Source organism: Rossellomorea sp. LJF3 (assembly GCF_037046045.1).
Lineage (GTDB): Bacteria > Bacillota > Bacilli > Bacillales > Bacillaceae_B > Rossellomorea.
Genome location: NZ_JBANLY010000015.1, coordinates 1 through 93,406, shown reverse-complemented (window position 1 = coordinate 93,406; position 93,406 = coordinate 1). Strand labels below are relative to the sequence as shown.

100 protein-coding genes and 1 riboswitch are annotated in these 93,406 nt (G+C 43.4%); of the genes, 35 read left to right on the top strand and 65 right to left on the bottom strand.

Annotation, left to right across the window (positions count from 1 at the left end; all coding sequences use genetic code 11):
• Positions 1 to 321: 321 nt before the first annotated feature.
• Together V8G47_RS14800 and pta are read right to left on the bottom strand one after the other, a co-directional pair.
• Complete coding sequence (locus tag V8G47_RS14800; protein WP_336200804.1) at positions 322 to 1,164, bottom strand: lipoate--protein ligase family protein; 843 nt, start codon at positions 1,162 to 1,164, stop codon at positions 322 to 324.
• Positions 1,165 to 1,396: 232 nt separating this feature from the next.
• Complete coding sequence (gene pta, locus V8G47_RS14795; protein WP_336200803.1) at positions 1,397 to 2,368, bottom strand: phosphate acetyltransferase; 972 nt, start codon at positions 2,366 to 2,368, stop codon at positions 1,397 to 1,399.
• Between the two features lie 298 nt (positions 2,369 to 2,666).
• Between pta and hemQ the strand changes: the two genes are divergently transcribed.
• The 3 genes from hemQ (at position 2,667) to gerQ (ending at position 4,607) form a co-directional block, all read left to right on the top strand.
• Positions 2,667 to 3,413 carry a hydrogen peroxide-dependent heme synthase gene (gene hemQ, locus V8G47_RS14790; RefSeq protein WP_034765034.1) on the top strand — a complete coding sequence of 249 codons (747 nt, stop codon included), beginning with the start codon at positions 2,667 to 2,669 and terminating at the stop codon, positions 3,411 to 3,413.
• A gap of 279 nt (positions 3,414 to 3,692) precedes the next feature.
• Entirely contained in the window at positions 3,693 to 4,115 is a 423-nt protein-coding gene (locus V8G47_RS14785; RefSeq protein WP_079534165.1) for a cell wall hydrolase, read from the top strand.
• A 24-nt stretch (positions 4,116 to 4,139) separates the two neighbouring features.
• Positions 4,140 to 4,607: a spore coat protein GerQ gene (gene gerQ, locus V8G47_RS14780; RefSeq protein ID WP_336200802.1), complete on the top strand. Its 468-nt coding sequence runs from the start codon at positions 4,140 to 4,142 to the stop codon at positions 4,605 to 4,607.
• Between the two features lie 48 nt (positions 4,608 to 4,655).
• On the opposite strand, the gene V8G47_RS14775 is transcribed toward gerQ, so the two are convergent.
• From V8G47_RS14775 to V8G47_RS14760, 4 genes are all read right to left on the bottom strand, one after another.
• Positions 4,656 to 5,027, bottom strand: coding sequence for a DUF423 domain-containing protein (locus V8G47_RS14775; protein WP_034765025.1), 372 nt, complete (start codon positions 5,025 to 5,027; stop codon positions 4,656 to 4,658).
• Positions 5,028 to 5,042: 15 nt separating this feature from the next.
• Positions 5,043 to 5,336 (bottom strand): YwdI family protein, encoded by a 294-nt coding sequence (locus tag V8G47_RS14770; protein ID WP_079534160.1) that lies wholly within the window; start codon positions 5,334 to 5,336, stop codon positions 5,043 to 5,045.
• Positions 5,337 to 5,624: 288 nt separating this feature from the next.
• Complete coding sequence (locus tag V8G47_RS14765; RefSeq protein ID WP_336200801.1) at positions 5,625 to 6,296, bottom strand: uracil-DNA glycosylase; 672 nt, start codon at positions 6,294 to 6,296, stop codon at positions 5,625 to 5,627.
• Between the two features lie 15 nt (positions 6,297 to 6,311).
• Complete coding sequence (locus V8G47_RS14760) at positions 6,312 to 7,070, bottom strand: DUF4230 domain-containing protein (RefSeq protein ID WP_442970860.1); 759 nt, start codon at positions 7,068 to 7,070, stop codon at positions 6,312 to 6,314.
• A 133-nt stretch (positions 7,071 to 7,203) separates the two neighbouring features.
• Between V8G47_RS14760 and V8G47_RS14755 the strand changes: the two genes are divergently transcribed.
• The 8 genes from V8G47_RS14755 to V8G47_RS14720 all read left to right on the top strand — a co-directional run bounded on the left by V8G47_RS14755 (position 7,204) and on the right by V8G47_RS14720 (position 13,381).
• Positions 7,204 to 7,554 (top strand): general stress protein, encoded by a 351-nt coding sequence (locus V8G47_RS14755; protein WP_159363113.1) that lies wholly within the window; start codon positions 7,204 to 7,206, stop codon positions 7,552 to 7,554.
• A 155-nt stretch (positions 7,555 to 7,709) separates the two neighbouring features.
• Complete coding sequence (gene pdxK / locus V8G47_RS14750) at positions 7,710 to 8,513, top strand: pyridoxine/pyridoxal/pyridoxamine kinase (protein WP_336200799.1); 804 nt, start codon at positions 7,710 to 7,712, stop codon at positions 8,511 to 8,513.
• A 187-nt stretch (positions 8,514 to 8,700) separates the two neighbouring features.
• Positions 8,701 to 9,048, top strand: coding sequence for a YojF family protein (locus V8G47_RS14745; RefSeq protein ID WP_034765008.1), 348 nt, complete (start codon positions 8,701 to 8,703; stop codon positions 9,046 to 9,048).
• A gap of 34 nt (positions 9,049 to 9,082) precedes the next feature.
• A complete protein-coding gene (bshB2, locus tag V8G47_RS14740; RefSeq protein ID WP_098438675.1) occupies positions 9,083 to 9,766 on the top strand; it encodes a bacillithiol biosynthesis deacetylase BshB2 in 684 nt (227 codons plus the stop codon).
• Positions 9,767 to 9,937: 171 nt separating this feature from the next.
• Positions 9,938 to 10,666, top strand: coding sequence for an ABC transporter ATP-binding protein (locus V8G47_RS14735; RefSeq protein ID WP_336200798.1), 729 nt, complete (start codon positions 9,938 to 9,940; stop codon positions 10,664 to 10,666).
• Positions 10,656 to 11,672 (top strand): ABC transporter permease, encoded by a 1,017-nt coding sequence (locus V8G47_RS14730; protein WP_336200797.1) that lies wholly within the window; start codon positions 10,656 to 10,658, stop codon positions 11,670 to 11,672. The genes V8G47_RS14735 and V8G47_RS14730 overlap by 11 nt, the downstream gene beginning before the upstream one ends.
• Positions 11,673 to 11,706: 34 nt before the next feature.
• Entirely contained in the window at positions 11,707 to 12,354 is a 648-nt protein-coding gene (locus V8G47_RS14725) for a TetR/AcrR family transcriptional regulator (RefSeq protein WP_336200796.1), read from the top strand.
• Between the two features lie 232 nt (positions 12,355 to 12,586).
• On the top strand, positions 12,587 to 13,381 hold the full coding sequence (locus tag V8G47_RS14720) for an SDR family NAD(P)-dependent oxidoreductase (protein WP_336200795.1): 795 nt from the start codon (positions 12,587 to 12,589) through the stop codon (positions 13,379 to 13,381).
• Between the two features lie 50 nt (positions 13,382 to 13,431).
• Here V8G47_RS14720 and V8G47_RS14715 read toward each other — a convergent pair whose 3' ends face one another.
• On the bottom strand, positions 13,432 to 13,776 hold the full coding sequence (locus V8G47_RS14715) for a hypothetical protein (RefSeq protein WP_336200794.1): 345 nt from the start codon (positions 13,774 to 13,776) through the stop codon (positions 13,432 to 13,434).
• 301 nt (positions 13,777 to 14,077) lie between these two features.
• Between V8G47_RS14715 and V8G47_RS14710 the strand changes: the two genes are divergently transcribed.
• From V8G47_RS14710 to V8G47_RS14700, 3 genes are all read left to right on the top strand, one after another.
• Positions 14,078 to 14,653 (top strand): sigma-70 family RNA polymerase sigma factor, encoded by a 576-nt coding sequence (locus tag V8G47_RS14710; RefSeq protein ID WP_336200793.1) that lies wholly within the window; start codon positions 14,078 to 14,080, stop codon positions 14,651 to 14,653.
• Positions 14,654 to 14,656: 3 nt separating this feature from the next.
• Positions 14,657 to 14,878, top strand: coding sequence for a helix-turn-helix domain-containing protein (locus V8G47_RS14705; protein WP_336200792.1), 222 nt, complete (start codon positions 14,657 to 14,659; stop codon positions 14,876 to 14,878).
• 85 nt (positions 14,879 to 14,963) lie between these two features.
• Positions 14,964 to 15,056: a putative holin-like toxin gene (locus tag V8G47_RS14700; RefSeq protein WP_219169586.1), complete on the top strand. Its 93-nt coding sequence runs from the start codon at positions 14,964 to 14,966 to the stop codon at positions 15,054 to 15,056.
• A 69-nt stretch (positions 15,057 to 15,125) separates the two neighbouring features.
• On the opposite strand, the gene V8G47_RS14695 is transcribed toward V8G47_RS14700, so the two are convergent.
• Complete coding sequence (locus V8G47_RS14695; RefSeq protein WP_336200791.1) at positions 15,126 to 16,217, bottom strand: PQQ-dependent sugar dehydrogenase; 1,092 nt, start codon at positions 16,215 to 16,217, stop codon at positions 15,126 to 15,128.
• Between the two features lie 59 nt (positions 16,218 to 16,276).
• Complete coding sequence (locus V8G47_RS14690; protein WP_336200790.1) at positions 16,277 to 17,146, bottom strand: Cof-type HAD-IIB family hydrolase; 870 nt, start codon at positions 17,144 to 17,146, stop codon at positions 16,277 to 16,279.
• A 181-nt stretch (positions 17,147 to 17,327) separates the two neighbouring features.
• Here V8G47_RS14690 and V8G47_RS14685 point away from each other — a divergent pair, with 181 nt between their 5' ends.
• Positions 17,328 to 18,641 (top strand): short-chain fatty acid transporter, encoded by a 1,314-nt coding sequence (locus V8G47_RS14685; protein WP_336200789.1) that lies wholly within the window; start codon positions 17,328 to 17,330, stop codon positions 18,639 to 18,641.
• Positions 18,642 to 18,765: 124 nt separating this feature from the next.
• On the opposite strand, the gene sda is transcribed toward V8G47_RS14685, so the two are convergent.
• Positions 18,766 to 18,897, bottom strand: a complete 132-nt coding sequence (gene sda / locus V8G47_RS14680; RefSeq protein ID WP_224944160.1) for a sporulation histidine kinase inhibitor Sda — start codon at positions 18,895 to 18,897, stop codon at positions 18,766 to 18,768.
• Between the two features lie 366 nt (positions 18,898 to 19,263).
• Between sda and V8G47_RS14675 the strand changes: the two genes are divergently transcribed.
• Positions 19,264 to 20,625, top strand: a complete 1,362-nt coding sequence (locus V8G47_RS14675; protein WP_336200788.1) for a YjiH family protein — start codon at positions 19,264 to 19,266, stop codon at positions 20,623 to 20,625.
• A gap of 54 nt (positions 20,626 to 20,679) precedes the next feature.
• Here V8G47_RS14675 and V8G47_RS14670 read toward each other — a convergent pair whose 3' ends face one another.
• From V8G47_RS14670 to V8G47_RS14625, 10 genes are all read right to left on the bottom strand, one after another.
• Complete coding sequence (locus V8G47_RS14670) at positions 20,680 to 21,948, bottom strand: ATP-binding protein (protein WP_336200807.1); 1,269 nt, start codon at positions 21,946 to 21,948, stop codon at positions 20,680 to 20,682.
• Between the two features lie 30 nt (positions 21,949 to 21,978).
• A complete protein-coding gene (locus V8G47_RS14665) occupies positions 21,979 to 23,529 on the bottom strand; it encodes a hypothetical protein (RefSeq protein WP_336200787.1) in 1,551 nt (516 codons plus the stop codon).
• Between the two features lie 218 nt (positions 23,530 to 23,747).
• The gene (locus V8G47_RS14660) at positions 23,748 to 24,689 is read right to left on the bottom strand and encodes an L-threonine 3-dehydrogenase (RefSeq protein ID WP_336200786.1); all 942 of its coding nucleotides are present in this window, start codon (positions 24,687 to 24,689) and stop codon (positions 23,748 to 23,750) included.
• A gap of 77 nt (positions 24,690 to 24,766) precedes the next feature.
• Positions 24,767 to 25,957 carry a glycine C-acetyltransferase gene (locus tag V8G47_RS14655; protein ID WP_336200785.1) on the bottom strand — a complete coding sequence of 397 codons (1,191 nt, stop codon included), beginning with the start codon at positions 25,955 to 25,957 and terminating at the stop codon, positions 24,767 to 24,769.
• A gap of 255 nt (positions 25,958 to 26,212) precedes the next feature.
• Positions 26,213 to 27,385 (bottom strand): MalY/PatB family protein, encoded by a 1,173-nt coding sequence (locus tag V8G47_RS14650; RefSeq protein WP_336200784.1) that lies wholly within the window; start codon positions 27,383 to 27,385, stop codon positions 26,213 to 26,215.
• A gap of 107 nt (positions 27,386 to 27,492) precedes the next feature.
• Entirely contained in the window at positions 27,493 to 28,188 is a 696-nt protein-coding gene (locus tag V8G47_RS14645) for a DNA alkylation repair protein (RefSeq protein WP_336200783.1), read from the bottom strand.
• Positions 28,189 to 28,436: 248 nt separating this feature from the next.
• On the bottom strand, positions 28,437 to 29,081 hold the full coding sequence (locus V8G47_RS14640) for a YczE/YyaS/YitT family protein (protein WP_336200782.1): 645 nt from the start codon (positions 29,079 to 29,081) through the stop codon (positions 28,437 to 28,439).
• 316 nt (positions 29,082 to 29,397) lie between these two features.
• Complete coding sequence (locus tag V8G47_RS14635; protein WP_336200781.1) at positions 29,398 to 29,754, bottom strand: VOC family protein; 357 nt, start codon at positions 29,752 to 29,754, stop codon at positions 29,398 to 29,400.
• A gap of 11 nt (positions 29,755 to 29,765) precedes the next feature.
• Positions 29,766 to 30,779: an S-adenosylmethionine:tRNA ribosyltransferase-isomerase gene (locus V8G47_RS14630; RefSeq protein WP_336200780.1), complete on the bottom strand. Its 1,014-nt coding sequence runs from the start codon at positions 30,777 to 30,779 to the stop codon at positions 29,766 to 29,768.
• Positions 30,776 to 31,507, bottom strand: a complete 732-nt coding sequence (locus V8G47_RS14625; protein WP_336200779.1) for an SDR family NAD(P)-dependent oxidoreductase — start codon at positions 31,505 to 31,507, stop codon at positions 30,776 to 30,778. The genes V8G47_RS14630 and V8G47_RS14625 overlap by 4 nt, the downstream gene beginning before the upstream one ends.
• A 195-nt stretch (positions 31,508 to 31,702) precedes the next feature.
• A riboswitch (ZMP/ZTP riboswitch) is annotated at positions 31,703 to 31,799 on the top strand.
• A 46-nt stretch (positions 31,800 to 31,845) separates the two neighbouring features.
• Between V8G47_RS14625 and V8G47_RS14620 the strand changes: the two genes are divergently transcribed.
• The 4 genes from V8G47_RS14620 to V8G47_RS14605 all read left to right on the top strand — a co-directional run bounded on the left by V8G47_RS14620 (position 31,846) and on the right by V8G47_RS14605 (position 35,299).
• Positions 31,846 to 32,700 (top strand): bifunctional 5,10-methylenetetrahydrofolate dehydrogenase/5,10-methenyltetrahydrofolate cyclohydrolase, encoded by an 855-nt coding sequence (locus V8G47_RS14620; protein WP_442970859.1) that lies wholly within the window; start codon positions 31,846 to 31,848, stop codon positions 32,698 to 32,700.
• A gap of 115 nt (positions 32,701 to 32,815) precedes the next feature.
• Complete coding sequence (locus V8G47_RS14615) at positions 32,816 to 34,372, top strand: FAD-dependent oxidoreductase (RefSeq protein WP_336200778.1); 1,557 nt, start codon at positions 32,816 to 32,818, stop codon at positions 34,370 to 34,372.
• Between the two features lie 147 nt (positions 34,373 to 34,519).
• Positions 34,520 to 34,654 (top strand): hypothetical protein, encoded by a 135-nt coding sequence (locus V8G47_RS14610; RefSeq protein ID WP_336200777.1) that lies wholly within the window; start codon positions 34,520 to 34,522, stop codon positions 34,652 to 34,654.
• Between the two features lie 123 nt (positions 34,655 to 34,777).
• Positions 34,778 to 35,299, top strand: coding sequence for a DinB family protein (locus tag V8G47_RS14605; protein WP_336200776.1), 522 nt, complete (start codon positions 34,778 to 34,780; stop codon positions 35,297 to 35,299).
• A 33-nt stretch (positions 35,300 to 35,332) separates the two neighbouring features.
• Here V8G47_RS14605 and msrA read toward each other — a convergent pair whose 3' ends face one another.
• The 3 genes from msrA to V8G47_RS14590 form a co-directional block, all read right to left on the bottom strand.
• Entirely contained in the window at positions 35,333 to 36,271 is a 939-nt protein-coding gene (gene msrA / locus V8G47_RS14600) for a peptide-methionine (S)-S-oxide reductase MsrA (RefSeq protein WP_336200775.1), read from the bottom strand.
• A 40-nt stretch (positions 36,272 to 36,311) separates the two neighbouring features.
• Entirely contained in the window at positions 36,312 to 36,641 is a 330-nt protein-coding gene (locus V8G47_RS14595) for a CHY zinc finger protein (protein WP_336200774.1), read from the bottom strand.
• Between the two features lie 219 nt (positions 36,642 to 36,860).
• Positions 36,861 to 37,532, bottom strand: coding sequence for a haloacid dehalogenase type II (locus V8G47_RS14590; protein ID WP_336200773.1), 672 nt, complete (start codon positions 37,530 to 37,532; stop codon positions 36,861 to 36,863).
• 146 nt (positions 37,533 to 37,678) lie between these two features.
• On the opposite strand from V8G47_RS14590, the gene V8G47_RS14585 reads away from it, so the two are divergent.
• The 3 genes from V8G47_RS14585 to V8G47_RS14575 all read left to right on the top strand — a co-directional run bounded on the left by V8G47_RS14585 (position 37,679) and on the right by V8G47_RS14575 (position 40,917).
• A complete protein-coding gene (locus V8G47_RS14585; protein ID WP_336200772.1) occupies positions 37,679 to 39,148 on the top strand; it encodes a phospholipase D family protein in 1,470 nt (489 codons plus the stop codon).
• 70 nt (positions 39,149 to 39,218) lie between these two features.
• Positions 39,219 to 39,476: a GlsB/YeaQ/YmgE family stress response membrane protein gene (locus tag V8G47_RS14580; RefSeq protein ID WP_034764945.1), complete on the top strand. Its 258-nt coding sequence runs from the start codon at positions 39,219 to 39,221 to the stop codon at positions 39,474 to 39,476.
• A gap of 310 nt (positions 39,477 to 39,786) precedes the next feature.
• A complete protein-coding gene (locus tag V8G47_RS14575; RefSeq protein ID WP_336200771.1) occupies positions 39,787 to 40,917 on the top strand; it encodes a glycerate kinase family protein in 1,131 nt (376 codons plus the stop codon).
• 134 nt (positions 40,918 to 41,051) lie between these two features.
• Here V8G47_RS14575 and gvpU read toward each other — a convergent pair whose 3' ends face one another.
• The 18 genes from gvpU to V8G47_RS14485 form a co-directional block, all read right to left on the bottom strand.
• Entirely contained in the window at positions 41,052 to 41,453 is a 402-nt protein-coding gene (gvpU, locus tag V8G47_RS14570; protein ID WP_034764933.1) for a gas vesicle accessory protein GvpU, read from the bottom strand.
• Positions 41,454 to 41,472: 19 nt separating this feature from the next.
• Positions 41,473 to 42,330, bottom strand: a complete 858-nt coding sequence (gene gvpT, locus V8G47_RS14565) for a GvpT/GvpP family gas vesicle accessory protein (RefSeq protein WP_336200769.1) — start codon at positions 42,328 to 42,330, stop codon at positions 41,473 to 41,475.
• Positions 42,331 to 42,345: 15 nt separating this feature from the next.
• A complete protein-coding gene (gene gvpJ / locus V8G47_RS14560) occupies positions 42,346 to 42,678 on the bottom strand; it encodes a gas vesicle protein (protein ID WP_034764928.1) in 333 nt (110 codons plus the stop codon).
• 22 nt (positions 42,679 to 42,700) lie between these two features.
• Entirely contained in the window at positions 42,701 to 42,985 is a 285-nt protein-coding gene (locus V8G47_RS14555) for a gas vesicle protein K (RefSeq protein WP_034764925.1), read from the bottom strand.
• Positions 42,951 to 43,226: a gas vesicle protein gene (locus V8G47_RS14550; RefSeq protein WP_336200767.1), complete on the bottom strand. Its 276-nt coding sequence runs from the start codon at positions 43,224 to 43,226 to the stop codon at positions 42,951 to 42,953. Before V8G47_RS14550 ends, V8G47_RS14555 begins: the two co-directional genes overlap by 35 nt.
• A gap of 23 nt (positions 43,227 to 43,249) precedes the next feature.
• On the bottom strand, positions 43,250 to 44,056 hold the full coding sequence (locus tag V8G47_RS14545; protein ID WP_261749227.1) for a GvpL/GvpF family gas vesicle protein: 807 nt from the start codon (positions 44,054 to 44,056) through the stop codon (positions 43,250 to 43,252).
• Positions 44,057 to 44,060: 4 nt separating this feature from the next.
• Positions 44,061 to 44,321 (bottom strand): gas vesicle protein GvpG, encoded by a 261-nt coding sequence (locus V8G47_RS14540; RefSeq protein WP_034764916.1) that lies wholly within the window; start codon positions 44,319 to 44,321, stop codon positions 44,061 to 44,063.
• Entirely contained in the window at positions 44,321 to 45,088 is a 768-nt protein-coding gene (locus tag V8G47_RS14535; RefSeq protein ID WP_442970858.1) for a GvpL/GvpF family gas vesicle protein, read from the bottom strand. The genes V8G47_RS14540 and V8G47_RS14535 overlap by 1 nt, the downstream gene beginning before the upstream one ends.
• 11 nt (positions 45,089 to 45,099) lie before the next feature.
• Entirely contained in the window at positions 45,100 to 46,023 is a 924-nt protein-coding gene (gene gvpN / locus V8G47_RS14530; protein WP_336200765.1) for a gas vesicle protein GvpN, read from the bottom strand.
• Between the two features lie 29 nt (positions 46,024 to 46,052).
• Positions 46,053 to 46,319, bottom strand: coding sequence for a gas vesicle protein GvpO (gene gvpO / locus V8G47_RS14525; protein ID WP_034764910.1), 267 nt, complete (start codon positions 46,317 to 46,319; stop codon positions 46,053 to 46,055).
• Positions 46,320 to 46,399: 80 nt separating this feature from the next.
• Positions 46,400 to 46,660, bottom strand: a complete 261-nt coding sequence (gene gvpJ / locus V8G47_RS14520) for a gas vesicle protein GvpJ (protein ID WP_034764908.1) — start codon at positions 46,658 to 46,660, stop codon at positions 46,400 to 46,402.
• Between the two features lie 21 nt (positions 46,661 to 46,681).
• Positions 46,682 to 47,155, bottom strand: a complete 474-nt coding sequence (gvpQ, locus tag V8G47_RS14515) for a gas vesicle protein GvpQ (RefSeq protein ID WP_336200764.1) — start codon at positions 47,153 to 47,155, stop codon at positions 46,682 to 46,684.
• Positions 47,156 to 47,179: 24 nt separating this feature from the next.
• Positions 47,180 to 47,668 carry a GvpT/GvpP family gas vesicle accessory protein gene (gene gvpT / locus V8G47_RS14510; protein ID WP_336200763.1) on the bottom strand — a complete coding sequence of 163 codons (489 nt, stop codon included), beginning with the start codon at positions 47,666 to 47,668 and terminating at the stop codon, positions 47,180 to 47,182.
• 51 nt (positions 47,669 to 47,719) lie between these two features.
• On the bottom strand, positions 47,720 to 47,980 hold the full coding sequence (gene gvpA / locus V8G47_RS14505) for a gas vesicle structural protein GvpA (RefSeq protein ID WP_034764902.1): 261 nt from the start codon (positions 47,978 to 47,980) through the stop codon (positions 47,720 to 47,722).
• A 363-nt stretch (positions 47,981 to 48,343) separates the two neighbouring features.
• On the bottom strand, positions 48,344 to 48,937 hold the full coding sequence (locus tag V8G47_RS14500) for a hypothetical protein (protein WP_336200762.1): 594 nt from the start codon (positions 48,935 to 48,937) through the stop codon (positions 48,344 to 48,346).
• Between the two features lie 9 nt (positions 48,938 to 48,946).
• Positions 48,947 to 50,125, bottom strand: coding sequence for a ParM/StbA family protein (locus V8G47_RS14495; RefSeq protein ID WP_336200761.1), 1,179 nt, complete (start codon positions 50,123 to 50,125; stop codon positions 48,947 to 48,949).
• A 547-nt stretch (positions 50,126 to 50,672) separates the two neighbouring features.
• Positions 50,673 to 51,449 carry a 3-hydroxybutyrate dehydrogenase gene (locus V8G47_RS14490; protein ID WP_336200760.1) on the bottom strand — a complete coding sequence of 259 codons (777 nt, stop codon included), beginning with the start codon at positions 51,447 to 51,449 and terminating at the stop codon, positions 50,673 to 50,675.
• A 20-nt stretch (positions 51,450 to 51,469) separates the two neighbouring features.
• Positions 51,470 to 52,756: a GntP family permease gene (locus tag V8G47_RS14485; protein WP_336200759.1), complete on the bottom strand. Its 1,287-nt coding sequence runs from the start codon at positions 52,754 to 52,756 to the stop codon at positions 51,470 to 51,472.
• A 182-nt stretch (positions 52,757 to 52,938) separates the two neighbouring features.
• On the opposite strand from V8G47_RS14485, the gene V8G47_RS14480 reads away from it, so the two are divergent.
• The 4 genes from V8G47_RS14480 (at position 52,939) to V8G47_RS14465 (ending at position 55,905) form a co-directional block, all read left to right on the top strand.
• Positions 52,939 to 53,814, top strand: coding sequence for a LysR family transcriptional regulator (locus tag V8G47_RS14480; protein WP_336200758.1), 876 nt, complete (start codon positions 52,939 to 52,941; stop codon positions 53,812 to 53,814).
• Between the two features lie 106 nt (positions 53,815 to 53,920).
• On the top strand, positions 53,921 to 54,322 hold the full coding sequence (locus tag V8G47_RS14475; RefSeq protein WP_079532342.1) for a carboxymuconolactone decarboxylase family protein: 402 nt from the start codon (positions 53,921 to 53,923) through the stop codon (positions 54,320 to 54,322).
• Positions 54,323 to 54,600: 278 nt separating this feature from the next.
• Positions 54,601 to 55,455, top strand: a complete 855-nt coding sequence (locus V8G47_RS14470; RefSeq protein ID WP_336200757.1) for a helix-turn-helix domain-containing protein — start codon at positions 54,601 to 54,603, stop codon at positions 55,453 to 55,455.
• A gap of 48 nt (positions 55,456 to 55,503) precedes the next feature.
• Positions 55,504 to 55,905 (top strand): VOC family protein, encoded by a 402-nt coding sequence (locus V8G47_RS14465; protein WP_336200756.1) that lies wholly within the window; start codon positions 55,504 to 55,506, stop codon positions 55,903 to 55,905.
• 329 nt (positions 55,906 to 56,234) lie between these two features.
• Here the strand turns inward: V8G47_RS14465 and essA are convergent, their stop codons facing one another.
• The 7 genes from essA to V8G47_RS14430 all read right to left on the bottom strand — a co-directional run bounded on the left by essA (position 56,235) and on the right by V8G47_RS14430 (position 67,226).
• Positions 56,235 to 56,729 carry a type VII secretion protein EssA gene (essA, locus tag V8G47_RS14460; RefSeq protein ID WP_336200755.1) on the bottom strand — a complete coding sequence of 165 codons (495 nt, stop codon included), beginning with the start codon at positions 56,727 to 56,729 and terminating at the stop codon, positions 56,235 to 56,237.
• The gene (esaA, locus tag V8G47_RS14455) at positions 56,701 to 59,697 is read right to left on the bottom strand and encodes a type VII secretion protein EsaA (RefSeq protein ID WP_336200754.1); all 2,997 of its coding nucleotides are present in this window, start codon (positions 59,695 to 59,697) and stop codon (positions 56,701 to 56,703) included. Before esaA ends, essA begins: the two co-directional genes overlap by 29 nt.
• Positions 59,694 to 64,148, bottom strand: coding sequence for a type VII secretion protein EssC (gene essC / locus V8G47_RS14450; protein ID WP_336200753.1), 4,455 nt, complete (start codon positions 64,146 to 64,148; stop codon positions 59,694 to 59,696). The genes esaA and essC overlap by 4 nt, the downstream gene beginning before the upstream one ends.
• A gap of 15 nt (positions 64,149 to 64,163) precedes the next feature.
• Positions 64,164 to 65,459 (bottom strand): type VII secretion protein EssB, encoded by a 1,296-nt coding sequence (gene essB, locus V8G47_RS14445; RefSeq protein ID WP_336200752.1) that lies wholly within the window; start codon positions 65,457 to 65,459, stop codon positions 64,164 to 64,166.
• Positions 65,460 to 65,473: 14 nt separating this feature from the next.
• Positions 65,474 to 65,713, bottom strand: a complete 240-nt coding sequence (locus V8G47_RS14440; protein WP_079532350.1) for an EsaB/YukD family protein — start codon at positions 65,711 to 65,713, stop codon at positions 65,474 to 65,476.
• An 80-nt stretch (positions 65,714 to 65,793) separates the two neighbouring features.
• Positions 65,794 to 66,087 carry a WXG100 family type VII secretion target gene (locus V8G47_RS14435; protein ID WP_034764875.1) on the bottom strand — a complete coding sequence of 98 codons (294 nt, stop codon included), beginning with the start codon at positions 66,085 to 66,087 and terminating at the stop codon, positions 65,794 to 65,796.
• A gap of 518 nt (positions 66,088 to 66,605) precedes the next feature.
• Entirely contained in the window at positions 66,606 to 67,226 is a 621-nt protein-coding gene (locus tag V8G47_RS14430; RefSeq protein ID WP_336200751.1) for a hypothetical protein, read from the bottom strand.
• A 176-nt stretch (positions 67,227 to 67,402) separates the two neighbouring features.
• On the opposite strand from V8G47_RS14430, the gene V8G47_RS14425 reads away from it, so the two are divergent.
• From V8G47_RS14425 to V8G47_RS14410, 4 genes are all read left to right on the top strand, one after another.
• A complete protein-coding gene (locus tag V8G47_RS14425) occupies positions 67,403 to 68,089 on the top strand; it encodes a response regulator (protein ID WP_442970857.1) in 687 nt (228 codons plus the stop codon).
• Positions 68,086 to 69,090, top strand: coding sequence for a sensor histidine kinase (locus V8G47_RS14420; protein WP_336200748.1), 1,005 nt, complete (start codon positions 68,086 to 68,088; stop codon positions 69,088 to 69,090). The genes V8G47_RS14425 and V8G47_RS14420 overlap by 4 nt, the downstream gene beginning before the upstream one ends.
• A 100-nt stretch (positions 69,091 to 69,190) precedes the next feature.
• On the top strand, positions 69,191 to 69,952 hold the full coding sequence (locus V8G47_RS14415) for an ABC transporter ATP-binding protein (protein WP_224522610.1): 762 nt from the start codon (positions 69,191 to 69,193) through the stop codon (positions 69,950 to 69,952).
• Positions 69,942 to 71,888 carry an ABC transporter permease gene (locus V8G47_RS14410; RefSeq protein ID WP_336200747.1) on the top strand — a complete coding sequence of 649 codons (1,947 nt, stop codon included), beginning with the start codon at positions 69,942 to 69,944 and terminating at the stop codon, positions 71,886 to 71,888. The genes V8G47_RS14415 and V8G47_RS14410 overlap by 11 nt, the downstream gene beginning before the upstream one ends.
• 94 nt (positions 71,889 to 71,982) lie before the next feature.
• On the opposite strand, the gene V8G47_RS14405 is transcribed toward V8G47_RS14410, so the two are convergent.
• The 5 genes from V8G47_RS14405 to V8G47_RS14385 are packed head-to-tail and all read right to left on the bottom strand — an operon-like array spanning position 71,983 to position 75,408.
• Positions 71,983 to 72,927 (bottom strand): hypothetical protein, encoded by a 945-nt coding sequence (locus tag V8G47_RS14405; protein WP_336200746.1) that lies wholly within the window; start codon positions 72,925 to 72,927, stop codon positions 71,983 to 71,985.
• Between the two features lie 33 nt (positions 72,928 to 72,960).
• Positions 72,961 to 73,362, bottom strand: a complete 402-nt coding sequence (locus V8G47_RS14400) for a hypothetical protein (protein ID WP_336200745.1) — start codon at positions 73,360 to 73,362, stop codon at positions 72,961 to 72,963.
• Positions 73,359 to 74,066 (bottom strand): hypothetical protein, encoded by a 708-nt coding sequence (locus V8G47_RS14395; RefSeq protein WP_336200744.1) that lies wholly within the window; start codon positions 74,064 to 74,066, stop codon positions 73,359 to 73,361. The genes V8G47_RS14400 and V8G47_RS14395 overlap by 4 nt, the downstream gene beginning before the upstream one ends.
• A complete protein-coding gene (locus V8G47_RS14390; RefSeq protein WP_336200743.1) occupies positions 74,053 to 74,793 on the bottom strand; it encodes a hypothetical protein in 741 nt (246 codons plus the stop codon). The genes V8G47_RS14395 and V8G47_RS14390 overlap by 14 nt, the downstream gene beginning before the upstream one ends.
• A 12-nt stretch (positions 74,794 to 74,805) precedes the next feature.
• Positions 74,806 to 75,408: a hypothetical protein gene (locus V8G47_RS14385; RefSeq protein ID WP_336200742.1), complete on the bottom strand. Its 603-nt coding sequence runs from the start codon at positions 75,406 to 75,408 to the stop codon at positions 74,806 to 74,808.
• Between the two features lie 313 nt (positions 75,409 to 75,721).
• Between V8G47_RS14385 and V8G47_RS14380 the strand changes: the two genes are divergently transcribed.
• Together V8G47_RS14380 and V8G47_RS14375 are read left to right on the top strand one after the other, a co-directional pair.
• A complete protein-coding gene (locus tag V8G47_RS14380; RefSeq protein ID WP_336200741.1) occupies positions 75,722 to 76,234 on the top strand; it encodes a PH domain-containing protein in 513 nt (170 codons plus the stop codon).
• Positions 76,231 to 77,649 (top strand): PH domain-containing protein, encoded by a 1,419-nt coding sequence (locus V8G47_RS14375; protein ID WP_336200740.1) that lies wholly within the window; start codon positions 76,231 to 76,233, stop codon positions 77,647 to 77,649. The genes V8G47_RS14380 and V8G47_RS14375 overlap by 4 nt, the downstream gene beginning before the upstream one ends.
• A gap of 15 nt (positions 77,650 to 77,664) precedes the next feature.
• On the opposite strand, the gene V8G47_RS14370 is transcribed toward V8G47_RS14375, so the two are convergent.
• Positions 77,665 to 78,597: a hypothetical protein gene (locus tag V8G47_RS14370; RefSeq protein WP_336200739.1), complete on the bottom strand. Its 933-nt coding sequence runs from the start codon at positions 78,595 to 78,597 to the stop codon at positions 77,665 to 77,667.
• Positions 78,598 to 78,968: 371 nt separating this feature from the next.
• Here V8G47_RS14370 and V8G47_RS14365 point away from each other — a divergent pair, with 371 nt between their 5' ends.
• The gene (locus V8G47_RS14365; RefSeq protein ID WP_336200738.1) at positions 78,969 to 80,159 is read left to right on the top strand and encodes an MFS transporter; all 1,191 of its coding nucleotides are present in this window, start codon (positions 78,969 to 78,971) and stop codon (positions 80,157 to 80,159) included.
• Positions 80,160 to 80,481: 322 nt separating this feature from the next.
• Here the strand turns inward: V8G47_RS14365 and yiaA are convergent, their stop codons facing one another.
• Positions 80,482 to 80,952: an inner membrane protein YiaA gene (yiaA, locus tag V8G47_RS14360; RefSeq protein WP_034764842.1), complete on the bottom strand. Its 471-nt coding sequence runs from the start codon at positions 80,950 to 80,952 to the stop codon at positions 80,482 to 80,484.
• Positions 80,953 to 81,298: 346 nt separating this feature from the next.
• Between yiaA and V8G47_RS14355 the strand changes: the two genes are divergently transcribed.
• Complete coding sequence (locus V8G47_RS14355; protein ID WP_336200737.1) at positions 81,299 to 82,294, top strand: tRNA dihydrouridine synthase; 996 nt, start codon at positions 81,299 to 81,301, stop codon at positions 82,292 to 82,294.
• Positions 82,295 to 82,399: 105 nt separating this feature from the next.
• On the opposite strand, the gene V8G47_RS14350 is transcribed toward V8G47_RS14355, so the two are convergent.
• The 10 genes from V8G47_RS14350 to V8G47_RS14305 all read right to left on the bottom strand — a co-directional run bounded on the left by V8G47_RS14350 (position 82,400) and on the right by V8G47_RS14305 (position 92,986).
• Positions 82,400 to 83,380, bottom strand: a complete 981-nt coding sequence (locus tag V8G47_RS14350) for a Gfo/Idh/MocA family protein (protein ID WP_336200736.1) — start codon at positions 83,378 to 83,380, stop codon at positions 82,400 to 82,402.
• A 60-nt stretch (positions 83,381 to 83,440) separates the two neighbouring features.
• Complete coding sequence (gene rlmH / locus V8G47_RS14345) at positions 83,441 to 83,920, bottom strand: 23S rRNA (pseudouridine(1915)-N(3))-methyltransferase RlmH (protein WP_336200805.1); 480 nt, start codon at positions 83,918 to 83,920, stop codon at positions 83,441 to 83,443.
• Positions 83,921 to 84,014: 94 nt separating this feature from the next.
• Positions 84,015 to 84,173: a CxxH/CxxC protein gene (locus V8G47_RS14340; protein WP_336200735.1), complete on the bottom strand. Its 159-nt coding sequence runs from the start codon at positions 84,171 to 84,173 to the stop codon at positions 84,015 to 84,017.
• Between the two features lie 120 nt (positions 84,174 to 84,293).
• A complete protein-coding gene (locus V8G47_RS14335; RefSeq protein WP_336200734.1) occupies positions 84,294 to 85,538 on the bottom strand; it encodes a S1C family serine protease in 1,245 nt (414 codons plus the stop codon).
• Between the two features lie 267 nt (positions 85,539 to 85,805).
• Positions 85,806 to 86,600, bottom strand: a complete 795-nt coding sequence (locus V8G47_RS14330) for an MBL fold metallo-hydrolase (protein ID WP_336200733.1) — start codon at positions 86,598 to 86,600, stop codon at positions 85,806 to 85,808.
• A gap of 5 nt (positions 86,601 to 86,605) precedes the next feature.
• Positions 86,606 to 87,409 carry a two-component system regulatory protein YycI gene (locus V8G47_RS14325; RefSeq protein ID WP_336200731.1) on the bottom strand — a complete coding sequence of 268 codons (804 nt, stop codon included), beginning with the start codon at positions 87,407 to 87,409 and terminating at the stop codon, positions 86,606 to 86,608.
• 1 nt (position 87,410) lies between these two features.
• Positions 87,411 to 88,748, bottom strand: coding sequence for a YycH family regulatory protein (locus tag V8G47_RS14320; protein ID WP_336200730.1), 1,338 nt, complete (start codon positions 88,746 to 88,748; stop codon positions 87,411 to 87,413).
• Entirely contained in the window at positions 88,745 to 90,571 is a 1,827-nt protein-coding gene (walK, locus tag V8G47_RS14315) for a cell wall metabolism sensor histidine kinase WalK (protein WP_336200728.1), read from the bottom strand. Before walK ends, V8G47_RS14320 begins: the two co-directional genes overlap by 4 nt.
• 6 nt (positions 90,572 to 90,577) lie before the next feature.
• Positions 90,578 to 91,285 (bottom strand): response regulator YycF, encoded by a 708-nt coding sequence (yycF, locus tag V8G47_RS14310; RefSeq protein ID WP_060674576.1) that lies wholly within the window; start codon positions 91,283 to 91,285, stop codon positions 90,578 to 90,580.
• Positions 91,286 to 91,501: 216 nt separating this feature from the next.
• Positions 91,502 to 92,986, bottom strand: coding sequence for a peptidoglycan DD-metalloendopeptidase family protein (locus tag V8G47_RS14305; RefSeq protein ID WP_336200727.1), 1,485 nt, complete (start codon positions 92,984 to 92,986; stop codon positions 91,502 to 91,504).
• Positions 92,987 to 93,406: the final 420 nt, after the last annotated feature.

The window sequence follows — 93,406 nt, the reverse complement described above, 5'->3', positions numbered from 1 at the left end:
GAAGAAATTAATTATGGAAGTTTCGCAAAAAAATGTTGAATGGAGTACCTATATTCAATTTACAGTTAAGAAAGACAAGTATGGAATTTACACAATATAAAGGACTTGACTCCTTTTCAGCTAGAATGGGCTCTTATATCCTCAAGGTAGGTGGGCGTAACCAGGGAATTGCGTCATAATCCGGGGGCATTGCGTCATTTTTATTTTTATTGCGTCGAAATCAGCTTTGATTGCGTCATTATTTTATTAATTGAGTATTTTTCCATTCCATCCAACAAAAAAAGCCGGACCCCCATATAAACCGAAGTCCAGCTCTCTCCCTTATCCCAACACCTTTTCATTCCGATCCACGACCCGCTGATAATACATCTCGTACATCCCATACTCTTCCCCCTGGAGGGCACTGCTGTAAAATTCGCCGCTGAATCCTTTCAACGACTGCAGAAATCGGAGCATCACATCCTGAATCGATAATTCAACTCCTAAGAGCTCCGATAAAGAAGCCATCACCTCAGGGTCAATCGTCGGGAACGTAAACTTCGACGTTCCATCCCTCAGTCCGGCCTCATAGAAACGCTGAATCAATCCCGCCCGATCAGAACCGCTTCCACTGACGCAAAGATACACCTGAACGGCTACCCCGTTCCGGATCCTCCGCTGGGAGATCCCTGCGAACTTCTGATCGTTGATGCTGAGATCATAACTGCCGGGACAGTAAGACTGTGTGATCTCCTTCGCTTCGATCTCCACATCAAATTCCTTGAACATATCCTTTACCAAAAGCCACATAGCGTCGTAGCCACGGTTAATGTCGATGCCTTTTTCAGAATCCGGGAAAACCAATGAGAGATTCAATACCCCTTCATCCAACACGACCGCAAGGCCCCCGGAATTTCGTACAATATATCGGTAGCCTTCCTCTTCCAGCACCTTTAAAGCATCCGAAAGAAACGGCAGCTTTGTATCTTGAATACCTAATACAACCGTTTGATGATGGACCCATGAGCGTGCCGTCGGATCAGACTGACCTGCTCCGATCACCGTGCACAATGTATCGTCCATGGCAAACGACTGCAGGGCCCCGAACATCGGTCCCAAACTTGATTGATCAATCACTCTCCATCGATCTTGACGAAGCAGTGCATATGCTTTTTCCTTATCCATAACGCTTCTCCTTCACTTACAACATGCGAGCTCATTATATCACATATTGGTGGGGTTGCTGAAAAGGTGGTTGGACAATCTTTATCGGATTGCCTTTTAAAACTTGAGGTTCGTTTGACAGGTGGATTCTCCTCATTTTTTGCCTGTCAAAAAAATGGCGATATTTAACAGGCAACCACCGCAAAAAAACCGAACCCCCTAAAGGATCCGGTTTCCCGATACATCTATCTCCTTACAGCGCTTGAGCCGCCGTAATCAATGCAAGCTTATACACATCTTCCTCGTTACAGCCACGGGAAAGATCGTTCACAGGGGCGTTCAGTCCTTGAAGGATAGGGCCTACTGCTTCGAAGTTTCCTAAACGTTGGGCGATTTTGTACCCGATGTTTCCTGCTTCAAGACTTGGGAATACGAATACGTTGGCATTCCCTTGGATGTCTGCACCCGGTGCTTTCTTTTCCGCTACGGATGGAACGAAGGCAGCGTCAAATTGGAATTCACCGTCGACAGTCAGTTCCGGTGCTTTTTCTTTAGCAAGAGATACGGCTTCTACCACTTTTTCCGTTTCAGGTGACTTAGCCGATCCTTTTGTCGAGAAGCTCAGCATCGCAACGCGTGGATCGATGTCGAACATGTCAGCTGTCTTCGCACTTTCGATGGCGATTTCAGCTAGATCCTGGCTGTCAGGTGTGATATTGATCGCACAGTCAGCGAATACATACTTCTCGTCTTCACGTACCATGATGAAGACACCTGATGTCTTACGGACGCCTTCTTTTGTTTTGATGATCTGCAGGGCCGGGCGAACCGTATCAGCTGTTGAGTGGGCTGCGCCGCTTACAAGTCCATGAGCCTGGCCGGTGTAAACCAGCATCGTACCGAAGTAGTTGCCGTCTAGTAAGATCTTCTTCGCATCTTCTTCAGTAGCTTTACCTTTACGACGTTCCACAAATGCTTTCACAAGCTCGTCCATGCCAGCAAATGACGCCGGGTCTACGATGTCACAGCCGTCAAGCTTCACACCCAGCTGATCCGCTTTGGCGTTCACTTCATCCACGTTTCCGACTACGATCGGTGTCAGGATGCCGTCAGCAGACAAACGGGATGCTGCTGTCAGAATGCGTTCGTCCGTCCCCTCAGGGAAAACGATCTTTAACTCTTTGCCTTTTACTTTATCTTTTAATGTTGTAAATAAGTTGCTCAATAGAGGAACCTCCTTGATTTATACATATCCAATCTTAGAATACTCTTCTCATTGAGGAATTCAAGGAAAAGGAGTAATGATACCGGTTTCAATATAAAAGTCTTTGTTTTCTAATAATTTTTACCCAATCCGGGAATAGCCTAAGCCTGTATGACAATCTACGAGGATAGTGTGTTCCAGAAATCCACCGTCTATCCGCTATTTGTGCCATTTTAGCGACATTGGGTTTTGTATTCTTACTCTAAGGTGAAACTATGATATAGTAAAGTTGGAAAAAGTACTTTAAGGAGTGATTACGTTGGCAGAACCGGCACAAACATTAGATGGTTGGTATTCCCTGCATGATTTTCGCGCAATGGACTGGACTTCATGGAAGATGCTTCCGAGTGAAGAGAGAGCCTCGGCGATTTCAGAATTCCACCGTTTCTTAGATCGATTGAACAGCACTCAGGATGCAAAAGAAGGAAGCCACGCCCTTTACACGATTGTTGGGCAGAAAGCAGACTTCATGCTGATGATCCTTCGTCCGACAATGGAAGAATTAAATGAGCTGGAAAATGAATTCAACAAGCTGAAAATCGCTGAGTTCACCATCCCGACATTCTCATATGTTTCTGTAGTGGAACTTGGTAACTATATGCCTTCAGAGGGCGATCCTTACGAGAATCCATACGTACAGGAACGCATTTACCCGATCCTTCCGAAAGCGAAGCATGTCTGCTTCTACCCGATGGACAAGCGTCGCCAGGGGAATGATAACTGGTACATGCTGCCGATGGAAGAGCGTCGTGACATGATGAGAAGTCATGGTATGATCGGCCGCCAATACGCAGGCAAAGTGAAACAAATCATTACGGGTTCTGTTGGTTTCGATGATTACGAATGGGGTGTCACTCTGTTCGCCGATGATGTGCTTCAGTTCAAAAAGCTTGTATACGAAATGCGTTTTGATGAAGTAAGCGCCCGCTTCGGTGAGTTCGGTGCCTTCTACGTAGGAAACCTATTAAAAGAAGAAGCCATCTCAAAATTCCTTCACGTGAACTAAATACATGACAAACGACAAGTCCCTGGGGCTTGTCGTTTTATTATCAGAAAGATGTTGGTTGATTTCCACTCCAGGTGTTCGCTTTCCGCGGGGCGTGAGTTGAGCCTCCCCGCGCGAGTCTTGTGCCTGAAGCGGAAAGGAACGGTCACTTTCAAAACAACCACTTATTTTAACAATCGATTCCCCCTCCTCCATTCAAAAAACACAAGAATATATTATTCCCCCACAACATAGACATGAAATAGTGAGACATAGCATCTTCTAAAGTGAGGTGGGAAGATGGCTGTTATTCCTTATAACGAGAAGGAAGTGAAGCTCCTGGCTCGATTGATGAGGGCTGAGGCCGAGGGTGAAGGACAGCTTGGGATGCTGATGGTGGGGAATGTCGGTGTGAACCGGGTCCTGTCCGATTGCCTTGACTTTAAGAAACTGGCTAATCTTCAGGACATGGTGTTTCAAAGCCCAGGTGGATTCGAGGCCACCCAGAAAAGCTACTTTTATCAGCGGGCCCGGCAGAAGGAGATCGATTTGGCGCGGAAGACCATTAAAGGTGGCAGATATCACCCTGCGTCTTACTCCCTTTGGTTCTTTAAGCCGGCCGGCAGCTGTCCGGATCAATGGTATAACCAGTCAAACTCCGGGCGGTTCAAGTCCCACTGTTTCTATCAACCCACTCAAGGTGATTGTCCGAAAGTATATTAATCTTACTTAAAGGAGGTATTCGGTTTGGCGAACCAACAATCAAACCCGTATCAAGGGTATAATCAATCTGCTTATAATCCTTATGGTCAGTATTACGGTGGTGGGCAAGGTCAGGGACAATACTATCCTCAGCAGCAAGGCGGTGGAGGGTTTCAAATTCCTTCCCCTACGAATGCCCCGGCGCCTTCTCAAAATGTTCCGGGAATGCTTCCGATTGAAGAGTCGTATATCGAGAATATTCTCAGGTTGAATAAAGGAAAAGTCGCGACGGTTTATACGACGTTTGAAAACAACAAGGAATGGAATGCGAAGGTGTTCAAGGGGATCATTGAAGCCGCCGGCCGGGATCACCTTATCCTGAGCGACCCGCAAACCGGCACAAGGTACCTCATTCCGATGATTTATCTTGATTACATCACATTTGATGAAGAAATTGAGTATGAATATCCATACGGTGCGGGGGGCTCCATGCAAAGCTATTCCCAACGCTAAAAAATACCCTGTCAGGAAATCCGCTTCCTGACAGGGTATCTTTTTTGTTTATAACGTTTTCGCTGCGAATACGATCAAGAGTACCCAGGCGACAAGGAAGCTGACCCCTCCAAGGGGGGTGATGGCCCCAAGGATCTTCACTCCCGAGATGCTCAGTACATAAAGGCTTCCAGAGAAAAGAATCGTTCCGATCAGCATCAGCCAGCCCGACCAGGAAAGCAGGGATGTTGGCGTAACATTCCCCATCAGTACTCCGACGATTATGATCCCGATTGCATGGAACATTTGATAAAGTACCCCTGTATTCCACGTATCGATGTACTTCTGTGAAATCTTCCCTTCCAATGCGTGGGCACCGAAAGCTCCCAGTGCCACAGATAAAAAGGCATTGATGGCACCGATAATGATAAATGTTTTCATGATGAACCTCCTAGGTTAAAAGTCAAATAAAGAATTGCCATTGGCTCCGTCATCCGTTTCGAGAGGCTCTTCCTTCTGAATGGAAACGGGCTTCTGTACCGGCTGTGATTCCTGGAAATACGGCATGGTTTGCTGAGGTTGGGAAAACGCGGCTTGCGTGGATGCCCCGTTGTTCTCCTCCAGCAATACCTCACATAGTGCCTTTATTGAATAAACATGCTCCCGGATCTGCTGGGACTTTTCAGCAGACTTCGCTTTACCGAGTTCATGTTCGATTTTCTTGATTAATGATTGATGTGGGATATTCACAATGATTGACTCCTTCCACAAGGTCTACAGTATGTACGTCTTTATCCTAATTCTTATTGAAGGATTTCGCAAATATCATCTTTGTTTCGCCTTGAATTTCATGCATGGGCTCCCGGAGGATTGAAAAACCACAAGGGAAGGCATCGCCTTTGTTTTAAACCCGTAACCCTTACATCCCCGCGGATGAGCCTGCTCCCACGTTGTATAAAAATACTGACATTGAAAACAGTTGATCCTTTCTTCCTTTTTCACAAAGTTTCCTCCCTCAGTGTTTCACGTGAAACATCGCTACTCTATACACCAGTCGATCTCTTCCATTCCCTGTTCACGAAGAAACCCGTTCGTTTTTGAATACGGTCTGCTTCCAAAGAAACCGCGGTGGGCCGATAACGGGCTTGGATGGGGAGCCGTGACAATGTAGTGCCTGGATGAATCAATCAACGACTGCTTGGCCTGGGCAGGCTTCCCCCATAGCAAAAACACCACCGGCTTCTCCCGTTCATTCAATAAGGAAATGACTCGATCGGTGAACCGTTCCCACCCCTTCCCTCGATGGGAGTGGGCCTTGCCGTCCCCAACGGTCAGCACTGTATTTAATAGGAGGACACCCTGTTCAGCCCATTTTACCAATGAGCCATGTGCGGGAATCGGACATCCCTCGTCATCGTGAAGCTCTTTATACATATTTCGCAGGGAGGGAGGAATTTTGACCCCTTTTTTCACAGAAAAGCTCAGCCCCTCTGCCTGATTTGCTCCATGATACGGATCCTGCCCCAGTAGGACAACCTTTACGTCCTCATAGGCTGTATAGTGAAAAGCGTTGAAAATATCGTGCATGGGTGGATGAGTGAGGTTCGTTTGATACTCCCCTTTCAGCCATTCCCGTAACTCCCGGTAGTACTCCTTCTGAAGTTCATCTTCCAGAACGTCTGCCCAATCATTTTGAAAAATTGCCGACACTTGAAGACACCCTTTCTAGTTTTGAAATTCAATCGTCACATCGTATCCTAATTGTTCAAAGAAACCCTTCAATGACTTTTCAGCATTTTTTTCAGCAGCTGGAAGGATCCCCTGTTCGATCGCTTCCTGACTGATTTGATCCTTCGCCACTTCCGCAAGGGCAAATCCTTCATTCCAATCCACATCGTTCCGGAAGATCCCTTCTACGGAAAAGGTCTTGATGTTGTCCGTATCGATCGACGGTTCCTGAAGGATTTCGGCACGGGGGAGTGTTAATTGAATTTCTTTCTTCTCTTCATCTACTACTATATCCTTCTCATCAATCCCTTGTAAATCGACCCCTGCAAGAACAGTTCCGGGCACGACCATCAGAAGCTTCCGTTTCGTTCCGGGGAGGTCCGCATTGATTTCTTTCCCGAATAATTGATTATCTTCCTGCTCGATCACCGCTTTCACAAACCCTTGAGCCGTAGCCAGTGAACTCATCTCTTGAATCCGTTCCACAAATGAACCCCTTTCTTCTGTAAAAGTAGAGCCCGATAACAAGGAGTAGACCCCTATCGCTGCTCCTCCTGTCACTAACAGGAACACCAACAGAAAGAGCACGAATCTCCTCTTCCAAAAAGTCAGGAGTGTATGGGTCAATCCCCGACGCCTGCTGCTTCTATTTTCAACGGCCAAAGAGGCACCTGTTTGTCTTTCAGTCGCCTTCAAGTCTGCCAGGATCTCTTCCAATTCTTGTATTTTCTTGTATTGACTTGTCAAATCCCTCACCTTCCTCTCTTCTATTATAGGAAATAATGTAGAATCTTGGAAACCATTATTCTACTTCTATATTTTGGTAAGTTTGAAGTTGATCTTACCGGGAAAAGAAGGGACAAGACATAAAAACACGGAGGTAATGATCATGTATAAGGTTCTAACAGTTGAAAATGCAGTAGAAGCCAAAAAGGAAATCGACATGTTCACAAGTGAAGGGTATACGAAAGATGACATTTACGTATTCGCTCATGACAAACATCGCTCTAAACACATTACCGAGGCAACAAATACGGAATCAACCGGTATAAAGGAGCAGGGAATCCTTGAATCCATGAGTAATATGTTCAACAGCCGCGGAGATGAACTGCGTTCGAAAATGAAGTCCGTAGGGATGAATCAGGCAGAAGCCGATGCCTATGAGGAAGAACTTGATAAAGGCAAGCTTGTCATCGTCGCTTCCAAAGAAGCTACGAATAATAATGCGAAACCCTTCTAAGTTGGCCTGACAGCTGTGTAAAGACGTCGATGGTTTTTCATCCGGCGTCTTTTTTGTCGTCATCCATAGCCAAAATGATTTGTATTTAACCATCCGATATTATATCCTTTAGTCAGACTTTTACAATGAAACGAAACCACAGGAGGAATGCAGCCATGAAAAAAACACTCACGATTGCCGGATCCGATACAAGCGGAGGCGCCGGGATCCAAGCCGACCTTAAAACCTTCCAGGAGCACGGCGTATATGGTATGACGGCTCTTACCACTGTCGTGACCATGGACCCTGACAACCATTGGCACCATAACGTTCACCCACTGTCCATCGACACTCTGGAAGCACAATTGGAAACGGTTATGTCTGTCGGGATCGATGCCATGAAAACAGGGATGCTCGGCACGGTCGAGATCATCGAACTTGCAGCGAAAAAAATCGATGCATTCGGTTTAAATAAAGTTGTCATCGATCCAGTCATGGTATGTAAAGGGGAAGATGAAGTTCTTCACCCTGAAACAACCGACGCTATGAGAGAACATCTATTGCAGCGCGCGACTGTCGTGACCCCGAACCTGTTCGAAGCGGGTCAGCTTGCCGGGACAGGTCCGATTAAAACCATTGATGAAATGAAGGAAGCAGCCAAGAAGATTCACGACCTGGGAGCGAAAAACGTTGTCATCAAAGGCGGAAAGCAATTAAAGCACGATAAAGCACTGGATCTATTCTTTAACGGGAATGAATTCACCCTGCTTGAAGAAGAAAAAGTGGAAACGACGTATAACCACGGGGCTGGATGCACGTTCGCAGCAGCCATCACCGCAAACCTTGCCAATGGACAAGACGTGAAGGAAGCCGTCACAAACGCCAAAACATTCGTCACAGCGGCCATCAAACACGGCTTCAAACTGAACGAATACGTAGGACCCGTCATGCACGGAGCCTACAACCGTTTCAATAAATAATTCTTTCCCGGCCAGGTGCCAGGCACGAATCAACCCTTTCGTGCCTGGCACCTTTTTTGAGGGACGGACCTCTATTGTCACGAATCCCCCCTTCCTCCTCAATCATACTTTTCGCAATCACTCATGAATTTTAGTAAGATAGTACATAATGGTTAAGAGTCTTTTCTGTATTTAAGGAGGAAAAAGAATGGAACCGATCAAGATTGCCGATGTGCAGGGAATCATCACCCAGCTTGCCCGTCAGGACGTTTATATACATTTAGAAACCACCAATGGAGCCTACGCTTCACACTTCAATGAAGGCTTCTTCTCCGCGGGAGCCTATATACGCAACGCAAAAGTGAACTATGAGCACGGAAAAATCATCGGGGACGGACCTTACCGTGTCGGCCTTAAAATCGAACTCGGCTGGATCTATGCCGAGGGTCTGACTCATTATGAATTCGATGAACAGGGCCGCCTGCTGCTCGCTGGACATGGCGGGGACGGGAAACTCGCCGTTGCCCTTGAAATCAGTCCGACCCCTTTCAATTAAACTACTTCAACCTATAAATAAAGGAGAGGTCAAAATGGAAAAAGAAAGACAGGTACTGGTCATCTTCCCTCACCCGGATGATGAAGCATTTGGTGTATCAGGGACCATTTCCACCCACGTGAACAATGGAACCCCCGTCACCTATGCATGCCTCACATTAGGGGAAATGGGAAGGAACTTAGGGAACCCGCCATTCGCGACCCGGGAATCCCTTCCTTTAATCCGGAAAAAAGAGCTGCAAAAAGCCGCCGATGTGATGGGGATACAGGATCTTCGCATGATGGGTTACCGTGATAAGACCCTTGAATTTGAAAATGATGAAAAGCTTTCAAATATGGTGACGGAGCTGATCGAGGAATTAAATCCGTCCCTCATCATCACGTTCTACCCGGACTACTCCGTCCACCCGGATCATGAAGCAACGGCAAGAGCCGTCGTCCGTGCCGTCAGACGCCTTCCGAAAGCGTCAAGGCCAAAGCTTCACTGCCTGGCATTCTCTAAGAATTGCGAAGAAGAATTGGGGAAACCCGATATCTTTGTTGATATCACACCAGTCAAAGATCAAAAAATCGGTGCCATGAAGGCCCACATCTCCCAAACAGCCTGGATGCTGAAAGATCTTGAAAAAGGGATCCAGCAGAATGATCCTGAATCATTAAAATGGGTCACCGTTGAACGATTCTGGAGCTATCAATGGGAAAATGACAACGTAAAATAATAAGGTAAGAAGAGTCTGGGCCGTTGCTCAGGCTCTTTTTTTCATGTGGGGCCTTCTATGAAAAAATAGAAAGAATATAATAGTGAGTGATTACTCACTTTACAGAATGATCTACTTACTTTATATTATAAGTGAGTAATCACTCACTATTTTTTGAAAGGTGTGATTCACATGGATCCCATTATCCAATTACGTGAGCTGTCAAAGTCTTTTGGCTCACAGAATGTATTACAAACGATCAATCTCAACATTCCTAAAGGCCAAATCTATGGATTATTGGGCCCGTCAGGCTCAGGTAAAACGACGATCATCAAGCTCATGATCGGACTTGAAACGCCCTCATCCGGAACGGTGACCTTCAAGGGGAACAAGCTGAAGGCAGGCGACCTGTACCCGACCATCGGATATATGTCTCAATCCGATGCCCTATACGATGAGCTGACCGCCAGAGAAAACCTATCCTTCATGGCGTCCCTGTACGGATTAAAGAAAGCCGAACGAAAAGCGCAAATCGAAAAAGTGATGAACACCGTTGATCTTCTGGAACACCTGAACAAGCCGGTTCATCAGTATTCAGGCGGGATGAAGCGAAGACTCTCACTCGCCATCGCCCTCCTTCATGACCCTGAAGTCCTTTTTCTTGATGAACCGACCGTCGGGATCGATCCCGTACTGCGAAAAGAAATCTGGGACAGCTTTCACCGCCTGAAAGAAGAAGGCAGGACGCTGATCATCACGACTCATGTCATGGATGAAGCCGAAAGATGCGATGTACTCGGTCTCCTGCAGCATGGAGAAATCATTTCAAGCGACACGCCTGCCGGGATTAAAGAAACATATGGGGTCACTTCAATTGAAGATGTCTTTTTGAAAAATGGAGGTGTTTCCGTTGAGAATTAGAGGGTTTGTCGTCCGTATCCTTCAGCAGCTACTCCGGGATAAACGCACATTGGCCTTGATGTTCCTGGCACCGCTCCTGATCCTCAGCATGCTGTCCCTTGTTTTTGACACGGAGGATTATGACGCAAAGGTCGCCATTGTGGATCTGCCGCAACAGTTGGAAGCGAAGGTTGATACAGAGGATTTTCAAGTCTATCCGAACCCCGATGAAGCATTGAAGGACGTTAAAAGTGGCGAACTGGATGGCTATATTTCATTCGAAGACCCCACTACACCATCCATTGTCATCGAAGGAAGCGATCCCACTGTCAATGGGGCCGTCATGAAAAAGATCCAGACCTTGTTCCCATCTCCTTCACAAAACATGACCGATGAAGTGAAGTATGTGCACGGAAGTAAGGATATGGGGATGTTTGACTCATTTGGACCCGTCCTCCTTGGATTTTTCGTCTTTTTCTTCGTCTTTTTAATCAGTGGAGTCTCCTTTTTAAGAGAGAGAACGACGGGGACCCTTGAGCGGTTGCTTGCTTCTCCCATTAAAATCTGGGAAATGGTCGTCAGTTACGTCATCGGCTTCGGGATTGTGACGCTCCTTCAGGCATCCCTGATTTCTTGGTACTCGATTTATATCCTGGATATGATGATGAAAGGCAGTTTTTTTAACGTATTGATCATCATCGTCTCGTTATCGTTCACCGCTCTTACTCTCGGAATATTGCTGTCTGCTTTTGCTAAAAATGAATTACAGATGATGCAGTTCATTCCGATCGTCGTGGTTCCTCAGATCTTCTTCTCAGGGCTATTCAATCTGGAGACCATCTCCGGGTGGCTGAGCTGGATCGGACCCATCACCCCGCTTTATTATGCCGCTGATGCATTAAGGGACGTGATGATACGAGGCTATGCATTCGGTGATCTGCTCTTTAATCTATCCGTACTGATCGGTTTTTCTCTACTCTTTATCGTCCTTAATGTTGCAGCCCTCCGAAAATACCGTAAAATATAGGGTAGGAATGACCGAACAAGTTAGGGGTTTGAAAATGTCTGAAGAAAAAAATATATTCAAACAGTTATTCGATGAAGAAGAATCGCTGACAGAAAAACAACAGAAAATCGTGGAGGCCGCCATCGAAATGTTCGCTGAAAAAGGCTACGCCTCCACTTCCACCAGTCAAATCGCCAAAAAGGCAGGCGTCGCAGAAGGAACCATCTTCCGGCATTACAAAACAAAGAAGGACCTGCTTCTTTCGATTGTGTCCCCTACGATGGCCAAACTGATCGCTCCCTTTGTGATCCGGGATCTCAATAAAGTGCTTGATGCCAAATATGACCGGTACGAAGATTTCCTGAAAGCGATGATTTTGAATCGCCAGGAGTTCCTGAAAGAGAATATGACGGCTTTTAAAATATTGATACAGGAAATCCCTTTTCATCCTGAGCTGAAAGAACAGTTCAGAGAGCATATCGCTGAAAAGGTATTCGAAAAATTCGTCCGCCTCGTGGATCATTATAAAGAGAAGGGACAGATTATCGACCTGCCGTCCCCCGCTGTCGTGCGATTTTCCGCTACTAGCATCTTCGGCTTGCTCATCGTTCGGTACCTCTTCCTTCCTGAAGCCGAATGGAATGATGAAAAAGAGATCGAAATGACCGTGCAAATGATCGTAAACGGAATCGGGAAGAGATAAAACGTGCTGAAAGGACTCCAAATCGGGGTCTTTTTTCTGTTGTGCGTGGATTCCTGGAGCGTTTATTTTCAATTCCACCACTTATATTTTCAAAAATCCATTTTTATTTTCAAATCTCACCCTTTTATTTTCAAAAACGGGATTTTATTATCAAAACCGAAATCCCACTCATCCGTTTCCCACCTCCCCCCATCGGGTAAAAACGTACTATACATCACAAGGAGGTAATAGAATGAGTTTCCTTTTTCATGAAAGCACGTTGAAAGATCAGCATATCCTCATCACCGGTGCCACTGGCGGCATTGGATATGAAACGGCAAAAGCAGCCGTTCAAGCGGGCGCCAGGGTGACGATTACAGGGAGGAATGAGGAAAAGCTGAATGAGCTGAAAGCAGACTGTCAGGATCCAGACAGGGTCTTCCTCTATAAAGCGGACCTGACGAGTTGTGATGACCGCGAACAGCTTTTAACTGCGGCAAGAGAGCAGCATGGCGTCATCACAGGGCTCGTGAATTCAGCCGGGATAGGCGGCGGTGATATGGTGGAGAAATTATCCGAAGACGATCTGCGAAAAATCATGGAGCTGAACTATTTTTCATTGGTCCAGCTCTCCCAGGCCGTATATAACCAAATGAAGGGAGTAGAAAAAGGTGCGATCGTCAACATCTCTTCCCTCTCCGGACTGAGAGGCACCCACGGAAACAGTGCGTACAGTGCGTCCAAGTTTGCGGTGACAGGGTTCACACAGGCCTTTGCCCATGAAGCGATCGAGCACAATATCAGAGTGAACGCCATTTGTCCCGGATATGTCGATACAGAAATGGGTCGAAACGCCATTCAGTCAAAAGGGGAACGGGAAGGCAGAAGCTATGAGGAACAACTGGAGATTGCGAAGGACAGCATTCCTTCAGGAAGATTGACCTCTCCTGTTGAAGTCGCCAACACCATCGTCTATCTATTAAGTGATGCTGCCGAAAACATTGTCGGGGAGTCAGTCAAAATTTCAGGGGGCAGCGTCATGCGCTAATCCCATGAAGAAACGGGCAGGGGTTGTTGACCCTTGCCCGTTTCACGTTTCTAGCTGCCCTCTTGAATCTTCTTTTTAATTTCATCAATGTATTTTTTCTTTTCTTTTTCATTGGTGAGCTGGTCACTGTTTTTATCCTGGAGGTATTTTTGAAGTGCCTTTTCAATCTCTTCATGTGAAGCGTCTTCCGATATGACTCCGGTCTTCTTTAGCATCTCTATGATCTTTTCATCGTTGGCCAGAACATCCATCTTGCTCGCAGGCTGGTCCGTTTCGTCAGCAGGTACATCCGAATGGACTTCAGTAGAATCCTGGTCCTTCTTCCCATCATCTGCAGCACATCCACCCAGCAACAAACCTCCCAAAAGAAAGGCGAACACCCATTTACCACTCATCCCATCACTTCCCTTTCATAGAGAATGAACCTTGTATACTATATTATATAAACTACCCTGCAACCCCTTTATAAAATCATTAATCGTTCTAATAAGTGGATAATAAGGGAAAATTAGTGCATTCATCACTTACTTGATTCTGTAATATATGATTTAATAGATAGTACTATGGATCGATTAAAGAGAAGAAGGTTGTGGAAATGGGTCCCTTCCGCTTCTTTATAGAGTAAAAGCCGAGAGAATTTTTCTCCTCTTTTTTTTACTTTAAAATCGAACATATGTTCTATTGGTGGTGAAAAAAATGGATCCATTAGTGAGTGAATTTTATCGTCATTATCCTCATCTCAAATACAATAAAGCCGTTGAGTCCTTTATCAGTCAAACGGAGAACCGGAAATTAGTCGAAGATTTTTTACGTCATCCCAGCGCAAGTAAGGAAGATCATTTAAACGAAGCGTTTAAAGCCTATTATTTTGATATCCGATTTACCTCTTACGTCAGTTCATCCCTTTATTTTCACAGTGTGAACTTTGACAAACATATAAGAAAATATAGCGAACGGCATCCTCTTACCCTGGATGACCAGGTGGGTGAAGATGGTGGATCATATGTGGACCTTGTTCCGGATCCGGACTCGGATATTGCACCTTTCACCAATTATTCGACTTTAATGGAATGCCTGGAGAACGAGGAGCTCCTGCAGGCCTATAAAACATTGACCGACAAACAGAAGCATATCCTGGATTTAGCCTATGTACAAGAACGATCTGATACGGAGATTGCAAGGATACAGGGCGTATCCCAACAAGCCATCTCTAAGACCCATCGAAAAGCGTTACGCAAATTAAAATCCATTTTAGAAAAAGGAGAATCATAAACCATGGGAATTTTATACGATCTAGTCAAAGAAGCGAAGGGCAACACGGAATATGAAACGAAGATCATCAGGAGGTTCGAACCGAAAATCAGGAAATCGCTGTACCTGACCCGACTCGAAAACAGGGACGACCTTGAGCAGGAGCTAAAAATCAGATTGATCCGGTATGTCAGGGACTATTCATTGGAAAATATACCGGGATTATTTGACGAAAAGAAGCAGTAAGATCAGGAGAAAAATATTCCATTTGTTTCAAGCGTATAGGACAATCTTGAATCCGGGAAGCCTTAGAATAAGGAGGCGATGTATAATGAATACATTCGAAGTATTATCTCTGATGCTCAGCTTTGGGATGTTCGTGATTGCGATTCTGAAAGCCAATGATGAAAATAAACATTCATGAACACGCTTTTGAGCGTGTTTTTTTTTTGCAAAAAAACCTCCCCAAAACGAGAGGAAGGCTTCCGTCACTCTATTCTTCATTCATCACTGACTTCAGATCCACCTCATACAACTTATCGTCGTTCTCACGGGGGATTCCCCGCCCATCTGTGTTGTTGGAGACAAAATAAAGGGTGTCCCCTTCCACCAGCACATCCCTGACACGTCCAAATCCTGTGAGAAGATCGGTTACTTCCCCCGTTCCCGTATCAAACCGCTTTACGCTTTGACCAGCCAGGGCTGCGAACACGAAATCTTCCTTCCAGAAATCCGCTCCTGAAGGGGCCCATGAAGGTTCACCGGAGTTTGCCAGCGGGGAAATCATGGACTCGTCCTTTTCATCTCCCGTGATCTTCGGCCAGCCGTAGTTGTTTCCGGCCATGATCAGGTTGACTTCATCATATCCATTCGGGCCATGTTCGGTTTCATAAAGTTCACCTTTCCCATTCCACGCAAGGCCTTGGGGATTCCGGTGGCCGTAGCTGTAAACGTATGAATGGTCAAATGGATTATCCGACGGGATCCCACCATCCAACTCCATACGAAGAATTTTCCCACCGAGGAATGAGGGATCCTGAGCATGATCCTGCCTTGTGGCATCCCCGGCGGTAATATAGAGCTTGTGATCGGGACCGATTTCAAGCCTGCCACCTTGATGATACTGCCCGCTTGGAATCCGGTCCAACAGGAGTTTTTCCTCGGTCCATTGGTTTGCAGTCCGCTTCAGGGATACGACCCGGTTGTAATTGTCCCCGGAATCATCGTACGTATAGTAGGCAAATGCCTGATGATTGGTCTTGAAATCGGGATGAAGCACAAACCCCAGCAGTCCCGCTTCGGGTCGATCCGATAATGGCTTGGAAAGACTGGTTTTGACTACGGATTTTTTTCCATCCTTTATTTCAACAATGTCACCTGTTCTTTGTGTAAGGTAGAACACATCCCCAAGCTTCTGGATGGACCAGGGAATGGAGAGGTCCTGCGCCACTACCTTACTCTCGACACTTGGTCTCGTGACCGATTCACTTTCTTCCTGCTGCACATCTGGCTGTCCGAACGAACACGCACTAAGTAATAAGCTCTGACTGACGATCAATACGAGCCAACTCATTTTGATTTTCATCCTACCAGCTCCCCTTATTCACTCTTTTTAACCAGTATGGACAACAGAAGAGGTTCTCATTACTTTGCCGGCTGTTGGATGACTTCCTGAATGGCTTTGGCCACACCATCTTCCTTATTGGTTGCCGTGATGAATGGACAGAAGTCTTTAATCTGATCCAGGGCATTTCCCATGGCTACGGGTCTTCCGACTACTTTCATCATGGACAGGTCGTTGAGATTATCCCCCATGGCCATGGCGTTCTGAGGAGACAGCCCTTTATCTTTCAGGAGTTTCTCAAGGGCGACGCCTTTTTGTGCCTCTAGGCTGTTCACTTCAATATTCTCTTTACCCGATGAGCTGATGGCGATGCCTGTAAGTGCATTTAATTTCTCGTTCGCTTCCTGCAGCTGCTTCTCATCAAAGGAGAATACAAGGAATTTGTATACAAGCTGGCTGTCATCTGCGAATAGGACCCCGTAATCTTCCACCAGTTTGATATGTCCTTTTTCGAAGCGCTCCCTGGCAGCTTGTCTCACTTGTTCTTCAGACACGCCGGGATTGGCCGTTGTGAAAATGTTGACGATCAATTCGACTCCCATTTCATAGTTTTCCGTATACGTTCCCTGATCGGTGTAGACTTCAAAGTAAATGCCGGTTTCATTCAAGACAGCGGCAATCTCTCTTGCGCGGGTTGATTCAATCCCTGCCTGATAGATGATGTCACCTTGTTTGTTCCGCACTTCTGCTCCATTGGCACAGACGATATCGCACGAGATGCCTGCCTCCTGTATGACATAACGGGCTTCCTCATATGACCGGCCTGTGGCAACCACTACTTCGATTCCCTGCTCCTGTGCGTCCAGGATAGCCTGCTTATTCGCTTCACTGATTTCCTGGTTTTCATTTAATAGCGTTCCGTCCATATCTGTAGCAATGAATGTAATCATTTGTAAACACCTTCCTGTTGTTGAATATTCTTAATTTAGCCATTGTATCATGAAATATTTATTCACTTATAGTAATGGACGTTCAAAATCTGGATTCTGTCAATTATCAGAAATTGAAAGGGTTTTCATTCATCACTATAGAAGAATAGTATGGAGGTATATTTTTATTAGGGGGATGAAGATGAAAGGACTTATTTCATTATCTAACAAAATCATGCAGCGTTATTTACCGGATCCATTTTTATTTGTGGTCATTTTAACGTTGGTCGTGTTCGGTCTTGGGCTCATTTTCACTGAAAGTTCGAGTCTTGAGATGGTTCAGTATTGGGGGGACGGATTCTGGAGCCTGCTTGCCTTTTCCATGCAGATGGTACTGGTCCTTGTGACAGGGTACGTTCTTGCCAGCAGTCCATTATTTAAACGGTTCCTCGGGTTTCTTGCTTCGTTTGCAAAATCTCCCGGTTCTGCCATTGTGATCGTGACCGTCGTTTCCATGATTGCAAGCTGGATCAACTGGGGGTTCGGACTGGTCATCGGGGCATTGTTTGCAAAAGAACTGGCCAAACGGGTGAAGGGCGTCGATTACCGCTTGCTCATTGCCAGTGCCTACTCAGGATTTGTGGTCTGGCATGCAGGATTCTCCGGGTCGATCCCGTTATCGATTGCGACTGACGGTCATCCGTTCCAGGATCTGATCGGGGTCATCTCGACCAATGAAACCATCTTCGCAACGTCCACTCTCATCATCGTGGCGGCATTATTCATTGTCCTGCCAATCACAAACAGGATGTTAATGCCAGCTAAAGAGGAGACGATAGCGGTTGACCCTGAGCTCTTCAATGAAACAGCTGCCACCCTTGAAAAAGAAGCGTTGACTCCTGCCGATAAGCTTGAGAACAGTATGATCTTATCGATTATTGTGGCGGTGCTCGGAATTGTGTTTTTATTCTCGTACTTTGTTAAAAATGGTTTCGCACTAAATTTAGATATCGTCAACTTTCTGTTCCTATTTCTGGGCATCCTCTTCCATGGTACGCCGAAGCGCTTCCTTGCCGCTGTACAAGAGGCCATTAAAGGGGCAAGCGGAATTGTCATCCAGTTCCCTTTCTACGCGGGGATCATGGGGATGATGACGGCATCCGGACTCGCTGTGGTCATGAGTGAAGCTTTCGTATCGATATCAAATGATGTGACGTTTTACTTCTTTGCCTTCCTGAGCGCAGGGATCGTCAACTTCTTCGTTCCTTCCGGTGGAGGACAGTGGGCCGTTCAGGCTCCGATCATGCTCGATGCCGCTCAAACCCTCGATGCATCGGTCGCCAAGACCGCTATGGCCGTTGCATGGGGTGATGCATGGACCAATTTGATCCAGCCATTCTGGGCTTTGCCGGCATTAGCCATCGCGGGACTGAAGGCAAAGGATATTATGGGATATTGTGTGATCATCCTTGTCATCAGTGGCGTCGTCATTTCACTGGGATTACTATTTTTGTAGTGGAATAAACAAAAGTGCCATTCTCCGGGATGGCGCTTTTTACTTGGAATCATAAAAAGGCCGGCCTCCTAAGAGACCGGCCGGTATGTATAGACACTCATTATCTTTTATATTGGCTTACCTTCTATCGTACACTTTCCCTTCTCTCCAGCTCCCCTTCTAACATCTCAATAAATTCTTCTTCCAAACCCTCTTCCTGTGCCAATTGATAGACATTGGCCAACTGTTCTTCTGTAAGTTTTGTTAAAGACGTCATCCATTACAACTCCTGACTATCTAAGGTATGAATTCTTTATACCCACTTAAAAGAAGGATAAACCTCTATTTTCAAAATATATAATCTTTTATTAGTTCAAAACTCACCTGTACCTGAGTTATTATTGAAATTTTTAAAAATTTTAGTAAAATGAAAGGTGTACATAAAGATAGCGCTTTCTTTTTTGTGGCATTCCTTACTTATGATTTATTTACCACTGTATGTTTGACCTGTCCCTTCTTTGGGAAAACCATTTGAGGGATACATACATGCCTTTCCTGGAACTTTCTATGGACAAATTTATATGTATGCATTAGAATGAATAATGTTTCATTTTTCCGTTACTACTATTTCTGAGGTGAATTTATGAATCAGCAACATCGCTTTACACTAGCAAGTCATTTACGATTTATCATCCCTTCCTTATTGGGAGTTTTCTTATTTATGATACCGATTCCGGGGAAAGACGGGATTACGATACCGATCGCGGTCTTATCCGGGCTTCTGCAGGATTGGATCGGCAGCTATGTACCGTTCATTATGACAGGCTTGATCATCCTGACGGTCATCGGGACGTTCATCACAAAGCTCGCACACCCGGATTTCATTGAGAAATCACCGTTTTTTTCAAGTCTATTCGATGTTCGACCTGTATGGGCCGTTGTCAGAGTAGTCGGCGCCATCTTTGCCGTGATGACTCTGTTTAAATTAGGGCCTGAGTGGGTCTGGTCTGATGCAACAGGGGGACTTCTGTTAAACGCGGACGGACTTCTTACCATTCTTTTTTCTGTATTTCTTTTTGCAGGGCTCTTCCTGCCGCTATTATTGAATTTTGGACTACTGGAATTATTCGGGGCACTCTTAACGAAAATCATGCGTCCTGTATTCGGCCTCCCGGGTCGTTCCTCCATTGACTGCTTAGCGTCATGGCTTGGGGACGGTACGATCGGCGTATTATTGACAAGTAAGCAATATGAAGATGGGTATTATACGAAGAAGGAAGCAGCGGTCATTGGGACAACCTTCTCAGTCGTATCCATCACCTTCTGCCTTGTCGTCATTTCCCAGGTGAATCTTGGGGAATACTTCATTCCATTTTACCTGACCGTATCGGCCTCCGGACTCCTTGCAGCGATTATCCTGCCGAGGATCCCGCCTCTATCCCGAAAGCCTGACACGTATTTCAATGGTCAGGAAGGGAAGAACACGATGGAAGAGATCCCTGAAGGTTACAGCCGGGTCGGTTATGGCTACGAGCAGGCTCTTGTACAGGCAAAGAACAACAACAGTGCATCGAAGTTCTTCTCTGATGGAATGAAAAACGTGTTGGATATGTGGATGGGGGTAGCTCCCATCGTCATGGCGATCGGGACGACGGCCCTGATTGTTGCCGAGAATACGAAGTTCTTCGAATACATCGGTATGCCGCTTATTCCGATCCTCGAGCTTCTGCAAATCCCGGAAGCAACGGAAGCATCACGCTCCATCCTTGTCGGGTTTGCTGATATGTTCCTGCCGGCCATCTTCGGATCCGGAATTGAAAGTGAGCTGACGCGCTTTGTCATCGCCTGCTTATCTGTTACGCAGTTGATCTACATGTCCGAGGTTGGAGGATTGCTGTTAGGGTCCAAGATCCCTGTCGATTTCAAGGACCTGGTCATCATCTTCCTGCAGCGTACATTCTTGACGTTACTTGTAATTGTAGCGATTGCTCATATGATTTTTTAAAAATAGGAAACCCAGGTTCGGATTTGAACCTGGGTTTTTTGATAGGAAAAAGTATTAATGCTTTTGAACCACCGGAAAGGTGACTTCCACTTTCGTTCCTTTGTTCACTTCCGACTCAATCTGAAGGGATCCTTTATGGTCTTCGATGATCTTTTGACTGATCGTTAGACCCAGTCCCATGCCCTTTTCCTTCAGGGTGAAGAACGGCTCTCCCAGTCGTTTCAAACGATCAGGAGGGATGCCGGTCCCCTCATCCTCGATGATGATATGAATAGACTCATTCCTTAATTTCCAGTCGACATCGATTTTCCCTTCATCCATGGACTCAATGGCATTTTTAATAATATTGATGAAGACTTGTATGCATTGATTCTTATCCCCGAACACATGGATCGGGGAGGATGGAAGTTGTATATTCAACGTGATGCCTTTAAGAAGGGCTTCATGTCCCATGACCTTGACTACATACCTCATGACGTCACTCATATCAAATGACTGGTATTCCCTCATTTGAGGCTTGGATAAAATGAGCAGCTCTCCAACGATTTGATTGATCCGATCCATTTCAGAAGACATGACTTTAAGGTAGTGGCCGGATACATGCTCATTTTCTTCCAGCAGCTGAATGAAGCCTTTGATGCTTGTGAGGGGATTTCTGATTTCATGTGCGATCCCTGCCGCCAGTTCCCCCACAACGGAAAGCTTCTCTTTTCTTAACAGCATTTCTTCGGCGATCTTCTGCTGGGAAATATCCCTGCCGATGATGACCAGTCCCTTTCGTTCATGATTCGAATGGAATAAAGGGACTTTAATGACGTCAAAGGTCTTGAACTCTCCGTTCGGAAGAAAAAACCCTTCTTCACACCGTGTGACTTGTTCTGCTTTCCATGACTCCTCATCGGAATCGATGCAATAGTCAAAGGCGTCTTTAAAGAAGGGAACCAGTTTGCCCAGCTCTTTATCCGTCTTACCGACATAATCAATGCCTTCCAGATTATACAGCTTCCGTCCAAACTGATTCACCTTCAACCAGCGTCCTTCCCCATCCTTGAAACAGACAAAATCGGGCAGTGAATGCAGAAGGGTCGAGAGCTGATTCTCTTCTTCCAACAGTTTCTGGTGTTTTTGCATGAACCGGTTTCCTTCCTTTAACAGGAAAAGGAGAACCGCTGCCGCTGTACTCACCAGAAGAAGTGAAGCGACGATGTTCCAAGGCTTATCAAGCATGAGTATAGCGAGGATCTGAAACACGAATAGAGCCATCATGATCATGATTAATTTGTGGAATGCATGTGATTTTGTACGATTCGTTTTCTCTATCATTTTAGTCACCCGTCTCACTCATACTTTTTTCTAAAATAAATTAAATATATACGGTCCAATCGATGTGATATAAAAGAGGACATAGATTCCCATAAAATAGAAGGCACCTGCGAAGGACCCCCACTCGGGATCTCTTCCTTTCTTCCAGATCACCCAGGTGATGACGCTTAACAGCAACAGCAGTGCATAGCTGCTGCCGGGGAACACAAAATACTCCGGTGCCACCTGGTAAAAATATGGGTTCATCGCTTTACTTGTATAGGTGATCGGCATAAGGAGGAAGATGATGATTGAAGCATATTCCGCCCAGCTGATCCCGTCTTTTTCAAATACATTCGGTCTGAATATATAAAGCAATATTAACAGGAATAAAGAAGGTAAAAACCAATAAAAAGATGTGAGGGTGGTGACAATGCTGCTGAACATCATGAGGACCCCGTTGTTGAGGGCTTCCCTCACTGATCTTCCAGACCATTCAGTACTCTCTGAAACCACCTGCTCATTCTGAGATGCCCCATATAGTTCATATGTACCACCATCATAATTAAACCAAACCAGTGATTCGTCCGTTAATTGTACAGGAAAATACGTCACATGTTTTGTTGTGTTGAGAGAGGTTCCCTCCAACGTGTCTGCATCTTCAAACGGTGCCGAGTAAAGGCGGATGGAGCTGTTATCCCCGACCTGTTGTCCTTCTGACGTGAACAAGATCGAATCTTCTCCGCCGAGCTTCACAAACTGGACTCCACCGGGGCTTACAAGTTTTTCACCGGTGCTTTTATTCACGAACTCCAGTTTACTCCCGGTCAGGATGGAGGCTCCTAATTCTTGTAACGGGGCCTGTACCTTGTACACATTATAAGAAAGGGTTCCTTGAGTACGGGACTTCTCATTATAAAGCACGTTAAGCTCCCCATCCTCCGCTTTAAACGTCAATCCGTCCATCTTTTTATTCGGTGCTGTATTCACGATCATAAACGGTTTTTCAGTTACTTCCCCTTTTTCATCCATATAGTAAACTGAATCATGCGTATCATCTTTTTTTACCTGTATGACGGAAGTGCCGTCCGCCTCGATATGAATGTCAGAAATTTCAGACTGAAATGTATAGACTTCGTCAATCGAACCTTCTTTGAGTCCATACTGGAACAACTTTTCTTTTTTCCAAAAATAAATCTTATCTGTTCCTGTCCCTAATCCCGTGATCTCTTTTGAAAGAATCTCATCCTTTTGATTCAGGGTCAGGACTAAGTTCCCATTCTTATAATAGATGACTTGCTTCCCATCTGTCCAAAATGGGTAGCCCCTTGTGATTTTCGTATCAATGCGTTTCTCGTTTGATACGGTCAGTTCATCAGTGATGGTAAGGGCATGGACCTGTCCTTCACTTGATACATATAACTCTTCATTGTTTTGAAACACTTGTGGCTTCTCTTCAGCAGTAATATCAAGTGGGAGTGACCTGCTCCAATCCGGCTGAGGAAGTTCTTTCACAAGAAATAGCTGGTGAACGAACAGGGCAGCTACAAACAACACCATGACCCCTAAAGGTATACCGAATACTTTCATTTTTTCTCTCATCTGAAATCCCCCTTTTGGAATGTGTTAGACTTCTGAAGTTTAGCATAATCCAGATGCGCTTTCACCATTTTTTTCCACAAAAGGGAGTTCCCTGTCTTGCATTCTCTCTCATTATATCATGGACATATCAAATATTGTCATTTTTTGTCGTATTTTCAAAGACATTTTGAACATTTAAAAAAGGATCCCCATGAACGGTTTCACAGGGATCCTTTCTCTTATTTGGTTTTCAGTTTATCCAGCATATCCGATGTCATCTTGGCTAAATCGTATTCCGCTTTAAAGCCCCATTCGTTCATGGCTGCACTGGAATCGATGGCGTTTGGCCAGCTCTCTGCAATGCTCTGGCGAACGGGATCGACGTTATAATCCAGTTTGAAATCCGGCTGGTGGACGCGAATCGCCCCGGCAATGTCTTCAGGCGCCACGCTCATGGCTGACACATTGAAGGAATTACGATGCTCAAGCTTTGAACCGTCCGCTTCCATCAGGTCGATGATTGCATTAAGGGCGTCCGGCATATACATCATATCCATGTAAGTCCCCTCACCAATATAGGAAGTATACCCATTATTCTTGATCGCTTCGTAGTAGATTTCTACAGCATAGTCCGTCGTTCCACCACCTGGCAGGGTTTCATATGAGATCAGGCCAGGGAAACGAAGTCCTCTAGTGTCCACTCCGAATTTTGTGAAGTAGTAATCTGAAAGAAGCTCGCCGGATACTTTGTTCACCCCGTACATGGTCGTAGGGCGCATGATCGTATCCTGTGGTGTCGAATCCTTCGGTGTAGACCGGCCGAATGCTCCAATGGAACTCGGTGTGAAGAATTGGCATCCTAATTCTCTTGATGTCTCAAGGGCATTCACGAGCCCTCCCATATTCAGGTTCCATGCAAGCAGCGGCTTCGCTTCTGCAGTCGCGGATAATAAAGCGGCCAGGTGAATGACCGTATCCACGTTATGTGTTTTGGCAATATCGAACATTTTCTCGCCATTGGTGACGTCAAGTTGTTCAAACGGTCCATTTTTCACAACGGGACTGTCCGTTTCGCGGATATCCGTCGCGATGACGTTATCCGAACCGTATACTTCGCGCATTTTATTGGTGAGCTCGGACCCGATTTGTCCAAGGGCACCCGTTACTAGAATCTTTTTCATCGTCTTTCCTCCTGCATTTACCTTTGGTGATATCGTAAAAAAACAGGGCTGACAAAGGGCCAGTCCCTATATGATTATTAAATGATTCCCATCTCTTTACCGACTTTTTCATATGCCGCAATGGCTTGATCCAACATTTCCTTCGTATGTGCAGCGGAAGGCATGTTTCTTACACGGCCTCTTCCCCTTGGTACAGTCGGGAATACGATCGATTTTGCATAAACCCCTTCTTCATACAGACGCTTACTGAAGTTCTGCGTTGCCTGTTCCTCACCGATGATCACAGGTGTGATAGGTGTTTCACTGTTACCGATATCGAACCCAAGCTTCGTCAGCTCTTCCTTCAAATAACGGCTGTTTTCCCACATATTATCCTGTAGTTCTGTGGAATTCATGATAAGATCAAGTGCTTCCGTACAAGCCGTCACATCTGCAGGTGTCAAGGATGTAGAGAATAGGAATGGACGGGAACGGACTTTTAACCAATCGATCAGATTTTGTGTTCCTGCTACATATCCACCGACTACCCCGATCGCTTTCGATAATGTACCCATTTGGAAGTCGACTTTATCGGACAAACCAAAGTGCTTAACGGTACCTGCACCTTTACCAAGGACACCGGAACCGTGGGCATCATCCACGTACGTCATGATGTCGAATTCCTCAGCGATTTCGACGATTTCAGGAAGCTTACATACATCCCCATCCATGGAGAATACGCCATCCGTGATGATCATGATTTTGTTATATTGACCGGAATTCTTAGCCTCTTTCGCTTTTGCACGAAGATCTTCCATATCGGAATGACCAAAACGGATGATCTTGGCTTTTGATAGACGGCATCCGTCAATGATGGATGCATGGTTCAGTTCATCTGAAAGGATGGCATCATTCTTATCCATCACGGCTGAGATGGCAGCCATATTACAGTTGAATCCTGATTGATACGCAATCGCTGCCTCTGTACCTTTGAATTTCGCAAGCTTTTCCTCAAGCTTCACATGAAGATCCAGCGTACCGTTGATCGTACGGACCGCTCCTGCTCCCACACCATATTCTTTCACCGCTTCAATCGCTACCTTTTTCAGGCGTTCATCTGTAGCGAGTCCAAGATAGTTATTAGAAGATAGGTTCACAAGCTTTTTCCCGTTAATGGTGATCACCGGTCCATTTGCACCTTGCAATGGATCGATTTCATTATACAAACCGCGTGATTTTAAATCTTCAAGGTTCTCTTGTAGAAAGTGATCTAATGTCTTGCTTGTCATATACTCGTCCTCCTGTTATGTAAGCGCTTTAGAAACAAATGTCCACTCCAAAAATACAATATTTATCAGTTGGTTCTTTGTGTTTTCTAAGGATTGTTCTATTTTTTAGTTTAACATGTTTTTTCGTGATGGACAAAAAATATCTTCAGATTCCGGTTTGATGTTAGTGTTCCCTTAATGGTTGAAGTTAGTTGAATTTATTTGGGGGAAAATAAAAGATGAACAAAAGCCGTCACTTATGTTCATCCCTGTTCGTTATTTTACTATCTTGCCTTTTACCCGGTGTTCGAGTATGGCTTCGTGCATTCTTCTCAGGGCCAGGTCGACCCGTTCTTTGGGGCAGGCGATGTTCATCCGGACAAAGGATTGGCCGCTTTCTCCGAATTTGAAGCCTTCGTCAAATTTGACTCGGGCTTTTTCCAGGAAGAATCTGCAAAGCTCTTCCCCTTGCATGTCGAGACCGGTGCAGTCGATCCAGATCAGATGTGTGGCCTGTGGCTGGGTGGCCCGAAGTTCCGGCAGATGCTGCCCCAGGTAGTTCTCTACATACTGTTTATTCTCTTCCAACACCATCATGAGCTCATTCAGCCACGGTTCCCCTTCCTCATAAGCCGCGATGGTGCCTTCGATCCCAAACACATTCGGCCGCATCAGTCCAAAGCCGGTGAGCTTGTCCTGATACTTTTCCCTTACCTCTTCATTAGGAATAAGGAGAATGGAGGTTTGCAGCCCAGCTATGTTAAAGGTTTTACTTGGAGCGGCACATACTATGCTTCTCTTAAGCAGACTCTCATCACCTTTAAAGAGAGGAATATGTTCAAATCCTTCGTACACTAAGTCTCCGTGCATTTCATCAGAGATGATCCATAAATCATGACGTTTGGCGATATCACCGATTTTCGTCAGTTCTTCATCCGTCCACACCCGCCCCACAGGGTTATGCGGGCTGCATAGAATAAGGATCTTGGACCGGCTCGCTTTCGCTTCCAGATCGTCGAAATCAATGGAATACACGCCATCTTTATAAAGTAACGTATTCTTCACCACCGAACAGCCGTGATTCTCAATCGTGCTATAGAAAGGATAATAAACCGGATCCTGAATGATGACACCGTCTCCAGGTTCAGTCAGCACGGACAGCAGTACATTGATTCCGGGAATGATCCCGGGACTGAAGCTGATCCATTCTTTCTTAATATCCATTTGGAAACGTCTTTTCCACCATGACATAATGGACTCAAAGTATCGATCGCTAAACGTCGTATAGCCGTAAATACCGTGCCGGGCCTTCTTGTTCAGTGCTTCCACAATGGCAGAAGAAACCTGGAAGTCCATATCTGCTATACACATAGGGATCACATCCCCTTGTGGAAACGACCATTTAACGGAGTGAGTATTCGTTCTCTCGATGCAATCATTCCAATTCATATCCCAATGCCCCTCTCGAATCTATCTTTCTTTACTTTATACCAGATTGGGGCCCGGTTGAATACAAACAAAAAGGAATTTCCCCTTATCTCTTTTCATGACCCTTGCTACTTTACCGTTTTCTCCACCTTAGCTTTTCGATTCACATGCTTCAATCCTTCACGTATGCTGAGTGGAGCCAGCTCCTCTGAGGCGATGAAACGTTCCACCGCTTCGGGATTCGTTTTTGAATACTCCCTAAGGGCCCAGCCGATGGCCTTCTGGATAAAGAATTCGTTGGATTGATGATGCATTTTGATATATCTGAATAGGCGCGTCTCATCGGTTTTGTCCTTATATTTCAATTGATGGAGTATGGCGATGCGGTTCAACCACATATTATCTGAATGAATCCATTTCTCTAAGTATGTGTCATCTTCTTCCTTTTGATATATTTTCCCTACATGATTGGAAGCGATATGATCAATCGTATCCCACCAGGATTTTGTTACGATCATTTCTTCCAAAAGGGGAAGATGCTCTTCTGTTAAGTATCTTGATTGTTTATCGATCAGGCCGAGAGCGGCGTATTGGCATTCCCGCTGAGGCCGAGACCAGAGAGAACGAACAATATCGGGCAATTCCTCAATGGATGGCTTACCGTTCTCCTTCAGAAAATCACGGAGCAAGAGAGTGCGTTCCGGACTCTTGATGCCAAAGAACTCAAATTGATTTCTCATATAAGCTTCCATGGCTTCCCGGTTTTCACTGTTTTGATGATCTTTCAATAGGGCAACTAGTTTATCAGCATACTCATGACTCATGTACCGTCTCCTCCTTCTGACACCGTTCCTCACATTCAAAACAACAGCACTTTCCGTCCCCGATTTGAACACCGTTAAAGAAACCGTCCAAACAATAGAGGGGCTTTTGACAGAGATAACAATAGTCTACAAGCTCTTTCATACTCCCACCCATTCCTTTTAATATAATAATCCTGCTTACCTGAACTCTATTCATACTTCTGGATGATCGTTTGAAATACCTTTTAGAATGTAAAAAAAGACAACCCTTAGCTTGCTATAGGATTGTCTCGTTTTGTCATCTGTCTTGCAATGAGAAAGTGAAGCAGCTTTTTGCTTTGAGGCAGTGAGAATCCAACGATGGAACCGAGTCCCAAGGCGATGATCACGGTACCGATCCCCACAGGGCCACCCAATAACCACCCGAAGAAGAACACGATGATTTCCATTCCATTCCGAACCCATTGAACTTTCCAACCCGTTTTCTCAACGACCAGCAGCATGAGACTATCCCGCGGCCCCGCTCCGAGATCCGCTGATACGTACAGGCCGATTCCATACCCGATCACCACAATCCCAATGGCAAACACGATGGTTTGAGCCACAAGCGAATGAGGATCAGGCAGTATAAAATTGAATACATCTATGAAAATACCAATCAACAGCATATTGATAAAAGCACCTGCTTTAGGAAATGACCTGGTCCCAACACCTGTCACAAACAGGATGACGAAGCCTACAACGATGGACCACGTTCCGATCGTCAGACCAAGTTGCTTGAATAACCCATAATGGAATACATCCCAGGGTCCAATTCCAAGGTCTTTCCCCTTGATCGTCAAGCTGATGCCAAACGACAGCACGAGCAGTCCCACAAAGAAAAACGACCAGCGTAAACTCTTTTCTTTATTCATGAAAATCCCTTCCTACACCATAGTCAGTTCATTAATTACCCGGATAACTGTATCACAAAATGCCGGACAAAAAAATTTCATAAAGCCTATGGGTTTGGTGGGGATACGCTTGTTGGTGGAGTGGTTGAATGGTTTTTACATATATTGTTAATTGGCTGGATTTCATGGGATTTCGGCTGGATTTTTGTGATAAACGGCTGGTTTCGTGAGCATTTCAGCTGGATTTTCACGTAAAACGGCTGGATTATCGGAGAAATCGGCCGGATTTACATAGACCAGACTTGTCAAAAACGATGGAAAAGGGATAAACTGCCCTCTACTCTTCAATCAACTCAATGATTTCTCCATCGGGACCAAAGAAAAAAGCCACTTTCCATCCATTTTCAAGAAGAAGGGGGCCTTCCACAGGCATCAACCCCTTTTCATTTAAGAATCCAACTTCCTTTTCAAGATCGTCTGCTTCCAATGCTATATGAAGGAATGCACATGCTGAGCCCTCACCATCTCCAGATTCCTCTATGAGCTCCAACCGGCAATCCCCCTTTTTCAAAAATAGGATGTTCTCATTTCCCCATTTAAAAATCATTTCTTCCTCAAACCCAAAGTGGGCTTGATAAAATTCCTTCGATCTCTCCAGGCTCTTTACATTCATCCCAATATGATGAAGTCTCATATCCATTCTCCTTACAAAATGACATTCATATCCCCGAATTCATGCCATTTATAGTTTTTTGCCAGGGCCGTTTGATAGGCATTACGCAATTTGTTTTCTGATATGAACGCCTTTAAGAGATTCAAATGACTCGCTTCGGGTTCGTGCAGCCCAGTAATGAGGCCGTCTACGATTTGAAGGGGTGTATCGCCGGTTATATACAGATTGGTAACACCTTCAGCAGGCTGCAGCTGCCCGTGCTGCGTCATGACCGTCTCAAGGGCCCGTACAACCGTCGTGCCCACTGCAATGACCCTTTTCCCCCGATTCTTTGCGTGGAGGATCTCGTTCACCGCTTCAGGACTCACCCGATAGTCTTCGGGATGGTGCTCTGGCATCGGCCAGCGGTCATTCCCATAGTAACTCAAGCCTGCGTGGAGCTGGATGAACACAATGCCCACCCCTTTTTCCTTTAAGGCTTGTAATAACCTCCATGTAAAAGCCCTTCCGGCAGAGGCCATTTCAACGGATCCGGGTACCGATCCATAAACATTCTGGTAATAATCCAGGGGCCAAGGCTCCGTGATGTATTCATAACGGATGGGCTCGCCGTATTTGAAAATGAAGTCCATCAGTTCACTGCCACCCTTGTTGAACTCCAGCTGTACAAGGGGGCTTTCACTTCCTTGACCCTTTATGCGCCCTGATACACCTCCTGGAAAATCAATCGGTTCCCCCGCTTGATGGAAATCTCCAAGGATGAGGGCATCCCACGTGTTACCGCCTCGTTTCCTGGAAAGGCGAACGAGGACATTCCGGTGTCCCTGCTTCCCTTTGAGTGAAGCGGGAAGGGTCCTGCTGTTATTCAAAACAAGCACATCCCCCTCATTTAAAAATTCAGGAAGGTTTTTAAATACAGTATGCTCACACTTGCCGTTCTCACGGTCCAGCACCATCAGCTTTACGTCATCCCTTTCAAGCCCCTGAAGCTCGATGGGTGTCGTTGCGTTCAAACGTGAAGGGATTTGAAAGGAACGTTCATTCATGCCTCCTCCCTCGCTTTCCCCTGATACCCCTGTGCTTCAAATCTTTGACCATTTTCCATTGACGAAGCATCAGAAGCGAGGTAAAGAAAGACATCCAGGTGATCGTGTGGATTTGCAAGGGGATAATCACATTCGGGTACCGCCTTGTTGTGCATATCTGTGTCCATCTCACCCGGATCCACCATGTTCACCCTTACACCTGTCCCGTCCAGCTCGTCAGCCCATGTCTGGGTCAGTCCCTCCACCGCGAATTTTGAAATACCATACGCTCCCCATTCCCCGAAGCCTGTTCTGCCCGCTTCTGAAGTTAGATTTATGATGGACCCCGTACCCCTGCTGATCATACCGGGGAGAACCCGCTTCGTTACTAAAAATGGGTTCAACGTGTTGATTCTGAGTACCTCCATAAACTCTTCCTCAGGATAGTCTGCCAACAGGCGTGGACCCGGTCCAAACACAGAAGCATTATTTATCAGAACATCAACGCTCCCCCACACTTCCTCTGTTACCGACACGAAGCGATCTACATCCCTGGCATTCGAAACATCTGCCTCTACTGCCACCACTTCAGCTCCCAATACTCTCAGTTCTTCCTCAACTTCCTTTAGTGGACCGGCGTTTCTTGCACAGATGGCCACCTTGGATCCTTCTTCAGCGAACTTCACGGCCAAAGCCTTCCCCAGTCCTTTTGAAGCACCCGTTATCATGACGACCTTATGTTTGAACATATTCCATACCCCTTTCATTTCTCTTGTTATTCAAATTGTATGAAATCATCAAAGGCAAAAAATCGTCTATTCGGGGTTGAACCTTATAGAAAATTAGATGTAGCACACTCTCAGTCTTTTGATGTATCTCAATAAAAAACACGAACATTAATACTGGAAATCTGTTTTATATTCGTGTTACAATGAGTTTGAAGATAATAGAGCAGTGACTGGCGAAAATGTGGAATCAACCACAAGGGAGCTGCAAATTTTACAAAACATGAGCCATTAGCCGTTCGCCTGGGCAAAAGGCAAGGGGATACCCTTGTCTTTTTTTACTATAATCAGGAGGGATTGCAGTGGAACCACTAGTATTAGACGGTAGACTTGTTGCATCTGAAATTAAGGAAAGCCTGAAATCAAGAGTAGCTGGACTAAAGGAGAAGGGAATCACTCCATGTCTTGCAACAGTGCTCGTCGGAGATGATCCATCTTCTGCTACGTACGTCAAGATGAAGGGAAATGCCTGTGCGAAGATCGGAATGGAATCAAGACGCATCCACCTTCCTAAAGAAACGACAACAGAAGAACTGCTTGACGTGATCAAGGAGCTGAATGATGACTCTTCCGTACATGGAATCCTCTTACAGCACCCCGTTCCTCATCATATCGACGAACGTGCCGCCTTTGAAGCGATTTCCATTGATAAGGATGTGGACGGGGTCACGAGCCTTGGCTTCGGTCAAAATTCATTGGGGTTCGGTGAATATCCATCCTGCACCCCGGCAGCCATCATGAGCATCATCGATTACTACGGAGTCTCCCTTGAAGGGAAACACGCCGTCGTGGTTGGACGGAGTCCGATCCTGGGTAAACCCGTTTCCATGATGTTATTGAACCGGAACGCGACCGTGACGACATGTCATTCCTATACGGAAAATCTTCCTGACCTTCTGGGTACTGCCGACATTGTCGTGGCAGCTGTAGGCAAACCGAACTTCATTCAAGGGGAATGGGTAAAAGAAGGTGCTGTCGTGCTTGATGCCGGCTACAATGAGGGGAACGTCGGAGACATCGATTATGAAGCATGCTATGAAAAGGCCAGTGCCATCACACCTGTTCCAGGCGGAGTCGGTCCTGTCACGATTTCCATGCTATTAAAACAAACGGTTGATTCTGCAGAGAAAGATGATCGTGTGCTGCAGAATTCATAATAAACGATCCTTTAAGAGACCGACAGATCCGGTCTCTTTTTTTCTTCATTCTTACTTATTTTTTCTTCAAATCGGGAGAGAATGGTAAGGAATAGAAAGCTAAAGGAGCGTTCATATGGATACCCATCAACAAAATGCATTCTCCAAAACACCGGAACCCTACTGGAGAGAAACGACTAAACTCCCCGTATTTAAAAAGCTGGATCAAAATCTGAAAGTGGACGTGACCGTTGTCGGAGGTGGGATAGCAGGGATCACCACTGCTTACCTGTTGGCAAAAGGCGGGAAGAAGGTTGCCCTCATAGAGGCCGATCACGTATTGAACGGCACGACAGGTCATACAACCGCTAAAATTTCGGCACAGCACGGGTTGATTTATGATGAACTCATCCAGCATTTCGGGGAAGAGTTCGCAAGGAAATATTATCTGTCCCAAACAAAGTCTATCCAGTTCATCAAGGACACGATTAATAACGAAAACATCGACTGTCATTTTTCAGAAGAAGACGCCTATGTGTATGCAACATCAGACCACTATGCAGGGAAGATCGAAAAGGAATATGAGGCGTATCAGAAGCTGGATATTTCCGGAGAGCTCGCAGAGGACATCCCCCTCGACCTGGACATCAAAAAAGCGGTGGTGATGAAAAAGCAGGCTCAATTTCATCCATTGAAATATTTAAAAGCCTTGATTGATTCTTATACGGGGTTTGGCGGCCAAATCTATGAAGGAACGGCTGCCAAGACCATCAATGAAGGAGATAGCACGCAGGTTGTCACCTCTGACGGTTATCATCTCGATAGTGAATATGTCGTCATCTGCTCACACTTCCCCTTTTATGATGGCATGGGATTCTATTTTACGAAAATGCACGCAGAACGCTCGTACATCATCGGGGTGAAAGCGAAGAAGGATTATCCGGGAGGCATGTTTATCAGCGCAGACGTTCCCACTCGTTCCCTCCGTTATGAAGTGGATGAAAACGGGGAAAAACTCATCCTGATCGGCGGAGATAAACATAAGACGGGGCAAGGAAAAGATACGATGGGCCACTACAGGGCACTGGAGGAATTTGGAGAAGAGGTTGTCGGTGTAGAGGAAATAAGGTATCGCTGGTCTGCACAGGACTTGATCACACTTGATAAAGTGCCTTATATCGGAAAGCTGACGGAAAAGCACCCCTCGATCTTTGTCGCAACAGGCTTTAATAAGTGGGGAATGACTTCCGGTACTTTAGCCGGCCAGATTCTTTCTGACCAGATCTTAGGAAATCATCACATTTATGCAGACATATACTCACCTTCGAGGTTTGTCGCTGACCCAAGTATCAAGCATTTTTTCAAGGAGAATCTCAATGTAGCCGGCGAGCTCATTAAAGGAAAACTCCAAATCCCTTCTAAAAAGCCCGAGGACCTTGAGAAAGGGGAAGGCGATGTCGTCAATTTGAACGGGCGAAGATGTGGAGGATTCCGGGATGAAACCGGAAAACTGCATGTGGTGGACACAACATGTACCCATCTCGGCTGCGAAACCGAGTGGAATCACGGAGACCACACCTGGGACTGCCCTTGTCACGGCTCACGCTTCTCCATTGACGGAGACGTCATCGAAGGCCCTGCCAAGAAGCCCCTCACAAGATTTGAAGTAAGCGATGGAGGGACGGACCTCTAGAGCATATGAGGTTTTTTGTCGAATATAGCCTGGGAAATAAACTGAAAAACCAAGGTGTCTGACATATTTTGTCGCATGATACAGAAGAATATTTCCTGCGTAACTCCTTAAACTATAGATGCTTGACTATTTAGGGAGGGATTCTGAATGGGGCGCACGAAAAAAGGAAACCGCAACGCTCAAAGCAACACGAATGCTAAAAAAGGAAATCGCACAAGTTCCGAATTAGTCGAATTTACAACCGGGCAGGAAAATGCCAAGAAAAACCGTCCACAAAAGTAAAACTGTCATAAATATAGAACAACCGGAAGCAATCGCCTGCTTCCGGTTGTTCTTTTTTGTAAGGAGGAATCCCCCCCACAATCCCGAATTAATAATGGAGAATATGATTGGGAGGAATATGAAATGAAGGAACATATGCTGTTTCAACAAATGGAGTTCATTCGGATGCGCACACTCGCTGCACTGGACGCCACTACCGAACAACAGGCGGATGAAGTGCCTGAAGGGTTTAAAAATTCGATCCGGTGGAATCTGGGGCATGTACTGTTATCCCAGGAAAACCTGTTATTCTCTTTTGTCGGAGAAAATGAACTTAAATCTCTTCCGCCTGAATATGAAAAGCTGTTCGGCTTTCATACCAGCCCCCATACCTGGAACGGTCTCACTCCCCCTGCACTTAGTGAGCTTCGGAAGAAATTGGAGGACCAGCCCCGCCGGATGAAAGAGGCATTCTCGGGTCGCTTGGATGAATTGGGAGAAAAACCGTTTGTCCTTGGTGAACATACCACGTTTACAACGTTAGCCGAAGTCCTCTCCTTTACGAATTGGCATGAGGGACTGCATCAAGGAACCATCACGGCCATCAAGCGGGTACAAGGCATAGAAAATCTTTGGGAAAAGGCTGAAGAGAAAGTAGAAAGATAAAAGGGCATGTCGGCATACTCGGCCGGCATGTTTTTATTTACTATGAAACAGTAACAGAAAATCACCGTATCCTTCCTCTTCAAGCTTTTCTTTAGGAATAAACTTCAACGCTGCAGAGTTGATACAGTAGCGAAGTCCTTTGGGACCCGGTCCATCCGGAAAGACATGGCCCAGATGGGAATCCGCTTCCCTGCTCCTCACTTCCACCCGGGTAGAGCGATGGGAGAGATCGTATCGTTCGCTGACGCTTGCATCCATGACCGGCTTTGTAAAGCTTGGCCATCCACAGCCACTGTCATACTGGTCTTTCGACGTGAAGAGGGGTTCCCCTGACACGATATCCACGTATATTCCTTCTCTCGTGTTATCCCAGAACTCATTTTCATATGGTGGCTCCGTCCCATTTTCCTGGGTGACGAAATATTGCATCTCTGTTAGCCGACCTTTAAGATACGATCGTTCCCTTGGCCAATATTTCTTCAGGAAATCTTCCCTGCTGCGTTTGTAAAGCGCATATCGGAAAGCGTTTTTCTTGTGGAAATCCTGATGATAGTCTTCCGCAGGATAAAACTCCCTGGCGGGGAGGATTTCGGTCACAATAGGGTCTGCAAACCGCCCACTCTTCTCCAATTCTCTTTTAGAGTCCAAGGCAAGCTTTTTTTGGTTCTCATTGTGATAAAAGATCGCGGTCCGATAGGAGCTTCCCCGATCTTTGAATTGTCCTTCAGCATCGGTTGGGTCGATTTGTCTCCAGTAAAAATCCAGGAGTTTCTCATACGAAAATAAGGCAGGATCAAATAGGATCTGCACTGCTTCATAATGACCGGTTTCGCCTGAGATCACTTCTTTATAGGTGGGATCAGGCGTCTGCCCTCCAGTATAGCCGGAGATGATCTCTGCGATTCCTTCCTGATTCTCAAAGGGTTCCACCATACACCAGAAACAACCTCCCGCAAACGTCGCCTTTTCCATTTCACCATCTCCTTCGTTTCACGTGAAACATTGCTGTCATTCACCCTTCAAAGTACAGGTGGTAATGGGTCTGACATCCGGGATTAAAAGCGGACTGACAATGGGGGCAGACCGATTGGCAATTCATATATTGTAAAATCGTTAACTCGTTATGGCATTCTCCACACAGAATCGCTTTCGTATTCCACTCTTCCGGCGACCAGAGAATGGGATCATGATCCGCCACTTCTTCGTGACATGAGTGGCAAGGATAATAGGTGTTACAGCATTTGAATTTAATGGCGATGATATCCTTTGGTGTTCGATAATGCTTACATTTTGTTTTAGAATCCACTTCTACGCCGGATACCGGAATCAGCTTTTCAGTCATGATCTTCCTCCCCAATCAGTATGTAGTAGTCTTCTATATTCAGGTCTTGTATTCCTCTCAAAAAAGAAAGGAAACCAGTCTGATGATCTACCTGTACTATACAATGAATTTAAACGGAAAGGGAGTGGGAAGATTTTTGAAGTCCTCCGGAAACGGCGAGAAAAGGAAAAGCTGATCTTCTTATGTCTTTCACGACGTAAGAAGATCAGCCTATTGATTCTAGCTCTTATGCTCAAGTATTCCATTAAGATCACTATAGACAAAATCGGGTTTTACACCCAGCTCATCCATCACCTTATCCTGGCGATTGATCCATGCCGTATGGAATCCAAAGTTCGCAGCTCCAGCAATATCCCATGGGTTAGAGGACATAAACAGGACTTCCTCCCTTTTGACACCAAGTTTTTTCAGGACAAGCTGATAGGCCATCGGAGTTGGTTTGAATTGCTTCACCTCATCCACCGTTAACACTTCATCCAGTAAGGATCCAAACGAAGACTGTTCAACCAGCGGCGAAAGCATATCCAGGGAACCATTGGAGAAAATCGCGGTTTGATGAGATGTTAATTCTCCCAGAACACTCTCCACTTCTTCATAATGAGTTAATTCAAGATAGGCATCCAATAACACCTTCTCTTTTTCATCCGTAAGATCGACCCCGACTTGCACACACGCGTAATGAAGGGCATCTTTCGTAATGGAGAAAAAGGTCGTATACGTTCCCATCAGCTGACGCAGGAAGCTGTACTCCAATTGTTTCTGCCGCCAAACCTGACTGATTTCCTCCCCTTTATGAGGAAAAAATTCATTGCACTTTTCAATGACGGAATGAACATCGAATAACGTTCCATAGGCATCGAACACAAAAGCTTTTATATTGAGATTTGACATACTCACACTCCTCAAGGATTCTTCTTATATAATAGACGATTTCCCGGAATGTAAACTCCCACGCGCAACTTTCTTCTGCAGATATGGATTCCCCTTCTGACATTAGGGGTATAGTAAGAAAAAAACCGTAGAACAGGGGAATTCATTTGAAGAAAAAGAAAAAGTGGTATGAGAAGAAAAAATGGTGGATTTGGGGAACCATCATACTGATTCTGACAGTGGTGATGATTTACAACCGCATCAAGCCATTACCACCGGGAATCTCCTACGCAAGCGATACATATACCATACCGGAGGGTGACGTAGAATTCTTATACGACCTCACCTATCAGAAGGATGGAAAAGAACGATATGATCAATCGATCTTTGATGAGGTGTATCAAACCATCGAAGAAGCAGATGATTTTCTCATTTTGGACTTATTCTTAGTAAATGGCTATACAAAGGGTGACCGTGATTACCCCAAGATCAGTGAAACATTATCAAGGAAGATTCAAGAACAAATGAAAAAGAAGCCAGACCTGAAAGTGGTCTTTATCAGTGACGTCGTCAATACGACATACGGATCACATCAGGCGAAACAAATTGAACCATTGGAAAAGCTTGGAGCTGAAGTCGTCTTTACAGATTTGAACCGACTCAGAGATCCAAACCTCATCTATTCCGGTGTATGGAGAACCGCTTTAGGATGGTTCGGGCAGGATGGCTACGGCTGGCTGCCTAACCCGATGGCCCCTTCCGCCCCGAAGGTCACGATGAGATCCTATTTGAAACTATTGAACGTGAAGGCCAACCATCGAAAAGTCGTCATCACGGAGGACTCCGGGCTCATCCTTTCCGCCAATCCCCATGACGCCAGCGGCTTTCACTCGAATATCGCTTTTAAGGTGAAAGGAGACATCATCAAAGATATGGTCAAAGCTGAAAAAGCCGTAGCGGATTTTTCAGGTGGGAATCTTGATGCTTTCCCTTCAGAAGAGAAGGTTAATGATTCGGTCAAAGCCTTACCTCCCGGTGAAACCTCTGTCAACGCACAGATCCTGACGGAAAGGGAAATTCAAAAGGGCGTGGTAAAGGCACTGAATGATGCCAAAAAAGGCGATGAGGCCTGGATTGGGATGTTCTACCTCGCTGACCGGGACATCATCGACGCGATTGAGGACGCGGCAGAACGTAAAGTTGACATCCGGTTAGTGCTGGACCCGAACCAGAACGCCTTTGGTCAAGAAAAAATCGGACTTCCGAACCTGCCCATTGCAGCCGAGCTCTATAAGCTGGAGAACGAACATATCACCATCAGATGGTATAACACGAATAAAGAGCAGTATCACACGAAATTTATTTATGTAAAAGGGAAAAAGCAAAGTACCGTAATCGGGGGATCCGGCAATTATACATCCCGAAACCTGGATGATTATAACCTGGAAGAAAACCTGAAACTGACGGCCCCGTCAGACAGCAAAACCATGACGGAAGTCGAAGATTATTTCGACCGGATTTGGAATAACAAAAACGGGACATACACCGTTGACTATGAAAAATATCAGGATAAGTTACCTGCTGTAAAGTATGTCATGTATATCCTGCAGAAAATTTTTCAAGTTACAACATATTAGGTTTTGACATTTGAAAAAAGGGGAAATTACTTTATAACAACACAAAAACATTACATGGAGGTAAGAAAAGATGGGTATTATTTTGTACTTAATTGTTGGTGGAATCATCGGTTGGTTAGCTGGTCTAATTTTAGGTAAAAACGTTCCTGGTGGAATCATCGGAAACATCATTGCAGGTATCATCGGTGCTTGGATCGGTGGGGAACTTCTTGGAAGCTTCGGACCGTCCCTTGCAGGAATCGCTATTATCCCGGCATTACTTGGAGCGATCATCTTTGTATTCCTATTAAGCCTACTTCTAAGAGGAATGAGAAGAACGTCTCATTAAGAATACTGAAACCCCTGGAAATCCAGGGGTTTTTTATTTGTGCTGAATGACATAAAAAAACAGCCCATGCAGGCTGCTCTCTTAATACGTCATCGATTTCTTATGTCTTCTTTTATTTCGATACTTCTTATAAATCGGGTAAATGATAGGTCCCCATTTGATCAGTCTTCCAATTAAACGTTTCATGAAGGTAACCTCCTTTGTATAGTATTCTTTACCCGAATATAGGGAAAGAAAACATATGCTAGAATGAAGGGAATACGATTGATTAGATAAAACATTGCAAAATAAATTGAAATAAGGAGCCACTATGAATATTCTGATTGCACCCGATTCTTTTAAAGGCAGTTTAAGCTCTCTCGAGGTTGGAATCATTATGGAAAAAGCTTTTCTGGATGAATCTTCAAGCTTTCAAACGAACGTCATACCCATGGCCGATGGTGGGGAAGGAACGCTTGAAACCTTGATTTACGCTACGGGAGGAAAGAAAGTAAAAACAATCGCAACCGGACCCTTAGGTGTGAAAATCCCTACTGAGTACGGTGTGTTAGGGGATCAAAAGACGGCTGTCATTGAAATAGCGTCCATTGCAGGTTTACCCATGGTTCCACCAGAAAAACGAAATCCCTTCCACACGACGTCAAGGGGCATCGGAGAAGTCATCATATCAGCGGTTGAAAGTGGCTTTCGAGACTTCATTATTGCCCTTGGGGGGAGCTCTACTAATGATGGGGGATTCGGTATGCTCCAATCACTCGGGGTTACCTTCTTAGATGAAAAGGGCATTGCTGTCGGGTCCTTTGGGAATAATCTCGGATCCATTTCCAAAGTCAATTGGAGTACCCTTCACTCCGCAATGAGAGAGTGTACCTTTCGCATTGCATCAGACGTTGAAAACCCTCTATGTGGGGAAACTGGCGCCTCTACTGTATTCGGTCCCCAAAAAGGCGCCACGACAGAACAGGTGAAAATCCTTGATCAACAGCTCTTTCACTTCAGCCGGTTGCTTCAAATCGAAAAAGGGATCAATTTTCGGGACGCAATAGGTGCCGGAGCAGCAGGAGGACTGGGGTTTGCCTTTTTGCATTTGGATGGAATCATTGAATCCGGAGCAAAGCTGGTTGCCGAAGCATCCAACCTTACTTCTGCCATTCAGGAGGCTGATTGGATTCTTACCGGTGAAGGACAGAGCGATAGTCAAACATTGTTTGGTAAACTCCCTTCCTATATTGCGACGATTGCAAATCAGCTTCACGTTCCCATATCCCTTGTTTCAGGGGCCTTAGGAGAAGGGTATCAACATTTATTCAAAGACTTTACAAGCTGTCATTCCATTGCAATTGGACCCATGAATCTGCACGATTGCATCCGTCGGGCTGAAGAACTTCTTTATCACGAAACAAGGAACCTCGCACGAATTCTACACGTCACTAACAGTTAGAAGAGAACCCTCAACTGTTCGAGCCACCTCTTGAGAAGATACTTGTCGAAAGAAGTCACTTCCTCCCCGGGAAATAATCCCTTGTCGAGGGATTTAACATACAAAAAAGCAGCCAGGACCGGCTGCTTTTTGTATTATTTACTACTTTTCGATTCTGATATCTTTCCTAAGAAGAATCCATCGATTTCATTTAGTTTCCCACGCCACATGATTTTCCCTTTTGAAGGGGTCGGTTTGCTGTCGCCACAATACACCTTTGCGTTCTTCAGGTGAATAAAGTGGGCTTCAGGACTTTGGTTTTCTTCTACAGATTCTCCGGCTTTGGCAAGCTCCTCACTCAGCTTCTGAGCTACGTCACTGCCATCCTCAAAGGTTTCACTCAATGAATCGAAGTATTCCTTTGCGGAGACGAGGGTGCCTGTCACGACAGCTCCCTTGACGTTTAACGTGATGTCTAATGAAAAATCATGCTTGTTTGATGCCTGTACAAAAAATTCTAAGATGCTATCCTTTCCTGTACCTGATTCTACACTCATTTTCACATCTCCTTTATCGTTAAGCTACAGTATCATCTTCGGTAGAAAGTGTTGTATCTTCGTCTTGATCTTTGTCTTGATCTGCGTCTTTATCATCATCTTTTTTTGCGGATTTCTTACTTTTAGCTGAAGATTTGCGAGTAGAACGCTTCTTTCCCTTTGAACCAGATTTGCCGTTGGATTTCTTCTTGCTGGAAGCTTCTTCTTCATCTTCGCTATCATCTTCGTCTTCTGTGTTTTCATCTTCATCGGTATCTTCATCTTCATCGTCGTCTTCCTCTTCATCAGACGCTTCTTCTTTAGACTTTTTAGAAGATTTCTTACTTGAAGAAGTTTCTTCTTTTTCTTCTTCATCCTCGTCTTCGTCTTCCTCTTCATCGCTCTCATCTTCACGTGCTGCGGCAATTTGATTCATCTTCTCCTCTAATTGCTGCAGGCGGTTCTGAAGCTCTTCATTTTCCTGTTTAAGAGCGTCATAGTCCTGGTTCGACTCTTCTTCCTGGCTGTTTGTTTCCGTTGAATTTACGGCCGTTTCCGTGTCTTCAGAAGCCTCTTCCTCTTTATCACGCTTAAACAGGTTGGCTGTTGACGATTTTAACGAGACAGCGGCTTTTCTGGATCTTTCTTTTGCCGCTTTCCCGAAGTCCAGGCTTTTGCTTTTGATTTTCTCCTGATCAATACGGTCCAGCAGTTTCTTTCCGTTTTCAGGTGTTGCCAGATATCCTACCGTTGCTCCCAATAGACTCCCGGCTACAGTTCTCTTGATTGGGCCGCTTCTTCTTGTTTTGTTCTCATTTGTTGAATTCTTTTCTGTTGAATTCTTTTCCTGTCCTTGATTCTCAATTGTTGTGTTTTGCGTATTATTTTTTTCTGCCATCGGTAAAACCTCCAATTAGTTTGTTGTTTCCGCCGTATTAAGACGGTTTGTATCCAGTTTCTTTTCAAGTGATTCCAGGCGTTCCTGTAATTTCTTATTTTCCTCTTCCAGTGCCCTCGTGTTGTTATCTGCGGCTTTGGAACTCAGATAGGGATCATTTTCCCACCAGTCCATGCCTATTTCTTTTGCTTTATCTACAGAAGCAACGATTAAGCGGATCTTTATCGTAAGCAGCTCGACATCGGCGATTCCCACCGTAATATCTCCTGCAACAACAACTCCTTTATCTAAAATCTTTTCTAATACATCCACGATTGTGTTGGATTGTACCGGATGCTCCATACCCATCATGTAACCTCCCTAAATGGCATTACATTAAGCTCCCTAAAGGACCAAGATCTATATTCAAGTCTTCTGCATCAAGACCAAATACCTCTTTCAACTCTTCCATTTTTTCTTCTAAGTTCATTAGGGCAATGCCCAGATTCTCCACTTGTTCATCCGTTAACGTACCGCCTTCGACACGGCGCATGGCATGCCTTTCGACGATTTGCCTTAATAGTTCTACAACGGTCAATACAAGCTGTGCCAGTCCTTGTTCTGCTTTTTCCGGGTCGAAATTAATTCGCCCATTTGTCCCGCTGGCCTGTTGCATAAATCAATCCCTCCCTTTCTTGATCGAATTGTTCGGACGTTACCGTTTTACGCGTTCCCTGTTTATGCTGAACCAATGTTTCTACTGAGGAAATCAGCACTCGCAAATCCAGATACACAAGGTCGACCCCGGCAATGGATATAATCAAATCTCCCTTGATCGCCACACCTTTATCGAGAATGACATCTAAAATATCAATTAGGGCTATATCTTTGTTCTCGATTGATTCTCTGACTGTCATATTTCTCATTCCTTATTTTATGATTAAGAAAAACTAGAAAAATGATAAGGTGGCCAAGGGCCGGAAGCTTCAATTTTCCAACCTGCGTGTCCCAGTTCTTCTTCGTATTGCTTTATTTCTTCAACAAATTCATCTACTTTGGATGCAGGAAGGAGAAATACACTATTCCAAGCCATATGTTCCTGTCGGCCCGTTACATCCTTACTCCAATTTTTTTTGATATTCCCATGCAGGGAGTGTTCTTTCAGCTTTTCATGAACCTCTTCACAAAGGCGGTTCTTTTCATTTTCAAGTTCCCGATCAATCAGCTGATCGATTTTTTTCTTTTCAAAGAACTGCCTCCCCTTTGGTAATTCGCTGATTTCTTTCCTTTTGGCTTCGATGGATGGATTGCTTTTACTTACTTGATCTTTCAGCAGCTTATCGTCACAGTAGATCTTGACGTTCCACTCTTCGTTGCCATCAAGCTGTTCAAAGGTCGTTTCCAGCTTGTTTCGATTGCCTTCTATCGTGGACTTGAGGCTATCTTCGTTTTTGTATAATGTACAGAACTTCAAAGGGACGATGGTATATAACTTTGAAACCATCAATACCGTTTCGTGATGATGGAACGCCTTTTCCTGAAGCCAGTCCATGTCATTATCGACTTTGTCTTTGATTGTCTCTTCAGAGTATTCATTTGATGGCAAATCACAAACAATGGCTGTCACGTCACCGATTTCTATCGTGTACAGTTCACTTTCTCCATCGAAGCCTTTCATGGAAGGCAGGTTTTCTTTATTTGCTTCTTTTGTCGGAATCAAGCCGTATAAATAAAGTAAATCGCTCATCTGATCACCCTTGTTTCTTTTTCGTTAATTCTTCCCATTGTTCCATTTCCATCTGTTTCGCGATTTCATACCTTGTTAAGAGCTCATCTTCTTTTTCCTGGAATGCTTCCTCAGGAATTTCTCCTAATTCATACATCATTTGAAGCTGAATCAATTTTTGCTGAATGGTAGGAAGGTCGTACAATTCTTTGTCTGCTTCTTCTTTGATTTTTTCAGCGACTTTTATGACCATATTAATTGGTGCACTCACCAATTTATGAATCATCAGCCTTCCTCAACCTTCAAGCGTATGTTGACAAAGTTGTATGCCGGCCAAGGGCCGCTGTAATTAAATTCGACCTTATCCTTCCATTTTTCATGTGCTTCATTGACTTTTTGATCAAACGACTCTTCCTGATCCCGGTCAATTAAGAAAGAAGCGTTAAGAAGCATTTTCTCACTTGAAGGTTCGTTGGCCTTTGCCGATACTGCCGATTCCTCAAGCGGTGCATAAACTTCTTCCTTAATTTCACTTTGCAGGGAAGCAAATAGCTTCTGAGCCATTCCGCCAAGCTGAATACGGTCATAATACGCTGCCGATTCTGATTTCCCTTTAACGGCTGTGGCCATTTTTTCTACTTGAGGGTTATCCTTTACCATGGCTTCAAGCCATTCCTTTTTACCGATAACCTTCAAGCCCAGCTCGATTTTCCCCTTAATAGCCGGGAAAAGGGTTTCGAACTGCGGATAAAGGTTTTCAAGCAGGGCCTCAACATCGTCTGTCGACTTAAAGACATTCCCAAAGCTGATCGGGATGACTGTATCCTTTTGTTCCATCACCCTGGCTACAGCTCCTTGGTGCATCAGTAAATTCTGCTTCTTCGGATGATAAATTTTCATGGGTACTTCTGCCGCTACCATCGCTGCGTCCTTATATCTGATCGTGAACGTCTCGCGTTCTTCGCCTTCTATTTCAATCGAGCCAAATTGATCGTCTTCATTGGTTTGTATAGCACAAAAAATATAAATTCCCATTTCTTCCTGACTCATCATAAAACTCTCCTTTATTCCTCAGATACCTTCATTCGTTTACATGCATCTATGATTAATTGTTCTGCTTTTTCTTGTGGGTTTTCTTCGTCGATACATCGACTTATACTATGTCCTGCTATATCAATACATAGACGTTGAAAATCTGTATCCTTACCGTCTATGGGAATGTCTGATTCAATGGCAAGTCGTGCAATCATTAAGGAAGCACGCAAGCTCGGTCCGTTCATGTCGTTTGTACATTGATCGCGTAATGTTGAGATGAGTGTAGTGATCGCTCTTGCTTCACTCATCACCAGGTTAGCTTTTTCTGATACGATCTTCGCCTCTTGTTCTGGTCCCTTGTAATCTACGTTAATGGTGATCAACCGATCCAACAGAGCATCCTGTGTTTGATAAACCCCTGCATACTCTGCAGGATTACTAGTAAATATGATGGCAAATTCCGGATGTACTCTAATAAAAGGCTCTGTCAACTTCGAACCGTATAAAGGAATGATTCCTTCCTCCAAAATGGATAGAAAAATATTATTCGTCGTCGGCTGTGATCGTGTAAATTCATCATATACAAGGGTATAACCATTCTTGACGGCTTCCAGTAAACGTCCGTCTCTCCATGTCTCTGTGACACTTTCGTCCTTTTTATAAACGGATCGTACGTATTGATCAACGACCTTTTTACTTGTATAACCCGTAAAATCACCGATTAAGTCTTTATTATTCAGTTCGTGATTACCGTGCATGAGCATCACCGGTCTTTTTCTCTTTTTCGCCAACGCGAGGGCAAGAGATGTTTTTCCGGCACCGGAAGGACCCGTGAAATGCACAGGATATCCAGCTTTAAGGTATTGCAATGAGCGCGAAAGCAATTCTTTCGTTTCATCGTCTTGTATTAATGCCCTGCTATCCTTTTTGATCCGTTTTGTTAAGACCGTCACGTACAATTCCCTCCTACTCGCTCAGGACACTACATTTCCTGTCCAATGGCACTTCTGTAACGGATATCCCGTCGCTTAAAAGACGTGACTTCCTTTTCTTTATTAAGGAGAACATCATATGTTCCAAGCATTTCGTCTTTCGCATATTTCTTCATGTATTCCTTCTCTTCAATTACTTCCACTTGCAGTTTCCAGCCTTCGTCTTCTGTCAATTCCACTGACGTGATCTTATGGACCGGAGCTACATGTTCATTGAAGAAATCCGTTACACTATTCATGATTTCTTTGATTACCATAGCTGCCTCCTACTTTGGATGAAGGGGAGGGTGCCAATAATGGCCCCCTTCATACACATTTTCTTTTACTGGCACTCCATTTAGATGCTGAACTGGGAGCTTCTTTCGTTTTGCTGTGTAGCGAGTCCGTTTTCTTCGACGTCATCCCGTAAGAGACCGACTGCCTCTGCATAACGCAACCATGTATCGACGCTGGCGATGACGACCCTTGCTTCAACGGTCAAAATTTCAATTCCAACGACAGATACTCTTGCAAATGCGTCAATGACGATCCCTTTGTCAAGAATACGGTCGATGACTTCTGCTAAACTTGAACTGTTATTACTCTTTTGAATAGCCAATTGTTATTCTCCTTCCAGTGTTTATGAACAGATTGTCTTAATGTCTTTTGATGATTTAATGTTTTCCGAACTTTTGATTTCAGTGGAACTTTTTATATTAAAGGAACTCTTGATGTCACTAGCTCCCTTGATATTTCCCACGCCTTTGATTTTTGTTTGTTTGTCATTCGATGAAGAGACTTTCTTTTGAAACTCTTCTCCGGCTTCTTTTGCGTTGCCTAACTTTTCCCGTACGGAAAGCAGGACATCCTGGACTTTTTCTTTTGCTTCTTCTGCTTTGGTATGGACATTATCGGCATTTTTCTCTTTAGCCTTCTCTAATTTCTCTGAAGCTTCGTTGGCCTTTGATTGAATGCCATCTTCCACACCGTTCACAAATGTTTCTTTCGCTTTCTCTTTCAGAGTATCTTTCACTTTCTCTTTTACGGGCTCTGGAGCATGGTCGTATGCTTTCTTAGCCATCTTCCCTACTGCTTTTTTTACAGGCTTACTCATGTAATGCCCCCTTCAGGGATGCGCTTATTTCTTGGAATCCACCAGGCTGTTCAGCATTTCTTCGATACGTTCTAAACGCTCATTCAAATTCTTGTTTTCTTCTTTGATCTCTTCTAATTCTCCTGATTGATCGGAAGATACTTGATTGTTTTCAGCGTTGGCCGAGTTCTCTGACGCCTCTTCTTTTTTCTTTTTTGGTGACAACAAGCCACCTTCGAGCCTGCTCATATATCCGGTTGCGGATTGTCTAAGGGTGATGATGGCCTGCTCTGTCAGGAATTCCTGAGCTGACCTTCGCAATTCTTTACTTGCAGCTTTCATCACTTCCGATTTCCCTAAACTGTCCACTACTTTCTTTCCTGTACCCGGGTTTGTAAGTAATCCGAGACCCGCTCCGACTACTCCACCGATAATCGCGTAATTCATTGATTGTCTGTTTTCAACTGTTTGTTCTTCATTGCCTTCTGTGTTTTTCGTTTCTTCGACTTGTTGACTGCTTTTTGCTTCTGCCATATTCATCCTCTTTTCTACAAAAAATAGTAAAACTATATGTTACTCACTTGTTTAAATGCTAAATGCTGTTCCTCTTTCATTTTCCTGCTTCGCCAAGCCCTCTTCCTGAACATCGTCTCTTAAGAGCCCAACCGCCTCTGCGTATCGTAACCATGTATCTACACTTGCAATGACGACTCTTGCTTCTATAGTAAGAATTTCAATTCCTACTAAGGAAACTCTGGCAAATGCATCAATGACTATTCCTTTATCCAGGATTCTATCAATTACTTCTGCGAGACTTGAGCTATCATTACTTTTTTGAATACTCATCGAATCTCTCCTCTTAATTGGTGTAGCCAATGACTGTGTGCAAAAAATTTTATTCTGTTTAGTCGGTGTTTACCTCGATTTCCGCCCCGGCTAAACCATGCAGTGGGAATTATTTGAAGTAAACTGCCATTTTTTATACATGTTTTACACCGTTTGTAACAGGCTGTAATAATTTTTTCTTAGAGGGATATGCATTTGGAGATTTTTTGTGGAAAAAATAATTCAAATAAGACAAATCGGTTACAGTTTCCAACTATAATAGGTGGTTGAATTCAGTGGGAAAATATGCTCTGAAGGGAGAGGGGATATAGAACCAAAAAGAACCTGAAGCTATAGGCCAAATAGCCTCTCTTCAGGTTCTGATTATTTATTCATTTGGGCGAGGAAGTCGCCTAATAGATCTTCCATCGACTCTTCTTTAGGCTCTTCATTGACGGTTTCCTTAGGTTTCATGGCACTGTCCCAGTCAAAGTTGTCCAGTTCTTCATCTATTGAGTACGAACGCTCATCCACTGCTTCTTCGGGTGAATCATCCATCACGTGGTCAAGGGACCATTCCCGTGAGGTATCGTGACTTGCTGCCGATTCTTCCTGAAGATAAAGCGCTTCATCAATATCCAATGAGTTACTACTTAATGAAGCTAGAAGGGAGGCAGTTCGCACCGGGTTTGAAAGCAGCTGGTACACGATGCTCCCTAGCAGAGCTTCTGAGTGTTCATGCTTCAGCCAGTCACGCTGGGACTTGTCCAATCCCTTCGGAAGGGGGATTGTAATCGCTTCCCGCCTCTTTGCAATCGAATCATTTACCCCGTTCAGGACAAGCTCTGCAATCTTACTGGAGAAATTTCGTTTTTCTTTTTCCTTGAGCTTTTGTAAATGTTTTAAAACATGGTCAGGTGTATCTGAAGGGAGCCGAAATGTAATCGGCTGTCCCCTCGACATCCCTTTTTCAGTCATACCATCACCCTATTTGGTTTTCGCTAATTTTTGTTCTTCTTTCGGGGCTTGTTGCTTTTGTGTTTTTCTTGTGAAGTCGGCAATCAGCTTGTAGTAAGCGTTGGCCATCATCCAGATACTTTCCTTCTCATCTTCAAAGAAGTCGATATTGTATCCATCAAGGTTATTGTTAAGCGTCTTGATGTACTCTTTAAGGACGCTTGATCCGCCACCGATGAAGTAACAGATTTCCGTCTGGGAGTTCTTTTGCCACATATTACGCAGGTGACGGTATTGCTTTTTAGCCAGTTCAAGCATAATGCGGTCCACGATATCATGAACGCTTGTACGACTACCTTTAACCATAATATGATTGCGGTCATTTTTCTTCGTGATGATTTCGACTACATCACGGCGGCTGTCAAGCTCAATACCATGTCTTGAACGGATTTCCTCACGGATTAATTCAAGTGATTCAGACACACCCAGGTTAAACCCTTGAGCTTTATCGTCGTCTACTTTACGATCTTTGATGACCGCGATATCTGTTGATAGTCCACCGATGTCCTGAATCAAGATGCGCTTATCAATCAAATCTTTGTTGATGATATTAGAATTATTATCCATCACAAGGTTGATGAAAGCAGCAAATCCTTCTGGATAAACCTTCACTTCCTCAAATTTAATATTTACTTTGATGCCTTGATAGCGTGGAGTGACAAGGAACTCGACCTGGTGAACCGAACCTAATAATCTTGAACGGTATCCAACATCTTTCCCTTCCTTTACCTCACGCAGGGGAAGACCTGTTCCCAGCGTGTAATTTGCTTCGATTACATTATTATTCTTTTTAAAATCTGATCCATTACGAGCTGCATCCAGAGCGATTGAAGCAAACAGCATGACCAATGTTTGATCTTCTTCTGATTTACTGCTGCCCGGATCCAGTTCAGTCGAGTTATTGCTCTTTGTCGCAAGATTACCGACACGATAAATTGCATTATTGTCTTTCAGGGCAGGGGAGTGGACACGGATATGTATGCCGTCTAGTGGGTCTTGTGTATCCAGCTCCTCAATACCGATGATAGGACGGTCTTCAACATCCCTTGCAATGACGTTCGGAATATTCACCTCAGCGTCCATTTTCCCAAAAATACCTTTTAAAGAATCATTACCAACATCAATGGCTGCAATGCGAGAATTCGTCATTAAAAAATCATCCTTTCGTTCATGAGTAAGAATTTGTCAAAACATTTCAACTCTTACTCTCAGAGTATACAATTTCCCGCCTCCGGTCAATCCTACTTTTCTATCGATTATGGTAAGTGAGAGTCCACTGGTTTGTACACATTTTTGTATCGTTGTATACACTAATTGTACACATACCTTAACGACAACATGTGTACACGATTGTGTACATGTATACTTTTTTGTATACATTTGTGTACGTTTTTGTTTACATGTATACAAATTTGTAAACTTAATGATTTTTACATATTTTTACTCCAAATCATGCTCTTTCTACTACATTACGAAACTAGAAAACTACCTTTTTATTACATTTTAAGTAGATGAAAATTGAGGATTGAAATAAGAAGGCATGTGAAACGTTGATCCGGAAAATGGAGACGAAGAAAAATGTGAATGGAAGAATGTATGTATTTAAAATGAATCAGTCGTTTAACGACTCGATAGAAGGATAAAAAAGAGACACCGGCATTTTCACACGCCGATGTCTTTTCAGAAATGAAACGATTTATTGTGCCGTATACCCACCGTCGATGACGACCGCTTGTCCCGTTACACTCTTTGCTTGATCACTGGACAGGAACATTGCGTAATCGGCAATTTCACTGACATCGAGCAAGCGTTTTTGAGGAACTAAAGGATAGATGACTTCTTCCAGTACTTTTTCTAAAGGAACGTTTCGCGTAGTCGCAATATCCTTTAATTGTCCTCTTACGAGTGGTGTATCAACATAACCTGGGCAAATGGAATTTACCGTAATGCCGAATGGAGCCGACTCCAGAGCCGCCACTTTCGTCAATCCGATCACGCCGTGTTTCGCACTGTTGTAGGCAGCTTTTCCAGCAAAGCCCACTAAACCATTGATGGAAGAGACATTAATGATACGGCCAAACTTCTGTTCTTTCATGATTGGCAAAACATGCTTGATGGTGATGAAAGGTGCGGTAAGCATGATTTTGATCATGAGCTCGAATTTGGCTGTCGGAAATTCTTCAATCGGAGAGACATGTTGTAATCCGGCATTATTCACCAATACATCGATGCGTCCATATTGTTTATGGGCTGTGTCGATCATATTCTTGATATCTTCTTCACTCGTTACGTCAGCTTTAAGACCAATGGCTTCATATCCGAGACCTCTAAGTTTATCAGCAGCAGCTTTAACTCCCTCTTCGTTCAAATCTGTCAGTACCACTTTACTTCCTTTTTCAGCATAGGATTTACCTAACTCAAAGCCGATGCCGCTTGCTGAACCCGTAATTAAAACCACTTTATTTTCTACCATGTCAAAACACTCCTTTAATTTTATATTAGTCCTATACTTGCCATGATGATTCCAGCTATGACTGCAATGGTAGGGATCACTAGACCCACAATAAACACATCTTTATAACAATCTTTATGCGTTACATTCGTAACCGCCAAGAGCGTCAATAACGCTCCGTTATGAGGCAGGATCGATGCCCCGGAAGCAATGGAAGCCATGCGATGGAATGCTTCCGGACTGATTCCCGTTGATTGAGACAGTTGGTAATAGGTATCGCCCAGTGCCTGCATGGCAATCCCCATCCCCCCGGAAGCAGAACCTGTTATCATCGCAAGGATCTGCACGATCAATGACTCAGATATCAAGGGATTTGACGAAATTCCCAATACTAAATCCGTAATGCGATCAAAATCCGGTACGCTCGTGACGACTGCCCCGAACCCGACGGCCGCACTGGTGTTGATGATGGCCATCACAGAGCCCTTTGCCCCTTCATTGATGGAAGTGATAAACTTCTTATACCTGCTCACATTGATTAGGAGAATCATTACAATCCCTGCCAGTAAAGAAGGGATGGCGTCCAACTTGATACCGTTCAATAAAACGACAACCAAGAGTAATGGCAGCAAGGAGACAACCCAATTGGGTAAAGCCTGTTGCTCTTCATTGGACCCTGCCCCTGTTTGGCTGATTTCTTTAAATGTATCCCCGTTAGCAGCCATCTTCTTCTGTCTGCCTACGAGCCACAAGTATCCCCCGACAGCCATGATGAGTGACGAGACGACGCCCATCCATGAACCTGCCATCGGTGACGTATGGAACGTCTTCATCGGGATCAAATTCTGTATTTGCGGTGTTCCCGGGACAGCCGTCATGGTGAACGTAAATGCCCCCAGCACGATCGTCGGTGCAATCAGCTTCCTTGAGATATCCGCATTTCTGAATAATGCCAGAGCGATGGGATAGATGGCGAACACCACGACGAAGAGACTCACGCCTCCATAAGTCAGTACGGCCGAAGCGACCAGCACCCCAAGAATGGCCCGCTTCTCCCCGATCATTTTTGTGATTTGATAAGCGACAGATTTTGCTGCTCCTGTATCCTCCATCAACTTTCCAAAAACGGCTCCCAGTAAGAAAATCGGAAACCACTGCTTGGCAAAATTCACGAATCCCGACATATACGTATCGGTATACGTATCCATCAGATCCATACCGCTCATGAGTGCCACAGCGCCTGCGACAATCGGTGCAATCCATATAATGGACCATCCAAGATAAGCAAAGACCATCAACAAAATCAGGCCTATTAAAATACTAAACAACTTCTTTCCACCCTTCTAAAGAAAACAAAAAGAGAGGACACGATTTCGCACCACTCTTCCAACGTTTAAACAGTAAATTTTTTTGACGTAAGAAATTTTACTCTTCTCCTATAAATAAGTAAAATGAATTAAAACTATACTTATCATGCAATAAAGTTATAGATTGAAAAGGAGAGAAACCATTGGATATCCGACAGCTTACCTACTTCAGTGAAGTGGCCAAATTCAAAAGTTTTACAAAGGCTTCAAATGTTCTTCACCTATCCCAGCCCACCCTCAGTAAGATGGTACGGAGCCTGGAAGATGAACTGGAGATGGAGCTGATTGACCGGTCCTCCCGTCAAATCGAACTGACTGAAGCGGGAGAAATCGTTTATGAACAGGGACAGGTCATCCTGGAATCCCTTGATCACTTATCAACTCATTTGTATGACTTAATGAACTTAAAGAAAGGGAAAATCAAAATCGGGATCCCGCCGTTGATTGGGTTTTTATTTTTCCCAACCATCATAAAGGAATTTAAAACATTATATCCGGACATCCACATACAGCTGAACGAATATGGTGCCAATAAAGTGGAGGAAGAAGTGAGGGATGGGATGTTGGACCTCGGTGTGGTCGTCTTACCGATGGATGAGGAGCAGTTTGATGTCGTCCCCTTCGTTTCCGAGAAACATATGCTATTTGTCCACCACTCTCACCCACTGGCGGAAAAAGATTCGGTGGAAATGAACGAATTACATGAAGAGGACTTCATCCTCTTCAGTGAAGACTTCGCCCTCCATGACAAAATCATTGAGGAATGCAGAAAAGCGGGATTTTATCCTAAGGTCGCCTATGAGAGTTCACAGTGGGATTTCATAGGAGAAATGATCGGACAAAATCTTGGCATTTCCATCTTCCCTCAATCCATTTCTAAAAAAGTGGACCAGGAAGTCGTTAAATCGATTCCCATCGTAAATCCGGTCGTTCCCTGGAACTTGGGGATCATCACGAAAAAAGGACGATACGAATCGTTTGCGGTTCGCGAATTCAAGAAAATGCTGCATGATCGATAAAACCCATAACTTTTTTGCATACATTTTATAAATTATATGTATTTTACGCATATATACTTACGGCGTTATAGTATTCCTGTAGCAACTTAGACAGGAGGAATGGAACATGAATCAAGACAGATATCAAAACGGGTTGGATAAACTGATGGAATATACACTGACCGATAATAAAGAAATCTCCACTCATCTCAAAATCTCTGAAGCACTGGAAGATATCGCTCCCGATGTGGGAAAATACATCATCGAATTTGCCTATGGTGAAATATATTCCAGGAAAGGATTGACGAATAAGCAGCGCGCCCTCGTCACCATTTCCTCCCTTGTGACACAAGGAACGGAGCCTCAGCTTGAGCTCCATATCAACACGGGACTCACAGCAGGGCTGACGGAGGAAGAAATCGTCGAGAGCATCACTCATTTAATCCCTTATACCGGGTTCCCACGCGTTCTTAATGCATTAACGGTTGCGAAGAAGGTATTCGCTATCCGTTATGATGATAAACACTGATCTTAAAAAGAGACCTGAATGAAATCGTCAGGTCTCTTTTTGCTCAGATTGCTTTATTTAGCTCTTCACCTCTAATGCCTCCTTACACCTTAGTGTGATCGATTTGGCGTGTTTAAGGGCCTCCTGAGCCTTTATAAGGGGATATGTTCCTTCACTCAGATTCTTCCTTATCATTAATCACACGATCTGCCTTCACAAGTGGTCAAACTTGAACAGATAGATATTCCATAATTTAGTATAATGAAAAATAACATTCAATTAATCGAGGAGAAAATCGTATGAAACAACCTAACTCTTCTAATTATATTCTGCAGGCAAAGAGCGACAAGTTTCATTGGGAGGGGGTCGGACAATTGTCCATAAAGACTTTCACGAACGGAAAGGCCTTCTACAAAACAAGCAGAGGCTACTTCGGTGTGGAGGAAGGACGATATCTTCTGGTCAATGATGGTCCCTACACCATTACCATCGAGGAAGATCAGCAGGTGGAGTCATTTTGCATCTTCTTTAAGAAAGGGTTTGCCGAAGATATCTATCGCACGTTGGGAGATTCTCCCGATCAATTAATAACCGATCCTTTCAAACGTAGTCACTCCATTGAGTTTTTCGAAAAGACCTATGAAATCACCCCTTCAATCGCCAGGCAGATACAATTTACCCAAAGGCTTCATACATATCCGAAAGATAACTGGTGTGAAGAGCAGTATCATATCATTATGGAAAACCTATTAACCTCTCACTTTCACCATTTGAAAAGAACGGAATCAATTCATGCAGTAAAACACTCCACCCGGGAGGAAATCTACAGAAGAGTCACCATCGCTCACGAATATATCAGGGCATATTATCACCATGCCCTTACACTCAATGATATAGCCATGGTTGCATGTTTATCACAAAACCATTTGATCAGAACATACTCACAGCTTTATGGAAAAACCCCACATCGTCACATCTCGGAATTGCGAATTGAAAAAGCCAAAAAATTATTGAAGGATCCTGACCTTTCCATTACAGCTATCACCTTTGAGCTCGGCTTTCAAAACCCTGTGTCATTCTCTAAAATGTTCAAACAATTTGTGGGATGCTCACCGACTCTCTATCGAAAAAAAGTGATTTTGGAAAAGAATTAACTCCTTCAATCCACTACTATAAAGTGGAAACGAAAGGAGAGAAATGAAATGAGTATGATCCAAGGAATCAAACAAATCGGGGTCCCCGTGAAGGATTTAGACCGTGCCATCGAATTTTATCGTGAACAATTAGGCCATCCGCTCCTATTCACGACTGCCCATATGGCATTTTTTGATTGCAACGGCGTGAGGCTCCTCCTTACACTACCGGAAAATGAAAAGTACACCCATTGCTCGGTCATTTATTTTGATGTGGAAGATATCCAATCCAGCTACGAAAAAATGAAGGATAATGGTGTTCATTTTGTGGGTGAACCTCATGTGGTGGGAAAGATGGACGACATGGAGTCATGGATGGTGTTTTTTGAGGATACGGAGGGAAATACGCATACGTTGGTGAGTGAAGTTAGTAAAAAGGAAACGAATGAGGCTGGGACAAAAATGTTTTAATTAAAAGAAAATCCGAACGATCATTCGATTTTATTATCAAATCGAAATCGTTCGGATTTTTCATTATCCTTGCTAAACATACTTAGTGTATAAAGCAGATTCTAGCTGTTGATTGGAGTGCAAGACGAAGACTCCTACGGGAAAAGCGGAATAGGTGAGACCCCGCAGGAGCGTCAGCGACGAGGAGGCTCGCCTTCCGCCCGAGGAAAGCGAAGTCTTGCACGGAAATCAACAGCGGAATTACAAAGAGATTCCTAACCTCATTAATAAAAGATGTTTGACTTTAGAGTGAATGGATTTAGTAATGTCTGAACCTTTTCTTATTATAACTACCCCTGTTTTCTCTGAGCCGTTCTATTCCAGATGATAATAACCGCTATGAGAAGCAACACACAAATCCCTACAAATATACCAATCAAAAGAGAAAGGGAAGAAGATGATTGACTGTCTTCTTCCAGTCCACCTAATCGGGCCGATTCGGATTGACTAAAAAGTTTTAGATTTACAGCTTTTGCTTTTATTGTATTGGTATCTTTTTCTTCACTGTAAAAAATTTTATCTTTCAGCTCGCTCAACCCGTTGCTTGGACGCCCTTCAAAGGTAAGACTCTTTTGTTCATCGGGAATTTGTATCTTCTGATTTGTTGATGACTGATCATGGATAAGGTCACTATTCTTTTTGAACTTATTTTCCTGATAATCGTTCGGTATCAATTCGTTTATGCTTGTACCTGCAAATATAGGTGAACCGAACATCAACATCACACTGACGATGGATGTCAGGAGCAAAAGGACCTTACCCTTCATAAGCTTCTGTACTCTCATCAGTTTGGTTATTGGATCGTTTATTCAATAATACTTGTAAGACAGCAAGGCCGATCACAATCAATCCCAAAACGATGACCGCTTGATTGAAAAGTGACTCCGTGCCGTATTGAATCGACATATACACAGTAGACATCGGATCTTCAAAATTGAAATTCGGCGTAGTCAAGGCTAATAGTGGTGTCACAAACAGGGTGATCAGCCCTACAGAAACAAACCAGCCCACTAAACGATGTGCCACAAAAGCCACTCTGACCAGTCCTGATGCAGCCAATAAAAGAAGAATCGTAAAGACCGTCCACTCGACAGAACGTGATTCCACCAACGGATAGATTTCCAGACCGTACAGGCTGATCACAAATCCGACGATTAGATTCAGGAGGAGAAAGATGACTCCCTGGATCCAAAGAGGTGCGTTTTGGAAGTAATAACTTGTATATCCGATAAGCAAGCTGGATAACAAGACGATAAACAAAATCACGACCGGTGGAAGAACGCTCGCACTCTTCTCTTCCGGAACATCACCCTTTACATTTAAAGGGTTTGTTAAGAAATCATATACATACCCATTGGATTGGCCGTCAACGAATGCATTCCCAAGGACGCTGAATACATCATCACGGATTAATTGAGTGGAAGCTACATTCGTTGCCCACTTATTATTCAAAGTATCCGCGTCACTCTGTACATTGGATACATTTGATTGAAGCTCGTTCGTATAGGAAACGATTGTATTTTGGCTTTCACTCACCGTATCCAGGAAGGAGTGGATAGACTTGATTTCACTACCGATTTGCTTTTGGTTCCCTACTAAATCAGGACCTGCTGCTCCCTGAACAGGAGTTGGAGCCGCTTGTTCCGGCTGCTGGATTCGATTTAATACATTTGTTGCCTCTTGATTAATCGCATTCAGGCTCTCAGTAAGCTGTGATTGCTGGTCATTAACGGTCTGATTATATTCTGCCGCAAAAACGGTATATGAGTCTTGGAGGGTGATGAGAGCATCCTCAGTAGTAGGCAGCCCTGTATTTAATTGTTCCCACTCCGTTTGTTCAGCCTGGCTTACTTTCAATATCTCATTGACCTCATTTTTGAGACTTTCATCCTGAAGAACGGTCGCTTTCACTCCATTCTCCGTTAACATTCCGTTTAGAGTCGCTTCATACCGGTCGAGGTAAGAGTAGTACTGTAGAAGATCCATAAGCTTATAGTTATTAATCCCGCGGGAAAAATAGCCATATAAGGTGTTTCTCCTATTATCTGATAAAGCGGCCGAGTTCAGGATCGAACTCTCTTTATCCTCGATTTCGGCAACGATATTCGAAATGTTGTCTGAGAACATCTCCAATTGGTTTATCAGAGCTTCATTCGTCTCAGTCAATGTCTTGACTTGATCTTTGAGCTCTTGATTTTCGGTTGTAAGAGTTTCAACCTGTTTGGTCAGTTCATCGATTTTATCAATCAATGTCTGATTATCTTCCAGAAGTCTTGATACTTCTCCCATCAGTCTGTCCACTTCAGCCTGAAGAGGGTTCTCCGAGCTATTATTTTTACCTTGCAGCTGCGTTCGTACCTGTTTGATACGATGATTGATCGTTTGAATATTCGTCACAGCTTCCGTTATGGCTTCAGGCGTTGGCTCTGTTAAATTTGTCAGTGTTTCCTTCAACGTATCCATTTCAACAGAAATAGCTTTCAGTTCAGCTATCTCCGGGTCTAAATTCGGTGGTGCAGGAGGAGGATCAGTTGGTTCCCCTGGCTCTGGCTCACCTTCCTGTGAGGAGATCACGACCTGTTGAGGGGCGGGATCCTCTCCGTCTTTTGGCGGCTCAGGAATCTCAGGAGGGGCTGGTGGATTGAAGATCTCCCCATCTCCTTCGGCCAACTTATTGTTAAGTTCAAAGATATTTCCTTGCAGATTATTCAGCGTTGTTGTGTCCTGAAGTTGCTGATAGAAATTCAACACTCTTTCCTGAAAGGAATAGAAATCTTCCACTTGTCTACCTACTTCTTCAAACCTGCGCTGCTGCAGGTCGGTAAATACCTCTTGGTTTGTATCCATATTGTTATTCAACTGAGTCAAACCTGCCGTTAAGGCCTCACTTTGCTCTGAGAATAGTGATTTGGACTTTAAGTAACGCGGCTGCTGATTTTCAGTCGATTCGTTGATCATCTGTACGGATTGTGACTGAATATCCGCTAATAGTTTCTTTTGATTATCCTGATAGTCTCTATACTGATTGACATATTCTACAAAGCTTGAGAGGCTTTGTTCAAAGGATTCCAACGTATTTTGCTGTTGTGGTGTCCGACTGTCAGCCTGTTGAATCGAGTTTTGAAGATTTGATAGCATCGATGTCTGCTGTTCGATTTGGCCAGCAAGATCCTTTGAACTAGGTTTATAGAATGCCAGCATCGTTTCTTGGAATGTCTGTTCTTTTTGTAAAATTTCATCGAATTCCGCCCGGATATTCTCCATATCCGCTGATACATAATTCCAGTAAAGGGAAGACATCTTATGATTGACCCTTTTGGTGGCCTTTTCGATTTCCAACTGGACCTTTTCCTTATTTACAGCATTCAGTTGGGGTTGTACTTTAAAATTCAGGTTTGTCTTTTCCGGTCTTTCTTCATCATATGTCATGACTTTGTCAGAGAAGTCCGAAGGGATATATACCACTGCGTCATATTTTGAACTTTGAAGACCGTTTTCTCCTGCACTTCTGCCCACGACCGTCCATTCAAAGGAAGACTGATCCTCTAATATGGACGTTACATCCCCACCAAAAGACAAGGGCTCCCCATCTACTTCTGTCCCTGCATCTTCGTTCACAATGGCAATGGCTTTAGTGGCATTTTCTTTAACTTTCAGCGGGTTTTCACCTACTGAACGGAAGAATAGAAGAGGAGTTGCAAGAATCATCATGACCGCTAATAAAAGTTTGAACAGGCTTACCTTCTCTGTCATGCGTGTACTTTCCTTTCCGTTACCATAAGTGGTATTTGAATTTTTATTTCTTTTCCATTCTCAATATAATAACCAAAACCAGGCTGGATTTCCGGCTCTCTTCGGTCATAGCTTAGAGTGTATAGAGTTTGTTCAGACTTCTTCATCAATACAAGTGCTTGTCGAATTTGCTTCATTTCAACCGTCAATGTATCGTAGCCTTTCGTTAACTCACTGTTGTTTCCGGAAACGATCACACAGAAGCCTAAGTGACTATAATTTTTCATACACTTCACAATTTTGTCCTGGAGAAGGGGATCAAGATTTTGCAGGAATCTTGCATATCCATCCACGATCAACATTACAGGAGAGAAGGATGGGAGAGTGCTTCCCTTTTGAATGGATAAGTTATATTGCTCTTCTCTTGAGCTGAATAGCTCCTCCACTCTGTTAAGCCACATGGAAATATGTTCTTTGTTTTCCATATATACAACCTTTTCTTCCCTCATCAAATTCGATAATCCCCTATCTATGGAATCGAAGATCGCAATATGTTCACTATCCTGGAGGAGTGCTGTGTTGGCTAATACTTTCAACACATTCGTTTTCCCTTTTTGTGCCTGTCCCAATACGAGGCAATGCTTTGTTTTCTTGAAGTTCACATACACTGGTTCAACCGTCTCTTCATCCAGCCCGATCGGCAGCAGGCCAGCTTTTTTTCGTGAATCTGTATACTGGGTGAAGTTGACCATTGTCAGTTCTGTCGGCAGCATCGGCACCGGTTTAGGTGAAGACAAGCCTTTATATTTCTCTTTTAATAACTGAATATCTTCTTTCAACAGATTCAGCTGTTCATAATCATCCTTCCCTTCAGTAGGAAGGAAGACCTGGGAGAAGAAAGCCGTATCTTTCTTAACAATCGCTCTTCCTGGAATGGCTTCCGGTGAAAAAGGTAATCTTCCTAACATTGTATACGCTTCTGAACTGTCCATTAAATAGTGGACGATTTTCGTTTTGAGATTATTCATCAATGACTGTCGTACAGAATTTACACGTGTAGCTGTAAAATACATATATACTCCAAGCGATTGGCCGTCCCTCGCGAACTGGTTGATCTGCGTTTCAAGCTCCTGCATTTCTTCTTTGACCAGATCAAAATTATCAATGGTCACGAATAAAAGAGGAAGTTTATCTTCACTTACCGTGTTATACATTTTGATTGAACTGACCTCTTGTTTCTGGAACAGTTGTTTTCTTCGTGCCAGTTCATCGTCTAAAATTCCAATGAACTTCTCTATTTTCCTCTCTTCGTCAATAAGGAAGTAATCTGCCGTATGAGGCAGCTGCTTCAGTGGCAGCAACCCGCCATTCCCAAAGTCGAGAAGATAATAATGGATTTCTTCGGGGGTAAACTGTGTAGCCATCCCCATTAATAACGTAATGAGCGTTTGTGTCTTCCCGTACCCGGATGAACCGAAGATACCCACATTCCCATCCTCAATCACCTCATAATGATAAGGGGTTTGGCTCTGTTTCTCCGGTTCGTCCACCATGGAGAGGAGGATTTTATTCTCCTCTGTCTGGGCAAATCCTGTTCTGTAAATCCGATTGGACAAAGGAGGGAGCCAGGGACTGGATAACTTCTTCAAGTCCATTTGATTCTGTAACGCTTCGATTCGATCGACTACGGCGTCTATTTCACTGGTCATTTCTTTTTGACTGCCGGGATTCGTCGATACTTCTGATAAAGGAATGAGCCCCAGATCCGTGACGATCGCCACTTCATCCTCTGCTTCAAAGGACTCCTCCTGGTAAGGGGCACCGCTCCAGGCTGATTGGAATAAGTCATACACCTCATTGTTTCCAACCTGTAGGTATCCCCTTCCTGTCACCGTAAGGGAAGCTGCATCTCCATTTTTGAGGATTTCACGGCTGTCCTCTGTGTTTTGCACTTTCAATGCTACTCTAAAACGGGCATTACTCCAGATTTGATTGTCTATGACACCGCCCGGCTTCTGGGTGGCAAGAATAAGATGAACCCCCAGGCTACGGCCGATACGTGCCGCACTGACCAATTCTTTGATAAACTCCGGCTCTTCACTCTTTAATTCCGCAAACTCATCCGAGATGAGGAATAAATGAGGAAGGGGCTCTTCCGTTTTCCCTTGTTTGTAGAGGCGCGTGTAGTCGTTAATATGATTCACTTCATAGCGGTCGAATAAGCGCTGTCTCCGTTTCAACTCACTCTTAATGGAGGCAAGGGCCCTGGTACTGAAGTTCTTACTCCCCTCGATATTGGTGATCGTCCCTAATAAGTGAGGGATGTTCTTGAACGGTTGAGCCATTCCTCCGCCCTTATAATCGATTAACAGAAACGCTACTTCATGAGGGTGGAAGTGAACCGCTAACGATAGGATATACGTCTGCAGGAATTCACTCTTACCTGATCCGGTCGTTCCTGCGAGTAATCCGTGTGGCCCGTGTGCCTTTTCATGCAAGTTAAGCTCGACTATATCTTCCTTACCTTTTAAACCGACAGGTACAGCCAACGACTTAGCTGATTCTCTCGATAGCCAATTTTCTTCAATCGGCAGTTGATCCACATCCCTTACTCTGAGCATGTCGAGAAAAGATACGCTCGTAGGGATCGAGTTGGTCATCCCGATTTGATGGTTAAGGGTTCGCAGGGTCCTTGCATATTTCTCATTTCCATCATGCTCATACCCATCCATTGTGAAAGGGATCTTTACAGCTTTCTTATCTTGAATCAGGATGTCCCCTTCGTTGTCATTAATGTAACGGACAAGGGTGTGAACATTATCTGATAGGCTTTCTTTCGCCTCTGCCGCGAATATGACAGACATCCCCAGGTGTCCATACTCCCCTTCCAGGTATTCCAGGATTACATGATCGGAAATAAGCTGATGATTCGTGATGACAAAGACGAAATGAGGAGCATGCCTGACCTTTTCGGATTCTTCATCTATGTCTCTTTCACGCAGGATTTCATAAATGGAGGAGAGGATTTGGTCCCTCGTTTTCTCGTTGTAAATAAACCCTTTTGCAAAGGACTGCGGTAATTGAAAATGGGGTAACCATTTCATCCACTCCCAATCCTTGTACTCTTCTTCATGAAAGATGGAGACGAATCTTACATCATGGTAACTATGAAAGAACGTCAATTGGCCGATAAGCTGGTGAATCTCGTTTTTGTAGACGGATTCTTTCCCGATCAGACCGATTGCCCCTTTATGAAGATCGGCTGTTACCGGTAATTGTTCGATCTCCCGATAGGCCTCTTCTAACTTCTGTGACTCCTCCAATAGCTCATCCATTTCACGATTGGACATATCGGAAGAATTCACCGAAATACTGTAACTGGCAGGTAGCTTCCCCCTGCCCAACCGGAACTGCAGGAAGTCCGGACTTTCGATCGTCCTCTCCCAAAGCCTGTCGGAGAGTTGATCTGTCAGGTACTTCATCCTTTCAAATGAAGGGAAATGAAATTGAAGGACATCAGACTGTCTCTCTGCAAGGGACTGAAGCTCTTCCCTTTTATTCTTTAAGTATTGTGAATAGATGCGTTTTCTGCGTTCCTGGGATTTCTTCTTGCTGCTTTTATCTTTGAAGAACTGAACGGTCGATGTTACAAGGGTGGTGGTGAACATGACCATCGAGATAATGATGAATATCCCCCTAGGAATCACAATGGCTACAATTCCCATGACGATCAGCATCATGAGTGGAGGGAGGATAATTAACCACAGACTCCGGTTTGTATCACTTGATTCCTGACTTGGAAAGGACAATTGAACCTTTTCATCCGGCAGATCGTAAACCATCCTCGGGGTACGGCGGTAATTGGGATATTTCTTCTGCATCTCGGACATCGGTCTCACAGTCTCCACTAATGAAGTCTGATATTGTTCAATACTATGTATCTCGATTAAATCATCTTCTAATAGGGTAACGGATAAGAAAGCAGTAAATAGAATGTCACCTGTTTGGAGCTTCTGTTTTCCTGTAACCAGATGACCATTCAGATATAGAGAAGAATCATTTGTTTCCACTATCCATCCACCATCAGAATCCTTATACCAGAAGCAGCTTGCTTCCCTGTTCCCATATGGATGATAGATCGTTGCTTCAGGTTCCATAGTAGACATACTGATTTCTTCTTTATGGCCTATATAATAGATTTCCGCCTTTGGTTTGAATGAAGTGATGATGATATGCAGCTCATTATCCTCAATCCGCACGCAATGATCACTGCCAGGTTCAAGGATGCTTCCTTCCTCCCCTTCGCGATAAAGATGGAATGTGGATCCCGAATACTCTATTTCAATAGCTGAAGGCAAGGACAGGATCGTGATCGTATCCTTTATTTGGGGACCCAGAGTCATTTTTTTGTTTTCATCCTTCAAAAGGATCGTTTGATAATAATGGTCGTGAAAAACCCATAGGGCATACATGTGCTCACCCCCCTGTTAGTTTGTTTTTTTCTTATCATCTTTTGGTTTTGAATCTGCAGGTGCAGATTCCGCTCCGTCCGTAGCCGGCTCCACCTTTTCTTCAGTCTGCTGCGGCTGCTCTATTGACTCTGTCGGCTGTGATGATTGTTCCTCTTCCAGTGCCTTCATTTCTTCTTCATATTCAGCAATTTCACTTTCGATTTCATTTAATTCCTGTTGTCTTTCTTCACTATCAAGTTCTCCGTCGGCCTTCACTTGTTCCCTGTATTTTAGGAGTCCAAATAGGATCAAGTCGCGGTCCTCTAAGAACCGGGCTGTTTCCAAGGCTTCTTTCGCCTTTCCTCTTCCGATATTGATCCAATACTCATAATAAAGAGGGTCTGATTGAAGGGAGACCGTGTTTCGCACATTTTCCTTTTGATCCTCGGTCAAGGATTCATTAATGATATAGGAAAGGGCAAGCTGGTATTGAGTGACCTTGGGTATTTCATCGATTTCATATGGTTGGAGCTCCGTCACAACGTCACTATATTTTTCAAGCAGGAAACTCTCCTGTGCCGCTACAACCCTGTCCTGCTTTGGATTCATAAAGAAAAGAGAATAAATGGAATAAAGGATTGCAGGGACTAAGCATATAGAGACCCCAAGGAGAACATACCGATTGACCTTCCATTTCTTCTTGCTGACCTTTACATACAAACGTTCAGATTTTTTGGCCTCTGCGATGGAATGGTTCAACACTTCACTTAATTCCTGAAAGCTCCCCGCCTCCAGAATGGACTTTGTAAGGGAAGATAACTTCAAAGTTCCATTGAATTTTAAGTAGTCCTTGAAACTATGCTGTGAATCTACAATGGCTGCTACCGTGGCTTTCGCTTCTTTAAGCAGTAGCTCCTGGTCTCTTTCGTATGGGGGAAGACTCTCTTTCACACCATAGTGAATGAAATGAGGTGTCATTCCCTGGTCAAATACAATGTTTTCGGGACATATAATGAGGTGGAGGCGTGACAACGTATGTCTTTGAATCTTCTGCACCAACTGATAAGCAGTCATCAAACGTTCTTTCTCATTTGCCTTTAATTGAGGATGAAACGAGAAGGACTCCGGTACGGTATTCACTATGCATAATTCATCATTTTCCATAGTGATTTCTCTTTGAATGAAAGGGGATAACTCCTTCAGGAAGCCGATCTCCGTTACGTCATCCAATTTAATCTTCTCTTTTTGAAAAATAAGCGTGATACGATTATCTTTTCTATGTATTACGGCTTCCAGCTTTTCTTGTAAGTAAGATCCACTTTTTTGTGCCATTCTATTGGTCTCCTTTATAAAATTTCAATTCGATCTCCCGTGTGGATCCCTGCATCAACCAGCCGTATATTGCCAGGAACCACTTTATGCTTGTTGGCAATCCGGATCCAATAGCCATCCCTGGTTTCAGCCGTAAGTTTTTGGGACTGCCATACAAGATCAATCAGTTTTTTTACAGTATGGTAATTTGATAGTCTGAGATCGAAAGAATTCTCATCATAACGATTAAGATCAATGGTGATTTCTATATACATGTCCGGGTTCACCTCATAAGGAAGGAGCGCCCCACATAATGATAAGCGCTCCTTCATGTTTAAAATGGATTGGGATAAACTTATCCGCGAATTTGATTAGCGATCTGAGCATCTGCATCTTCAAGAGACTTGGCTGTGCTGGTCAACTGCATAGAGATGTCTTCAAGAAGTTGTTGCATTTGCAGGAATGAAGGACGAAGTGTTTGATATTGCTCACCAAACGCACGGCTTGATTCACCTTCCCACATACCTTCCAACTCGGAAATCATATTGTCAAGGCGTGAAATCTGTTCACCTACTTGGCTGCTTTCACTTGTGTATCGGTTTGACATACTAATCAATTCTGCTGGGGTAACACGAATAATTCCTGACATGTAATTCCTCTCCCTTAATTAAAATTGGCGGTAATCATCTATTTCAAATCAGAATACCCAAATAAGAAACATGAAATCAACTAAACTATGTAACCCGTTTTTGCTCAATATCCTTATAATTACAATTGTTTCCACACTTCCAATATCATACTATTATAAACATACATATAAACACAATTTTTACAGGAAAAAGGAAACTTTATAACTACAGGAATAATTAATTTCAGGTCATTTGATATAAGATCCACTATCATTTATTAGGTAAATAGTACGAAAATGATTACTATAGGCTCTCCATAATTCACGAATCAGGAGAATAAAGATTGTATAATCCTATCAATTAGTTACAAGTACTTACTATATATCCTTATTTTTACTTTTATAAACCGCATTTTTCATAAAATTTTCTTATATAGAATTTTTTTAAAAGGTTCATTTAATAACTTAAAAAACCTTACTCCTTTCATTCTCATTCTGGAGTAAGGTTTTAACAGAAAAATCCATTCAATTTTAATTACTTATAATTCTTCTACATTTTGTTTCGGTTCATTCAGGTCATACGTCACGTTATACTTTTCCGCTAGAAGCTTCATGTCTGAGTGATAGGCGTCCACCAGTTTGTAATACTCCTCCATCTTGGCGTTGGACTCATCAATCAAACCTTCATCCTGGTCTTCGATCGCCTTCTTTTCGAGTATGAGTGCATCATAAAAGGTCTGAGTTGCCGTCACGACCCGGTTCGCCATTTCTTCAAGCTCAGGGATCCCCGCCTCAATGCCCTGGGCTTCATTCAGGGCCTTCTCGTAGGCTGGTATGGTGATGGTGGTCAATTCCCTGTAGACGGTTTGATCATCCGTAAAGTTTACTCCTGATACGGAAGCCAGTGACTGAAATGCGACGACTTCATATTCTGCCACCTTATAGATATCCTCGTTGATGAATTGAAGGATTGCCTTTTGCTTATCTGCTTCCTTCATCTTTTCGCTTTCCGGTTCATCACTGATCAGATCCACTTTTTCATTCTTAGCGCTGCCGGTCTCGGCCTCCACTTCCTGATCCTTATTAATCGAAATCTGCACTTCACCACATCCACTTAGCAGAACGGCTGTTATCAAGGCTAACCCGAGAAGTTTCTTCATGATTTAATTCCTTTCCTATGCAATTTAGTCAATTGCTTTTAGAAGTTAAATACCCATCTTTTGTAAAAATAATCTAAATATTTCTAAATAAAACAGTTCCTATCTTCAGGTTTATGGCAAATGCATGCGATTTCCTATACAATTTATGTAAACAGCAAGATTGAGTGGTGAAAGAGTTGAAATTATTGTTAATCGAAGATGATACAACCCTATTCAATGAAATCAAGGAACGGCTTTCACAGTGGTCCTATGAAGTATATGGCATCAAAGATTTCAATCATGTCATGCAGGAGTTCACAGAGGTGAAACCGGACCTTGTGATCATTGATATTCAATTGCCGAAATTCGACGGCTTCCACTGGTGCCGGATGATACGCACACATTCCAATGTGCCGATCCTGTTCCTGTCCTCGCGAGATCACCCGACGGACATGGTCATGTCCATGCAGCTTGGGGCAGATGATTTCATCCAGAAACCCTTTCATTTCGATGTCCTCATCGCAAAGGTACAGGCCACTCTCAGAAGGGTGTACAACTATAACACCGAAAAGGTGAGTATCAAGACCTGGTGCGGTGCGACCGTTGACTTTGAACGGAATACAGTATCCAATGAGATTGGTTCTATCGATTTGACGAAGAATGAAATGTATATATTAAAACTTCTAATCGAACAGAAGAATAAGATTGTCAGCAGAGATGCGTTGATGAACAGCCTCTGGGACGACAAGCGATTCATCAGCGATAACACGTTGACGGTCAATGTGAATCGTCTTAGGAAACGCCTGGAAGAGATAGGACTCGGCCGCTTCATTGAGACGAAGGTCGGGCAGGGGTATCTGGCCATTGAAGAGGATTCGCCATGATCCGTACATACATATGGGAACGGAAAAGCTGGATTTCATTCGTACTCGGACTCCACCTGTTATGGATCTTTGTCGCCTCTATCGATACGGCTATCCCGTTACAACCGATCATGTATATGGTGTTTCTGTCGCTGCTCTTTTTCATCGTTTTTGTGTTCATCCGCTATCAGAAGGAAACCCGATTCTTCAAACGGCTGAAAGAATGGGATCATAACCTGAACATGACAGGGGTGGATGCCCCGGATACTCCATTCCAGGAAATCGTTTCTGATAGTCTGTCAGAGCAGGCGAACCTTTTGAGAAAGACAGCATCTGAGAATCGACTGATGCTCGAGCAGGAAAAGGACGAGATTCTGTCATGGATCCATGAAGTGAAAACCCCGCTGACGGCGATGCATTTGATGATTGAGCGTTTGGAAGACGATCCTTTGAAGTCTCATTTAAAATACGAGTGGCTGCGCATCCACCTTTTGTTGGATCAGCAGTTGCACCAGAAGCGTATGTCTTTTATGGAGAATGATTTATACATTGAGGACACCGATCTCGAGTCTGCTATTTTTCAGGAAATCAAAACCTTGCAATCCTGGTGTATTCAGAAGGGAATCGGATTTGACATTCAACTCGGGGTCACAAACGTCCTGAGCGATGCGAAGTGGCTCTCTTTTATGATCAGGCAGCTTTTGACTAACGCTGTTAAATATAGCTCTAAAACAGATATTTCCATAGTAAGCGAAAAAAGAAATGGAAAAGTGACTCTCACCATTCAGGATTTTGGCAGGGGAATCGACTCCAGGGACCTGCCAAGGATCTTTGAAAAAGGATTCACTTCGACCACAGACCACCATGATCACGCTTCTACAGGAATGGGCTTGTACTTAACCAAGAGAGTTTCAGAACCTCTGCTGATTTCCATAGATATTGAGTCCAAACGGGGAGAAGGGACCCGGGTCACCCTCACCTTTCCAGAGAAAAATGATTTCGTTCAACTTACAGGCGTGTGACAAAAATGTCACATGCTTTTCTGTTTTGTTCGAACAATAACAGGAATAGAACCTTCCTGCTTTTTATAATAAGAGTATCAAATCAAAGGAGTTTTATATGATGACTATACTAGAAGCAAGCAAACTTCATAAAAGCTACGGAAATAAATTCAATAAGCAGGAAGTGTTAAAGGGGATCGACCTGTCGATTCAAAAGGGTGAATTCGTCAGTATCATGGGGGCGTCGGGTTCCGGAAAGACCACTCTCTTAAATGTCCTATCCTCCATCGACAAAGTCAGTGAGGGCTCGATTAAGATTGAAAGCAATGAAATGACGATGATGAAAGAAAAGCAGCTCGCACAATTCCGAAAGAATCACCTCGGCTTTATCTTTCAGGATTACAATCTGCTCGACACGTTAACCGTGAAAGAAAATATCCTTCTGCCATTATCCATCACCAAGACCCCTAAGAAAGAAGCCGATCAGAAGTTCAATGCCCTTGCTTCAGAGCTTGGAATCCTAGAACTGAAAGATAAATATCCGAACGAGATCTCAGGCGGGCAGAAACAGCGGACATCAGCTGCCCGTGCATTCATCCATGAACCAAGCATCATTTTCGCCGATGAACCGACGGGTGCCCTGGACTCAAAATCAGCATCAGATCTTCTGAACAAGCTGAGTGAGCTGAATCAAAAGCTGAAGGCGACGATCGTCATGGTCACACATGATCCCGTAGCGGCAAGCTACTGCAGTCGGGTCGTATTCATCAAGGACGGTCAAATTTATACGCAATTAAATAAAGGTGAACAGGAAAGACAGCATTTCTTCAGTGACATCATGAAAACCCAGGGAGTGCTTGGCGGGGTGCAGAATGAACATTAATACCCTTATATTCCGAAATCTGAAGAAGAACCTGAAGAATTATTATCTTTATGTATTTGCTTTAGTCTTTAGTGTTGCCCTTTATTTCGCCTTTGTGACCCTACAGTATGATCCCTCCATGGATGCAGCGAAGGGAACCATCAAGGGTGGAGCAGCCGTCAGAGCCGCTTCCGTCCTGCTTGTCGCCATCGTCTCGATTTTCCTTTTATACGCCAACACCCTCTTCATCAAGAGAAGAAGTAAGGAAATCGGGTTATTTCAGCTGATCGGCATGACCAAAAATAAAATTTTCCGCATTCTAAGCGTGGAGAACTTCATCTTGTATTTCGGGTCTATGATCCTTGGAATCTTGATTGGATTCTCCTTCTCAAAATTGATCATCATGATTTTATTCAACATCACCGGAGTCGAAGCAATCGCCAAGCTTCATTTCTCGACCCACGCACTTATTCAGACCATCATCGTTTTCTGCGCGATTTACCTGCTGATCATGCTGATGAACTTTGTATTCATCAAAAGACAAAGCATCTTATCACTCTTCAGAGTCCGTTCTTCAACGGAAACGAAAGTAAAAAAGATGTCCAAGTTCGAAATCGTCATGGGGGTTTTCGGAATCATCTTGATTGCTTCCGGATATTATGTCTCTTCCAAATTGTTTGGCGGGGACTTCACGACCATGCCAGAGCTTTATGGAGCCATGCTCTTTATACTAGGCTCCGTCATTCTCGGAACCTACCTTTTTTATAAAGGGTCCGTCAGCTTTATTTTCAACATCATCCGAAAGAAGAAGGATGGCTACTTGAACATTAACGAAGTCCTGTCCCTATCATCCATCATGTTCAGGATGAAATCGAATGCCTTGCTTTTGACTATTATCACGACAGTATCGGCACTGGCTATCGGATTATTATCCTTGAGCTATATCGGATATTATTCAGCTGAAAAAACGGCGGAAAACAATGTACCTGCGGATTTTTCTTTAATTAACAAGCAGGACTTCAATAATTTTAAAGATGCTCTTCTGGATAAAGGTATTGAATTCAGAAAAGAGGAAGTTGAAGTCATCAGAGTTCTCGTCAACCTGGAAAACATTACAGACTCTGAATTTAGTGAACTGAACGGATCACAAGATGCCATGCCTACCGCAGTCATCAGTGAACAAAGTGTAGAAGGTATTGACGTAAAAGAAGGCGAAACAGTCTTTACAGGCTATAGCGACTTACTTCAAAAGCTGATGCCACTTCACGATTCCGGTATGATAGAGCTGAAAGGAAAAACGAAGAAAATAAAGCTCAAATACTTGGGCATGCGGGATGAATACCCAATCTCAGGGTGGTTTACAGGGTTCGGTTCACCTGCGATCATTGTGGATGACCAAGTTTTCCAACAGCTGAAAAAGGATCTTGATCCAGAAATTCAGAGGGAATCCTCCCTTCATATCGGTGTGAACATCGAGAAGGAAAAAGACTTAATGAAAGCAAATGACCTCTTTCAAGAGTTAAATTTAGGGGAAAGGTGGGGGAACGCATCACAATACGACATGAAAGCTGAACAAAAACAAAGCATCGGACTCACTATGTTCATCGTCGGATTCCTCGGCCTCACCTTCCTGATCACATCGGGCTGCATCCTGTACTTTAAGCAGATGGACGAAAGTGAAGATGAAAAACCGAACTATACCATTTTACGAAAATTAGGATTCACTCAAGGTGACTTATTGAGAGGCATTCAAGCCAAGCAGCTATTCAGCTTCGGAATCCCTCTCCTCATCGGACTTCTGCACAGTTACTTTGCAGTCCAATCAGGATGGTTCCTGTTCGGAGCCGAAGTCTGGACGCCGATGATCATTGTGATGGTACTATATACGGTGTTGTATTCGGTCTTTGGTTTATTATCGGTTTTGTATTATAAAAAGGTGATTAAAGCGTCGCTATAATGGAGAGAGCCATCCCTTGATTTTGGGATGGTTCTTTTTGAAGTGCTTTTTCTTTTTATCGCTTTACAACTTCATGTGGGTATCCTCCTTTTTTCTATTCCAATATCCTGGGACGTAAACAAGCAATGAAGGATAGAAGAATGATTAGTGCTTCGACCTGGATGCCAAATAACCACACATAACTATCTCCATCCGTAGCCCAACTGTTCTTATTCAGTAAGAATAAAAGAATAGAAAAGAGCAGAAAAACATTACTCTTCCAGTAAAAAATAAAGCCTCGTTTTAAAGAGAAGAATTTCTCATCCTTCTTTTCAATTTTTTTATTCTCTTTTGATGTCAGATAGTCCACAACACTTAGTTGAACCCCTTTAAAGAATTTTTTAAAAGAGCTGCTGGTGGCAATGATTTGATTATTATTTACATTTTCATAATTAATCAACCAAATATATCCTTCCGCAGGGATGAATAGGATTGCATCCTCCATTTGTTCAGTCTTCCCATTCACATAAGTGATCTGATTGATTTTTTGACCGTTCACTTTAAAAGCTTTTAAGAATAAGCTTATTTGAAAGGGCTCCTCTTCAATCATCCTGTCGAGCCCTTCTTCATCAATAGCATGGATCATATCATATGTTTCCGAGCTCATACCCAAATTGATTTTGGCGGGATCTTCTTCAACTTTCATATCCAAACCATAAAATTCACCGAGTCTATTCGAAAAATCCTTCTGCAATAATTGATAACGAAATATGTGTTCAGATTGGTGTACCTTTTCAAATACTGCTGTTTGATTATCAATAGAATGAATCCACAACTCTTCTTCCCTATTTACAAATCGTACATAGTGTGCAGACTTACCGATATCATGTATGAAACTGTTAACTTCTTTAGATGTAGTCTCCCTTATGATTTTCTCCCTTTTCCTACTTTTATCATTGATTTTTTTATTCAGTAGTTTCGCTTTTTTGCTATATCCCGATTCCTTCAAACTTCCAACAAGTTCCTCTGTTGAAAGTTGAATCATTTTTTCCTCTCTCATGCCACATCTCCCCTACCCATCATTTCATAAACGTCAATCATAGATTCCAATAATTCCAAACCCAATCCAAACAAGAGATAGGAAAAAACATATGGCCAATAGCTTATTCACTAGAAAAGGGAGGCGGTTTAATACGTTTTGTATATAGTAATTAATACCCGATGTAAAGATTGCTGTGTACTTATTGAAATATCCGATTAAACTATCATTATCTTCATAAACATTCACTTTGTATAAAACAATAATCAATCTCTGAGCAAAAATAGAACAAAAAGCAAACACACCATTTGCTGCAATCATTAATGGAATATAGGAACTAGGTAAAGGGATATTAATGCCATATAAAGAACAAGCAATTAAGGTAAACACGATGAACACGAGTATAAACCCTGTTATTTTCTTTTTTGAAATGTAATTCCCTCCAAAATGATTCACCGTTTAATTCCCCTCTCCCTTTTAGGTAAACCAAACTGAGGATATACCCTTTTAACTGCCTCTTCATGTTTCAAAATAAAATAGTATCTGTGTAGAGATATTGAAAAAAAGGCGGTGAGTATCGATAAGATGGACACTCCCGTAATGATGATGATCACAAAAAGAGATTCTGTCATGAACGTAGATAGCAGAATATGGGCAATGACATACCCGATACTTGAAGCGGTTAAAATAGGAGACACCTTGAACTTATGATCATTCCTTTGCAGCCTTGCATACGCTCCGGAATACAATAATCTGTGATTAAACAGCTGGAAGAACACCAATAACCCCAATAGTAACAACACGCCTATAACTAAAGGGACCCAACCATCCAATCCGGCATATACATACAAATATTTTTGTATCACCAAAAAATACAAATATGTATTCACGATGCCATAAATACCGAAAAACAGGTAGTACGATTTTTCAAACTGAAACGGGGCCACCACGTAAAGGATTGCCCATAAATGTAATAATGCCACCGGTACAACAGCGGGCCAGACAAAGGCGTAGGAAAAGGGCTCCCCCAAAATGGGAAGGAGGCCAATGATGTCTAAAAAAAAGATAAAAAACGTAATGATATTTCTTCTATTCTCTTCAGGAGTTTGAAAATTCAAGTAAGATAATGTGATCGGATCAATATCTTTATGCTTGTTCATGTCTTTTCCCCTTTTTTCGTTTTCCCTCAATCAAATTTCTTTCATTTTTCGGTAACCCGAATTGGGGATAAACCTGTTTTACCTTCTCCACGTTTCTTCTAATATAGATGTATTTATGGATGCTTGTAGAAAAGTAGGCCGTCGCCACAGATAGTATAGAGAGTACCCCGCTGATCATAAGGATTTTCACTGATTCTACAAAGAAAGACGATAGAATTACCTGTCCCAGTACGTAGCCAATGCCTGTGGCTGAAGCAATCGGAGAAAGGTTGACGGTCTTTTCTCCTTTCTGAAGACGAGAGTACGCCCCAGAATACAATAAGCGGATGTTCATCCAATGCATGATGAGAAGGAGGGATGCAAAAAGAATCGATCCTAAAACCAAAGGGGCTATTCCGATTATTTGAAAATGAGAATATATCAATTTTTGTATTGCTAAAAAGTACACGAAGGTATTGATAACCCCAAACACACCGAAAAACAGATAATAGGATCTTTCAAACGTATAAGGGGCAATTACATATGGAATGGCCCACAGGTGAATGAATATCACCGGAATGATGCCGCCCCAAAATAACGAAGGAATCAGGGGCTCTCCCAGTAGGAAAAGCACGCCAATGATATCCAGAAAAACGAATAGAAACACGAGTATATTACTCCTGTTTTCACTGGGGGATTGGAACCTTAAATAAGACAGAGTAATATCATCTAGCTTTTCCTGCTTCAACGAAATCCCCCCCTAACCAAACTTCCTGGAATCCTTTGGCTTCCCAAAATCAGGATACATTTTCAACACTTTTTCCTTATTGCTTTGTATATAAATATACCGGTGAATGAAAGTAGATAAATAAGCAGTCACGATGGATAAAACCGTATACGCCATCATTAATACAATCATAAAAGCTGAGTCAGTGAGCATATAGGACATTAAAAACTGTGCAGCAACGTATCCAAAAGTTGAGAACGTGACGATGGATGAAATAGTGAATGGTGACTTTCCATTTTGGATTTTGACATAGGCACCGGAATAAAGCATTTTCACATGAAAAACCTGAATAAAAACCAACAGTAACACCATCAACACTAATCCTATGTAAAAGAAGCGACTGCTTTCGACACCAATATGAAGATATAAGAGCTTTTGAATTACAAGGAAAAATACATACGTATTTACAACCCCAAAAACTCCAATGTATAAGTAATAAGATCGTTCAAATGTATAAGGAGCAACGATATAAAGAATGCCCCATACATGAATAAAGGCAACAGGTGCCAGTGCAGCCCAGAAGAAGGAAGAAGAAAAAGGAATGCTCAGTAAAGGAAGGAAGCCTAAAAAGTCCAAAAGAAGGATTAGAAACCCTATTACATTTCTTCTATTTTCTTTAGGAAGCTGCATATTGCTAAGGTACACACGGGTAATATCATCTATATCTTTCAATTTCTTCAGTTCTGCTCACCTCAATAGTTCTACACTCATCTAAAATTTACCATATCACTCACTATATCACAGATATCTTTTACTGATATTATCTATCAGTTCGAATTACTTAATAGATATCACCATTTATAAGTAAAAGCTTTCCTCATAATTAATTTCCATATTCTATGAAACTTTCTCTTTCTTAAAACCGTAAATAAAGACAGAGGTGAACCATATGTACTTACATATAATAGAACCAACGGAAACCATATCAAACAAAGCAACCAAAGTCTGGAGAATCTCCAACACCATCGGTCATACTACAGCACTCCTCATCATAGGGATCTTGATTACCTGTACAAACCAATTCGACTGGTACGACTGGGTTGAGATCGTCCTATACATACTGGGGGGTCTACTCATTCTTTCTGCCATTTTCTCCATCTTCATTGAACCTATTTATTTGCAAAGAACATGGCGCTACCAGGTCGACCGGGAATTTGTCCAACTGAAATTCGGGAAGTGGCAGCAGCAGCACGTTCTCATCCCAATGGAAAAAGTGGAATACGTACGAACCGAGCAGGGGCCGATCATGCGTCGGTATGATCTTTATGACCTGGAAATCGGGACCACGACTTCCATTCATAAAATACCGGCCATCTCATCCGATATTGCAAAATCATTAAAAATAGAGATTGCCACCTTCGCAAAAATAAGGGATGCCGAAGAAGGAGAAATGGGAGCATGATCAAACCTTCGAAACGATATCATCCCGCGTATATTCTTGTTGAACTGGTATCAATCGTTAAGAACCAGTTTGGATTCTATCTCCTCCTGTTCATCCTGAAGGCAAACTCAACTGCGGGATGGGTAGTATGGGGCCGCTATGCATTGTTAATCGTGACAGCGGGTTCTGTTGTATCTATTTTCACCAAATGGTTCTCAAACCGCTATGAACTAGGAACGGAGTCCATCATCTTCAAAGAAGGGATGGTCATTAAAAAGCAAAAAACTGTTGCTTGGAATCGTATTCATAACCACAGGTCCCATACCACCTTCGTCCATCGCTGGTTCGGATTAACCTCTTTAACAATGGAGACCGGAACAAGCGATGAGGACTCTACCTGTAACTTCCCTGTTATCACACAGGATGAAAAGGAACGAATCCTGACTCACCTTGAACAAAAGCAGGAATTCACTGAATTGGAAGAAGAGACGATACCAGAACGAAGGGTACACTTCCAGACGACCAGGAAGGATCTGATTAAAGCATCTTTTACCTCGCTCAGTTTTCTGGCGATCTTTCCGTTATTAAGTGCAGTCTATTTCAACTTGGCAGATTTCTTTGCCATTGAGAAATCTGCGGAAGGTGCCTGGCATTATCTCCTTGGCCATGTATGGGTTCTTGTCATTTTATTCATTGCTGCCATGTTGCTGTCCATTTCGATTGGCTTCGTGAAAACGTCTATTAAGTACGGAAACTATGTCATCAGCGATGATCACGAACGGATTTATATTGAGAAAGGGATCGGAAATGAGGTAAGCTTCTCTATTCCAAAGAATAAAGTACAAGCGGTCAGAGTCGAACAATCCATTGTCAAAAGAATGATAGGACTCGTATCCATTAAATTGATTAGTGCCGGTTCGTCCGAAGAGGAGATCAGTTCCTTTTATCCGTTTATGCCGAAAAAGGAAGCGTATGAGATGCTGCATGCCATCCTTCCTCAGTTCCCAGTCAATGAGGAGATGGAACGCTTTCCTCTAAAAGTCCTTTGGCTGAAGCTTATCCAGCCGTATTATCTGGCAATCGTTTCGATTGCTGGGTTTTGGATCTTCAAAATGGAATGGATGTGGGTGGCAGGGATAATCTTTGCCGTTTCCATTTTCCTGAGAGTTCTTGATTACTGGTTTACGAGTTATTCACTTCACAGGCAAACGATCCAAATCCGTAAGGGAGGGTGGATCAATGAAACCTTCATCACTCATCGCAATCGGATCCAGCAGGTAATGGTAAAGCACTCTTTTCTCGAGCGGATGTTTGGTGTGGCTACCATCACGTTTTCAAACCGGGCAAACCCCACCCATGAAAGTTTGTTGTTTGGACTATCAAGTGAGGAAGCTGAAACATTTTATCAGTGGTACTATCATAAATCCGTCTCTTAGTGAGACGGATCTGTTTTAGAGTTCTGGATAGCACCTGCTTAGGTCTTCCATTACTGTTACTTCCTTTACCATACATGTACCATCTAAGTTGATGATATTCACGACTGATTCATCCATACCGTATTTTCTGAAGATATCAAAGGCTTTTAGAATGTCCTCATTACTTGAATAAGGTCTGGCAAATAAGGCGATATCCTGATTTACAAACAATGACGTAATAAAATATTCACTTTTCTCATCCCAATTCAAACTTGAATCTGCAGACATGCCCAAATTCTCAAGTTCTTGATCCAACACACCACTATCTACCATTTCATGGTGGTGGACCAGCATAAATTGTTGTTCTACTACTTGTTCAAATTCAGCAGATTCTTCCTTACTATAGTAATCCGTTGAAATCCTATTATATTTCATTTCCAGATCAAGCGAGGTTTCGACAGGCACTTTCACAAGGCTTTCGCTTATTTCCCCAAGTGTGTGTACCAGCTTCTCCGGGTCGGTTTCTCCATCCTTGTAGTATCCACTGACTGTTATGTAAGGTTTGCCTTTGTGGATCATACTTCTAAACTGTACATCTTCTATTCCATTCTCTTTAAATACATTTTGGTATTCTTCATACTTTTTATCCCGCTCCATTAAATATTCATGTTTGCTTTGAACATAGTCCTCTTCAAAGTTTTCAAGGTCCCCTGAGATTTCACCCCCGAATGTGAAATTCGGATCATCTTCAGATTGAAATGTCAGGTCATATACATCAGTGAAGATTTTTGTCAGTACCACAATGATCGTGGCGCCAATAGGTGTGGATTCCTCTATAGAAGTCATTTTAACTTTTTCTCCATATACCTCTTCAATCTCAGCTTCCGTAAAGGTGGAGACCTTCTCTTCTAAAGAAGTACAACCTGATAAAAAGAAAATGACGATTAAAAAAGATATCTTTTTCACCACTTATCTACCCACCTTTGTTTTATTAAATTTTACAGAATCATTCTTTCCTAAGACACACCTCAATACAGATATGACTTTATTTAGAAGATATATCCATTTTTATCTCAAATCAAACCAAATCGGAAAGGAAAAAAGAAAATGGAGTGGGGTAGCATTCTAGTCTATCAAAAACGTTTCCTCCATTTCCATGAAAAATTTTAGTCCCTACTCGAAAATGAATATGCTCTGCAAGACATGAAAATTGTGTCCTGCTCATTTGTTTATACTTTTCACATACAAGGGTTACTTCATAAAAATGTTTTATGGTATGATGGTTAAATTGTTTGCCTACTCTATCCTATATGGATATTCAACTTAGAAAAGAGGTACTTATGAAAGAAACGGTATTATCTAAACAACATTGGTTCCTTATTTTTACCCTTACGTTATTAACATTTGTTCTCGGGACAAGCGAATTTGTCATCGTCGGGATCTTAACGGAGATTTCCTCAAGTCTTCATATAACAAATGCAAAGGCAGGCACGCTTGTTTCAGCGTTTGCCATTACCTTTGCCGTCGCCACGCCCATTGTCATGTCGGCAACTAGTCATTTTCCAAAGCGGAAATGGATGTTGTGTTTGATAGGGTCATTCATCGTTTTGAATGCTTTGTGCGTGATTTCCACCAGCTACGTCATGCTTATGGGGCTTCGGATGCTGACAGCGATTGTGACAGGAGTGTTGATTTCACTTGCCATGACGATCGCCAGTGAGGCCATTCCAGTCACAAAAAGAGGCGTCGCCATCTCATTCGTGTTCGGCGGGTTCACCCTGGCGAACGTCATCGGAGTTCCCATCGGTACGGTCATTGCCGAATGGTACAACTGGCATGCTACGTTCCTATTAACGACGTTACTAGGTGTCGTTGCCTTCTTGGCATCGTTCATGAATTTACCGAGTAAGCTCAGTCAATACCGCAGTTCCATGCGGGATCAGTTCTCCTTATTGACCCATCCTAGGATCCTGATGGCTTTCTTCATTCCATCCCTTGGCTTCGGTGCGACCTATGCAGTATTTACGTATCTTGTCCCAATTCTTAACAAGATGGGAGCACCAGGCAGCTCCATCAGCTTGATCCTGTTCGCTTACGGGTTCATCTCGATTTTCAGCAACATCCTTGCAGGGAAGATTGCCAGTCACAATGCCATCGGACGCCTCCGATTCGTGTTTCTTATCCAGGCATTTGTCCTGTTTGCCCTGTACTTTACGACCGATCATTTTATCGTTGGATTGATCAACATTGGATTGATGTCCTTGATGGCCATCCTCCTTACCACCTCGACCCAGCTTTACTTGATCGACCTTGCCGGCGTGTATCAACCGAAAGCCACTGGCCTTGCCGCTTCCCTGATGCCGGTTGCGAGCAATGTCGGCATCGCCATGGGATCGGCACTCGGAGGCCTTGTCTACCACCAGGGCCCGTTGATGAATGTGACACTCGTCGGCGCAGTGGTTGCAATTTGTGCGAGTCTGCTGACTTTCTTGAGTTATCGGTTGGATCAGAAGCAGGTAAGTGCAACATAATGTTAAAAAAGAAGTATCCAGAACGTAAAATGGTTCTTGGATACTTCTTTTTAGTTTTTTAACTGGAATTACTGTGATGAACGATTTTCATGGGAAGAATCAAGCGAGAATTGATGTGGACCGTGCGAAAATTTCAATTATCGTGCGGAGAAAACGTTTTTCATGCGGGATTTCAACTAATCATGCGAATCTCAGAATATTCGTGCCATTATGTCGAATTTTTTTATTCAGCAGCAAACCAGTCCACTCTCTATCTCAACCCCTGGTTTCGAAATCCTTTATGAATAGCAAATGGCGGCACTGCAAGCAGTACCGCCATTCGTTAGTCTCTATCTCTTGCCACCTGTGTATCCCTGATATTTTTCTGTATCGTAATGGCCGCAAACAGACTAAGAACAAACGACATTCCGTAAAATCCTTTTTCACTTAAGATGATACTTCCGGCGTTATAAAGTCCGATGGTCATTAACGATACGGCTACAATGACGGCGAACCAACTGAGCCCGTAATAGATGCCTGAAACAGGAATATCCTCTTCCTTGTCCCTTACCGCTTTTTGCAGGGATACAGCTGCGTAGAGTCCGAATACCAATACTGCAAAGTAATACCCCTTCTCATTGAGCTCCATTCCGGCATTGAACAAGCCGATCAAATAAGCGGAAACCCCTATCACCAGAGCTGCCCAACTTGCCCCTTTAAATGCGGAAGTCGGTTCTCCTTCTTTTCTTTCCACCTTAATCTTCGGTTTCTTTTCATCGCTCTTCATTAACGGATTTTCATTCAACTCAGACATTGGCCGCTCCCCTTTACTGTCGCAGGTCGATACACTGCTTCTGTAAATAATTATAGCAATTTTTTACAGAATGTGTTCAGGATTATGAAATAAATTCTTCCATATTCAAAGTACTGAAAGTCCTGTTCCAACCGCCTTATTAATCTATTCAAGATTTGGTTCATTTTTCTTCAATAATAAGTATTTCCCTCCTAACAAGACGACGCGTTCCCTTGCACTTTTCGTCCAATACCATTAAAGTATATACTGGTTGGAATCCATCCTAACCGGGAATGGATAACAGTAAAGCATCTTACTTTTTAATTTTGGGAACATGCTTCCCTAAAGGAAAGGGTTTAAATAGAGTATGAAAGAAAATTTCTGGCATGAGTTGCCTAAGCCATTTTTTGTGTTGGCACCGATGGAAGCCGTGACCGATGTCGTTTTTCGTCATGTGGTGAGTGAAGCGGCGAGACCTGACGTGTTTTTTACAGAATTTACGAATACAGAAAGCTACTGTCATCCGAAAGGAAAGGACAGCGTACGCGGACGTCTGACGTTCACGGAAGACGAACAGCCGATTGTCGCACATATCTGGGGCGATAAGCCTGAATACTTCCGTCAAACGAGTATCGGTGTGGCTAAAATGGGCTTTCGTGGAATCGACATCAATATGGGATGTCCGGTGCACAATGTTGCAGCGAATGGAAAGGGATCCGGCCTGATCCGCCGACCGGATGTCGCAGCGGAAATCATCCAGGCAGCCAAAGCGGGAGGACTTCCCGTCAGTGTGAAAACCCGTCTAGGTTATACCAAGGTGGAGGAGTGGCACGACTGGCTGAAGCACTTATTAGAACAGGACATTGTCAATCTTTCCATCCACCTTCGTACGAAAAAGGAAATGAGTGACGTGGATGCCCACTGGGAGCTGATTCCTGAAATCAAGAAGCTTCGTGATGAAATCGCCCCTCACACATTATTGACGATCAACGGCGACATCCCTGATCGAGAGAAGGGACTTGAACTTGCGGAGAAATACGGTGTGGACGGCATTATGATCGGACGGGGAATCTTCCACAATCCGTTCGCGTTCGAAAAGGAGAAGAAAGAACATACGAGTGGGGAACTGCTCGATCTCCTGCGTCTGCAGCTTGATCTTCATGATAAGTACTCAGAAGAACTTGAGCCGCGTCAATTCAAACCGCTTCGCCGCTTCTTTAAAATCTACGTGCGTGGATTCAGGGGAGCGAGTGAGCTGCGAAATCGCCTGATGGAATCGGAAACCACCGATGAAGTCCGTGCTTTGCTTGATGAATATAAGGATGCAGTGAAAGATGCGGAAGACTTTTCTGTATCTAAGTAAATAAAAGCAATGAAAAAAGAGAGAGGAGCTAACCAATGCTCTTCTCTCTTTTTTGAATAACCAGAAAGGCAACCGCGTCTTATAGCAGCAGGAAGCAAATACTTCCTACTTCCCTACAATCTTATCCATCACCCAATTGGTACGTGCACCCGAGTCTCCAGTACTGGGACACGAAACGCCATTCCCGGTCAGCTCTTTAACGATGGTTTCTACAAGCGGCTGGTGGACATGAAGCGGCCGTTCAAAACTCCATTGCTCTTTTCCTTCACCTGTCGTCAATGTGACGGGGTCATCTCCAAATGTAGAAAAGCTGATTTTCCCCTTACTGCCGACAATTTCATTCTTATCTACATTTTCAAAAGCCGTGAAGCACCATGTTCCGATGCCTTGAACGCCGGATGTGAAGCGATATGTACCGGTCACAATATCTTCCGCCTCGTAAAATCCCCCTTGATTGGAAGCAAAACCTTTTGCTTCTTGAATGGGTCCGAGTAGAAAATCAAGTATATCAAGGGTATGGCTGGCTAAATCGAAGAACAACCCACCTCCCGCTATTTCGGGCTGAACACGCCAAGGTAATTGATCTGAATCTTTCACGTCTTCCCCTGCTTTTTGATACTGGGTCGAGGTGACAAAACGGACGTCTCCGATCACATTTTGATCAAGCAATTCTTTTATCTTTAAAAAGCGTTCCTGAGCCTGGCGGTAGTATGCTACATACAAAGGCACACCAGCCTTCTTACAAGCAGCCACCATCTCATTGCATTCATTGAAGGTACGTGCCATCGGCTTCTCAACATAAACAGGTTTTCCCGCAGCGGCAGCCATCAGCGTATATTCCTTATGGGAGCCTGGCGGCGTAGCGATATAAACTGCATCCACATCAGGATCGTTAATCAGGGCATCAGCCTCGTCGTACCATTTCGCCACTCCATGTCTTTCGGCATAATCCTTCGACAGTTCACCCGTCCTCCGCATGACGGCAACAAGCTCTGAGTTTCTTACCTTTTGAAAAGCAGGGCCACTTTTCTTTTCCGTTACATCTCCGCAACCGATAATTCCCCAGCGGACTTTTTCATACTGCATGGGTGGACCCCTCCTCAAATGTCATATAAATACCTTACGTCACTTTATCGTTTTACCTGACTACTTATGATACGGTTCCCCCCGATTAATCCGAAACGCCCGATAAATCTGTTCCACCAAAATCAATCTCATCAACTGATGGGGAAAAGTCATTTTCGAAAACGAAAGGGTTTCATTGGATCTCTTGATGACGTCATCACTGAGTCCCAATGATCCTCCAATCACAAATGCCACTTTGCTTTTACCGTATGTTGCAAGCTTGTCCAGATTATCGGCGAGGTCTTCTGAAGAACGCATCTTCCCTTGGATGGCAAGGGCAATGACATGATGATCTGGTGAGATCTTCGCTAAGATCCGTTCACCTTCTTTATTCTTCACCTGCTCCATTTCAGAGTCACTCAATACTTCAGGGGCCTTTTCATCTGCCAGCTCCACAATATCGATTTTTGCGTACGCCCCAAGACGCTTTACATATTCATCGATTCCATGCTTTAAATATTTTTCTTTTAATTTTCCAACCGTTACAATGGTGATGTTCACTATCCACACTCGCTTTACAAACAATTTACAAACACGTTATCCACAGAAATTATCCACATATCCACAAGGTTAATCCTCATATGGTATGAGAATATTAGTTCGCCACTATATATACGGCGTTATTCCCACAATATTCACAGGTTGTGGATAACTTCTTGTCTTCTGAAAGCTCTGTTAGTTGAGGCGCTACCTCGTGCTCATCGACGACAATATCCATGGCTAATTCCACATGCTCTAAGCAGCAGAAAATCATGTCGTTTCCTCCTAACCATTCTTGAAATGTTGTTTATATACTTATCCACAATCATCATATCATGTAAAGAAAAAGCAGGAAAGGGCGCATCGCCTTCCTGCTTTTCAATTATTCCACATTCTATAAACGGGATTCATCCGTCAGTTTCATCGTGACTTCTTTCTTTTTGCCATCTCTATAGAAGGTGACTTTCATTTGATCGTTCACTTCTTTTTTATTATATAGATGCTTCCTCAAGTCGATTACATTCTGGACCTTCTCACCGTCAAGTTCGGTGATGACATCAAGCTCCTGTAGTCCTGCCTGCGCAGCAGGTGAATTCGGAACGGTTTGTCTGATCATGACGCCATAATTGATCTCTTTAGGCAGCTTCAAGGTTTCCTGCTGGTGATAGGCAGAAATCTGATTGACGTCTTCCAATGTCACTCCCATAGCGGGACGCTTGACCTCTCCGTACTGCTCAAGGTCTTCGATGATCGGCTCGGCATAGTTGATCGGAATGGCGAGTCCGATTCCTTCCACCGCTTCCTGGGCGATCTTCATGGAGTTGATCCCGACCAGCTGTCCGGAAATATTGATAAGGGCTCCACCGCTGTTACCCGGGTTGATGGCTGCATCGGTTTGCAGAACCTCTGCGTTCCAATCCTCCATTCCATCCTGATTGATGTCGACAGGAATCGTTCTCTCCACGCCTGATACGACACCCTGCGTCACTGAACCTGAGAATTGGAGTCCAAGGGGGTTTCCGATGGCAATGACAGGCTCACCCGCTTTCAGCTCATCCGAATTTCCAAACTCGGCAATATCGTCATTCTTAATTTTACTTCCATCGATTTCAATGACGGCAAGGTCTGTCCAAACGTCGGTACCACGAAGTTTAGCAGGAACCTTTGTACCGTCGGCGAGGGTGACCTCCAGTTGATCCGCACCTTCTACAACGTGATTATTCGTCACGATATAGACCGTTTTTCCCTCTTTTTTATACATGACCCCTGATCCCGTTCCTGCCTGCTGGTCCTGGGTCTGGCCACCACCCTGACCCCAGAAGCTCTGGGATTGGATATTCGTGATCCCAACCACGGAGTCCCCGGTCTTTTCAACGGCTTTCGTCACATCCGTCGTCACATTGACAGACACATTCTTGGTGGTTCCATTATGATACGTTTGATCCGTTTCTTTCAAATCCTGATCCGGTTGGACCGAATAAGGTAATATATCAAAGTTGGTCAGCTGAGGAATGGCTACGATTACGAGGATCGCCCCAAGGATTACTCCCAATAGCCCCGCCAGGAACATTCCTCCCCGATTTCCCTTTTGCCTGCCAGTCCTGCCTTCAGAATTATGATCACCATCATAATATCCCATGCGTCTTCATCCTTTCTAACAGCTATTCCTTTTGTTATTTTATCTTTACAAGCCCGATTATAGTCAGATTAAATTAAAAAATGATGAAAAGATGGTAAGAAATTTATTAGGTTACTAATTATGTAAGGCTGTTAACATCGTTGCTTTTACTTAGCAATTTCCGCGTCAGGGGCTCGCTTTCCGTTAAAGACATACAAAAAAGGCGAAGACAGAAGCCCTCACCTTTTTCATACCTTTTAGAGAGAAATCATAAACATTTGAATCGGTTTAAATCGCAACTAAAGGTGTTGGTACTTTAGGGTCCGTATCAAATAGATCGATTTGTTCTCCTACCAGGATTCCTTTTGATTCGAGTGTTTGGGTGACACTCATTCTTGCGAGATCTTTCATATTGTTATCAAGGCTTAAATGAGCCAGGTAAATACCCTTGGTGTTATCACCCATCACTTCACTCATGGCAATGGCCGCGTCTTCGTTGGATACATGACCGTAATCACTGAGGATCCGACGTTTGATATTCCATGGGTAACGGCACATCCTGAGCATCCCTACATCGTGATTGCTTTCAAATACATAGGCGTCGGCATTCGAGATGATCCCTTTCATCCGATCGCTTACATACCCCGTATCGGTGACAAGAACAAGCTTCTTATCCCCGTGATGGAAAATATAAAACATCGGTTCGGCAGCATCATGTGATACCCCGAATGACTCAATGCTTAATCCCCCGAAATGCTTGGCCGTTTCCATATCAAAAGAAAACTTCTGCTCTGTATCAATCTTCCCCACCAGACCGGCCATGGCGTTCCACGTCTTATCGTTCGCATAGATCGGCAGCTTGTACTTCCTCGCCAATACACCGATCCCCTTAATGTGATCACTATGCTCATGAGTGACCAGAATCCCCGACAAATCTTCAATCTTTCGGTCGATCTGACTGAACAATCCTTCCATCTGCTTGCCGCTCAATCCGGCATCGACAAGAAAGGAATGTTCCTCCGATTCAACAAATATCGCATTTCCCGTACTGCCGCTTGCAAGTACACTAAAATGCATCGTCATATCTCTCACTCCAATGTTTCTTTTTCCGGTTTGCTGATCTCTACAATCTGTCCTTCAACGGCATTGATAAATAAATCCTCTTCTTTGTCCCCTGATTCCACGACAAAGTGCCAGGTTGGTGCAAGGACCTGGGATTCCTCGGACAGGAACGTCCAATAGCCTAATTTCGGTTTATGAACGACACTGTCCGGACTGATTTTTTGATTCGTATAAAGGCCCTGCAATGCTACAAAGGAAGGAATAATGGATTTATCTTCCCCAAACTCATTCAGATCCTCAAGCATGGACTGTTTATACGATACAATTTTGTTATCATTGTTGACGGTAAGGACGATCTTTCCATTCGTATTATTGAATAACTGCCTTCCCCTATACGTCTGGTAATAGGTGATCGTCTGTTCTTCCGTGTTGTAATCCCAGAAGCTGTACTTATCACCATCAATGACCTGGTTTTCCATGAAGTCATTTAAATCATCCGGTGAAAAATCCTTATCCAATGAAACAGGCTCATCTAACGTAGAATGAATCGTACTTTCGTTAATAATGGTCACGTCTTGATTTTTTAAAATACTGATATCTTCGGCCTTAAACTTCCTCGATTTAGCCTGGATATATTTTTCTTCCGTTGGATCCTGGGACAGCGTCTTTGGATATTTAATTTTGTCCGCTTTTAATTTTTCCTCAAATGTAGCCTGACTGAGTGTTTCTGGATTGCTTTCTCCCACTTTATTGATAAAAAGGGACATCAAAAAGATATCTAACACGAGAAAAACAATGATGAATATGCTTTTCGTTTTACTCCAATCCAATTTACAGTCCCTCCTTGTCATCGACGGATAACCTTAACCAATTACCATCGTATTTATAATACCAGGAGGGTTCGAAATTAAGTTTTCTGCTTTCATTTGGATCTCTGGTCATTTTGTACCCAATGGCAATATCATCTACATAATCAAGATTGATTGAATCCACTTGATTCAAAGCATAGATGACGGAAGAACCTGATGGCAATCGAACTTCAGCCGTATCTTTAAACGAGAAGTCGAGTTTAAAGTATGGACGACTGTATTTATTGATGCCGTTCTGACCCCAAGTTTGAGAGACTTCAGCCATCCCGTTATCGTTGAAGACAGGGTGGTTCTGCAGAAAAAGGCGATAAACGATTTTATTTTCATAGGGACTTATGGAAAAGAGCTGATAATCATCTGTCCAACCGCCATGATCATTAACGAACTCCATGCTCTTTTGTACGAGCATGGCAGGTGAGGAGCCATCATCCTTATCCTCAGAAGGGTTAACGAACGAGAATGTATTGTGATTCTTATCCACCGTCAATATGGATGAAACATCCATAAACGTCACCAAATCGTCCACTGACCCCATATTTACACTATTGGGATCACTAAATAGCGCCTGTTTATATTCTTCAAGAGAACTTAATTCCGTGTAGTAATAATAACTGACATAATCCTCTGCATCCTTAGGTAGAAAAATGGTTTTCTTATCATTTATCGGTTGTTCCACATATTGACTATAAGCGCTATTATATAAGGCTCTTTGCACAAAATTCCGTTTAAATGAATCGAGGCTTGCAAGGCTGACCTGACTTTCGTACACAGCCTTCTCCTTTTTATCGTCACTTACTGTAATAAAGAAAATAGAGCCTGTATCTTGATTATCATTATCTAAATCAATGACAATCCGATTAAACGAAGCAGTTGAAATATTTTTTTCTTCCAAATTCAATCCTTGACTGAAGACAGATAAGGGAACGATGTCGGGAAACACCAGTTCAAACTTGTCTTCACTCTGAATAAGAGTATTTATTTCTTGAAAACTATACTCATTTGATACATTTTTAATTTCGAAAAGAGACCACTTCCCGAGTTGCTCGGTCACTTTATCCATTTCGGACTGATTGGTTGTACCGACTGTTTTGTCCCGACCATGATAAAAGAGCTTATAAGGTTTAATAAGATGGGTATTCAACTCATTGTCCTTCAGTTTTTCCCCGACTGAAACATCATAAGCACCATCACTGTTGATCGTATCGTAACCCGGTGAATAGGTCCAAAGATTAAAGGTAAGGAAGACACTTATGCAAACAAGTACGGTTAAGACTATCGATTTAATTTTTTCATAATTCATGACCAATCATCCTCTTGTGTGGAATCATATGGGAGGGTAAATACGATTGTCGTCCCTTTACCTTCTTTACTCTTCGCCCACACATCACCACCGTGTGCTGATATCATTTCTTTCGCAATGGCAAGCCCTAATCCAGTACCGCCCATTTGTCTCGTACGGGCTTTGTCTACACGATAGAAACGTTCAAAAATCTTCTCCAGATTATCTTTCGGAATCCCCAGCCCCTGATCGGATACGCTGATCTCGATGAATCCTTCTTTTTCTTTCACCGTAAAGGTAATGGTGCCGCCTTCCGGTGAATACTTTAATGCGTTGGAAATGATATTATCCAGCACTTGGGTGATCTTATCCTGATCAATTTCTACGAACATCGCTTTATCCGGCAAGAAGCGGTTAAATGTTACATTTACATCTTTCGTCATTTCAAAACGATCGATGATTTTATGGAAAAACAGGATGAAGTCCACCCAATCTTTATTAAAACGATAGTCTTTGCTATCCATTTTTGATAACTGAAGGAGGTCATTGACGAGCCGGATCATTCGCTCAGTCTCGTTCTGGGTCACGTCAAGAAATTGGGGGGCTATTTCCCTGTCTTCCCATGCCCCTTCTGCCAGGGCCTCCAGATAGCTCCTCATCGTCGTCAAAGGAGTTCTGAGCTCGTGGGAAACGTTGGCGACAAATTCCCGTCTCTCTAAATCTATCTTCTCTTGTTCCGTAATATCATGCAAGACTGCTATAAGACCATTCACGAAGCCCGTCTCTTTTTGGATAATAGAGAAATTTGCGCGTAAAATATACGGTTTATCCTTCGTACTGTAATCCAGAATGATAGAGTCCTGTTCATTCGATAAGTCATCGAATGTATACTCCTCATCCAGCCCCAACAGTGAAACGATCGGTTGGGAAACGACTGTTTCACGTGAAACATCGAGCATATCAGCAGCAGGATCATTAATGAGAATGACCCGGCCTTTTCGATCTGTCGCAATGACCCCATCCGTCATATAAGACAACACTGAAGAAAGCTTCCTTCGTTCCCCCTCAGTCGTTGCCTGGGCTTCTTGAAGACGCTTTGTCAGATTATTAAACGTAATGGCCAACTGACCGATTTCATCGTATCCGTAGACCTTTACCTTCCTCGAGAAGTTACCTTTTGCCATGGCTAAGGCCTGCTTTCTCATATCCGATATGGGCCTGGTAACGGTTTGGGCCAATAAGACACCCAAAACAGCCGTTATCGCCAGTGCAATGATGGTCCCATTCGTGAAGATCTTATTGATTTCACTCATTTGATCATAGACCGTTTCGATTTCCCCGGCGATATAGATGGTCCCGATGACTTCGTTGTTCGACTCAATCGGTTTGGTGTATACCCATATTCGATCCTTTGTCTTATCATCAAGGTAGATATCGTCGTCACCAAATCCGAGTGCAAGGGCTTTTTTAACCTCTTTTTCCGCACTGATCTGACCGACGAGACCTTGATTATTGGGATCAGAGGTCCCCTCGATCCTGGCTCGGCTATTGATGACCCTGATTTCAGCTATATCAGATGTTTTACTGCTATCATCCAATATCCTGTATATATCCTCCTGAAGGGTGGGATCGTCCTCATCCCTTTTTTTTAACATGGCTTCTTTTACGGTATATTCTAATAAATTCACTCTATTGGTAATAGAGGTTTTAAAGTTCTCCACGAGCTTCTGCTCAAGTTCCCGCACAAAATAAACCCCGATGATTTGCATGGCGAGCAGGATGAGCAGGACGTAGATCAGAACAAATTTCAAATGAATCGAACGGGTTAAGCCAACTTTCTTCATTACATATTACTCCTGTTCAGGATTTCGTAAGTAATAACCTACTCCTCTACGTGTTACGATCCAGGTAGGGTGACTTGGGTTATCTTCAATTTTCTCGCGAAGACGTCTGACAGTAACATCGACTGTACGCACATCCCCATAGTAATCATAACCCCACACAGTTTGTAGTAAATGCTCACGGGTCATGACCTGTCCGATATGTTTCGCCAAGTAATGAAGGAGCTCGAACTCACGGTGAGTCAATTCGATTGTTTCTCCCCGTTTTGAAACAACGTAGGCATCCGGATGGATCGTTAAGGATCCGACGGTGATTTCATTATTCTCATCCTCGACAGCTTGTTGTGCACCGTGCTGGTGGCGTCGAAGATTGGCTTTCACCCTGGCAATCAATTCACGTGTGCTGAACGGCTTGGTCACATAATCATCCGCCCCAAGCTCCAGTCCCAATACTTTATCGATTTCAGAGTCTTTCGCTGTCAGCATGATGATCGGCATTTCATACTTCTTCCTGATTTCACGGCACACTTCCATTCCATCACGATTCGGAAGCATGATATCAAGAAGGACAAGATCCGGTTTGATTTCTTCCGCCATCTTCACCGCTTCATCGCCATCATAGGCACAGTGGACCTCATAGCCTTCTTTCTTTAAATTAAACTGTAATATATCTGCAATTGGTTTCTCATCGTCAACGACTAATATTTTCTTTTCCATATCAATTGATCTCCTTTAGAAAAAAGTAATGGATCATATAAAGTTGTGATTAGTATAGGATTCTTCCTTTAAATTTATCACTTTCTCCATATTAATTCATCTTTAACTCTATCATACCCTTTATTTCAATGCTCGTTGATTATAATCTAAATATAACAAAGGGGACTGACAAATAAAATGATTGTGTCAGTCCCTTGCTTGATTCCCTCTATATAATTACAGTACATCCAATGGATTTATCAATGATCCATTTTTGAAAATTTCGATATGAAGATGAACGCCTGTTGCTTCACCGGTTTCTCCCATGATCCCGAGCTTCTGTCCTCTTTCAACCGTTTGGCCGGCAGAAACAGAGATGGAGTCTAAATGAGCATAAAGAGTTCTATATCCATTTCCGTGATCAATGATGACCTTATTTCCATAACCGCCATCGTCCCAGCCTGCTGATACGACTCTTCCATTATCAACCGATTTGATGGTACGGTCACTTGGACGGGCGATGTCGATGCCCTTATGCATTTTCCCCCATCGTTGACCCTGCTTGGAAGAAATATAACCCCCATTCGTCGGCCATGCAAAACTTCCCGATCCTCTTGAAGGAATGGCTTTCGTCCCTTTAATTACAATATATTTAACTGGGTCTTTTAATTTCTTTTCTTCTTTTACATTTTTGGAGATTTGAGAACCATTTACCTCTGTTGTTTCGAAGGTTATGGATTTCTCGCCATCCTGACCTTCTTGCTTCACTTTCGTATCGCCTTTATTCATAGAAGAGTCTTCCTCTACTTCTTTATCATACGCGATCTTTTCAATCTTATTTGCTTCCTTCTTAACAAGTACGTGAACTAGCGGCTCGTATACACTAACGTTTAACTCTGCACCCACCTTCAGCGCATCGTCCTCTTTCAAGCCTTCATTTAACTTGAGTAAAGTACCGGTCGTCAATTGATGATCTTCGGCAATCGTACTAAGAGAGTCGCCCTCTTGGACCTTGTATTTCTTCTCTTCTAACGCACCTTTTTCAAGAAAATCAGCCGCTTCTTCAGGGGACATCATTTCTTCAGGTTTCACCTGTGCCTTTTTAACGTCTACATTCTCTTTGAAAGAAACTTCTAACAAACGAGTTTCATTTTCTTTCAAAGCGGGTAAAGAAGTGGTTGAAGAGTCCTTTTTCCTTGCCTCTAATTCAGCCAGCTCTTCATCGGAAACATAGTTAAGCTTAAAGGCTTTTAAAGCTTCTTCAGCCGCCTTTTCATCTTTCACATACGCAACCGGCTTGTTATCGACAACCAAAGCAAATGCATTGGCTTCGATAGCTACAGATTTATTTACGTTTTCAATGACTTGTTGATTGTTGGTTTGGACAGCTTCAAATACATTCTCAGGTATGTACGTTACTTCTTTATCAAAATCAACCTGGTAATCACTGTATTCCTTCTGAGCCTTCTCAAGCTTCTCCTCTAATACCGCCTTTACTTCGTCCTGACTTGTAACGGCACCTACATACTCACTACCCATGTACACATGATAGATGGTTTGCAAATCTTCTTCAGACCCCGCAGCGGCAGCAGAAGAAAAGGTTAAAGTGGTAAGAGCGAGTGTTGTAATCCCTACTCTCTTCACTAATTGGCTTGATCTATGTCGAATATTAAGTTTTTTATATTTGTTTAAAATGGGTGATAACTTCTCTCCAAAACTCATTGACTTGCCTCCTATAAACTAAAGCAAAAATCCCACTTAACGGTAGTTCATTAAGCCTAATTTAGTCGAATTCTATTAAATTGATACTTTACTAATTTACCATAATTCGACGAAAACCGGGACGCAGAATCATGATTGTAATATAACTGTATAATTTATCTGAAAATATTCTTTCCACTCTTGCGCGGTGATTCGCGTCATAATGGGAATGATACGGGTATAAGGATGGATTTCTGAATGAAATGGATTTGGTAGAAATTAGAGGATTTTTGTTGTTTTATGTTACATGAATATTACAAGAGGCATAATAAAAGGTTCAACGTCAAATGTTGGGGTGAAGTGAATGTTGCTTCACCCTTATCCAATATGTGAACCCAATCTTTTATACTTATGTGTTAATAGTATTTTAGCTCGAAAACG

Bases quoted from the DNA above. Each gene is read 5' to 3' on its own strand.
- V8G47_RS14775 (WP_034765025.1), bottom strand. From the start codon at position 5,027: ATGAAAACATTTATCATTATCGGTGCCATCAATGCCTTTTTATCTGTG.
- V8G47_RS14420 (WP_336200748.1), top strand. From the start codon at position 68,086: ATGATCCGTACATACATATGGGAACGGAAAAGCTGGATTTCATTCGTA.
- V8G47_RS14785 (WP_079534165.1), top strand. From the start codon at position 3,693: ATGGCTGTTATTCCTTATAACGAGAAGGAAGTGAAGCTCCTGGCTCGA.
- V8G47_RS14695 (WP_336200791.1), bottom strand. From the start codon at position 16,217: ATGAAAATCAAAATGAGTTGGCTCGTATTGATCGTCAGTCAGAGCTTA.
- gvpO (WP_034764910.1), bottom strand. From the start codon at position 46,319: ATGGTAATCAAAGAAATCATGAATAGTGTAACGGATTTCTTCAATGAA.
- V8G47_RS14590 (WP_336200773.1), bottom strand. From the start codon at position 37,532: ATGTCAAATCTCAATATAAAAGCTTTTGTGTTCGATGCCTATGGAACG.
- V8G47_RS14625 (WP_336200779.1), bottom strand. From the start codon at position 31,507: ATGTTCAAACATAAGGTCGTCATGATAACGGGTGCTTCAAAAGGACTG.
- V8G47_RS14555 (WP_034764925.1), bottom strand. From the start codon at position 42,985: ATGCAACAGGCCAGCGGGACAAATGGGCGAATTAATTTCGACCCGGAA.
- V8G47_RS14745 (WP_034765008.1), top strand. From the start codon at position 8,701: ATGGAACCGATCAAGATTGCCGATGTGCAGGGAATCATCACCCAGCTT.
- V8G47_RS14800 (WP_336200804.1), bottom strand. From the start codon at position 1,164: ATGGATAAGGAAAAAGCATATGCACTGCTTCGTCAAGATCGATGGAGA.
- V8G47_RS14735 (WP_336200798.1), top strand. From the start codon at position 9,938: ATGGATCCCATTATCCAATTACGTGAGCTGTCAAAGTCTTTTGGCTCA.
- V8G47_RS14710 (WP_336200793.1), top strand. From the start codon at position 14,078: ATGGATCCATTAGTGAGTGAATTTTATCGTCATTATCCTCATCTCAAA.
- gvpT (WP_336200763.1), bottom strand. From the start codon at position 47,668: ATGGCAGAAGCAAAAAGCAGTCAACAAGTCGAAGAAACGAAAAACACA.
- essC (WP_336200753.1), bottom strand. From the start codon at position 64,148: ATGTATGCCCTATGGGTTTTTCACGACCATTATTATCAAACGATCCTT.
- V8G47_RS14375 (WP_336200740.1), top strand. From the start codon at position 76,231: ATGATCAAACCTTCGAAACGATATCATCCCGCGTATATTCTTGTTGAA.
- V8G47_RS14610 (WP_336200777.1), top strand. From the start codon at position 34,520: ATGGGGCGCACGAAAAAAGGAAACCGCAACGCTCAAAGCAACACGAAT.
- V8G47_RS14335 (WP_336200734.1), bottom strand. From the start codon at position 85,538: ATGGGATATTATGATGGTGATCATAATTCTGAAGGCAGGACTGGCAGG.
- bshB2 (WP_098438675.1), top strand. From the start codon at position 9,083: ATGGAAAAAGAAAGACAGGTACTGGTCATCTTCCCTCACCCGGATGAT.
- V8G47_RS14615 (WP_336200778.1), top strand. From the start codon at position 32,816: ATGGATACCCATCAACAAAATGCATTCTCCAAAACACCGGAACCCTAC.
- V8G47_RS14380 (WP_336200741.1), top strand. From the start codon at position 75,722: ATGTACTTACATATAATAGAACCAACGGAAACCATATCAAACAAAGCA.
- V8G47_RS14675 (WP_336200788.1), top strand. From the start codon at position 19,264: ATGAATCAGCAACATCGCTTTACACTAGCAAGTCATTTACGATTTATC.
- V8G47_RS14550 (WP_336200767.1), bottom strand. From the start codon at position 43,226: ATGACAGTCAGAGAATCAATCGAGAACAAAGATATAGCCCTAATTGAT.
- pdxK (WP_336200799.1), top strand. From the start codon at position 7,710: ATGAAAAAAACACTCACGATTGCCGGATCCGATACAAGCGGAGGCGCC.
- V8G47_RS14720 (WP_336200795.1), top strand. From the start codon at position 12,587: ATGAGTTTCCTTTTTCATGAAAGCACGTTGAAAGATCAGCATATCCTC.
- gvpJ (WP_034764928.1), bottom strand. From the start codon at position 42,678: ATGGGTATGGAGCATCCGGTACAATCCAACACAATCGTGGATGTATTA.
- gvpQ (WP_336200764.1), bottom strand. From the start codon at position 47,155: ATGAGTAAGCCTGTAAAAAAAGCAGTAGGGAAGATGGCTAAGAAAGCA.
- V8G47_RS14595 (WP_336200774.1), bottom strand. From the start codon at position 36,641: ATGACTGAAAAGCTGATTCCGGTATCCGGCGTAGAAGTGGATTCTAAA.
- V8G47_RS14635 (WP_336200781.1), bottom strand. From the start codon at position 29,754: ATGAGACTTCATCATATTGGGATGAATGTAAAGAGCCTGGAGAGATCG.
- V8G47_RS14490 (WP_336200760.1), bottom strand. From the start codon at position 51,449: ATGGTAGAAAATAAAGTGGTTTTAATTACGGGTTCAGCAAGCGGCATC.
- V8G47_RS14350 (WP_336200736.1), bottom strand. From the start codon at position 83,380: ATGCAGTATGAAAAAGTCCGCTGGGGAATTATCGGTTGCGGAGATGTA.
- V8G47_RS14355 (WP_336200737.1), top strand. From the start codon at position 81,299: ATGAAAGAAAATTTCTGGCATGAGTTGCCTAAGCCATTTTTTGTGTTG.
- V8G47_RS14605 (WP_336200776.1), top strand. From the start codon at position 34,778: ATGAAGGAACATATGCTGTTTCAACAAATGGAGTTCATTCGGATGCGC.
- esaA (WP_336200754.1), bottom strand. From the start codon at position 59,697: ATGACAGAGAAGGTAAGCCTGTTCAAACTTTTATTAGCGGTCATGATG.
- V8G47_RS14340 (WP_336200735.1), bottom strand. From the start codon at position 84,173: ATGATTTTCTGCTGCTTAGAGCATGTGGAATTAGCCATGGATATTGTC.
- V8G47_RS14705 (WP_336200792.1), top strand. From the start codon at position 14,657: ATGGGAATTTTATACGATCTAGTCAAAGAAGCGAAGGGCAACACGGAA.
- V8G47_RS14660 (WP_336200786.1), bottom strand. From the start codon at position 24,689: ATGAAAAAGATTCTAGTAACGGGTGCCCTTGGACAAATCGGGTCCGAG.
- V8G47_RS14470 (WP_336200757.1), top strand. From the start codon at position 54,601: ATGAAACAACCTAACTCTTCTAATTATATTCTGCAGGCAAAGAGCGAC.
- V8G47_RS14715 (WP_336200794.1), bottom strand. From the start codon at position 13,776: ATGAGTGGTAAATGGGTGTTCGCCTTTCTTTTGGGAGGTTTGTTGCTG.
- V8G47_RS14580 (WP_034764945.1), top strand. From the start codon at position 39,219: ATGGGTATTATTTTGTACTTAATTGTTGGTGGAATCATCGGTTGGTTA.
- V8G47_RS14465 (WP_336200756.1), top strand. From the start codon at position 55,504: ATGAGTATGATCCAAGGAATCAAACAAATCGGGGTCCCCGTGAAGGAT.
- gvpU (WP_034764933.1), bottom strand. From the start codon at position 41,453: ATGAGTGTAGAATCAGGTACAGGAAAGGATAGCATCTTAGAATTTTTT.
- V8G47_RS14575 (WP_336200771.1), top strand. From the start codon at position 39,787: ATGAATATTCTGATTGCACCCGATTCTTTTAAAGGCAGTTTAAGCTCT.
- walK (WP_336200728.1), bottom strand. From the start codon at position 90,571: ATGAAGAAAGTTGGCTTAACCCGTTCGATTCATTTGAAATTTGTTCTG.
- V8G47_RS14725 (WP_336200796.1), top strand. From the start codon at position 11,707: ATGTCTGAAGAAAAAAATATATTCAAACAGTTATTCGATGAAGAAGAA.
- V8G47_RS14475 (WP_079532342.1), top strand. From the start codon at position 53,921: ATGAATCAAGACAGATATCAAAACGGGTTGGATAAACTGATGGAATAT.
- V8G47_RS14305 (WP_336200727.1), bottom strand. From the start codon at position 92,986: ATGAGTTTTGGAGAGAAGTTATCACCCATTTTAAACAAATATAAAAAA.
- V8G47_RS14540 (WP_034764916.1), bottom strand. From the start codon at position 44,321: ATGATTCATAAATTGGTGAGTGCACCAATTAATATGGTCATAAAAGTC.
- msrA (WP_336200775.1), bottom strand. From the start codon at position 36,271: ATGGAAAAGGCGACGTTTGCGGGAGGTTGTTTCTGGTGTATGGTGGAA.
- V8G47_RS14495 (WP_336200761.1), bottom strand. From the start codon at position 50,125: ATGACGAATTCTCGCATTGCAGCCATTGATGTTGGTAATGATTCTTTA.
- V8G47_RS14415 (WP_224522610.1), top strand. From the start codon at position 69,191: ATGACTATACTAGAAGCAAGCAAACTTCATAAAAGCTACGGAAATAAA.
- yycF (WP_060674576.1), bottom strand. From the start codon at position 91,285: ATGGAAAAGAAAATATTAGTCGTTGACGATGAGAAACCAATTGCAGAT.
- V8G47_RS14545 (WP_261749227.1), bottom strand. From the start codon at position 44,056: ATGAGCGATTTACTTTATTTATACGGCTTGATTCCGACAAAAGAAGCA.
- V8G47_RS14645 (WP_336200783.1), bottom strand. From the start codon at position 28,188: ATGAGTCATGAGTATGCTGATAAACTAGTTGCCCTATTGAAAGATCAT.
- gvpT (WP_336200769.1), bottom strand. From the start codon at position 42,330: ATGGCAGAAAAAAATAATACGCAAAACACAACAATTGAGAATCAAGGA.
- V8G47_RS14755 (WP_159363113.1), top strand. From the start codon at position 7,204: ATGTATAAGGTTCTAACAGTTGAAAATGCAGTAGAAGCCAAAAAGGAA.
- V8G47_RS14670 (WP_336200807.1), bottom strand. From the start codon at position 21,948: ATGATAGAGAAAACGAATCGTACAAAATCACATGCATTCCACAAATTA.
- V8G47_RS14650 (WP_336200784.1), bottom strand. From the start codon at position 27,385: ATGAATTGGAATGATTGCATCGAGAGAACGAATACTCACTCCGTTAAA.
- V8G47_RS14640 (WP_336200782.1), bottom strand. From the start codon at position 29,081: ATGAATAAAGAAAAGAGTTTACGCTGGTCGTTTTTCTTTGTGGGACTG.
- gvpA (WP_034764902.1), bottom strand. From the start codon at position 47,980: ATGAGTATTCAAAAAAGTAATGATAGCTCAAGTCTCGCAGAAGTAATT.
- essB (WP_336200752.1), bottom strand. From the start codon at position 65,459: ATGGCACAAAAAAGTGGATCTTACTTACAAGAAAAGCTGGAAGCCGTA.
- V8G47_RS14330 (WP_336200733.1), bottom strand. From the start codon at position 86,600: ATGACGATGCATTTTAGTGTACTTGCAAGCGGCAGTACGGGAAATGCG.
- V8G47_RS14690 (WP_336200790.1), bottom strand. From the start codon at position 17,146: ATGATTACATTCATTGCTACAGATATGGACGGAACGCTATTAAATGAA.
- V8G47_RS14535 (WP_442970858.1), bottom strand. From the start codon at position 45,088: ATGATGAGTCAGGAAGAAATGGGAATTTATATTTTTTGTGCTATACAA.
- V8G47_RS14435 (WP_034764875.1), bottom strand. From the start codon at position 66,087: ATGTCAGGAATTATTCGTGTTACCCCAGCAGAATTGATTAGTATGTCA.
- V8G47_RS14500 (WP_336200762.1), bottom strand. From the start codon at position 48,937: ATGACTGAAAAAGGGATGTCGAGGGGACAGCCGATTACATTTCGGCTC.
- V8G47_RS14405 (WP_336200746.1), bottom strand. From the start codon at position 72,927: ATGAGAGAGGAAAAAATGATTCAACTTTCAACAGAGGAACTTGTTGGA.
- yiaA (WP_034764842.1), bottom strand. From the start codon at position 80,952: ATGTCTGAGTTGAATGAAAATCCGTTAATGAAGAGCGATGAAAAGAAA.
- V8G47_RS14410 (WP_336200747.1), top strand. From the start codon at position 69,942: ATGAACATTAATACCCTTATATTCCGAAATCTGAAGAAGAACCTGAAG.
- V8G47_RS14320 (WP_336200730.1), bottom strand. From the start codon at position 88,748: ATGAATTATGAAAAAATTAAATCGATAGTCTTAACCGTACTTGTTTGC.
- essA (WP_336200755.1), bottom strand. From the start codon at position 56,729: ATGAGAGTACAGAAGCTTATGAAGGGTAAGGTCCTTTTGCTCCTGACA.
- V8G47_RS14440 (WP_079532350.1), bottom strand. From the start codon at position 65,713: ATGTATATAGAAATCACCATTGATCTTAATCGTTATGATGAGAATTCT.
- V8G47_RS14430 (WP_336200751.1), bottom strand. From the start codon at position 67,226: ATGAAGAAACTTCTCGGGTTAGCCTTGATAACAGCCGTTCTGCTAAGT.
- V8G47_RS14655 (WP_336200785.1), bottom strand. From the start codon at position 25,957: ATGACAAGCAAGACATTAGATCACTTTCTACAAGAGAACCTTGAAGAT.
- sda (WP_224944160.1), bottom strand. From the start codon at position 18,897: ATGACGTCTTTAACAAAACTTACAGAAGAACAGTTGGCCAATGTCTAT.
- V8G47_RS14665 (WP_336200787.1), bottom strand. From the start codon at position 23,529: ATGAGAGAAAAAATGAAAGTATTCGGTATACCTTTAGGGGTCATGGTG.
- V8G47_RS14700 (WP_219169586.1), top strand. From the start codon at position 14,964: ATGAATACATTCGAAGTATTATCTCTGATGCTCAGCTTTGGGATGTTC.
- V8G47_RS14365 (WP_336200738.1), top strand. From the start codon at position 78,969: ATGAAAGAAACGGTATTATCTAAACAACATTGGTTCCTTATTTTTACC.
- V8G47_RS14685 (WP_336200789.1), top strand. From the start codon at position 17,328: ATGAAAGGACTTATTTCATTATCTAACAAAATCATGCAGCGTTATTTA.
- V8G47_RS14630 (WP_336200780.1), bottom strand. From the start codon at position 30,779: ATGAATGAACGTTCCTTTCAAATCCCTTCACGTTTGAACGCAACGACA.
- V8G47_RS14395 (WP_336200744.1), bottom strand. From the start codon at position 74,066: ATGAACAAGCATAAAGATATTGATCCGATCACATTATCTTACTTGAAT.